Origin of the sequence: Streptomyces sp. NPDC079141 (assembly GCF_040686775.1) — a bacterium.
GTDB lineage: Bacteria > Actinomycetota > Actinomycetes > Streptomycetales > Streptomycetaceae > Streptomyces.
Genome location: NZ_JBFBLP010000001.1, coordinates 791,146 through 903,626, shown reverse-complemented (window position 1 = coordinate 903,626; position 112,481 = coordinate 791,146). Strand labels below are relative to the sequence as shown.

Below are 112,481 nucleotides of genomic sequence, written 5' to 3'. Positions count from 1 at the left end.
CTGGCCGGCTACGAGGACGACCTCGCCGAGCCCCACATCCTGCCCAGCGTCGACTGACTCTTCGCGATCGCCGACGGCATGGGCGTGCGAAACTGCCGCCCATGCCGATCAGGGAACACGCCGTCGTCGAGACGTACCCGGCCGTCAAGCCGTACAGGGCGCTGTGAACGCCGTACCGGACCCCCTCACCGAGGCCGAGGTCGCCGAGGCCGAACGGGAGTTGGGGGTCCGATTCCCGGCCGAGTACCGCACCTACCTGCTGCGGGTCAGCGCGGGCGGCGCCGTCTCCCGGCTCCGGCGCACGGCCGAGGGCTGGTGGTGGGACGGCAACGGCGACACCCGGCGGGACCTGCTCGCCACGGCCTTCCCGCACCCGGACTCCTACGACGCGGCCGACGACGCGCTGTTGGCACGGGAACCCCGGGCCGAGGACTTCCCCGACGCCGACTCCCACGCCCGGGCCTGGCGGGCATGGGACGACGAGGCCGGGGAGTTCGAGGACTGGAAGACGGCGGGCGCGATGGTCGCGGAGGAGGAGGGCTGCGGCTTCGCCACCCTGCTCGTCCTGACGGGCCCACTGGCCGGCACGGTGTGGTGGGACGGCCGGGCCACCTGCGACCGCATCGTCCCACTCTCCTTGAATCACCTCCGCGGCGCACGTCCGGTCACCTTCGGCGAGTGGCTCACCCGCGATTCCTGGGGGCTGCTGCCGCCCGGCTGGGGCTGACGCTCAGTCCAGCGGCGCCGTCCGCCGCCACGGACGCAGCCCCTCCAACTGCTCCGCCAGCGCCAGCAGATCCGCCTCCGTGCCCGGGCGGCCCACCAGTTGTACGGCGCAGGGGGCCCCGGAGGGCAGGGTGCCGACCGGGATCGCCATGGCCGGCCAGCCGGTGAGGTTCCACGGTGGCGTCATGGGGGAGTAGTTCGTGTCGGCCAGGACGTTGCGCAGCCAGCCCCGCTCGTGCCAGGGCCCGGCCTTGGGGGAGCGGCGGGCCAGGGCGGGCATGAGCAGGACGTCGTACTCCGTGAAGAACGGTTCCAGGCGGCGGCGCAGTCGCTCGCGGCTCTCGCCGGTCCGGACGCGCCCTACGAACCGCCGTCCTACGGCCGCGTGGACGCGGGTGCGCCGGTGCAGCAGGCCCGGGTCCAGACCGCGAGCGTCCGTCGCCGTGCCGGCCGTCCAGTGGGCGAGCGCGGTGAGGCCCAGCGACAGCGGGTACGGCGGCTCGGCACGCCGTACCGGGTGGCCCGCCTTGATGAGCAGCCCGGCGGCCTCCCGCACGGCGTCCGTATACGGCTTGGTCACGGCGACCCCGGCGAGGGGGCTGCGCAGCGACACGGCGATCCTGTGCGCGCCGGTGGGGGTCGCGCGCTCGGGCGGGGTGTCGGCGATGACCGCCAGCAGCAGACGCGCGTCCTCGACCGTCGTGGCCAGCGGCCCGTTCTCGGACATGCCGAACCAGTCGCCCTCACCGATGCCCGCGGGCACCACCCCGGTCCCGGGTTTGATCGTGACCAGACCGCAGTTGGCCGCCGGGATGCGCAGGGAGCCCATGCCGTCGTTGCCGAGCGCGATCGGTGTCATCCCCGCGGCGACCGCTGCCGCGCTGCCGCCCGACGAGCCGCCCGCCGTGCGCGTGGTGTCCCACGGATTGCGGGCGATGCCGTGCACGCCCTCCGTCGTACCGAAGACGCACAGCTCCGGTACGTTCGTCAGCCCCACCACGACAGCGCCCGCGGCGCGCAGCCGGGCCACCGTGACGTGGTCCTCGGCGACGGGCGTGTCCGGGGTCGCGGCGGAGCCGACACGCAGCGACTCACCGCGCACGCCGAGATTGTCCTTGACGGCCACCGGCACGCCCGCGAGCGGCAGTTCGGCCAGGTCGCCGCGCGAGCCCACCTCGTCCGCCTCCGCCAGGGCCGCCTCGGCGCGGACCGTGCGGAAGGCACCGATCCGGCCGTCGAGGCGCTCGATCCGGTCGAGATGCTCGGCCACCACCTCGCGCGGCGTGGCCCGCTTCTCCCGTACGGCGGCGGCTATTTCGGCGGCGGTGCGGCCGACCCAGCTGGTCACGGGGGCTCCTTCGGGGGGTGCGCGGGGACTTACTCGCGAGTACGCAGGGAGAACTCTGCCCCTCGACGGCCTCCGCGTCGAGAGCGTGTCTCACCTCAGATGCCGGTCGAAGAACGCCGTCGTCGCGTCCATCGAGTCCGGCCAGCGCGGCCCGAAGGTGTGCCCTTCACCGGCGTAGGTGCGCAGCTCCACGTCCTTCCCGGCCGCCTCGAACGCGGCGACCGTGTGCCGGGTCCAAGCGAGCGGGCAGGTGTCGTCCGCGGTGCCGTGGTGGATCAGCAGGGGCTCGGTCACCCGGTCCACGAACGTCAGCGGCGAGACGTTCCGCCAGAACTCCGGGTTCTCCTCGGGCGTGCCGTGCTCGGCGTCGATCTCGGCGGCGATCGGGTCGCCCTCGCCGCGCTGGAAGTGGTCGATGTTCTCCTCCGGGCGCGCGCTGACCGGCGCGAAGGCCACGGCGGCGTCGAACAGTCCCGGCGCCACCACCAGCGTGTTGTAGACGACACCGCCACCCATCGACCGGCCCAGCAGCCCGAGCCGGTCACCGTCGATCTCCGGCCGCCCCGAGGAGCGCAGGGCCAGCGCCGCGCCGATGACGTCCTCGGTGTAGCCGAGACGGAGGCCTACGTCGTTGTCGGGGTCCTTGTCCGAGCGTGCGTGGTTGCGGTAGTCGGTGTGCAGTACGACGTAACCCTCGCGCGCGAGCCGATCCTGCTCCCGGGCAAGTCCCCGCCCCGTGCTGTAGACGGCCGGATCGATGTAACCGTGCGCCAGCACCAGCGCGGGGAACGGCCCCTTCCCCTCGGGGATGTTCATGAGCCCCGAGATCGTCAGCCCGTCGCTCTCGTAGGTGACGGCGTACGAGGTGTAGGCGTCCGTACGGGCGATGACGTTCCCGAGGCGCAGGTCGGAGCCGCGGTGCTCCCGCTGGATGTGCGCCGCGATCGACACCGGGTCGACGGGCGACGGGGACGCTGTAGCAGGGGAACTGGTGGCGGGCGGCGGCGGGCTCTCGCGCGCACCGTCGTCGCCGCCCCCGGTGCAGCCGACCGCGACGAGCAGCGACAGCCCGGCGGCGGCACAGACGAGTTCGCGCAGCCGCATGGGGCCATTGTCACCCGGCGGGCCCGGCCGGGGAGGCGGGAGCCGCCCGGGGCCGGGGTCTGGGCCGCCGGGGCTCGAACCGTGTGTGGCCGTTGGCCGGGCGCGGCCGTCGAGGGCAGGCGGGGTTCAGCTCCTGCGGCTCCTGCGGGCGAGGGGCGGGCCGGGTGTAAGGCCGGCCGGGGCTCGGCCCGTGCGGTTGTTGCCGGTGAGGAAGGGGTGCCGTTGCTCAGGTCCCGCGTGCCGCCCCCGTGCTGTCGCGCTCGATCAGCCGCGGTACCGGTACGCGTACCGTTCGGGCCGGGCCGCCGTCCAGGAGTGTGGTCAGTTCGCGGGCTGCGGTGCGGCCGAACTCCACGCTGTCGCGGGAGAGGGCGGAGAGCCAGGGTTTGACCATGCGGCACAGGGCGGAGTCCTCCCAGGCGACGACCGAGACGTCGGCCGGGACGGAGAAGCCCAGCTCGGTGGCGGCGGCGACGCCGGCGAGGGCCATCACGTCGTTGTCGTAGATCAGCGCGGTGGGGGGAGTGGTGGCGCCGAGGACGCGGCGGGTGACGGCCGCGCCCGCCGTGTCCGAGTAGTCGGTGGTGACCGAGTGCACCTCGCGCAGCCCGCGCCGCGTGGCCTCGGCGGCCAGCGTGCGGATCCGGCGCTCGGTGTGGGCGAGGCCGGGGAGCCCCGCGATGTGCACGATGCGCCGGTGGCCGAGGGCGTAGAGCCCGTCCACGACCGAGGCCATCGCGCCGGCGTCGTCCGCCCAGACCGTCGAAAGACCGGGGTGCCGTTCGTCCGGGGCGCCGCCGATCACCACGGCCGGCAGCCCGAGTTCGTCCAGGAGGCCGGGGCGCGGGTCGTCGGTGCGCGGGTCGACCACCAGCACCCCGTCCACCCGGTGCTCGGCCCACCACCGCCGGTAGACCGCGCACTCGTCGCCGACGTCCTCCACCACCTGGAACAGCAGCCCGAGATGACGCTCTGCCAGCACCTCCTGGATGCCCGAGACGAGCTGGAGGAAGAACGAGTCCACGCCCAGGGTGTCCGCGGGACGCGCCAGCACGAAACCGACCGTCGCCGCGCCCTCGCCGGACAGTGCGCGGGCCGCCGTACTGGGCCGCCAGCCCAGCTCCTCGGCGACCCGGCGCACCCGTTCCCTGGTGTCCTCCGAGACCCCGGGCCGGCCGTTCAGCGCGAACGACACCGCGCTCTGGGACACCCCGGCATGCCGCGCGATGTCCTTCATCGTCGGCCGTCGGGCCGGCGACCGCTTGCCTGACAAGGTGTTTCCCCATTCCCGCGATGCTTTCTCGCCACAGTGTGCACTAATGCGGTTCAGCAGGACAGACCTAAAGCGTATTAGTGCTAAACGAATTAGCTGCGCGAAAGTCATTGACGGGCCCGTGCGGCGGCATGCAAGGTCTGCCTCGTTGCCCCGATCCCCGCCGTCAAGGAGGCCGGTTCACGGTGCCCGTTTCCCGCAGAACCCTCGCTGCCGCAATCGCCGTCTGTGCCCTACTGCCGCTGAGCGCGTGCGGCTCCGACAACGACGGCGGCGGCTCGTCCGACGCCTCCGGCAAGGTCGAGGGCGACATCACCTTCCAGACCTGGAACCTGCGCGCCAACTTCAAGCCGTACTTCGAGGGCGTGATCGCCGACTTCGAGAAGAAATACCCCGGCACGCACGTGAAGTGGGTCGACCAGCCCGCCGAGGGCTACGCCGACAAGATCAGCGCGGACGCGGCCGGCGGCACCCTGCCCGACGTCGTCAACGTCTCCCCGGACCTCGTCGCACCGCTGGCCAAGGCCGGACTCGCCCTCGACCTCGACAAGGCCGCCGGCCAGTACAAGAAGGAGTACCTCGACGGGGCCTGGGCCAGCCACCGGATACCGGGCATGACCGGCACGTACGCCTTCCCCTGGTACCTCAACACCGGCCCGCTGTTCTACAACAAGTCCCTGTTCAAGGAGGCCGGGCTCGACCCCGAGCAGCCGCCGAAGACGTACGAGGACGTGTTCTCCGCCGCCCTGACGATGGCCGAGAAGACCGACGGCAAGGTCGCCACGCTCGCCAACGTGCCCACCGTCGAGGACTTCGGCCGCTACGGCGTCGAGCTGATGAACACCGAGGGCACCGCCTTCACCTTCAACGATGCCAAGGGTGTCGAACTCCTCACCAAGTACAAGGAGTTGTACGACGCCAAGGCCCTCGACCCGCAGGCGCTGACCGCCACCCCCGAGTCGTCCGGCAAGAAGTTCCTCACCGGCGCCGTCGCCATGAACCCCGGCAGCGCCCTGGACCTCGGCAACTTCAAGAAGCAGGCACCCAGCCTGTACAAGAACATCGGCATCACCGACCAGATCACCAGCACCGGCCACGTCAACATGTACGTGATGGGCGTGATGGTGAACGCGCAGACCGAGCGCACCCCCGCCGCGGTCGCCTTCGCACACTTCGTCACCGACGCCACCCGGCAGATGGCGTTCGCCGAGCAGGTCGCCATCTTCCCCAGTACCGCCGGCTCGCTCGACGACCCGTACTTCACCAAGGAGGACGGCACCGACGAGACACGCGTGCGGGTGGCCGCCGCCAAGTCGCTGAAGACCGCGGTCAATTACACGCCGGTGCTGTTCAGCGAGCAGATGAAGACCGCGCTGCGCAACGAGGTCGCCAAGGCGCTGCAGGGCAAGCAGAGCCCCAAGGAAGCTCTTGACAACGCTGTCAAGGCCTGCAACACGCTGCTCCAGCAGCAGGGGTAGCCATGTCGGCCACCATGACCCGGGTGCGGCGCCAACTGCCGGTAAGCCCCTGGCTGTTCGCCGCCCCCGGCCTGCTGATCGTCGGCGCGTTCATCCTGTACCCGTTCGTCTCCACCCTGGTGAACGCCTTCACCGACCGGCGCACCCTGGTCCCGGGCGAGTTCGTCGGCCTCGCCAACTTCCGTGAGCTGCTGCACGACGACATGTTCTGGATCGGCCTGCGCAACAGCACGCTGTACGTCCTCGGCGTCGTACCCGCGCTCGTCGTCCTGCCCCTGCTGCTCGCCCTGTTGGTGCAGAAGAACATCCCCGGCATCGCCTTCTTCCGGTCCGCCTTCTACACGCCGGTCGTCGCCTCGATCGTCGTGGTCGGACTGATCTGGGTGTGGCTGCTCGACGAACGCGGCCTGGTGAACTCGCTGCTGGAGACGGTCGGCATCGGCCGGGTCGGCTTCCTCAGCGACCAGTGGCTGCTCCTGCTGAGCGCCATGGCGGTCACCGTCTGGAAGGGCCTCGGCTACTACATGATCATTTATCTGGCGGCGCTGGCGAACGTGCCGCGCGAACTGCACGAGGCCGCCGCCGTGGACGGCGCGGGACCGGTGCGCCGTTTCCTCACCGTCACCGTGCCGGCCGTCCGCTCCACCATGGTCCTGGTCGGCGCGCTCTCCTCGGTCGCCGCCTTCAAGGTGTTCTCCGAGGTGTACCTGATGGCAGGCCCGGACGGCGGACCGGCGGGCGAGGACACCACCCTCGTCATGCTCGTCCAGCGCACCGGCACCGGCCTGACCGGCCGCGTCGGCTACGCCTCCGCCATCTCCGTCGTCGTCTTCGTGGTCACCGTCGCGCTGATGCTGCTCGTGCTGCGCGCCGACCGGAAGGACGAGTCATGAGCGTGCTGGAGAAGGTGCGGCCGGCGCCCGTCGCCAGTGAGCCCCGGGTCACCGACGAGCACGGTCGCCGCGTACGGATCTGGGAACTGGCCCTGCGCTACGCCCTGTTGCTCGCCGTACTCGCCCTGACCGTCGGCCCGTTCCTGTGGCAGCTGTCGACCTCGCTCAAAGGGCCGACGGAGGACATCTTCAGCTCCCCGCCCAAGTTCCTGCCCGGCGACCCCACCCTGCACAACTACGAGCGGGTCGCCGAGACCATCCCGGTCTGGGACTACGCCCTCAACTCCCTGAAGGTCGCCACCGCCAACGTCGTGACCAACTGCGTCGGTTCGGCCCTCGCGGGCTACGCCCTGGCCCGGCTGCGCTACCGGGGCCGCCGCGTGACCACCCTCGTCTTCATCCTGGCGATGCTCGTCCCGGTGGAGGGCATCATCATCGCCCAGTTCACCACCATGCGGGACCTCGGCCTCAACAACACCCTGATCGGCGTGGTCCTGCCGGGCTGCATCGGCGCCATGAACGTACTGCTGATGCGCAACGCCTTCCTCAACCTGCCGTACGAGATCGAGGAGGCCGCCTACGTCGACGGCGCCAACGTGTGGCAGCGGTTCCTGCGGATCGCGGTGCCCTCGGTCAAGGGCACCCTCGCCGTCGTCGCGATCTTCGCCTTCATGGGCGCCTGGGACGACTTCCTGTGGCCCCTCATCGTGCTGAGCGACCCGGACAAGTTCACCCTCACCATCGGCCTCAACTACCTGCACGGCACCTTCGCCAACGACGAACGGCTCGTCGCCGCCGGCACCGTCATCGCCGTGGCACCGCTCATCGCCCTCTTCGCCTGCCTCCAGCGGTACTTCTTCCGCGGCGTCGGCGAGGGAGCGGTCAAGGGCTGACCCCCCGACCGTGCTCAGGGCTGAACCCCCCAACCCAGTTCAAGGACACCGCATGCCTTCTGCCGTGCGCTTCGGCGTCAACTACACCCCGAGCGTGGGGTGGTTCCACCACTGGCTCGACTTCGACCTGGACTCCGTCCGCGCCGACCTCGACTCGATCGCCGCGCTGGGCCTGGACCACATCCGGGTCTTCCCGCTGTGGCCGTACTTCCAGCCCAACCGCACGCTGATCCGCGAGCGGGCCGTCGCGGACCTGGTGCGGCTCGCCGACGCCGCCGCCGAACGCGGCCTCGACGTCAACGTCGATGGTCTGCAAGGCCACTTGAGCAGCTTCGACTTCCTGCCGGCCTGGACCCGCACCTGGCACCGCCGCAACCTCTTCACCGACCCGGACGTCCTCGACGGCCAGGCCTCCTACCTGCGCACGCTCGCCGCCGCCCTCGCCGACCGGCCCAACTTCATCGGAATGACCCTCGGCAACGAGGTCAACCAGTTCTCGGCCGGCCCGCACCCCGACCCCGACCGGGCGACGAGCACCCAGATCGACGCCTGGCTCCAGCGCATGCTCACCGCCTGCGAGGAGGGCGCCCCCGGCCGGCTGCACCTGCACGCCGAGTACGACGCGACCTGGTACCAGGACGACCAGCCCTTCACCCCGGCCCAGGCCGCCCGCCGCGGCGCCCTGACGGCCGTGCACTCCTGGGTCTTCAACGGCACCGCCCAGCGCCACGGCCGTACCTCCGTGCCGACCGAGCACCATGCCGCGTACCTGATCGAGCTGAGCAAGGCCTGGGCCGACGACCCGCACCGGCCGGTCTGGCTCCAGGAGGTCGGCGCGCCGGCCCCCCTCGTCCCGGCCGAGCACGCCGCCGCCTTCACCGAGGCGACCGTGGCCCACGCCCTCGACTGCCCCGACCTGTGGGGCATCACCTGGTGGTGCTCCCACGACGTGTCGCGGAAGCTGGCCGACTTCCCGGAACTGGAGTACGGGCTGGGACTGCTGACCAGCGACCGGCAGCCCAAGGACACGGCCCGGGTGCTGGCGCGCGCGGCGAGCACGCCGCCGCCCGCCCCGGCCCCGCGCAGCACCGCGCTCGTCGTCCCCGACCACCCCTCCAGGCGCTCACTGTGCGCGCCGGGCGGCCCCGTCTTCGAGGCCTACTTCCGGCTGGTGGCCGACGGCGCCCGCCCCACCACCGTCCTCGACACCCGCGCCGACGACCCCGCCCACCTCGCCGCCCGCGGCATCACCGACGTCATCACTCCCGACCAGGTACTCCCTATCCCGCAAGGAGGCACCCGCTCGTGAACCCCACCAGGCGCACCGTCCTGCTCGCCGGCACCGCGGCCGCCCTGCTGCCCGCCCTCCCGGCGGCGGCCGCCCCGAAGAACGGCGCGACCCCGCCGTACGCCTCCTACTGGTACCCGGACTCGCTGCCCTCGGGCAGCCCGGGCGCCGGTATCACCTGGCGCAGCCTGAAGTCCTGGCGGGCGGCCGACGACCCCGACCTCGCCTTCAACGCGGCCTCCGTGCCGCTGGCCGCCCGCTTCACCCCGTCCCCGGCGAACACGACGGCCCGCTCGGACCAGGCCCGTATCCAGTCCCTGGTCTCCTTCGGACCGACGTCGAGCAACCCCTCCCAGGGGTCGGCCACCGCCGACTACTACGCGCTCACGCACTGGGCCTACATCGACGAACTCGTCTTCTGGGGCGGCTCCTCGGGGGAGGGGCTGATCCTCGCGCCCAACGCGCCGGTCGTGGACGCCGCCCACCGCCACGGGGTGCCGGTCCTGGGCAATGTCTTCCTGCCGCCGGTGGCCTACGGCGGGCAGTTGCAGTGGACCCGTGACCTGGTGCAGAAGGACGCGGCGGGACGGTATCCGCTGGCCGCGCAGCTCGTCGCGGTCGCGTCGGCGTACGGCTTCGACGGCTGGTTCGTGAACGCCGAGACGAGCGGCGGGAACACGGCCCTCGCCACGGACATGCTCGGCTTCCTGAAGGAGCTGAAGTCCCTGGCCGCGGCCCGTGGGCAGCGGGTGACCTGGTACGACTCGATGACCGTGAACGGCACGGTGAGCTGGCAGGGCGCACTGAACTCGCAGAACCAGCCGTTCTTCGAGGCCGCCGACGACATGTTCGTCGACTTCCGCTGGACCGCGAGCACGCTGGCCGCCTCCGGCCAGCGGGCGGACGGGCTGGGGCGCAGCCGGTACGAGCTGTGGGCGGGCGTCGATGTGGAGGCGAACGGCTGGAACTCCTCCGTGAACTGGGACGCGATCGTGCCGACGAACAAGGCGCACGTCGTCTCCGTCGGCTTCTACCGGCCCGAGTGGACCCGCAACCACCTGCCCGCGACGCGCACGCCGGGCGAGTTCCACGCCGCCGACGACCGGTTCTGGACGGGCCGCTCGCTCGATCCGTCGCGGCCCGACGGCACGGACGGCTGGCGGGCGCCCGCCGTGTCCGTCGCCGACCGGTCGACGGTGACCCCGATGCCTTTCGCGAGTGTGTTCAACACCGGGCACGGGCTGCGATGGTACGAGGAGGGCGCGGTCACCTCGGACCGGCCCTGGAACCACCTCGGCCTGCAGGACCGGCTGCCGTCCCGGCGGTGGGTGGTGCGGACGCCGGGGCAGCGGCCGGCCGTCGGCTTCGACTTCGCCGACGCGTGGCGAGGGGGGAGCAGCGTGCTGGTGGAGGGTGAACTGGACGCTCCGACGGTGCTGGATGTGTATGCGACACGGCTGCCGATCGGTGTTGACACGGTTGTCGAGCTGACACACCGGACCGACATGGGCGCCGTGAATGTCGAGCTCGCCGTGGCCACCGCCGAGCCGGACACGCCGGGGTCGACACCGCCGTACACCTATCTGCCTGTGAACTCGGTCAACACATGGCAGACGTCGACCGTACGGCTCACCGGGCTGAGCGGGAGCGTGCGGGCGCTCGGGGTGCGGCTGACCGGGGTCGGCGGGCCGGTGAAGTGGCGGCTGGGCGGGATCGCGGTCCGCGACGCGGCCGACACTCCTGCCGCGCCCTCCGGGCTCCGGATCACCGGCGCGAGCGGCGGCGATCTGCGCCTTGCCTGGAACCCCGCCCCCGGTGCCGTCCGCCACTACACCCTGCACCGGATCCTGCCCGACGGCACCCGGCGCTTCCTCGGCGGCACCGGCCAGCGCGCCTACTTCGTCGCGGGCCTGCAACGCGAACAAGGCGAGCGGGCGGCGCGGTTCGAACTGCGTGCCGTGGGGGAGCTGTACACGTCGTCGGCGCCCGTGACCGTGACCCACCCCTGGTAACCGTCCCCCTCCACAGCCTTGGAGCACCCCTCATGCATGACGACCGCAGCCTGGTCGAGGCCCGCCTCAAGCGCGTTCTCGACGAGCGCATCCGCCCCGCCGTGTACCCCGAGTCCGTACCGCTTGAGGTGGCGGTGTGGCATGCCCCCGGTGAGCCGGTGCCGGTCGCCGAGGGGCTGGCGGCCGAACCCGAGCCGATCGAGGTCGGCGCGCGCTGGGGTGCTCCATGGGGCACCAGCTGGTTCCGGGTCACCGGGACCGTCCCCGAGGCCTGGGCCGGGAAGACCGTGGAGGCGCTGCTGGACCTCGGCTTCGACGAGAACATGCCCGGCTTCCAGTGCGAGGGCCTGGTCTACCGGCCCGACGGCACCCCGGTGAAGGGCCTCAACCCGCGCAACCAGTGGGTGCGGATCGGCGCCCCCGTCGAGGGCGGAGAGGAGGTCAGGCTGCATGTCGAGGCCGCCTCCAATCCCGTCATCCTCGACTACCACCCCTTCCTGCCCACGCAGTTGGGCGACAAGGAGACCGCCGGGAGCGAGCCGCAGTACACCCTGACCCGTATGGACCTCGCCGTCTTCGACGAGACCGTGTGGCAGCTCGTCCTCGACCTGGAGGTGCTCGGCGAGCTGATGGCCGAGCTGCCGGTGGAGTCGGCGCGCCGCTGGGACATCCTGCGGGCCGTCGAGCGCGCCCTGGACGCGATCGACCTCCAGGACGTCAACGCCACCGCGGCGCAGGCGCGGGTCCGTCTTGAGACGGTCCTGTCCGAACCCGCCGTCCCCTCCGCCCACCGCATCAGCGCGGTCGGCCACGCCCATATCGACTCCGCGTGGCTGTGGCCGCTGCGCGAGACCGTCCGGAAAGTCGCCCGTACGACCTCCAACATGACCGCCCTGCTGGAGGACGAGCCGGAGTTCGTCTTCGCCATGTCCCAGGCACAGCAGTGGGCGTGGGTGCGCGACCACCGGCCCGAGGTGTGGGCGCGGGTGAAGAAGGCGGTGGCCGACGGGCGGTTCGTGCCGGCGGGCGGCATGTGGGTGGAGTCGGACACCAACATGCCGGGCTCGGAGGCGATGGCCCGTCAGTTCGTGCACGGCAAGCGGTTCTTCCTCGACGAGTTCGGCGTCGAGAACGACGAGGCCTGGCTGCCCGACACCTTCGGATTCGCCGCCGGACTCCCGCAGATCATCAAGGCGGCCGGCTCCAAGTGGCTGCTGACGCAGAAGATCTCGTGGTCGCAGACCAACAAGTTCCCGCACCACACCTTCCAGTGGGAGGGCATCGACGGCACCCGGATCTTCACCCACTTCCCGCCGGTCGACACCTACAACTGCTCGATGAAGGGCAGCGAAATCGCCCACGCGGCCCGCAACTTCAAGGACAAGGGCGTGGCCCGGCACTCCCTCGCCCCCACCGGCTGGGGCGACGGAGGCGGCGGCACCACCCGCGAGATGATCGGCAAGGCGGCCCGGCTGCGCGACCTCGAAGGCTCGGCGACCGTCGTCTGGGAGACCCCGCAGGAGTTCTTCACCAAGGCCGAGTCCGAGTACCCCGACCCGCCGGTCTGGGTCGGCGAGCTCTACCTCGAACTCCACCGCGCCACCCTCACCAGCCAGGCGAAGACCAAGCAGGGCAACCGGCGCAGCGAACACCTCCTGCGTGAGGCGGAACTGTGGGCGGCCACGGCCGCCGTGCGCACCGGATTCCCTTATCCCTACGAGGTGTTGGACCGGATCTGGAAGACGGTGCTGCTGCACCAGTTCCACGACATCCTGCCCGGGTCGTCGATCGCGTGGGTGCACCGGGAGGCGCGGCGGACGTACGAGCGGGTCGCCGAGGAGCTGAACGGCATCATCGAGGCGGCCCAGCGGGCGCTGGCGGGAGAGGGATCACGGGATCTGGTGTTCAACTCGGCGCCGCACAGCCGGGCCGGGATCCCCGCGGGCGGCGCCGCGGCCGCCGTCGTATCCGAACCGGCCCGGCCGGCCCCTCGCGACGGCGGCGGCTTCGTCCTGGACAACGGCCTGCTGCGGATCGGGATCGACGCGCAGGGGCTGGTGGTCTCGGCCTACGACGTCGAGGCCGACCGCGAGACCGTCGCCCCGGGCGCGGCGGCGAACCTGCTCCAACTGCACGCCGACTTCCCCAACATGTGGGACGCCTGGGACGTCGACGAGTTCTACCGCAACACGGTCACCGATCTGACCGACGCCGACGAGGTCGTCCCCGACGGGGCGGGCGTGCGGATCGTCCGCACCTTCGGCGCCTCCCGCGTCACCCAGATCCTCACGCTCTCCCCGGGCGAACGGCGGCTGTTGCTCGACACGGAGGTCGACTGGCACGAGACGGAGAAGTTCCTCAAGCTCGCCTTCCCGCTCGACGTGCACGCCGAACGCTATGCCTCGGAGACCCAGTTCGGGCACTTCCACCGCCCCACGCACACCAACACCTCCTGGGAGGCAGCCAAGTTCGAGGCCTGCAACCACCGTTTCGTCCACCTGGAGGAACCCGGCTGGGGCGTGGCGATCGTCAACGACTCGACGTACGGCCACGACGTCACCCGCACGGTCCGCACCGACGGCGACCGCGGTACGACCACCACCGTCCGCGTGTCGCTGCTGCGCGCCCCGCGCTTCCCCGACCCCGAGACCGACCAGGGCGTCCACCGCTTCCGGCACGCGCTGGTACCGGGCGCGGGCATCGGGGACGCGGTCCGCGAGGGCTGGCGGATCAACCTGCCCGAGCGTCGGACGACCGGCGCGTCCGAAGTGGCCCCGCTCGTCACCGTCGACCGGGACGCGGTCGTCGTCACCGCGGTCAAACTCGCCGACGACGGCAGCGGCGACGTGGTGGTGCGGTTCCACGAGGCGCACGGCGGGCGGACCCGCGCCACCCTCGCCCTGGGCTTCGCCGCGACCGGCGTCCAGGTCACCGATCTGCTGGAACGCCCGCTGCCCGAGGCGGCGGCGCCCCGGCTGGACGGCGACCGGATCGGCGTACGGCTGCGTCCGTTCGAGCTGATGACGCTGCGGCTGAAGCGGGCCTGATCCCCGGCGGGTTCAGGGGCGGAGGAAGCCGAGCAGCCAGCCGGCGACCGCCCTGGTCAGGCCGGAGACAAAACCGGTGAGGACGGCGCCGGCCAGGGCCACGCGTGTGGTGCGGTTGCTGGACATGTTTCCTCCAGGGGTTGCTCGGAGTTCGGCGGAGAGCGACCGGTCGGCGTCCACCCTGGCCGGTGCCGGGCCGCCGACTCCGAGTTGCGACGAGCGCGGCCCACGCCGCCGCGTTCGCCCTGGCCCCGTACACGGGCGCCACCCGTGCGAGAGCATGGTGCGATGAGAGGCGACGGGGAGGGAGGCCGGCCGACACGGCGGCCCCGGCTGCTGGAGCGGGCCCGGGTGGGTCCCGGCCCGCTGCGCACTCTCAAGGACCTGCTCTACCGGGCCTATCTGGAGGCGGGCGCGCCCACGCTGGACGAGATCGCCGCGGACGTCCTGGCCGACGACGCGCTGGCGGGCGCACCCTCCCGGGACACGATCCGCCGCTGCATCAGCTCCCCGGAGGTGCCGCCCGGCCAGGCCGACGTGCTGGCCGTGGCCGTCGCGCTCGGCCGGCGCGCCGCATGGGACACCGGTGATCTGGCCGTACGGGTACGGGGGTTGTGGGTCGAGGCGCAGCTGGACGAGTCGCCCGGCAGGCCGCTGCGCGCGGTCAGTGACCCGTTCGCGCTGGAGGTGCACCGGGCCATCGACCTCACCCCGTCCGCCGACGGGGCGTCGCTGCCCCGGCTGCCGGTGTACGTCGAGCGCGCGCACGACGGCGTTCTGCGCGCCGCCGTGGCCGAAGCCGCACACGGCACGAGCCGGCTGGTGATGCTGGTGGGCGAGTCCTCCACCGGCAAGACTCGCGCCTGCTGGGAGGCCCTGGCCGCGCTGCCCGACGGCTGGCGGCTGTGGCACCCCATCGACCCGACCCGCCCCGAAGCGGCCCTCGCCGAACTGTGCCGCCTGGCGCCGCGCACCGTCGTCTGGCTCAACGACGCCCACCACTACCTCCTCACCCACACCGGCGACTTGGGCGAACGCGTGGCCGCCGGACTGCGCACGCTGCTCTGCGACCAGGACCGGGGGCCGGTCCTGGTGCTGGGGACGATCTGGCCCGAGTACTGGACCGTGCTCACCACGCAACCGAGCGAGTACGCCGCCGAGGACCCGCACGCCCAGGCCCGCGCGCTGCTCACCGGACACGAACTGCCGGTGCCGGCCGCCTTCGGCGAGGCGGACCTGGCGGCACTCGCCCGCGGCGTGCGGCAGGACCCGCGCCTGGAGTACGCCGCCGAACACGCCGACCAGGGCGAGATCACCCAGTACCTGGCCGGCGCCCCCGCCCTGGTGGAGCGCTACGGCACGGTCCCCGCCCCGGCCCGAGCCCTGATCGAGGCCGCCATGGACGCCCGCCGCCTCGGGCACGGCCTTGCCTTGTCGCTGCCGCTGCTCGAAGCCGCCGCCGAGGGCTATCTCACGGACACCGAGTGGGACCTGCTGGACGACGACTGGCTGCCGGCGGCCCTCGCCGACGCCGTCCACCCGCTGCGGGGCACCCGCGGGCCGCTCAGCCGCATGCGTCCCCGGCGGGGGCAGGCCCTCCCGGGGCAGCCCTGCTACCGCCTCGCGGACTATCTGGAACAGCACGGCCGCAGGAACCGGGAGCACGTGCCCGCTCCGGCGGCCCTGTGGAACGCCCTCGCCGACCACGCGGCCCGCACGGACCGGCTTCCCCTCGCCCGCGCCGCGCAGAACCGCGGACTGCTCCAGGCCGCCGCCCGTCTCTACGCCGCCGCCCTTAAGACCGGGGAGGACGGCGCCCTGTGGCCGCTCGCGGAGTTGCTGCACGGCGCGGGCCGGGTCGACGAGGCACTCGGCTGGTACCGGTATGCCGCGGACCGCGGCGAGATCCGCGGGATCTGGGCGGCGGCGGAGATGCTCCAGGAAGCCGGCCGTACGGACGAGGCGCTCGACTGGTACCGGCGGGCCGCCGAGGCCGACGAGGAGGGGGCCTTGGCCGCCGCCGCGGAGATGCTGCACGAAGCGGGGCGCAGGGCGGAGGCCGTCGTCTGGTACCAGCGGGCCGCGGACCACGGTGACGCCCGCGCCCGGCGCGCGGCGGCCGACCTGCTGCACGCGACGGGCCGTACGGACGAGGCGATCACCTGGCTCCGGCCGCGTGCGGAGAACGGTGAGACCGGCGCCGCACGCCTCCTGGGCAGGCTCCTGGAGGGGGCCGGACACATCGAGGACGCAGCCGCCTGCTACCGGCGCGCCGCCGACCGGGGCGACGCCGGGGCGTCACGGGAACTGGCCCACCTGCTGAAAAGGCTGGGCCGGGTGGACGAGGCGGTCGACCGGTACCGGACCGGCGAGAACACCGGCCATCCCACGACGCTGCGAGCGGTGGCCACCACGTTGGCGAACGCGGGCCGGACCGACGAGGCGCTCGACTGGCTGGACGAACGGGCGGAGGCGGGAGACCGACAGGCCCTGTGGGTGGCGGCCGAGACGCTCCAGGACGCCGGCCGGCTGGACGAAGCCCTCCCCTGGTACCGGCGCCTGGCGGACGTGGGGGCCTCGGACGCCCTGTGGGTGGCGGCCGAGGCACTCCAGGAAGCCGGCCGTACGGACGAGGCGCTCGCCTGGTACGCGCGGGCCGCGGCGACAGGGGACACCGGAGTCCTCTGGCTTGCGGCCCGGATGCTGGGCGAGGCAGGGCGCGCGGAGGAAGCCCTCGACTGGTACCGGCGGGCCGCCGAGGCGGGCATCGGCCACGCCTTCTGGATCGTGGTCGACGCGCTGAACGAGACGGGCCGACTGGAGGAGGCCCTGGAGTGGCTGAGCAGGAGCGCCGACGACGGACACCACGAGGCGCTGTGGGTCGCGGCCGCCACACTCGGGGAGACGGGCCGGGTGGACGAAGCCGTCGCCTGGTACTGGCGGGCCGCCGACGCCGGTTACGGCAACGCGGTGGAGGCAGCCGCCGAACTGCTGGCCGAACGGCGCGGGGTCGAGGAGGCGCTCGACTGGCTCGAACCGAACGCCGCGGGCGACGACCCCGACACGCTGTGGACCGTGGCGAGCCTGCTGCACGAGGCTGGCCGCACGCAGGAGGCCGCGGACGCGTACCGGCAGGCCGCCGACGCGGGCAGCAAGGACGCACAGTGGGCCCACGCAGCCCTGCTGTGCGAGGCGGGCCGCGCACAGCAGGCGCACGACTGGCTGCACGGGCGTGCCCGGCTGACCGACGCCGAGGCCGCCGAAACGGTCGCCAGGATGCTCGACGAAGCCGACCGGCCCGACGAGGCGCTCGACTGGTACCGGCGGGCCGCCGACGCGGGCAGCACCACCGCCCTGGAACGCACCCTCGAACTGCTCGGCCACGCCGACCGCGGAGACGAAACCCTCGCCTGGCTCCGCCGGCGCGCCGAGGCCGGGGACGCACGCGCCGCCCGCGCCGTGGCCGAGGCCCTGGCCCGCTCCAGCGGGGTCGACGAGGCGTTCACCTGGTACCGCCGCGCCGCCGAACTCGGCGACCCGTACGCCGCCGAAGCAGCCGCCGACCTGCTCGCCGCGGCCGGGCGCCTCGCGGACGCGCTCACCTGGCTGCGCGGCCGTGGAGTGAGCGGCGGCGACCTCGGATGCATGTGGAAGGGAGCCGAGATGCTACTGGACCGGCGCCGCGCGGACGAGGCCGTCGCCTGGTACCGACTGGCGGCCGAGTGGGGCTCCCACACTGCCCTGGGACGCGCCGTGCAGGCACTGGAAGCGGCGGGCCTGACCGAACTGAGCGCACAACTACGCCGGTTCGGCTGGCAGCCGGACGGTCGCGTCGCCGAGCCGTGGCGGGCGATGGCGCCGGATGGTGGGGTGGAGCGGGGAGTGGGAGGTGCGGTGCGGGAGGAGGGAGGGCCTTGAGGCTGGCGTCCGGTGCCTGGGGCGAGCTCACGCTCTCAGCGTCTCGGCCAGGCCTTGGGGCCGGCGACCAGCCTCGGGTGAGAGGTCGCGCTCTCAACTGTCCCGGTCGGGCCCTGAGGCCGACGTCCGGCCCCGGCGGCGAGCTCACGCCCCCAGCTGCCCCCGCAGCCACTCCTCCACCTCGGCCACATGCGCGGACGCCGCCGCCCTTGCTGCCTCGGGGTCGCGGGCCACCAACGCCCGGTGGATTGCGGTGTGTTCGCGGCGAGTGCGGGTGATGGCGTCCTGTTCCTGGTAGCCGCGCCGGGCGCGGGCGCGGAAGGTTCGGGAGGAGAGGCCCTCCAGGATCGCGGCCATGGTCTCGTTGCCGGCGGCGGTTGCGATCTCGCGGTGGAAGGCCAGGTCGTGGGCGAGGAGTTCCTCGGGGTCGTCGGTGGCGTTCATCGCGTCCAAGTGCTTGCCCACTTGGGCGAGTTGGTCGGGTGTGATCCGCGCCGCGGCCAGTGCCGTCGCAGTCGACTCCAGAGACCGCCGTACCTCCAGCAGCTCCACCAGTCGCGGCCCGCGCGAGAGGTCGGCCACCACTCCGAACGTCTCCAGCAGGTCGCCGGCCTCCAGCTGGGTGACGTAGATGCCCGAGCCGTGCCGGGCCTCCAGCACGCCCAGAACCGTCAGCGCGCGGATCGCCTCGCGCATCGAGCTGCGGGAGATGCCCAGTTGGGCCGCGAGGTCGCGCTCGGTCGGCAGGCGCTGGCCCGGCGCCAGGTGCCCCTCGGCGATCAGCGTTTTGATCCGCTCGATGGCGCGCTGCGTCACGGTGCCCTTCGGTGGGGCTGTTTCGTTCACGCCGCTCCTCCTGTTGCCGGTGCGCCGCAGTCTAGCCACGAGGGAGGTCGGACCATTCACCCCGTGGATCGCGAGGATTGGCGTTCTTGGGGTGTCCATCGAGTGAAGTGGTCTGATAAATATGCGGATGCTGCTCGATCACGCCCGACGCCCGGCACCCAAGGTCCCTGCCCCCGACCGAAAGGCCCTCCGTGTCCACGGCTCACGCCCGCATCACGGCGCTCGACACCCACGACATCCGTTTCCCCACCTCGCGCGAGCTGGACGGCTCCGACGCGATGAACCCGGACCCCGACTACTCGGCGGCCTACGTCGTCCTGCGCACCGACGCCGCCGACGGGCTCGAAGGGCACGGATTCGCCTTCACCATCGGGCGGGGCAACGAGGTCCAGATCGCCGCCCTCGACGCGCTGCGCGGGCATGTCGTGGGCCGCCCGGTCGACGAACTGTGCGCCGATCCGGGCACGTTGAACCGCGACCTGATCGGCGACAGCCAACTGCGCTGGCTGGGCCCCGAGAAGGGCGTGATGCACATGGCGATCGGCGCGGTGATGAACGCCGTCTGGGACCTGGCGGCCCAACGCGCCCGCACACCGCTGTGGCGGCTGCTCGCCGACGCCGAACCCGAATGGCTCGTCCGCCAGATCGACTTCCGCTACCTCACCGACGCCCTCACCCCCGAGGAGGCACTGCGCCTCCTGCGCCGCGGCCGCGAGGGCTCGGCCACGCGCACGGCCCGTCTCCTGGAGCGCGGCTACCCCGCCTACACCACGTCGCCCGGCTGGCTCGGCTACGACGACGCCAAACTCACCCGGCTCGCCGTTGGCGCCGTCGCCGACGGCTTCCGGCAGATCAAGCTGAAGGTCGGCGCCGACCTCGACGACGACATCCGCCGCTGCCGCGCCGCCCGCGCCGCCGTCGGCCCGGACTTCCGCATCGCGATCGACGCCAACCAGCGCTGGGACGTCGACGAGGCGATTCGGTGGACCAAGGCCCTCGCCGAGTTCGACCCGTACTGGATCGAGGAGCCCACCAGCCCCGACGACATCCTCGGCCACGCCGCCGTGCGCCGCGCCGTCGCACCCGTCAAGGTCGCCACCGGCGAGCACGTCCAGAACAGGATCGTCTTCAAACAGCTCCTCCAGGCGGGCGCGTTGGACATCCTCCAGCTCGACGCGGCCCGCGTCGGCGGCGTCAACGAGAACCTCGCCGTCCTGCTCCTCGCCGCCAAGTTCGGCGTCCCGGTCTGCCCGCACGCCGGGGGCGTCGGCCTGTGCGAACTCGTCCAGCACCTGGCGATGTTCGACTACGTGGCCCTCTCCGGCACCACCGACGACCGCGTCATCGAGTACGTCGACCATCTCCACGAGCACTTCCTCGACCCGGTAGTGATCCGCGACGGCCACTACACGGCACCCACCGCACCGGGCTTCTCGGCGGCCATGCGTCCCGAGTCCCTGGCCCGCTACGCATACCCCGGCGGCACCTTCTGGGCCGCCGACCTCGACGAGCAGAAGGGGCAGCCGGCATGAGCGACTTCGAGGGGCTGAAGGCCCTGGTCACGGGCGGCGCCTCCGGCATCGGCCGGGCCACCGCACAGCTGCTGGCCGAGCGGGGTGCCCAGGTCGCCGTACTGGACCTGGATCCGTCCACGGTCGACAAGCCGCTGCTCGCCTACCGGGCCGACGTCTCCGACGACGCCTCCGTCCGTACGGCGGTCGCCGCCGCCGTCGCCGACCTCGGCGGACTGGACGTACTGGTCAACAACGCGGGCATCGGCGCCCTGGGCACCGTCGAGGACAACGACGACGCCGAGTGGCACCGCGTCCTCGACGTCAACGTCGTCGGCATGGTGCGCGTCGCCCGCGCCGCCCTGCCGCATCTGCGCCGGTCCGCGCACGCGGCGATCGTCAACACCTGCTCCATAGCGGCGACCGCCGGCCTTCCGCAGCGCGCCCTGTACAGCGCGACCAAGGGTGCCGTGCAGTCCCTCACCCTCGCCATGGCCGCCGACCACGTCCGCGAGGGCATCCGCGTCAACTGCGTCAACCCCGGTACGGCGGACACCCCGTGGATCGGCCGCCTCCTCGACGCGGCCCCCGACCCGGCCGCCGAACGCGCCGCCCTGGAGGCCCGCCAGCCCACCGGCCGTCTCGTCACCGTGGCCGAAGTCGCGGGCGCAATCGCCTACTTGGCCAGCCCGCTCTCCGCTGCCACCACCGGCACGGCCCTCGCCGTCGACGGCGGCGTGCAGGGCCTGCGACTGCGGCCGGTGGACCGATGACCGGGCTCGGCTTCGGAGCCGCCGGCATAGGCAACCTCTACACCGAGGTCTCCGAGGAGCAGGCGTACGACGCGGTGACTGCCGCCTGGCAGCGCGGCATCCGCTGCTTCGACACTGCCCCGCACTACGGACTCGGCCTGTCGGAACGCCGCCTCGGCGCCGCCCTGCGCGAGCACCCCCGCGCGCAGTACACGCTCTCCACAAAGGTGGGCCGCCGCCTGGAGCCCTCGGACGACGGCGGCGACGACCTCGCACACGGCTTCGCCGTCCCCGCCACCCACCGCCGCGTCCGGGACTTCACCGCCGACGGCATACGGCGCACCCTGGAGGCCTCCCTGGAGCGCCTCGGTCTCGACCGCGTCGACACCGTCTACCTCCACGATCCCGACGACCACGCCGAACAGGCCTTTCGCCAGGGCTACCCGGCCCTGGAGAAGCTCCGTTCCGAGGGCGTGGTCGGCGCGATCGGCGTCGGCATGAACCAGGCCGGGATGCTCACCCGGTTCGTCCGCGAGACGGACGTCGACGTGGTGCTGTGCGCCGGCCGCTACACGCTGCTCGACCAGAGCGCCCTCACCGAACTGCTGCCCGCCGCACTCTCACGGGGCACCTCGGTCGTGATCGGCGGCGCCTTCAACTCCGGCCTGCTGGCCGACCCGAAGCCGGGAGCGACGTACAACTACACGCAGGCGCCACCGGAGTTGCTGGACCGTGCCCTGCGCTTGAAGGCCATCGCCGACCGCCACGGCATCAGCCTGCGCGCCGCCGCCCTCGCCTTCTGCGCGGCCCACCCGGCCGTCACGAACGTGATGGTGGGCGCCCGCTCGGCGGCCGAAGTCCACGACTGCGCCGACCAGTTCGCTACACCGGTACCCGCCGCCTTCTGGCAGGAGCTGCGAGAGACCGGACTCCTGGCCGCCGGGGGGCCGCCCTGAGGTTCGTGGACGCCCACCACGGCCGCTGACCCACCGACCCTGCGGCTGGCACGGATGTGCCGGCGGGACAGCGTGCGACGATGCTGTCGTGAGGGAGAAGGTGCTGGTGATCGACGATCACGAGGCGTTCCGGACCGCGGCGCGGCTGCTGCTGGAGGCGGACGGCTTCGACGTGGTCGCCGAGTCGGCCACCGGCGCGGACGGGGTGCGGGCCGCCGACCGCCATCGGCCCACGCTCGTCGTGCTGGACGTCCGGCTGCCCGACATCGACGGGTTCGAGGTGGCCGGGCAACTCGCCGAACTGGCCGATCCGCCGCAGGTCGTCCTGGTCTCCAGCCGTGCGGCCGCCACCTACGGCCCGCGCGTCGGGAGCGCCCCGGTCCGCGGGTTCCTTCTCAAGAGCGAGCTGTCGGGTGCCGCGCTCCGTCGCCTTCTCGCCTAGGGCGAGCCGCCTGTCGGGCATGGCCGCCACCGCGGCCGTGGTCGGCTTCGGGGCCCTGTCCGAGTCGATGGCCTTCGGGTGGGGGCGGCCGGGGCGATGGGCGCCGGATCTCCTCGTCGGCGCCGTGTTCGCGGGCGCGGCCTGCTGGGTGTGGCCACGGGCGCGCGGGGCCGCGGGCCTGCTGGCGGCGACGTCCGTGGCCTGGTTCGCGGCCAACGTCCTGCCGGACGCGGGGCTGTTCTGGCACCGGGGCACGCTGATCCATCTCCTGCTCGCGTGCCCCGGTGCGCTGCCGCGATCACGTCTGGCGTGGGGTGGTGCCGGGGTCGGGTATCTCGCGTCGGTGGGGGCGTGGTGGCGGTTCGACACGGTGACCGTCGCGCTGTCCGTGGCCCTGGTCTGTCTCCTGCTGTACGAGCACACGCGCGCGGACACCGGAAGGGCGCGGCACAGCGGCACCGCTCTGTGGGCCGGCACGGCCTTCGGCGCCGCGCTGGCCGCGGGCGCGGTGGCGCGGCTGGTCATGGGACCGTCCTCCGGTGCGGCGCCCCCGACCCTGTGGCTGTACGAGGCCGCGCTGTGCGTGGTCGCCGTCCTGCTCGCCCGGGGCGTCCGGGTGCGCTCCGAACCCGCCGCGGTGACCGATCTCGTGGTGGAACTCGGCGAGCACCGCTCCGGACTGCTGCGCGATGCCCTCGCCCGCACGCTCGGCGACGACTCGCTGGAGGTCGGCTACTGGCAGCCGGACCATGGCCGGTACGTCGACCTGGCGGGGCGGCCGGTCTCGCTGCCGGACGCCGCCGACGGCCGTACGGCACACCGCATCGAGCGGGACGGCCGCCCGTTCGCCGTCCTCGTGCACGACCCCGCCGTACTCGATGATCCCGCCCTGGTGGCGGCGGTGGAGGCCGCGACCCGGCTCACGGCCTCGCACGCCGCCCTGCACGCCGAGGTGCGCGGCCGGATAGCCGAGGTACGGGCCTCCCGGCGACGGCTGGTGCTGGCCGCCGACGAGGAACGGCGGGACCTGGAACGGCGGTTGCACGAAGGCCCCCAGCGGCGCCTGGCCGCCCTGCGCGCCGCCCTGCGGTCCCTCGACACGGACCCGGACGCCCCGCAGGCCGCCGCGCTCGCCCGCACCTGCGACCACCTGGAACACACCATCGAGGCGCTGCGGACGCTCGCGCTCGGGCTGCATCCGCGTGAACTGGAGGGCGGGTTGAGCAGCGCCCTGGAGACCCTGGCCGCGCGCCAGCCCCTGCCGGTGCGGCTCGACGTGCCCGCCGAGCGGTTCGCCGACGAGTCCGAGGCCGCCGTGTACTACCTCGTCGCGGAAGCCCTGACCAACGTGGCGAAGCACGCCCGGGCCTCCCGGGCAGAGGTAGCGGTGCGGCGCGCGGACGAGTCCGTCGTCGTCACCGTACGAGACGACGGAGCCGGTGGCGCGGACCCGGAGCGCGGCAGCGGTCTGAAGGGGCTTGCCGACCGCGTCGAGGCACTCGGCGGCACGCTGGCGCTCGTCTCCGGCCCGGGGGCGGGGACCACCCTGTCCGCCCGCATCCCGCTCTCCCGGCGGTGATCCGGGGCGGACGCTGGATCCGTGCCAGCCACGATGCCCGGCCGGTGGGACGGCCGTACGGTCGGGACACGGCTCGGGAAGGGGGCGGCATGAGGATGCGACGGTGGGGACGCCGGATGGCAGCGGCGGCTGTGGCCGCCATTGTGACGGCGGGCTGCTCGACCGCTGCCGAGGGCGGTGACAAGGCCGGGGGCCCGGGTTCACCGCTGGTGCTCACGATGGCCAACGGCTACGCCAACCTGGAGTACGAACCGGCCGTGGCGTACTTCGCCGACCGGGTGGAGCAGGTGTCCGGCGGTGCGCTGCGGCTCGACGTGGTCCATGAATGGGGCGACTTCGCCGTCGACGCCGAGCAGCGGATCGTGCGGGACGTCGCGGCGGGCAGGGCGGACCTCGCCTGGGTCGGCACCCGCGTCTTCGACTCGCTGGAGGTGCACAGCTTCCAGGCGCTCGGCGTGCCCATGCTCGTCGACAGCCACCCGTTGCAGCAGGCGATCGTCGACAGTGGCATCCCCGGGCGGATGCTGAAGGACCTCAAGCCGCTCGACGTCACGGGACTGGCGCTGCTGGCCGACGCGATCCGCAGGCCGGTCGGCGTCCAGAAGCCGCTGCTCGGTCCCGCGGACTGGCGGGGCATCACCTTCGGTACGGCGCGGTCCGCGGGGCAGTCGAGCGCCATCCGCACGCTCGGGGCGCGGCCGCTCGAAGGGCTGGCGGCCCGCTTCGAGGCCCTCGACAGCGGCGAACTCGGCGGGTTCGAGCTGTACCTCATCGGCCACCATCTCAACGACTACGCCCTGCAGGCCCCGTACATCACGGCCAATGTGCCGCTGTGGCCGCAGATGGTCGCACTGATCGCCGACCCCGGCCGTCTCGCCGGGCTGAGCGACGAGCAGCGCGGCTGGCTGCGCGAGGCGGCGGCGGACACGCAGCGGCGGTCGCCGGAACTCTCGGACATGGACGCGAGGCTCGTCCCGGAGATGTGTGCGAACGGCACTCGGTTCGCCACGGCCTCCGAGAGCGACCTCAAGGGGCTGCGGAAGGCGCTGCGGCCGGAATACGCTCGGCTCGGGCAGGACCCGCGGACCAGGTCCTTCATCGAGGAGATCGAGGCGTTGAAGGCGAAGCTGCCCCGGCAGCCCGCTCTCGACGTGCCCGCCGACTGCCGGGCCTAGGCCCCACCCGGTCCCGGCGCCGCACCCGATGGGGGCAGCCGTGCCCACTCGTCTCCTGCGCCCGGGCACCGGACGGGCGGTCCTGTTCGTGATGGCGTCGGCCTACGCGGCCGGCGCCGCCGCCGTCATGGTCGGCGGCACCCGTTCGGTGACCTCGTACGCCGAGGTGTCCGCGGTGTTCGCGGCGGCCTCCCTCGTCCCCGGGCTGGGCCTGATCGGGCTGGCCCTGCTGTGGCGGCAGGCACCATTTGCACAGGTACTCCTCCTGGGCTCGGTGTGGCTGGCGCCGCTGTGGGCGGGCTGGCAGGGCGAGACCCCGGTGCGATCGCTGCTGCACGCGCCCGGGGAGGGCCCGGCACTGCTGAGGGTCGCCGCTCTCGCCGTACCGCCGCTTGCTGTGGCGGCGCTCGCGCACCTCGCGCTGGACGTGCAACGCGCCCGCCACGCAAGGGCGTTGGCCGTCGCCGCCTACGCCTCGGCCGGGACGGTCTGCCTCGGTCTGCTGCTCTTCCATGATCCGTACCTGGACGCGCAGTGCTGGCGCATGTGCGGTCCCAGTCCGACCGTGCTGTACGCCGATCCCGCTCTGACGGACGCGGTGCAGGCGGTGGCCGCCGGGTACATCGCGGTGACCGGCGTGCTCGTTGCCCTGGCTGTCGTCGGCAGGGGCACTCCGAGGGCCGAGCGGCTGTACGTCCTCCTCCCCGTCGTCGCCGCCTCGCTCGCCGAGGCCGCGTACGCAGCGGCGCTCCTCGTACACCCGGCGGAGGACCCGGCCCGGCAGCCGTTCGCCGCGCTCTTCGCCGCCCGCGCTGTCTGCCTGTCCCTCCTCGTGGCCGGCCTCGGCCGGCTGGCCGTGCGCCGGTACCGGCGGCGCACCGCGGTCGCCCGCCTGACCGACGGACTCGGGGCCGCCCCGCAGCCCGGCTCGCTGCGCGCGGCCCTCGCCGAGGCCCTCGGCGACGACCGGCTGAACGTCCTCTACCGGCTGCCGGATTCCGACCAGTACGTCGACGCCGGCGGCGCTCCGGCACGGTCGGCCGGTGACCGGGAACGCGCCCTGACCTCCATCCACCGGGGCGGCGAACCGATCGCCGTCGTCGTGCACGACCGGACCGACGCCGACGGCCGGCAGCTGGAGCACCAGATCGGTTCCGCCGCCCGGCTCGCCATCGACAACGAGCGGCTGCGCGCCACGCTGCTGGCCCGGCTGGCCGAGTTGCGGGCCTCACGCGCCCGCATCGTCGAGACCGCGGACGACACACGCCGCCGCCTGGAGCGCGACCTCCACGACGGCGCCCAGCAGTGGCTGCTGGCCGTCACCTACGAGCTGCGGCTCGCCCGCATCGCCGCCGAAGCGGCGGGCGATCCGCGGGCCACGGCGCTGGCGGACGCCGTGGAGGAGACGCTGGCGGTGCTCGCCGAGCTGCGCGAGACGGCCCATGGCATCTTCCCCGTGATCCTGGAGGAGGCGGGCCTGGAGCCCGCGCTGTGGACGCTCGCCGACCGGGCGGCCGTACCCGTGGAGGTCGAGGCCGTGCCGGGGGAGCGGCTGCCGCAGGCGGTCGAGCGGGCGGTGTACGCCGTCGTGGGCGCGGCCGTGGACGCCGCGGAGTGCCAGGACGCGCCGTTCGTCGAGGTCCGCGTCGAACGGCTGACGGGAACAGTTGCCGTACACCTCCAAGGGGTGGCACTGGACCCGTACCATCGGGTCGCCGACCGGGTCGGCGCGCTGGGCGGGCGGCTGGAGAAGACGCAGTACGGCACACGGGCGGAGTTTCCATGCGACTAGTGGTGGCCGACGACACGATGCTCACCCGGGAGGGGATCGCCCGGCTGCTCCAGGACGCCGGTCACGAGGTCGTGGGCCGGGCCGCCGACGGGGACGAACTGCTGCGCGAGACACGGGCCGTAAGGCCGGACGCCGTGGTCGTCGACATCCGTATGCCGCCCACGCACACCGACGAGGGGCTGGTCGCGGCCCAGCGCATCCGGGCCGAACAGCCCGGGACCGGGGTGCTGGTGCTCTCCCAGTACATCGAGCCGGACTACGCGCTGCGGCTGATCGAGGAGAGCCCCCGAGGCGTCGGATACCTGCTGAAGGAGCGGGTGTTCGACGTGGCGGTCCTCACCGACGCGCTGCGCCGGATCCGCGACGAGGAGACCGTCGTCGACCCCACGATCGTCAGCACGCTGATGCGGCGCCGGCGACGGTCCGATCCGCTGCACGGACTGTCCCCGCGCGAGCGCGAGGTGCTCGCCCTCGTCGCCGAAGGACTGTCCAACAAGGCGGTCGCGGCCCGTCTGTTCATCGCCGAGCGGACCGTCGAGGCGCATGTGACCAGCGTGTTGCAGAAGCTCGGCCTCACCGACACCGCGGACGCACACCGGCGGGTGCTCGTCGTGCTCGCCTACCTGCGCGCCAATCCGGGCACTCTGCGGCCGCCGTGACGGCATCCGTGCCAGCCGCAGTTTTCCCGGCGGACGGTTCGGGGGCAGCACCGATGGCGGCCGGGCGGTCCGCCCGTACCGTCGAAGGCATCGGGGGAGCAGCGCCGTATCCGGCGGGGTGACGGGGGAGGTGCGGACGGTGCGCAAAGGGGTGGGGGTCGCGCTGTCGCTGGTCCTGCTGCTTTCGGGCGGCACGGCCTGCGGCAGCGGGGGCCCGGGCGCCGGCGGCTGCGAGGTCGGAGTGGCCTACGGATGGCCGGGGCTCGGCGACAAGTGGCTCAACGACTCGGCCGCGGAAGGCGTGCGGGTGGCACGCGAGCGGCTCGGCCTGGGCCCGCGTGAGGTGGTCGAACTGTCCTCGGGCCGGGACGACGACGAGTTCCACTCGGCGGCGCGGCTCCGGCAGCTCGCCGAGGACGGCTGCGATCTGGTCGTCGCCACCCATCCCATGTACGCGAACGCGATGGTCACGGTGGCGGCCGAGTTCCGCGACGTCCGGTTCGCCATCCCCGACGCCCCGGGGATCACCGGCCCCAACATCGCCAACTTCGTCTTCGCCACGCCCGAGGGCTCGTATCTCGTCGGCGCCGCCGCGGCCCTGAAGTCCAGGACCGGGCGCATCGGCTTCCTGGGCGGGATGCGGAACGCGGAACTGGAGGGCTTCCGCGCGGGCTACACCGCGGGGGCGCTCGCGGTGCGACCGGACGTGACCGTCGACAACGCGTGGCTCGACGACGGCCCCGGCGCCTTCGACGATCCCGAGGCGGCCGGGCGCGTCGCCACCGAGATGTACACCACTGGAACGGACGTGGTGTACCAGGTGGCGGGCCTGTCCGGCGAGGGCGTGTTCGCCGCGGCCCGGGCCGCCGGCGGGCTGGCGATCGGAGTGGACACCGACCAGTACCGCACCGCCGACCGGGCGGCGCGGGAGGTCATCCTCACTTCGATGGTCAAACGCCTGGACCTCGCGGTCCGCCAGGTTGTGGAGGACGCCCACCGGGGCACCTTCCGCAGCGGCGAGCTCCGCTACGACCTCGCCAACGGCGGGGTGGGCTACGCGACTTCGGGTGGCCGCCTGAACGACATCGCGCCGCGGCTGGAGGCGCTCAAGGCAAAGATCGTGGCCGGTCGGATCACCGTTCCGACGAGCTGACGGCAGGCAGGGGGAGGGGACCGGACCGATGCGAGGGACGAAGCGACTGGCCGTGGCGGCCCTGGGGCTGGTGCTGGCGGCGGGATGCAGCGGCGGCGGGAGCGCCGACAAGGCGGGCGGCAGCGAGCCCGTGACGCTGACGATCGGCACCGCGGAGGCGTCGGACTCGCCGGTCAGCGGGCAGCTCAGGGAGTTCGCCCGGCAGGTGGAGCGGCACTCGGACGGCGCGCTGCGCGTCGAGCCGGTCTGGGAGGCGCAGGACCCGCCCGGCGACGACTGGGACCAGCAGGCGCTGCGGCGCGTCGTCCGAGGGCGGCTCGACGGCGGGGTGATACCGGCCCGCAGCTGGGACACGGAGGGCGTGACCAGCCTGCGGGCCGTCCAGGGGCCCTTCCTGGTGACCTCGGACGCGCTCGTCGAGCGCATCGTGGAGGACCCGCTGGCCGAGGACATGCTGGCCGGGGTGGAGCGACTGGGAGTGGTCGGCCTTGCCCTGCTGCCCGAAGGGCTGCGGCACCCGTTCGCCTACCACCGGCCGCTGCGCGGCCCGGACGACTACCGCGACGCCGCCGTCCGCGTCCCCCGCTCCGAGGTGACCCACGATCTGTTCGAGGCACTGGGCGCGCATCCGGACGACTACCCGGGCGATGCCTTCGGCGCCGCCGTGGACGCCGGTGCCCTGGACGCGGCGGAGTCGACGTTCGCCTGGAGCGGGAATCTGAACGGCCCGACGGTCGCTACGGGCAATGTGACCTACTTCCCCAAGCTCAACGTCGTAGCCGTGAACGGGAAGGTGTGGCGCGGCCTCACGGACGACCGGCGTGCCGCCCTGCGTGAGGCGGCCGCCGCGACCCGCACGTGGGCCCTGGCCAACGTCCCGGAGGACATTCGGGACGCCGAGCGGTTCTGCGCGGCCGGCGGCCGCGTGGTGCACGCGAGCGCGGCGCAACTCGCCGCCCTGGAGCGCGCGGTGGCGCCGGTCTACGCCGCCCTGGAGAAGGACGCGCAGACCAAGGCGTTCATCGAGCGCATCCGCACCCTGAAGAAGTCCGTTCCCGCGGCCGAGCCGCCGACGCCGTGCGGTGCGTCGTGACCGCCGAGCCGAACCTGCGCCCGGTGCCGGGAGTCGTCGACGGAAGACGGGCCACGGCGCATCTCAAAGCCCTGGAACCGCAGTTGATAGGGGCGGGCTTCCGTTCCTCGGCACCCGTCGACTCGGCGTCGGTCCGGCTGGCGCCCCGCAGCCTCTCCGAACTGCGCGACCTCTACGGCTGGTTGACGGCCAAGACCCGGTTCCTGCTGATCGGTCTGGGCTTCGGCGTCACGCTGCTGGGTCTTGCGGGGGCGGCGGACGTGCTGGGGGCGCCGGTCGACGGGACCCGGCGCTCGGCGTTGGACCACCTGTTCTCCGACAGCGCCGGACCGACCGGAGTGAGCCTGTCGCTGCTCCAGGACCCGGCCGGCCTGATCGTGCTGGCGGTCGTCCTCGTCACCCCCGTCTTCTGCTGCCAACAGGTGCAGGCCATCGCCGACTTCGTGCGGATGAACGAGGACAACGGCGCCCGGCTGACCTCCGAGCGCGCCGAGCAGCACGACGAGCTGGTCGACCGGACCAACAAGGCCTTCGCCCGGCTCGGCGGCGCGGGCGTCTCCGTGGTCCTCCTCCTGGCCGCCGCGGCCTGCGCGGGCTCGCTGTACGCCTTCGTCCACACCAACGGCCTCATGGCCAACTGGAACCCGACCCCGCTGCCCGATGCGGTGTGGCGCTCGGAGGTCTACGACGGCTGGTGGGCCAACTGGCACCGGCACCCCGAGCTGGCCCTGGCCCTGTGCGCCGCGGGCACCTACGCCTTCTACTTCCTGAGCAAGCAACTGATGATGGGCGTGGTCTTCACCCAGTACCTGTACCGGTCCTGGGAGCTCGGCTTCGGTGTCACCCCGAACATGGAGTACGACAGCGACGGCTACCGCGGGCTGCGCCCCCTGCGCCGGTTCATGCTGTGGACCTACGGCTCGTCCCTGGCCCATCTGACCGGTCTGCTGGTCCTGTTCACCGTCTGGCTGCCGGCGGAGGCGTGGATGGTGTTCATCGTCCTCGCGGTGATGCTGGTGGACATGCTCGTGATCGTGTACCCGTCCTCGATCGGCTACCACTCCGCGCTGAAGGTCAAGCAGGACCACGTCAAGGCCCTGTACGAGAGCGCCCTTGCGAGCGAGGAGCGGGACGCGGCCATCGCGCAGGTCTGGTCCGCCCCGGTGCTGCCGGTCACGACCCGCAAGGCCGCGACCGGAATCTTCCTCTACCTGCTGGCGCCCGCGATCCCGGCGCTCATCCCGGTGCTGTTCCAGCGGCTGTGACCCTGCCTGCTCACCAGGTCAGACGTTCGTCGTCGGCGGCCCGCGCCAGCCGCGTCGGCGGCAGGTACTCCCGCACATACGTCCGGTGCCAGCACGCCCCCGTCTCGCGCAGCTCGCGCCAGCTCGTGTAGCGGTAGCGGAACAGGCGGGCGCGGACGTAGCGGGGTGGCTCGTCCGGCGGGAAGGGGGAGCGGCGCAGCAGCTTCAGCGTCGCGCGGTCGTTCTCCAGCAGCCGCTCCGCCAGCGTGCCGAACCACGAACCGGCGTACGCGGGCGACAGCGCGGCGAACCACATCATCCAGTCGAGCCGCAGATGGTACGGCGCGAACTGCCGCGGCCAGCGCCGGGGATCACCGGGCTTGCCCTTGAACTCGTACTCCCGCCAGTCGGAGTCCTCGCGCGGTACGGGCTCGGCGGTGCCCTCGATCACCACCTCGTAGCGGATGCGGCTGACGCTGCCGAACGCGCCGTAGGTGTTGACCAGATGGAGCGGGTCGAAGGAGCGGTTCATCACCTGGCGGCGGGAGAGCATGTTGGCGACCGGGCGGTAGCTGAGGGCGAGGAGCACGGCGGAGACCGCCAGCACCACGACCGTGTACCAGAGCGGCGCGTCCGGCACCGAGGGGGCGGTGTCCGGCAGTTGCAGCGCCGACAGGGCCAGCACGATGGTGATCCAGTTCAGCCAGGAGAAGTTGCCCGACAGCACCAGCCACAGCTGGGTGAGGATCATCAGTGACGCGGCGGCCGTGGCGATCGGCTGCGGAGTGAACAGCAGGAACGGCACGACGAGTTGGGTGACGTGGTTGGCGGCCACCTCGACCTGGTGCAGCGGCCGGGGCAGATGGTGGAAGAACCAGCTCAGCGGGCCCGGCATGGGCTGCGTCTCGTGGTGGTGGTACAGGCAGGTGAGCTTGCGCCAGCACGCGTCGCCGCGCATCTTGATCAGTCCCGCGCCGAACTCCACCCGGAACAGGATCCAGCGCAGCAGGAACAGCACCACGATCGGCGGGGCCACCTCCTCGTTGCCGAGCAGGACGGCGAGGAAGCCCACCTCCAGCAGCAGGGACTCCCAGCCGAAGCCGTACCAGGTCTGCCCGACGTTGACGATCGACAGGTACAGCACCCACGGCACCAGCCACAGCAGCATGCCGCCCCACAGCGGCAGCAAGCCGTCGACCCCCGCGAGCAGCGCCGCCGACACCGCGCAGCCCGACCAGGCGCACCCGGCGAAGAAGCGGTCCGAGTAGTGGAGGTGGAACAGGCTCGGCGCCTGCCGGAACGGCACCCGCGCCACGAAGCGGGGCACCGGCAGCAGCCCCCGCTCGCCCAGCAGCGCCCGGAACTGGAGCGCCGCCGTGAGGAACGCGACGAGGTACACCCCGGCCAGAGCCCGCTGGAAGAGCAGCCGGCTCAGCCAGTAGTCGGGTGCGGTGAACCAGTCCACGGCCTGCGCTCCTTCGTCCATTGTCCCGCCGGAAGCCTTCGCCGGGCGGTCACTCTGTGTGCATCATGCCTCCACTTGCGTAACCCATGTGAGTGAAGCAGACAATGGTGACGAACTGCCCGGAAACAGGCGGGAGAACGTGGTGCGAACACCCATCGGAACCTTCGTCACGGCCTGCGCGCTCGCTGCGGCGCTGCTCGCCGCAGGCTGCGGCGGCGACGACGGCAAGGACACGGCGGCGAGCGGGGAGCTGTTCCTCCAGCCGGTCGCGGCCCAGGGCCCCGATCCCTTCACGGACTCCACGGCCACCTCCACGGCCACCCCGCCTCCCGTCACCCGAACGCCGCAGCCGACGGGGACACCGGATGCCGTGCGGTCCTACTCCGGGTCCACCCCCGGCCTCTACGGCGGCACCGAACGCGTCGGCAGCTGCGATGTGAACCGGCAGATCGGCTACCTGACCGCCGACCGGGCCAAGGCGCGCGCCTTCGCCGGGGCCGCGGGCATCTCCCAGGCCTCGATCCCCACCTACCTGCGCGGACTGGCCCCGGTCCTGCTGCGCGCCGACACCCGCGTCACCAACCACGGCTACCGCGACGGCCGGGCGACCACCTACCAGTCCGTCCTCCAGGCGGGCACCGCCGTCCTCGTCGACAACCGGGGCGTGCCGCGCGTGCGCTGTGCCTGCGGCAACCCGCTGAAGCCGCCCGTGGCCATGCAGGGCAGCCACGGGACCAGCGGCGCCGCCTGGTCCGGCTACCGGCCCGCCCAGGTGATCGTGGTGACCCCGGCACCCCAGGTGATCACCAACATCACGATCATCAACGTCGTCAACAACACCTGGATCGAACGGCGGATCGGCCACGAGGTCCACCATGACCGCCCCGTACCGCCGCCGGACCCGGTGACGCCGACCCCGGCGCCGACCACGCCGACCCCCAGCCCGGACGACAGTGCCTCCAGCGCGTCCCCGAGCGAGAGCAGCGCCTCCCCGTCGGACGAGCGCACCGGACCCACCGACTGCGTGACCCCCACGGTCACTGTCACGCCCGGCACGACGCCCTCCGAAGTGCCCTCGCCGGACCCGACCGACTGCCCCACGGCCACGGCCACCCCGCCGTCGACTGTGCCGGACAGCCCGCTCGTGCCGACGGACGAGAGCGGTGCCGACACGACCGTGCCCGACTTCGGCGGCACGGTGCCCGAGGATCCCTCCTCGGACGAACTCGGCCCCGAGTCCGTGCCGGACACCCCCGACGTGCGCGACGGCGGCGGGCTGATCCCGGACGACCCCGACGATCCGGCCGCCTTGGGCAGCATCTTCGGCAGCCCCACGGATGTCTTCGGCAGCTGACCGGAGACCGGGGGGTCCGCGGTGGCGGACCCTCCGGTTCCTCCCGGTCGAAGAATCGGACAAATCCTGGCAAGGTGGCCCCATGGTTGATCGGGGAGCGAGCGCCCTGTCACTCCCGGACGACTGGCCCGCCCACCCGGATCCGATCCTGGCGCTCAACCGCATGGGCAGCTTCGACTGGGACCTGGACACCGGCCTGTTCCACATGGACGCCCAGGCCCACGAGGTCTTCGACCTGCGCCCCGACGAATTCGACGGCCACCCCGAGACGCTGGCCTGCCGGGTCACCCCGGCGGAGGGCCACCGCCTCGACGCCCTGGTCTCCCAGGCCATGAAGGACGGCAGCGAGAACTACGGCGCCTACTTCCGCATCCGCTGCCGCGACGGCAGTCCGCGCTGGACCCACACCCAGGGCTACATCCGGCGCGACGAGACGGGCCGCCCCCGCCGGATCATCGGCATCGTCCGGGACGCCACCCAGGAGCTGAGCGACAGCGAGGCCCGCCGGGAACGGGCCGAGGCGGACCAGTTGCGGCGCCAGCAGACGAACGTCGTCCAGCTCACCACCGCCGCGCTGGCGCACGCCCGTACCGTCCAGGACGTCATCGACGTCCTCAAGGACACCCACGGCCTCACCCATCTGGGCGCCACCAGCCTGGTCATGGGCCTGGTCGAGGCCGGCCGCATCCGGCTGATCGCCGAGGGCCCGGCGGGCAGCTTCGTCCCCGGCACCCGGCTCACCGGCATCGACGAGCCCTACCCGATGAGCGAGGTCGTACGGACCCTCACCCCGCGCTTCATCGAGTCGCCCCAGGAGTTCGCGGACGGCTACCCGATCCTGTGGCCGCACATCACCGACCTGGACATCACATCGGCCGCCTACCTCCCGCTGATCGCCCAGGCCCGTCCCATCGGCGCCATGGGCCTGCTCTACAGCGACCGGCGCGGCTTCTCCGCCGAGGAGCGCAACGTTCTCGTCGCCCTCGGCAGCAGCATCGCGCAGAGCCTGCAGCGGGCCATGTTCTACGAGCAGGAGAAGGACCTGGCCACCGGCCTCCAGCAGGCCATGCTGCCGCGCACCATCCCCAGCGTCCCGGGCGCCGACGTCGCCGTCCGCTACCGGGCCGGCACCGCCGCGGGCACCCTCGGCCGGGACATCGGCGGCGACTGGTACGACCTGATCCCGCTGCCGGGCGGCCGTGTCGGCGCCGTCATCGGCGACGTCCAGGGCCATGACACGCACGCCGCCGCCGTCATGGGCCAACTGCGCATCGTGCTGCGTGCCTACGCGGCGGAGGGCCACACCCCCGCGACGGTGATGGCCCGCGCCTCGGTGTTCCTCCACGAACTGGACACCGACCGGTTCGCGACCTGTCTGTACGCCGAGGCCGACCTGTCCACGGGCGTGGTGCAGGTGGTGCGCGCCGGGCACATCGACCCCCTGGTCCGCGACCCCGACGGCGCCTGCCGCCGGGTCGGGGTCGAGGGCGGTCTGCCGCTCGGTCTGTCCGCCGAGTTCGGCCGGCTGGACTACCCCGTGCGCACCCTCGAACTCGACCCCGGGCACACCCTGCTGCTGTGCACCGACGGCCTGGTGGAACAGCCCGGAACCGACCTCGACGACGGCATGCAGACCCTGATGTCGCTCGTCGCCGACGGCCCGGAGGACGTACGCAAGCTCGCCGACCGGCTCATCGACGCGGCCGGGGAACGCGGCGGCGACGACGACGTGGCCCTGCTTCTGCTGCGCCGTCGCGTACTGGACGCCCCGCAGACCGGCGGCCGGCTCCAGCAGCATGTGGCACCCGGCGACCCCGAGGCGCTCGCCGAGGCCCGCCACATGATCCGCGCCGCGGTCCGCGCCTGGGGTGCCCGTGACCGCGCCGACGAGATCGAGCTCGTCGCCGACGAGCTGATCACCAACGCCCTGATGCACACCGAGGGCTCCGCGATCGTCACCCTCAGGGTCCTGGCAGGCAGCGACCGCCGGCTGCGCGTCGAGGTCGAGGACTCCTCCAGCGCCCTGCCCCGGCGCCGCGAGGCGGGCGAGTCGGGCGTGTCCGGACGGGGTCTGCTCCTGGTCGAGCTGCTCACGGACGTGTGGGGCGTGGAGGCGCGCGGCGGCGGCAAGTGCGTCTGGTGCGAATTCCTGGTGCGGGAACGCGCCTGAGCACGGCAGGCTGGACCCATGCCGGAACTCCCCGAGGTCGAAGCACTCAAGGACTTCCTCACCGAGCAGCTCGTCGGCCACGAGATCGTACGGGTCCTGCCCGTCGCGATCAGCGTCCTGAAGACCTACGACCCACCCCTCACCGCGCTCGAAGGCCGCGAGGCGGTGGCGGTGCACCGGCACGGGAAGTTCCTCGACATCGCGACGGCGGACGACGGCCCGCACCTGGTGACCCACCTGGCCCGCGCGGGCTGGCTGCACTGGAAGGACCGCCTCCCCGACGGCCCGCCCCGCCCGGGCAAGGGCCCCCTCGCCCTGCGCGTCGCCCTGGAGACCGGCGCGGGCTTCGACCTCACCGAGGCCGGCACGCAGAAACGCCTGGCGGTCTACGTCGTCCAGGACCCGCAGGAGGTCCCCGGCATCGCCCGCCTGGGCCCCGACCCCCTGGCGGACGACTTCGACGAGGCCCGCTTCGCGGCGCTGCTGGCAGCCGAACGCCGCCAGATCAAGGGCGCCCTGCGCGACCAGACCCTGATCGCGGGCGTCGGCAACGCCTACAGCGACGAGATCCTCCACGCCGCGAGGATGTCCCCCTTCAAGCTGGCCGCGAAGCTCACCCCGGAGGAGACCCGGACCCTCTACGAGGCCCTGCGCACGACCCTCACCGACGCGGTCACCCGCTCCCGGGGCCTGGCCGCGGGCCGCCTGAAGTCGGAGAAGAAGACCGGCCTGCGCGTCCACGGCCGTACCGGCGAACCCTGCCCGGTCTGCGGCGACACCATCCGCGAGGTCTCCTTCAGCGACTCCTCCCTCCAGTACTGCCCGACCTGCCAGACGGGCGGAAAGCCGCTGGCGGACCGGCGGATGTCGCGCCTGCTGAAGTGACGCTACGCCGCCGTGACGAGAACGGGCGCGGCAGCCTCGTGCTGCTTGAGGGTGCGCGCGGTGGTGTCGCGGCGGGTGGCGAAGACGTACAGCCGCAGCACGACGAAGCGGCCGATGCCGGCGAGGCCGGAGGCACTGAGGTAGACGATCTGCTCGGTCAGCATGCCGGGGGAGGACTGCACCACGTGCAGGACGAACACGGCGACGCTGGTGGCCAGATACGCGGCGGTGGCCGAGCCCGCGGACTGCCAGTGCTCGCGCCATCCGGCGCCGCGCCCCTTGCCGAACGTGTAGCGGGCGTGGAGTTCGGTGCACAGCAGGGTGGAGGCGACGGTGACGACCGCGTTCGCGACGGCCCACGGCACGGCCGCGGCCAACAGCGGTACCGCAAAGCTGGAGAGGACTCCGATCCCGCCTCCGAGGACCACGAACCGTACGAAGGAGGCGAGGGGGCCAGGGGTGGCCGACTTCATGGCGTTACTCCTTCACTGGCTCTTCAGGCTGTTTCCGACGATGGAAAAGCTACGTTGCGTTTGAAGAGCGAGCAACAGAGTTATTGCGCAGGCTGCATATCAGCGCAGGTGAAGGCCATGAAATCGTTGCAACGGCCTTGGATTTAATGCAACAGAGGCGCCCCGGCTTGTTGCAATGAATGAGAGTGAACGCTCTGCGGGGGCCGGTGGAGCGCGCGACAGCCCGGGCGCGACGCCCCGCCGCGTTCAGCCGAAGAACCGGCCCCGCTCACACAGGGAGTCGATCTCTTCGTTCTCCTCCGGAGTCAGCTGCGCATCGAGCGCGACGCTGATGACACGCCGGGCACGGGCCAGCCGCCGGGCCACATCCCAGTCGGCGACGAATGTGCCGACGGTGGCCTCACTGGCGGTTCCTTCCGCCTGGCGGGATCCGAGGCGGTCGAGCGAGACCACGAACTCGTTCAGGTCCCGCAGGACGGTCACGACCTCGTCGAGGGGCAGGCGGATCTCTCGGGAGGACATGTCCATCAGCGGAATCAGCTCCAGCCTCGGCGGGGCGAACGGCTGTCATCCTGCCACCGAGGGCCGTGGCTCGGCCGCCTACCGCGGCTCCAGCGTCACCAGGTGCTCCCCGCCCGTGGTCCGCACCTCGTACCGGGCGATCTCGTCGGGATGCAGTCCCGCCGAGCCCATCATCGTGTTCTCGCGGGCGTCGTGGCGGGCCACCGTCCAGCTGGTGACCGTCTGTTCGGAGCCGTCGTGGCCGATGGCGGTCAGGCGGCACGAGCGGGGGCCCGCGCCGTCCTTGACCTTGAGCTCGACCTGGGTGCCCCAGGGCTCGTTCTCGGCGGTGACCTGGGCCCAGACGCCCGAGCGCTCGTCGGTGGCGGCGATGCGTACGGCGCCGCCGCCCCCGGTGGTCATCGCCGCGACCCCGGGCCCGGCCAGCGCGACCACCGCCGACGCCGCCACGGCGTACAGAAGGCGCCGGCGCCGCAGGCGGTGCCGGGTCGCGACCTCGCCGAGGAGGCGGTCCAGCAGGCGGGGGCCGGGCTGGGCCATCGGGTGGACGAAGCGCGGGGTGGCCCGCCGGTACAGCATCAACTGCCGGGTGGCGGGCCCGAATTCGGTCACGTGTGCCGCACAGCTGGGGCACTCCATGAGGTGGTCCTCGAAGCGGAAGGCCTCCGCCTCGTCCAGCACACCGAGCGCGTACGCGGCGACGTCGCGATGCCTTTCCAGGGACCTCATGCGGAAACCTCGTGCCGTTGGGTGCGGGGTGGGTTACTCCTTGCTCCCACCGGTACGCACCGGACCGCCGAATCACTCAAGGCATCCGCAGAATCGCCAACCCCGGGATTCGGAGCGGACGGGGCGGCGGATTGGTCCCGTTCCGGAAAAATTTGGGCCCGGGTCTAGAACAGGTGAATCGCCAAGTGCCCCAGGGGCAGTCCGAGTTGCCAGGCCGGGGTCCACACCTTCGGGCCCTCGTCCTCGCCGCCCAGGGCGCCGCCGCCCGGCACCGCGTTGAGATCGGGCGCGAGCAGCTCGGTCTCCTCCAGCCAGCGCCAGGCGGCCACGGCCAGGTCCAGGTCGGGTGCCGGGGCACCGGACTCGACGGCCACGGCGGCGAGTCGCGCCATCCGCTCGCGCACCCAGTCCTGCCACGGCTGGTCGTAGGCCGTCAGCGACAGCCAGGTCTCCAGCTGCGAGACGACCCGGATGCCGGAGAGCTCACCCCCGGTGTCGGACAGGAAGATGGTCAGTGCCAGGGCGTCCCGGCCCGCGCGGAACTCGAAGGACGTCGGCGGCATGAGGTCGCCGGTCCGCAGCAGCTCGTCGGCGATGTACTCGGCGTACAACCACGCCATGGGGACGGTCAGTTCACCGCCGCCGGCGCCCTCCGTGCTCTCTTGACCTCTGTGCAGCATCCCTTCCTGCCTTCCTCCGGTGCGTACGCGTCGCCCGATCCCGGGCTCCCAGTGCGGAACACGGATGAAGACAGCCGATTACTCAACCATGGTCCTCGGCAAGGCGCTTTACGGAGGTTTGACTCGACGCTCGGTTTCACCGCAGGTCGGCCGCATATCCGGGAAGCACCCGGCGCAGGGCGCGCAGCGCGTAGTACGCGCGGGACTTCACGGTACCGGGTGGGATTCCCAGGGTTTGCGCTGCTTCCGCCACACTGGCCCCCTGGAAGTACACGAGCACCAGGACTTCACGGTGCTCCGGAGTGAGTGTCTTCACAGCCTCGCGGACATCGAGGGTGGCGGCCGCCCGCTCGGCGTGGTCGGCGCACACTCGCGCGTTCTCCAGAATCGCGTCGCCGACCTCCGGCGGGCGCGCCTGCCGGGCCCGCCGCGCGTCGATCGCGAGCCGGCGCCCGACGGTGAGCAGCCAGGGCCGTACGGAGTCGAAGTCGTCGGCACGCAGCGCCTCGGGATGCTGCCAGGCGCGTACCAGGGTCTCCTGTACGAGGTCTTCGGCGCGCTGCCGGTCTCCGTCGCAGAGCCGGAGCAGCAGCGCGAAGAGGGGCCGGCCGTGCTCGCGCTGAAGTGCGGCGAGCTCGTGCTCGGCGGTCGTCGTCCCGTTGATGAGGATGGTTCCGGCCGTCATGGCCGTATGGCATCGCAGGGGGTCGTCGGGGGACAGGGCGCGCACACGGATCTGCGGCGGACGGTCGATCGCGTCGACGAACGGTTCGACGAACGGTCCCGGCCACCCGTCGCGCGCGGGCCGGACGGGCTAATGAGCGTGTCGGAGCCGGGCGCAAGCGTGTCCTGATTCTTACCTATTGGTGTGTAAATACGACTACATCGGGGTGAGAGATGATCGCACGCAGTAGACAGGTGGCCCTGGCCCTGACCGCCCTCCTCGCCGCGGGCGCCGCCTGTCAGGCCGACCGGCATGAGGCGCCGGGACGCCCCGCTCCCTCCGCGGAAGGCCCCCGCGGCTTCACCCTCGTCGCCTCCGGCGACGTCCTCCCGCACAGCTCGATCATCGACCGCGCCCGGTTCGACGCGGGCGGCACCGGCCATGACTTCCGTCCCATGTTCGCCGGGGTGAAACAGCTCGTCTCCCGCGCCGACGTGGCCCTGTGCCACATGGAGACCGTGTACGGCGAGAACGGCGACTACACCGGCTACCCCACCTTCAAGTCCCCGCCCGAGGTCGCCGCCGGCCTCGCCGCGACCGGCTACGACGGCTGCTCCACCGCCTCCAACCACAGCCTCGACGACGGCGCCGACGGCATCCGCCGCACCCTGGACGCCCTGGACCGGGCCGGCGTACGGCACGCCGGATCGGCGCGCGCCGAGGCCGAGGCCCGCACGGTCACGGTGCTGCGCGCCGGCTCCGCGCAGGTCGCCCACCTCGCCTACACCTACGACACCAACGGCTTCCCGCTGCCGCCGGGACAGCCCTGGGCGGTCAACCTGATCGACGAGAACAGGATCCTGGCGGACGCGCGGGCCGCCCGTAAGGCGGGCGCCGACGTGGTCGCCGTATCGCTGCACTGGGGCACCGAATGGCAGGACGAGCCCGACGAGCGGCAGACGGCCCTGGCCCGCGCCCTCACCGCCGCCCGCACCGGCGACCGGCCCGACGTCGACCTGATCCTCGGCACGCACGCCCATGTCCCGCAGGCCTACGAGAAGGTCAACGGCACCTGGGTGATCTACGGCATGGGCGACCAGATCGCCGGCGAGATGTTCAACCACTCCGGGGTCCAGGACCCGCGCGGCAACCAGTCCACCCTCGGCCGCTTCACCTTCGCCCCGCCCGCGCAGCCCGGCGGGCGCTGGCGGGTGACGAAGGCCGAGTTCGTCCCGCAGGTGTTCGACATCGACGCGGGCCGGGTGGTGAACCTCAACGCAGCACTCGCCCAGGGCGCCGACGTACGCGCCGTGCGCGACCGCATCCGGGACGTGGTGCTGAGCCGGGGCGCCGCCGCGGACGGGCTCGTGATGGGGGACTAGTCCACGTCCACCTGGTCCACGTCCACGTGGTCGAAGGTCCTCAGCATCTCCTTCAGCACCCGCTTGCACGCCCGCAGTTCGGCGTCGGTGAGATCGCCGCCGACCTGCCGGTTCAGGGCGTGCTCGCGCGCGAGGATCGCGTCGATCAGCGCCTCGCCCTCGCCCGTGATCCGGATCAGCGAGGACCGCTGGTGCGCGGGGTTGGGCGTGACCTCCGCCCAGCCCCCGGCCACCGCGTCGTTGACCATGCGCTGCACGAACTGCCGGGACAACGCCATGATCCGGCCCATCTGGGGCACCGTCATGGACCCGTACCTGCGCAGCAGCACCAGCACGGAGCGCACGCCGACGGAGACCCCCTCGACCTCCTCGCCCTGCTCGATCTTGCGCAGGCCGCGGCGGTAGAGCGCGCCGATCAGGTCGAACACCTCGGAGACGCGGTGGCCGAGTTCGTCGGGGGGGAGCGGGGCGTCGTTGTCGTTCACCAGGACATCATGCACCGGCCCATCATGACAACCAGGTTGTCAAAGTCGCGGCGAGATGACACCTTGGTTGTCATGACTGGTGCTTCGGATCTTCGTTTCTTCCCGTCCCGTGACGGCGACCTCGCCTACCTCGACTCCGGCTCCGGGGACCTCGTGGTCCTCGTCCACGCCGGCTTCGTCGACCACCGCTTCTGGGCGGACCAGATACCGGCGCTCGCCGCCGAGTACCGGGTGATCGCCCCGGACGTACGCGGCCACGGCTTCTCGGCCAACGCGACGCAGCCGTTCCGCTGGGCCGACGACCTCGCCGACCTGCTGCGCCACCTCGACGCGGGGCCCGCGGTCCTGGTCGGCCTGTCGATGGGCGGGGTCGTCGTCACCGACACGCTGCTGGAACACCCCGAACTCGTCCGTGCCGTGGTCACCTGCGGCGCCGCGACCGGCGACTTCCAGTACAGCGACGCCTGGACCCGCGAGATCCAGGCCGAGTACGCGCGCACGCTCGGCGCCGGTGACATCCAGGGCTGGCTCGCCGCCTTCCTGCGGGTCCTGCCCGGCGAGCACCGGTCGGCCGACGACTTCGACCCCTCGATCGCCCGCCGGCTCCAGGAGATGGCCCTGCACACCGTCTCCAAGCACACGCCCGGCGAGAAGGACTGGCATGTGCGCGTGACCGACTCCTGGTCCCGTCTGGACCGGATCGAGGTCCCCCTGCTCGCCCTCAACGGCACCCTGGAGCCCGCCGAGATGATCGACGCGGCCGACCGGCTCGCCGGCACCGTCCGCGACGGCCGCGCCGTGACCATCGAGGGCGTCGGCCACTACCCGAACCTGGAGAGGCCCGAGGAGTTCAACAAGATCCTGCTGGAGTTCCTCCGCGCACTCTGAGAAACGGCCGCGCGGTGGCTACGGCACGACCGTGACCGGCCACCGCCCGGCCTTCACCAGCCGCACCGCGACCGAACCGACGATCCGGTGCCCGGCCTGCTCGGAGGCGCCCACCACCACGGCGTCCGCCTTGAGCTCGTCGGCCGCCTTGACCAGCCCGCTGTAGGGGTCGCCGCGGAAGGTGTGGAACTCCCAGCGCACGTCGAATATCCCCTTCGTGCGCTCCGTCGCCTCCCGGATCTGCGCGACGAGGTCCTCGGCGATCGCGTCGGTCGCCTCAGCGACCGGCGCCCCGAGCGCCGCGCCCGCCGACATCACCGGCTGTACGTACACCACGGCGAGCAGCGCCCGCTGCCGACGGGCCAGACCGCCCGCGTAGGCAGCCGCCCGCAGTGAGGAGTCGGAGCCGTCCACCCCGACCACGATGACCTTCGGCCCGTCCGTGCCCCGCTCGAACCCCTGCGCGTGCTGTTCCGTCACGGCTTCGAGGCTATCGGAAACCGCAGGTACCGCGGTCGTGGGCCCGCTCGACGGGTGCAGGGCCGGAGTGCTTGGTGAGGCTGAGCGCCATCCCCGGCCTGACGACCCGTCATAGGCCGCCCGGGTGGAATCCTGCCGCCGCTCCGGTGTCGTTGTGGTGCGTCGGTGCCCGGCCGGGCGACTGATGAGTCATGCAGAAGGATCAGTTGCTCACACGGCTGCTCACCCGCCGCCGGGCCCTGCTCGCCGGTGCGGCCGCCGTCGGGGCGGCCGGTACCGCCGGGCTGTTCGCGCTCGGCGGGGGCGAGGAGCCGGTACGCGCCGCCGCGCCCGCCGCCGGCCCCCCGGCGCGCCGCCCGCTCAAACCCTCCTCCTACCGACTCCAGCCCCTGACCGGCTACGGCCCGCCGCGAGCGGCGCCCCGCCGCACCCTCGTCCGCAGCGCCCCGCTGCTACGGATGTCCGGACGCGGCCGCACGATGGTGCTGACCTTCGACGACGGCCCCGACCCCCGCTACACCCCGGCCATCCTGGACACGCTCGCCGAGTACGACGTCCGCGCGATGTTCTTCGTGTGCGGGGAGATGGCCGCCGACCACAAGGAACTCCTGGCCCGCATGGCCGACGAAGGCCATGTGGTCGGCAACCACACCTGGTCCCACCCGCTGTTGACCCGGCTGAGCCGCGGTGAGATCCGCTCACAGATGGAACGCACCTGCGACGTCGTCGAGGAGGCGTACGGCGATCGGCCCCGGTGGTTCCGCGCGCCCTACGGCGCCTGGAACCGGGCGGCCTTCCAGCTCGGCGCCGAACTCGGCATGGAGCCGCTGGCCTGGACCGTCGACACCCTCGACTGGACCACCCCCGGCTCCCGCACCATCGTCGGCCGGGTCGAGAACGGCGCCGCCCCCGGCGTCGTGGTGCTCTCGCACGACGCCGGGGGCGACCGCTCCCAGAGCGTCCACGCGCTCAGGGACTATCTCCCCGGGCTGCTGGACGCCGGCTATCACGTCACCGTCCCCCAGCGGCAGTACGCCTGACGGGGGCCGGCAGCCCGCCCGGCCGGGGGACGCTCAGCGGACCTCGACCAGGCGGGCGAAGGCGACGACATTGCCGTCGTAGCCGTTCTGCTTGGAGAAGCCGCCGCCGCAGGTGATGACCCGCAGTTCCGCGGAGCCCTTGGAGCCGTAGACACGGTCGCCGGGGAAGTTGTTCTTCTCGAAGACCTCGATGCCGTAGATCTCGAACACGGCCGTCTTTCCGTCCTTGCGTGCGACCTCGACGCGGTTTCCCTTCTTCAGTGCCCCCAGTCCGTAGAACACGGCGGGGCCCTGCTTGTTGTCGACATGGCCCACCACGACCGCGGTGCCCTTCTCCCCGGGAGCCACGGCGCCGGTGAACCAGCCGGCGAGGTTCGGGTCCTCCGGCGGCGGGGCGTCGACCCAGCCGGCGGCGTCCAGGCCGACCGGCATCATCGGCGCGTCGACCTGGATCGAGGGGATCCGCACCCGGTCGGGCACGGCGTACGGCAGCGGAGCCGGGGCCTTGGCGAAGGTGCCGCCCGGCACACGGCTGTCGGCCGCGGCCGCCGACGCGGGCTGCGGCGGGCCCACGTCGAATTCCCCCGAACCATTCCGAATGAGCGCGAGGCCGGTCAGTAGAACAAGCGCTATCACGCCCCAAGGAGCGCGCTTCTTCCGCTGCTCCTCCTCTTCGGCCAGCTCGGACGCAGACATTCGTATTCCCCTCTCGACGCGGCCGTCGCCCCGTCATTCGCGCATACGAGAACGCTAAGTCCGGCGCGCCGAACCGGCGACGGGGCAGCAGCGAACGGGTGGCCCCGGCCCCTTTCGGCAGGGGGTGGTGCGCCATCCGAGTTGCCGCCGCAAGGAAATTTCTGACGGTCCGTGACCTGCGGCGATATCCGATTGTGCGGTTATCGCTCGGCGTGTCCTCTCACCAGGACGGACCATTGCCGAAATGCGGGCCGCTGCACGGCATCTGAGGGTTTTTCCGGGAGGCGCTTTCTCGCCGATCCACCGGGGACGGTTCCCGGGGCGTCTCCCGCGGAGGATCAGATGCGCAACTCCCGTGCCCTGGCGGTGTCAGCAGCGGCGGTCGCCGCCCTCGGGCTCGCCGCACCGACGGCCGCCGCCTGGACCGACCCGAGCAATATCGTGGCCCTGCCCAGTGTCATCGCCCGCGGTGGGCAACTGACCATCACGGTGGACGGGACGTCCTGCCAGATGCCGGGCAGCACGGTCTCGTCGTCGGCGTTCCCGACCACCAAGCTCACCTCCATGGGAGGCTCGACGTCGAGTGCGAAGGTCACCATCAACAGCAATGCCAGCCCGGGCACTTACGACATCACGGCCAGCTGCGGTGAGGGCAAGACGCTGACCAAGCCGGCCGCCTTCACCGTCATCGGCGGTGTCCGCGGTGGTCTCGGCGGCAGCAGCTCCTCCGGCGCCACCCCCACCGACATGGCCATCGGCGGTGGGCTCGTGGCCGCCGCGCTGGTCGGCGGCGGGCTGTTCTGGATGCGCCGCCGGTCCGAGAAGCGCATCTGAGCCCGACGCTCTTCGGGGATCGCACGTGCACAGGCCGTTGCCCCGGCCCCCTCCGCGAGGGGGCCGGGGCAACGGCCTGTGCGGGCGGGCCGTGGTCAGCCGCCGTCCTCCCCGGTGCGCCGCCGGGAGAGGTGGTACGCGGCTCCCACGGAGCCCGCGATGAGCGCCGCGCCGAGGCCGATCTCCTTGAGGTCGAACCCGGCGGAGCTGCCGCCCTCACCGGCGTGCACGCCTCCCGGTGGAAAGGGCTGGGGAACCGGCTGATGGGTGGGCCGGCCGCCGGCGATGGTCAGGCTCGTGGAGCCGCTGATGCCGTCGCAGGCGAACGTCACCCGGTACATGGCGCCCGGTTTGGCGTCCCAGTCCACGACGGCCGTCGCCTGGCTGCTGTGCGACGGAATGGTGATCGTGTCGAAGACCGCGGAGGTGACCGTGGCGGAGCCCTTGCAGCCGCCGTTGTCACGGTCCAGGCGCAGCGTGACCTGCCCGCCCGCGGCGATGGTCGAGGGCAGGACGCTGAAGCCGAACGGCGTGATGTTGTCGTCGCCCTTCGCCAGGGCGGCGGGCGCGGTGAAGGTCAGGGCGGTCACGCCCAGCAGTGCGGCCGAAGCGACGCGTATCGCGCGCATGGTGGATCCTCCGGGTCCCCGAGGAGCAGCTGCGGACCTTTTCCGCTTGCGCCAGAAATGCACCTCGATGATCGGAACGCTAGGAAGGTGCGCACACGTGCGCGAACGCAGTCGTGCGAATGGGGCACGCGTGTGGGCCGCACAGGGGACACCGTTCCTGCGACCGGGGGACACGGGCGGCGCGGCGCCCCGACCCCCGGCCGTCCGGCGGGTGAGCGCTCGTCAGTCCTTGACGCCCGGGAAGAGGTTCAGGAACGGATCCGCGGACGCCGTGATGCCACGGCTGTAGGGCGCGTCGAAGTCCCAGATGAGGAAGAGCAGGAAGGCGATCAGCGCGGAGAACAGCACGGCGAGGATCAGTTCCCGTGGGGTCCGCCTGATCTGCAGGGCGAGGATCATCCCGATGGTGACCACGGCCCCGGCGATCAGCCCGAACCACACCACGCCCGGCATGGTCTCGCCGGTGGAGTTCGCGCGGGCGTTGCGCGCCTGGTCGGCGGCGGCCACCTGGTCGACGAGCGGCTGGTAGGCCTGGGCCTCGAAGTCCGTGCGCGGTTCGTAGTCGGTGACGTCCTCGCGGACGCGCTGGAGGAGCTCGGCGCCGCGGTCGGTGACCTCGCCCTGGTCGGCCATCGTCTGCCACTCGGTGTTCACGACGTGTCCGACATAAGCGTTGACATCCTCCCGAATGCGGTCGCGGACGTCGGGCGGGTAGACGCGCACCCGTTCGGAGACCTCGTGCAGCGCGACGGCCTCCGCCTGGACGTGGTCCTGGGCGGCGCTGCGGCCCTCCCAGACGCCCGCGATGGCCAGGCCCAGCACGATGGCGTAGACCACGCCGATCCACATCGTCATGTACTCGATGACGTCCGGGGTCTCGGAGGGGTCCTCGTTGTCCGACGCGGTGCGGTGCCGTACGAACGTGATGACGACCACCACGACGCACGCGGCCAGCATCGCGAGGGTGAGAACAAGCCATTCCGGCAAGGGGTGCCTCCAGGGATCAGCGCGGACGGAGCGCGGCGACGGCGACCACGGCGGGCGCGGCAATGAGCAGAACGAAGGTGAGGGGGTCGGTGGCACTGTTCGCCGGCCGCTTCTGCGGCTGCGTGGCGCGGTAGCGCGGGTAGTGCACGGGGGCCACGGAGGGGGGTGGCGGGGCGGGCCTGGCCGACGGGGGTGGGGTCGGCTTCGGCGTGGGCGTCGGGGTGGGCGGGGGTGGCGGGGGCGGCTGCGGGAGGGGCGCCGCCGGCCGGGGCGTCGGGGCCGGGGGTGGCTTCGGGGTCGGCTTCGGTGGCGGGTCCGGGGTGGGCGTGGGCGTGGGCTTCGGCGGAGGCGGCTTCGGCGTCGGTGTGGGGGTGGGCGTCGGTGTCGGCGTAGGCGTCGGTGACGGGCACGGCGGGGGAGGCGGGGTCGGTGACGGGCACGACGGCGGAGTGGGCCAGGTGGCGCTCCCGGCGACCGCGACCGCTTCCGTGCCCCCCGGTCCGGTCGAGGCGTACGCGCAGGCGTCGGCCGCGGCCGGCCCGGCCGGCACCCCCACCAGGAGCCAGGTCAGCGCCACCGCGGCCAACACCCGTGCGCCGAGGGCGGATTGGGTCGGTTCGAGTGCATGCACGACGGAGATCATGAGGCCTGGAGGAGGCTTGCACCCCCCGCAGCAACGGGGATTGCCCCGAAGGGGGGAACTATCGTGTCCGGCCGTTTGATCGATGGTCGCTCATGCGTCCAGCGGGCCGAGCGTCTGTGCGACTCGGGGTCGCGGTGTCACAGGTTTCCGAAAGAAATTTGTGAGGCCGTTGAACACGACCATGGTCCCCGTGCGTACCCAGTGTCGTGCGGCGGCGCAGCAGGGCGCTGCAACACCCTTGCGATTATGGGGAGTTGACGATGAAGACCTCGTGGCGGAGCGCCTCGCTCGTGGTGAGCGCCGTGGCCGTGCTGGCGCTGACGACGGCGTGCGGTTCGGAGAGCACCCCGCCGGCGAGCAGCCAGAACGTGGGCGCCACGGCCGCGGCGGGCGAATACGGAAGTGCCGGTACCGGACTGGGATCGAGTGCCGACACCGGCGCCGGTGCGCAGGGGGCGGCGGCCCCGGCGGACTCCGCCGGCGAGCTGTCCGTGGCGACGAACGCCGAACTCGGCAAGGTGCTGACCGACAGTGCCGGGCTGACCCTCTACCGCTTCGACAAGGACACCGCGGAGCCGCCGAAGTCGAACTGCGAAGGCGACTGCGCCACGACCTGGCCGCCGGTTCCGGCGGACGACGCCACCGCCGGCGAGGGCATCGACAAGGCGCTGCTCGGCGAGGTCACCCGGGCCGACGGCACCAAGCAGCTGACGGTGGGCGGCTGGCCCGCGTACCGGTACGCAAAGGATGTCAACGCCGGTGAGGCCAAGGGGCAGGGAGTGGGCGGCACCTGGTACGCGCTGGCCCCCGACGGCAAGAAGGCCCAGGTGGCCGATCTGCCCGGCCTGTCCACCCGTAAGGACCCCAACCTCGGCGAGATCGTCGTCGACAAGAACGGCATGACGGTCTACCGCTTCATGAAGGACGAGGCCTGGCCGAAGCCGGTGTCCGCCTGCACCGGCGCCTGCCTGGAGAAGTGGCCGGTCGTGGCGCCCGTGGCGAACGACGACACCAAGGGCGTGCAGAAGAAGGGCCTGATGAGCTTCACCCGGCCCGACGGCGCCAAGCAGCAGACGGTCAACTGCTGGCCCATCTACACCTTCGCCGGTGACAAGGCTCCCGGCGACACCAACGGTCAGGGCGTGGGCGGCACCTGGTTCGCCGTGGCGCCCGACGGAAAGCCGGTCGGCGCGCCGGAGGAGGAGTAGGGAGGCGGCAAGAGAGAGCGAGTGCCGGACGAACGGTCAGCGCGCGCGACCCACCGGTCCGCCCCCTCCGCACCGCACGGAGGGGGCGGACCGTTGTGCGGTGCGAGACCCCAACTCTTCGTCCCCTTCAGCATGGTTGAGAACTCTGTGGAATGCTTCGGTCGCATTTCGTAGTGGATTCGCGGGTGCACAATTCGGCACGTGCCGCAGGCAGTGACCGGGAACGGACGGTCAATTTCCGTTTCGGCTCGCTCCTTTGGCGGGCGATCAGTAGCCTCAGCTCGAACACTGGATCGCCTGAGCCTTGGAGAGATAGATGGAGCGTCCCGCCTGGGCACCACGGAGCATCGACATCTCGGTGCCGAGCGTCTCGCGAATCTACGACTACTACCTGGGCGGTTCGCACAACTTCGAGGTGGACCGGGAAGCGGCCCGCAAGGCCATGGAGTTCCTGCCGGGACTTCCCAAGATCATGCAGGCGAACCGGGCGTTCATGCGCCGCGCCGTGCGTCATGCGGCCGCCGAGGGCATCACCCAGTTCCTCGACATCGGTTCCGGCATCCCGACCTTCGGCAACGTCCACGAGGTGGCCCAGGCGGCCACCCCCGACGCGCACGTCGTCTACGTCGACCACGACCCCGTGGCCGTCGCGCACAGCCAGGCTGTGCTGGCCGGGGACGACGCCACGGACGTCCTCGCGGCCGATCTGCGCAAGCCCGGAGACATCCTGGCGAGCCCTCAGGTGGAGCGGCTGATCGACCTGAACCGTCCGGTGGCGCTGCTCCTCGTTGCCATACTGCACTTCGTGGAAGACGCGGACGACCCCTACGGGGCAGTGGCCGAACTGCGCGATGCCCTCGCGCCCGGCAGCATGCTGATCCTCACGCATGCCTCGTACGAGGGAATCCCGCTGCCGACCGAGCGGGCCGAGGGCACGGTCGGCGTATACAAGGACATTCGCAACCCGCTGATCATGCGCTCGCGCGACGAGATCGCGCGGTTCTTCGAGGGGTACGACATGGTGGAACCCGGACTGGTGTCGATGCCGCAGTGGCGGCCGGACACCGCACCGGAGGAGGAGGATCCATGGGCCTTCTCCGGTTTCGCGGGCGTTGGGCGTACGGCGTGAGCGCGGGGCCGGACGGGCCGGAGGACAGACTGCGCCGGTTCGCGACGATCTGGAGCCGGGCCGTGTTCCCGGTGACCTCGACGTCGTCGACCCGGCCGGAGTTCGAGGAGCAACTGCTGCCGCTCGCCCGGCGGTTGAGCCAGGCGCTGCGGGCCCGGGCGTTCGACGCGGACGAGGGCAGGGCGGTCGGCGCCGCCCTTGTCTCCGCGCACTGCACCGACCCCGAAGCGCTCAGCCGCAGCCTCGACTGCGTGGACGCCTATCTCGTCCTGTACTGCGGCGAGGACGGCGACCAGGACGACCTGCGGGCCCGCTGCGCCCGCCTCCAGCACGCCATGGCCGCCGGATACGCGCAGGCGCTGCGCGAGCGGACCCTGGGCGAGCAGGAGGCGATCTCGGCGGCCGCCCTCCAGGCGCAGGGCGCGGTCGCCCAGGCCCTGCACGCCAGCGAGGCCCGCTTCCGTGCGGTCTTCGAGGGCGCCGCCATAGGAATCGGCATCGCCGATCTCTCGGGCAACATACTGCAGGTCAACGGCGCGCTGGTGCGCATGTTCGGCGGCGCGGAACAACTGGTGCGCGGCCGCAACGTCATGGAGTGGACGCACCCCGAGGACGCCCCGCAGGTCTGGAAGCTCTACGAGGAACTCGTCCGCGGCGAGCGCGAGCACTACCACGTCGAGAAGGCGTTCTACCGCCCCGACGGAACGGTCCTGTGGACCAATCTGACGGTCTCCCTGCTCCGCGATGCCGACGGCAACCCCGAGTACCAGCTCGCCCTCATGGAGGACACCACCGAGCGACGGCTGCTCAACCTCCGGCTGCGCTACGAGGCCACGCACGACGCGCTCACCGGACTGCCCAACCGCACCCTGTTCTTCGAACGCCTGGAGAAGGCGCTCGGCGCCGGCACGGGCCAGCGGTTCGGGCTGTGCTACCTCGACCTCGACGGCTTCAAGACCATCAACGACAGCCTCGGCCACGCGGCCGGCGACCGGCTGCTCGTGGAGGTCGCCGACCGGCTCCAGTCCTGCGCGACCGCGCCCGGCGAGATGGTCGCCCGGCTCGGCGGCGACGAGTTCGTGGCGCTGACCACCGGCACCGACACCGAGCGCGAGGTCGACGAGCTGGCCGCCCGCATCATGAACGCGCTGGTCGCCCCGATCATGGTGGACGGCCGGGAGCTGACCGTGCGCGGCAGCATCGGCATCGTCGAGGGCCCGGCGGGCGAGCGCAGCCCCGCGGAGGTGCTGCGCAGCGCCGACATCACCATGTACCGGGCCAAGTCGGCGGGCGGCAACCGCTTCGAACTGGCCGATCCGGAGGCCGACGCCCGCGCGATCACCCGGCACGGCCTGACCACCGCGCTGCCGACCGCCCTGGACCGGGGCGAGTTCTTCATCGAGTACCAGCCGCTGGTGCACCTCGGCGACGGCAGCGTCCGGGGCGCGGAGGCGCTGGTGCGCTGGCTGCATCCGCAGCACGGCGTCCTCGGCCCGGACCGGTTCATCCCGCTCGCCGAGCACACGGGACTGATCGTTCCGCTGGGCCGCTGGGTGCTGGAGCAGTCGGTGCGGCAGGCCCGCGAGTGGCGGGACCGCCACTCCGACGCCGGCCCGCTGCGCATCAACGTCAACCTCTCGCCGTGCCAGCTCACGCACCCCGGTCTGGTGCAGGACACGGTCGACATCCTGGAGCGCACGGGCGTGGCACCCGACGCGCTGTGCCTGGAGGTCACCGAGTCGGCGCTGATCGGCGCCGACGACGACCTGCTCAAGCCGCTGCGCCGACTGGCCGAGATGGGCGTCGACATCGCCCTGGACGACTTCGGCACCGGCTACTCCAACCTCGCCAACCTGCGCCGGCTGCCGGTGAGCGTGCTCAAGCTGGATCGCTCCTTCACCCAGAGCATGCAGCAGTTCCCGGCCGACCCCGTGGACCTCAAGATCGTCGAGGGGATCGTTTCGCTTGCCCACAGCCTGAACCTCGCGGTGACGGTCGAGGGCGTCGAGACGGGGGCCCAGGCCGAGCAGCTCCGCATACTCGGCTGCGACACGGCCCAGGGCTGGTACTACGCCCGCCCGGGCCCGCCCGAGCGGCTGCACGAGCTGGCGCTGGTGGACGCGACGGGGTGAGGAGCGTCTGCCGCGCGGTGAGCTGAGAGCGGCAGCCGCGCGGTGGCCTGCCGGTGGCCCCCTTCCTACGATCGAAGAGGGGCCGCCGGCGCCCTGAGCGGAGGGAGCGCAGCCATGGACGTCGTGAACATGCGTCGCCTCTTCGAGGCCCACCGCGCGGCCGAGGCGGCGCGCGACATCGACTCGATCCTGCAGACCTTCGCCGACGACTGTTTCCTGGAGACGCAGGCTCTGGGGCTGCGCAGTCAGGGGCGGGAAGCGGTGCGGGCCGCGTACGGACAGCAGTATTTCGTCGCCTTCCCGGACCTCGCCCCGCAGGACGAGGGCATCGCCTTCGGCGACGAGGTCATCGCCGTGTGGGGAACCCTGCGCGGCACCAGCCTGGGCCACTGGCTCGGCGTCCCGCCCGGCGGGGGCGCCTTCGAGGTGCCCTTCGCCAACATCGTCCCCTTCAAGGAGGGTCTGATGGCCGGCGAGACGATCTACTTCGACCTGGCCACGCTCTGCGAACAGGCGGGGATCCCGCTGGACGCCGTACGCGAGGCGGCGGCCCGCCGCAGGGCGGCCGCCTAAGCGGGCCGGGCGAAGTCGGCTGCGGTTCGGTAGCGCCCTGAAGGGGCGCGGGGCTGTATCGATATGCGGCTCCGCCGCGCGGGCGCGACCAGCCACGACGGCGTCGCGGCCGACCGACGGCACGGTGCTGTACTTCGAGCGGAGCGCTTAGCGTTCGAGCAGCATCCGCTGAAGTTCCCTCGCGGCCCGCGGCGGGGCCACGTCGCTGCGGTGCGCCAGTGCGATCGTGCGGTGCAGGCCGGGCCGGGCCAGCGGAGTGACCCGTAGCCCGCGCCCCGCCCGTGCCGCCACCATCCGCGGGACGACGGCCAGCCCCAGCCCGGCGCGTACGAAGCCCAGGACCGCGTCCATCTCGCCGCCCTCGACCGCGAAGTCCGGTTCGAAGCCCTCGGCGCGGCAGGCGGCGACGGTCAGTTCGCGCAGGTCGTAGCCGTGGCGGAACATCACCAGGCGTTCGCCCTCCAGGTCGGCGATCCGTACGGAGCGGCGGCCGTGGCCGGGCCGGGGGGCGTCCGGGGAGGAGACCACGACCAGGTCCTCGCGCAGCAGTTCCACCGTGGCGAGCGCCGGGGACGGCGTCGGGAGCGGGAGGACGACCAGGGCCAGGTCGAGGGCGCCGCGCGCCAGTTCCCGTACGAGATCGTGCGAGCCGCCCTCCTCGATCATCAGGCGGATGCCGGGATAGCGGTCGTGGAAGGCGCGCAGCACGTCCGGGAGGAGGCCGGTGCACAGACTCGGTGTCGCGCCCAGCCGGACCCGGCCGCTGCGCAGCTGTACGAGTTCCTGAACTTCGAGCCGGGCTGTATCCGCGTCGGCCAGGATCCGCCGGGCCAGCGGCAGCAGGGCCTCGCCCGCGTCGGTGAGCGTGATGTTGCCGCGGGCCCGCAGGAACAGGTCGGCGCCCAGCTCACGCTCCAGCGCCTTGATCTGCTGGGACAGGGACGGCTGCGCCACGTGGACGAGGTCGGCGGCCCGGGTGAAGTGCCGGGTCTCGGCGACTGCCACGAAGTACTGGAGCTGCTGGAACTGCATGGCCCTCATGATAGGCATCACCTATCGAATCGAGGCGGACCATGTCTTGGACCGATGGGGCCGTCCGGCCCTAGCGTCTTGAGCCATGGCTCTGGCAACGCGGACGGACCGACGGCCGTCCATGGCACGCACGGTGTGGGACAGCTCCGTCGGCAAGAAGACCGTGATGGCGGTCAGCGGACTGATCATGCTGCTGTACCTGGTCGTCCACATGATCGGCAACCTGAAGATCTTCTTCGGGGCAGGCGAGTTCAACCACTACGCGCACTGGCTGCGCACGGTCGGCGAACCCTTCATGCACTACGAGTGGACGCTGTGGCTCATCCGCGTCGTGCTGGTCGTCGCCGTCGTCGCGCACGCCACGTCCGCCTACCAGCTCAGCCGCCGCGACATCAAGGCACGGCCCAGCAAGTACGTGCACAAGAAGCCGCGGGCGAGCTACGCCACGCGCACCATGCGCTGGGGCGGGATCATCCTCGGCCTGTTCATCGTCTGGCACATCCTGGACCTGACCACCGGCACCGTGCACTCCGGCGGCTTCCAGGAGGGCCACGCCTACCAGAACGTCGTGGACACCTTCTCCACCTGGTACGGCAACGTCATCTACATCGTCGCGATGCTCGCGCTCGGCCTGCACATCCGGCACGGCTTCTGGAGCGCGGCCCAGACCCTCGGCGCGGGCAGCCGCAGCCGCGACCGTGCCCTGAAGGCCACGGCCAACGTCCTCGCACTGCTGCTCACGGCCGGCTTCATCGCCGTACCCGTGGGCGTCATGACCGGAGTGGTGAGCTGACCATGACGTACACGGAATACGTGACCGGCGAACCCGTCGTCGACTCCAAGGCCCCCTCCGGCCCGATCAACGAGCGCTGGGACAAGCGCCGTTTCGAGGCCAAGCTGGTCAACCCGGCCAACCGGCGCAAGCACACGGTGATCGTCGTCGGCACGGGTCTGGCCGGCGGCTCCGCCGGGGCCACGCTCGCCGAACAGGGCTACCACGTCGTCCAGTTCTGCTACCAGGACTCCCCGCGCCGCGCCCACTCGATCGCCGCGCAGGGCGGCATCAACGCCGCGAAGAACTACCGCAACGACGGCGACTCCGTCCACCGGCTGTTCTACGACACCGTCAAGGGCGGCGACTTCCGGGCGCGGGAGTCGAACGTGCACCGCCTCGCGCAGATCTCCGTGGAGATCATCGACCAGTGCGTGGCGCAGGGCGTGCCCTTCGCCCGTGAGTACGGCGGTCTGCTGGACACCCGCTCCTTCGGCGGCGTCCAGGTCTCCCGGACGTTCTACGCCCGCGGTCAGACGGGCCAGCAGCTGCTGCTCGGCGCGTACCAGGCACTCAGCCGGCAGATCGCCGCGGGCAACATCGAAATGCACCCGCGCACCGAGATGCTCGACCTGATCGTCATCGACGGCCGGGCCCGCGGCATCGTCGCCCGGGACCTGATCACCGGCAGGATCGACACCTACTTCGCGGACGCCGTCGTCCTCGCCAGCGGCGGCTACGGCAACGTCTTCTACCTGTCGACGAACGCCATGAACTCCAACGCCACCGCCGTCTGGCGGGCACACCGGCGCGGCGCCTACTTCGCCAACCCCTGCTTCACCCAGATCCACCCGACCTGCATCCCGCGCACCGGCGACCACCAGTCCAAGCTGACGCTGATGAGCGAGTCGCTGCGCAACGACGGCCGTATCTGGGTGCCGAAGGCCAAGGACGACGACCGTCCCGCGAACAAGATCCCCGAGGACGAGCGCGACTACTACCTGGAGCGCATCTACCCCTCCTTCGGCAACCTGGTGCCCCGTGACATCGCCTCCCGTGCCGCGAAGAACGTGTGCGACGAGGGCCGCGGCGTCGGCCCCGGCGGGCAGGGGGTCTACCTCGACTTCGCGGACGCGATCAAGCGGATGGGCCGCAAGGCCGTAGAGGCCAAGTACGGCAACCTCTTCGACATGTACCAGCGGATCACCGACGAGGATCCGTACTCGGTGCCGATGCGGATCTACCCGGCCGTGCACTACACGATGGGCGGACTGTGGGTCGACTACGACCTCCAGACCACGATCCCCGGCCTGTTCGCGGTCGGTGAGGCCAACTTCTCCGACCACGGGGCCAACCGGCTGGGCGCCTCGGCGCTGATGCAGGGCCTGGCCGACGGCTACTTCGTACTGCCGGCCACCATCAACGACTACCTGGCCAAGAACCCGCACCAGGAGTCGGTGACCGCCGAACACCCCGCGGTACAGGAGGTGTTGGCCGAGACCGAGGACCGGATCAACCTGCTGCTCTCCGTCGACGGCGACCGCACCCCCGACTCCTTCCACCGCGAAGTCGGCGAACTCATGTGGGAGTTCTGCGGCATGGCCCGCACCGACTCCGGCCTGCGCAAGGCCCTGGAGCGCATCCCGCAGATCCGCGAGGAGTTCTGGCGGCGCATCAAGGTGCCCGGCACCGGCGAGGAGTTCAACCAGTCGCTGGAGAAGGCCAACCGGGTCGTCGACTACCTGGAGCTCGCCGAGCTGATGTGCCTCGACGCCCTGCACCGCAGCGAGTCCTGCGGCGGCCACTTCCGCGAGGAGTCGCAGACGTCCGACGGCGAAGCGGCCCGCAGGGACGACGAGTTCACCTACGCGGCCGCCTGGGAGTTCACCGGGACGGGCGAGGCCCCGACCCTGCACAAGGAAGACCTGGTCTTCGAGTACGTCCACCCCACTCAGCGGAGCTACGCATGAAGCTCACCCTGCGCGTCTGGCGGCAGAAGAACGCCGACGCCGACGGCGCCATGTCCACGTACGAGGTGGACGGCATCTCCTCCGACATGTCCTTCCTGGAGATGCTCGACACGCTCAACGAGGAGCTCATCCTCAAGGGCGAGGACCCGGTCGCCTTCGACCACGACTGCCGCGAGGGCATCTGCGGCGCCTGCTCGCTCGTCATCAACGGCGACGCGCACGGGCCCGAGCGCACGACGACCTGCCAGCTGCACATGCGGTCCTTCAGGGACGGCGACACGATCGACATCGAGCCGTGGCGGGCGTCGGCGTTCCCCGTGATCAAGGACCTGGTCGTGGACCGGTCGGCCTTTGACCGGATCATCCAGGCCGGCGGTTACATCACGGCGCCGACGGGGGCCGCGCCGGAGGCGCACGCGACGCCGGTGCCGAAGCCGGACGCCGACTTCGCCTTCGAGCACGCCGAGTGCATCGGATGCGGGGCGTGTGTGGCGGCCTGTCCCAACGGGGCGGCGATGCTGTTCACTTCGGCGAAGATCAACCATCTGAACGTGCTGCCGCAGGGCGCGCCCGAGCGGGAGACGCGGGTGCTGGACATGGTGGCCCAGATGGACGAAGAGGGCTTCGGCGGCTGCACATTGACCGGGGAGTGCGCGACCGCCTGCCCGAAGGGCATTCCGCTGATGTCCATCACCGGCATGAACAAGGAGTGGCTGCGGGCCACGCGCAAGGTGGCCAAGAAGTAGGCAGCCGAAGACGTTCGCCGTATCGCGCGGACGGGCGGGGCCGGGAGTGGTGCTCCCCGGCCCCGTCTCGCATCTGGGGCCTCGGTAGTCTGCGCGCATGATCTTCGGAAGTCAGCAGCAGGAACGGTTCGTTGAGGCCGTGGGCCAGTTCGAGGCCGCGGTGCGCGAGCAGGAACCGGACCGGGCGGAACGCGCGTTCCACGAGATGTACCGCGGCTTCCAGGACGCGGGGCCGCAGGAGGTCGCACAGGCCGGCCCGCGCCTGGCCGCCCTGCTGTCCGAGGTGCCGCCGGGGCCGCGCGGCACCATAGCCGTGATCGTCGGCGCCTGCGTGGAACGCGGCGCCGACCCGGCGGCCTGCGCGCCGTACATCTTCGTGGAGCTGGCCGAGACCCTGGCAGCCGTGGGGGAGTTCTGCGAGCGGTGGGCGGAGACAGGCGGCGGGGACTTCCCCGACCCGGAGCCCGGCGAGGCGGATCCGGCGATCTTCGAACGGGTGGGACCGGAGGCGGCCCTGGCCTGGCTGTCGCTGCCCCAGTTCGAGATGGCGACCCTCGCCATGCTCAACCACCCCGGCGTGCGCACCGCCCTGGACGGCTCGCTGCGGACCCGGCTGCTGCGGGCGGTGCGAGCGGTGACGGAGGCCTCCGGGCACGAGTTCAAGTGCCTGTTCTACGCCCTGCTCGTCCTCGACGACGAGCCACTGGTCGTACTGCACCGCCCCACCGGCACCGGCTACCGGATGCGGATGAGCGGCATCGGCGACAACTTCCAGCTGCACACCCTGCTCGCGGACGTGCTCGTCGGCGGCGGCCATGTGCCCGGCCGGGCCCCCTCCCCCGAGGAGGCGGCGGTGTGCCGGGACGCGCCGGGACAGGTGCACACCGTGGGGTCGTTCAACCTGGTGACCTCCGGCGGGGAGTGGGTGTGGAACGAGGGCACGCCCGCCGACATCCCGGTCGTCGACGGCGTCCGCCTGCTCGTCCTCGACCCGCCGCCCTACGAGCGCAGCTGGCCCTCGGGCCGGTTCTTCCCGCATATGACCGGCGACCTCGTCCTGGAACGGGTCCTCGACGCCGCCGAGACGCGCTACTGGCTGGAGGGCTGCGCACCGGCCCGGTGACGGGCCCGGACCGTTCCGTTCAACAACCCCACATCCCCTCTCCTGGCGGTGGACACGCGCAGGACGCCCGGCATCGGAAGAACTGTTGCGGCCGCTCAACCGTCCCCGGCCCGTGACCAGGAGAGAGCCATGACCGGCGTATCCACGCTCGACCGTCCCCCGCAGGCGCCCACCCGCTACACCGTCACCCTCGCCCGCGACGAGGCCGACGTGCGGGCCGCGCAGAAGCTGCGGCACGACGTGTTCGCCGGCGAGATGGGTGCCCTGCTGTCCGGCCCCCAGCCCGGGTACGACATCGACCCCTTCGACGCCTACTGCGACCACCTGCTCGTCCGTGACACGGAGACCGGGCAGGTGGTCGGCACCTACCGGCTGCTGCCGCCGGAGCGGGCCGCGGTCGCCGGGCGGCTGTACTCGGAGGGCGAGTTCGACCTGACCCGGCTCGACTCGATCCGCCCGGGCCTCGTCGAGGTCGGCCGCTCCTGCGTCCACCCCGACCACCGTGACGGCGCGGTCATCGGCCTCATCTGGGCCGGCATCGCCCGTTACATGGTCCAGGGCGGCCACGAGTGGCTGGCCGGCTGCTGCTCGATACCGCTCGCCGACGGCGGCGCACTGGCCTCCGGCACCTGGGAACGGGTGCGCGCCAAGAACCTGGCCCCCGAGGGGTACCGGGTACGGCCCCTGCTGCCATGGACGCCGGGCGAGCCCGCCGCCGGCCGCACGGAGCTGCCGCCCCTGCTGCGCGGCTATCTGCGCCTGGGCGCCTGGGTGTGCGGCGAGCCCGCCCTCGACCCCGACTTCGGCGTCGCCGACCTGTACGTCCTGCTGTCGATGAGCCGGGTCAACCAGCGCTATCTGCGGCACTTCCTCTCCCTCGTCCCGGCCTGATGAGCGTCTGGCTGCCCAGCGCGCCCTGCACCCCGGGGGCGTGCGTGGAGCGGACGGGGACGTCGATTTCCGCACCCCGCGCGGTGCTCCGGCTGCTGGCGGTCGTGTCCCTGCTGCTCGTCGGCGTCGCCCTGGCCCCGCTCGGCCGGCGCATCCCGGCCGAGCCGGTCCGCCGATGGTCCCGGGCGGTCGTGCGGGCGGCGGGCGTACGCGTGGAGATCACCGGCGCGGCCCCGCCCGACGGCGGACTCCTCCTCGTCGCCAACCACATCTCCTGGCTGGACATCCCCCTGCTCGCCGCCGTGCGGCCGGCCCGGATGCTGGCCAAGACCGAGATACGGCAGTGGCCGGTGGCCGGACCCCTGGCCGCGCTGGGCGGCGTCCTCTTCATCGAACGGGACCGGCTGCGCGCCCTCCCGGACACCGTCGCCCGCATCGCGCAGGCCCTGCGGGACGGCGCCGCGGTCGGCGTCTTCCCCGAGGGCAGCACCTGGTGCGGACGCGCCCAGGGCCACTTCCGCCGGGCCGTCTTCCAGGCCGCCCTCGACGCGGGCGTCCCGGTACAGCCCGTACACCTGCGGTACCGGATCGCGCGGGGAACGACCAGCACGGCGCCGGCGTTCGTCGGTGAGGACAATCTGCTCACGTCACTGTGGCGGGTGGCGACGGCCCGTGAACTGGTGGCGGAGGTCGAGGTACGGGAGCTGATCAGGCCGTGCACCCACGCCGACCGCCGCGCACTGGCCGGGGCCGCCGAGTCGGCCGTGAATAATCGCTTGCCTGTCGGCGACAGCGGTGGATGCAATGTCCGGCATGATCACCCACGGATCGCCCGTCCGGATCGGCGCCCTCGCCCCGCTGACCCGGCCCGGCTGGGCCGAGGCCGGCCAACACCTGCTCGCCGGCCTTGAGTTGGCCGTTCGCGAGGTCAATGACGGCGGCGGGATCGGCGGACGGCCACTGGAGCTGGTGGTCCGGGACACCGCGGCGGACCCACGGCGGGCCGAGACGGCCGTAGAAGAACTGGCCCGGCTGGGCGTGGCCGCGCTGGCGGGGGAGTACCACAGCGTCGTCGCCCGCGCCGCTGCCACCCGGGCCGACGCCCTCGGCCTGCCGTACCTGTGCTCGTCAGCGGTCCTCGACGCGCTCACCGAACAGCCGACGCAATGGGTCGCGCGCCTCTCCCCGCCGCAGTCCCGGGGCTGGCGGGTCTACGCGGACTTCCTCCTCGGCGCGGGCCACCGACGCATCGCCGTAGCGACCCAGCCGAGTGTCTACTGGGCGACCGGGACCGGGATTTTGCGGGACCACCTCGCCGCGCACGGCGGCACCGTCACCGAGCTCGACATGACCGCGCTCACCCCGGCGGCCGTGTGCGACGCGCTCGTCGACAGCCGCGCTACAGCACTTCTTCTCCTGGTCGGCCATCCGGAGCCGGCCGTGCCGATCGTGCAGTCCGTCCGTGGGGACAAGCGGCTGGCCGAGATGCTGATCGGTGCTCCGGCCGGGCAGCCGGAGTTCGCCGAATGGGCGAAGGCGTTGGGCGACGACGGCGCCGCGATTCCGTTCCTGCGCTACCTGCCGGAGCGCCTCGGCCCACTGGGTACGCGCGTCGGGACGGCCCTGGGTGAACGGCTGGGCGCGGCGCCCTCGTTCGTCGCCTTCGAGGGCTACGACACGATCACCGTCCTCGCCGAGGTGCTTCGCTCACACGGCACGGACCGGGCGCGCATCGCGGAAGCCTGGCCGCGCGTCGCGGTCGAAGGCACCCGCGGACGGATCCAGTTCTCCCGCACGCCGGGTATCGGTGTGTGGCAGTGGACTTGGGCGCCCATCCAGGTCGTTGACCGCGACCCCGCGGAACTCGGTCGCTTCAGGATCCTTCACGCCGGCTGAGAGAGATCGTGCAGCAGAAAGTGAAGCTGCACGTTGTCCGTCGAGTCCGCCCACAGCCCCTCGGCATCGAGCACCGACGCCGCGACCATCCGTGCCTCGGCGACGAGTTCGGGGTCGTAGGCGAAGCCCGGCCGGGGGAGGGCCGGGTAGTCGTGCGCTTCGCCGAACCGCCGTACCCGCTCGATGTCCCCCAGGACCGCGCGCGGCAGCGAATCGTTCGCCCAGGACCACAGCCAGCTCTGCTGGGCGAGGCTCACACTGCCGATCATCGTGAGTCGCCCGGTGAGGAACACCTGCTCGTCACGCGACCACGTGATCCGCGCGTCGTCCATCGACCAGTTGTACTGCACGTCCCCGGACAGTCCGTAGCGCTCCACCATGAGGGCCTGCCGCGCTCGGGCACGCTCGCGAGCCGCGCTCACGACCTCCTCCCAGCCGGAGTGGTCATGATTCGAGCGGTCTTCCACGGTGCCTCCTCGTACGGGCCTGTCGACAAGATCTTCTCATCGACGGACGGCAGCATCGGGCGGCCGCTCACCAGGCTTCCTGCGCCGTGGCCGCCCCCCGGGTGAGCTGATGGAGGCGTAGGGCCAAGTGGGTTTCCAGGGCTCGGGAGGGGGTGTTCCAGTCGGGGCCGAGGAGTTGGGCGACGCGTTCGAGGCGCTGGACGACCGTGTTGGCGTGGACGTGCAGGGCGTCCTTGGCGCGCGAGAGGCTGGCGCCCTGGGCGTAGTAGGCGTGCAGGGTGCGCAGCAGCTCGGTGCCGCGTTCGGCGTCGTAGTCGAGGACGGGGCCGAGGACGCGCTGGACGTAGGAGGTGACGTCGGCGCGGTCGCCGAGCAGGACGCCGACGAAGCCGAGGTCGGCGATGTCGGCTCCCTCTCCGGTGCGGTCGAGGGCGTGGAGGGCGGTCAGGCAGCGCAGTGCCTCGGCGTGGGTGGCGGCCAGGTGGTCCGGTCCTTGGCCCGGGCCGGCGGCGCCGACGGTGACGGGTGTGCCGAGGATGCGGGTCAGGTCCGTGGCCAGGGTGCGGGCCAGGGGGCCGGGTTGCTCGCACGGGGCCAGGAGGACGACGTGGCCGAGCCGGGTGCCTGCCAGACCGCCCAGGTGGCGGGCCCTGCGGGTGGCCTCGGCGGTCAGCCGGGGGCGCAGCGGCGGCTCGCAGTCGAGGACGGCGACGGCGTGGGGCTGGGCCAGGTCGACCCCGAGGCGGCGGCCGCGCAAGGTCAGGCTTCCGCCGTCCCAGTGCGCCGACGAGGCGGGACCGTCGAGGAGGTCGTCGAGGAGTTCGCCGCGCACCCGGTCCTCGGCCTCGGCGACGGACCGGCGCATCAGCAGTAGAAGGGCCGTGACCAGCGCCGCGCGCTCGAACAGGCGTTGGTCCGCCTCGGACAGGTCGGCCCGTCCGGTCAGCACGATGCTGCCGAGCGGTTCGGCCCCGGCCAGTACGGCACAGGTCCACACGCCGTCCGCATGGACCGCGCGGCCGTCGCTTCGGGAGGCCGTCAGGCTCTCGGCGCAGGGTTCCACGGGCAGGGTCCCGGCTCTGGCCAGTTCGCTGCCGTCGGTGTCGTGGACGGCCACACCGCCGCCGAGCAGCGCTCCGATCTCGGCGGCCACGTCGTCGATTCCGGCGCCGCGCAGCACGAGCTTGGTGAGGCGGTCGTGGGCGTCGGAGGCCCGGTGCAGCGCGTCGCTGTGGGCGCGGGCCGTCGCGTTGGCGGCTTCGAGCCGTGCCAGGGTCTTGCGGGTCTCCTCCAGCAGGCGGGCGCTGTCGATCGCGACGGCGGCGTGGTCCGCGAGCGAGCCGAGGAGGGCGATGGCGTCGGGGGGAAACTCGCGGGGGGTGCGGTCCGCGGCGAACAGCACTCCGATGATGTCCTCGCCCACGCGCAACGGGACGCCGAGGATCCCGCGCAGCCCTTCCTCGGCCACGCCGTCGTCGATCGCCCCGGTGTGCCGGAACCGCTGGTCGGTGCGGTAGTCCGTACTGGCGTAGGGCCGGGCGGTCTGCGCGACCAGCCCGCCGAGCCCTTCGCCCATGCCCAGCCGGAGCTGTTGGAAGGCCGCGGAGACGGATCCGTCCGTGACCCGCATGAACGTGTCGCGCGCGATCGGGTCGTTGAGCGTCAGGTAGGCGACATCGGCACCCAGCAGCGTCCTCGCCCGCCTGACGATCGCGCGCAGCACGGCGTCGAGATCGCGCAGGCCTGCCAGGTCGCCCGCGGTGTCGAACAACGCCACCAGTTCCGCCTCGCGGCGGCGGTACTGGTCGAGTACGCGCCGCACGGACAGGGCGACTTCGGTGGTCTCCTCGATCCACGCGGCGTCCGCGGCCCCGTCGGCACGCGAGCGGGCCGGCTCGGCCGCGAGCTCCTCGGCGGGGGCGTCGGCGGCGAGGAGCTCCAGCAGCCGGCGCGCGCATGCCTCCGTGCGTGCCGCTGTGCGCGGTTCGGTTCCACGGCCGACGGCCATGACGCCTCCTCTCGGGCGGGTGGAGCGGGCTCAATGACTTTCAGGTGTCGCGTCGGACGGGGGTCGCCCGCCGTGCGGTGCCCGGCCCGGCGGATCCGGCCGAGAGGTTCGCGGTGCCGCGTCCGAGCGGATTTCAACCCGTGGCCCGGCAGACCCGGCTCGGCGGGCTTCAGCTGTCGTGTCAGGTCTGACCTGGCCTGGCGGGCCTGGCCTGGCGGGCCTGGCCTGGCGGACCCGGCCCGGCGGACCCGCCCGGGCGCCGCTCCCGTGTCGTGTCAGGCCCGGTCGGCCGCCGGGACGGCGGGAGTGGTCGTCGGCTCTTCGGCCTCGTCCGCCGAGCGGGTGAGGTCGCGGCCGCGGGTTTCCCTGGTGACGGCCACGGTGATCGTCGTGACCACGGCTGCCACGCACAGGTAGACGCTGACGGGCGTGGAGGAGTCGTAGTCCTTGAGGAGTTCGACGGCGATGATCGGGGCGAGGGCGCCGGCGACGATGGAGGCGAGCTGGGAGCCCATGGAGGCGCCGGAGTAGCGGACGCGGGTGTCGAACATCTCGGAGATGAACGCGGCCTGCGGCCCGTACATCGCGCCGTGCAGCAGCAGGCCGACGGTCACGGCCAGGGCGATCACGGTGAACGACTCGGAGTCGACCAGGCCGAAGAAGACGAACGCCCAGACCGCCATGCCCACGGAGCCGATGAGTGTGACCGGCCTGCGGCCGACGCGGTCGGACAGGGCGCCCCACGCGGGGATGGTGACGAAGTGGACGGCCGAGCCGATCAGCACGGCGTTCAGCGCGGTGCTCTTGGGCAGCTCCAGGTGGACGGTGACGTAGACCAGGAGGAACGAGGTGAGGATGTAGTACGAGATGTTCTCGCCGAAGCGGGTGCCGATGGCGGACAGGACCTCGCGCCAGCTGCGCCGGAACACCTCGACGACCGGGGCCTCCTCCTTGATGCCCTGCGCGGCGGCGGCCTCCGCCTTGGCCTGGGCTTCCAGGAACACCGGGGACTCGGACACCGACACCCGGATCCACAGGCCGATCACCACGAGGACCCCGGAGAGCAGGAAGGGGACGCGCCAGCCCCAGGACTGGAAGGCGGCCTCCGACTGGAACGCGGCCAGCAGCGCCAGCACACCGGTGGCGAGCAGGTTGCCGCCGGGCGCGCCCGCCTGTGGCCACGACGCCCAGAAGCCGCGGTGCTTGTCGCCGCCGTGTTCCGAGACGATCAGGACCGCCCCGCCCCATTCACCGCCCAGTGCGAAGCCCTGGATCAGGCGCAGCACGGTCAGCAGGACCGGCGCGCCGACGCCGATGCTGTCGTAGGTGGGCAGCAGACCCATGGCGAAGGTGGCGCCGCCCATCATCAGCAGGCTGACCACCAGCAGCTTCTTGCGTCCGATCTTGTCGCCGTAGTGGCCGAAGACGATGCCGCCGAGCGGCCGTGCGGCGAACCCGATGGCGTACGTGATGAAGGCGATCAGCGTGCCCACCAGCGGGTCGGCGCTGGGGAAGAACAGCGTGTTGAACACAAGGGCTGCGGCCGAGCCGTAGAGGAAGAAGTCGTACCACTCGATGGTGGTGCCGATCAGGCTCGCGGCGACGATGCGGCTGATGCCGCGGCGCGGTGTGGCGGTGCTGTCAGACATGGGTTCACCGGGTTTCACGAACGGGACAGGACGGGGTGGTGCGGGGACGGTGTGCGGCGGCGCGGGGGCGGTGGTGGGTCAGCCCGCGGTCCAGCCGCCGTCGAGGGGCAGGGAGGCCCCGGTGAGGTAGCCGGTGTGGGGGCCGCACAGCCACAGGACGGCGGCGGCGACCTCGTCGGCCTCCAGGAGGCGCTTGACGGGGGAGCGGGCCAGCATGACGTTGGAGAGCACGTCGCCCTCGCTGATGCCGTGCGCGGCGGCCTGGTCGCGCACCTGGCCCTCGACGAGCGGGGTGCGGACGTAGCCGGGGTTGACGCAGTTGCTGGTGACGCCGTGGGGGGCGCCCTCGATCGCGGCGACCTTGCTCAGCCCTTCCAGGGCGTGCTTGGCGGCGACGTAGGCCGCTTTGTAGGCGCTGGCCCGCAGGCCGTGGACGCTGGAGAGGTTGACGAGCCGGCCCCAGCCGCGTTCGTACATGTGCGGCAGGACGCGGCGCATCAGCAGGAACGGTGCGGTGACCATGACCTTCTGGATCAGCTCGAAGCGCTCCGGGGGGAACTCCGTGAGCGGGGCCACGTGCTGCAGTCCGGCGTTGTTGACCAGGATGTCGACCTCGGCCGGGAGCAGGTCCACGGCTCCCGCGTCCGCGAGATCGGCCACGTGCGCCTCGCCGCCGGCGATCTCCGCCACGGCCTTGGCCGCCGCGGCGTCCCGGTCGACCACGTGGACGACGGCCCCCGCCTGCGCCAGGGCGAGCACGCAGGCCCGGCCGATGCCGCTGCCGCCACCGGTCACCAGCGCCGAACGTCCGCTCAGGTCGATCGCGGCGGCAGGCGGCGGCAGAGGGGCCGGGGCGGGAAATGTGTTCGTCATGGCCGGAAACAGTAGGGAGCACCGGGAGCCTCTCCCATGTATGCAACAGCCATAAAACCCGCCCTGGTGGTGGTGCCAGCCACCATAGAGTCAGATGTCAGCGGCCCAGGGAGCAGGTGTCCGACAGGGTTCCGGGCACCGCCCCGACGGGCAGATCGACGGTCCGGGACGCCGGCGGCCGATGCCCCGCCCCGAGCCAGCCCTCCAGCGCCTTGAACGCCGTCCGATGGCACGGCGTCAGAGGACGCAGCCGGTCCGGGAACGTGTCGACCAGCGAGTCGGTGTGCGTGCCGCCCTCGATCCGGTAGTAGCGGTGCAGCTGACCACGGCCGGCCTCGCGCACCATACGGGCGTAGACGTCGGAGTCCTCGCTGATCGGCAGCAGGACGTCCAGGGTGCCCTGCAGGGTGATCAGGGGCTTGCCGATGCGCCCGGTGAGCCCGATCTTCGCCACCGCCCGGTGGACCTCCTCGGGCCGCGCTGCGTAGTCGTAGTCGGCGTCACAGGCCGGCGTCCCCGGCGCGCAGTACGGCGTACCCGCCTCCGTCGCCCCGTCGAAGCCCGGGTCGACCTCCTCGCGGTAGATGCGCTGGGTCAGGTCCCAGTAGACCTTGTGGTGGTACGGCCACAGGAACTCCGACCCGGCCGGGAACCCCGCGCTGTGCAGGGCCTCCTGCGCCTGCCCGGCGCCCTCGCCGCCGGCGGCGTACACCGGGTAGTGCCGCAGCGCCTTGGGCAGGAAGTCCAGCAGGTTGGGTCCCTCGGTGCGCCACAGGGTGCCCTCCCAGTCGACTCCTCCGTCGTAGAGCTCGGGGTGGTTCTCCAGCTGCCAGCGCACCAGGTATCCGGCGTTGGACATGCCCGTCACCAGGGTGCGCGAGGGTGCCCGGTGGTAGTGCTGGGCGACCGTGGCACGGGCGGCTCTGGTCAGCTGGGTGAGGCGGTCGTTCCATTCGGCGATCGCGTCGCCCGGCGTCTCGCCGTCCCGGTGGAAGGCGAGGCCGGTGTTGCCCTTGTCGGTGGCGGCGTAGGCGTAGCCGCGGGCCAGCACCCAGTCGGCGATGGCCCGGTCGTTGGCGTACTGCTCGCGGTTGCCGGGGGTGCCGGCGACGACCAGGCCGCCGTTCCACCGGTCGGGCAGGCGGATGACGAACTGGGCGTCGTGTTTCCAGCCGTGGTTGGTGTTGGTGGCGGAGGTGTCGGGGAAGTAGCCGTCGATCTGGACGCCCGGCACACCGTCAGGAACGGCCAGGTCCTTCGGGGTCAGCCCGGCCCAGTCGGCCGGGTCGGTGTGACCCGAGGCCACCGTGCCCGCCGTGGTCAACTCGTCCAGGCAGGCCGCCTGCTGGTGCTCCGCGCCGGGCACGCGTACCTGCGTCCCCTGCGCGCAGTGACCGCCCGGACTCGCGGTTGCGGCCGTGGCGGGCAGGGGAGTGAAGGCGAGGGCCGCCAGGGCGAGGGCTGCCGGAACACCCCGCTGCCAGGGGCGTGTCGGGGAGCCGGGGGAGAGACGACGCATCGGTGTGCCTCCGAGATCGCGGATAGGGACGCGCGGAGGCTATGACGCCGATTCGTCTTGACACATGGGTTGGTCAACCACCGTCCGGCCCCTGACGGTGGGTCGGGACACCACCCCGGCCGGTCTGCCCTGTGCTGTACACGTCCGGTCGAGGGCGCGGCCATGGATGCCCGGGACACAGGCCTTCCGCCGACCATGTTTGTCCCGCCCATGTCAGCCCGTGGCTCCGCGGCCCGATGATGCACGCCACGTCAAGTGCCGGGCGGGACCCCGGCATCGCTCCACGACGTGCCCCCACCCCACCAGGAGAGAGCCGTCATGACAGAGCCGTACCACCCCGTCCCCTCCGCCCGGAGCCGCCGCCTCGGCGGAGCCGTCCGCCGCTGGTTCACCGCGGCCGCCGGCGCCCTGGCCCTCACCGCCGGCCTGGTCGCCGCGAGCCCCCAGGCGTCCGCCGCGAGCCTGACCCAGGTCACCGGTTTCGGCACCAACCCCGGCAACCTGTCCATGTACGCCTACGTGCCCGACGGCCTGCCCTCCGGCGCCCCGCTCGTCGTGGCCCTGCACGGCTGCACGCAGAGCGCGAGCGACTACTACGCACACTCGGGCTGGCCGAAGTTCGCCGACAGTTACGGCTTCGCGGTGGTCTTCCCGCAGACCAGCAGCGCGAACAACGCCAACTCCTGCTTCAACTGGTTCGAGTCGGGCGACAGCGCGCGCGGACAGGGCGAGGCACTGTCGATCAAGCAGATGGTCGACAAGGCCGTCACGCAGTACGGCAGCGACAACGGGCGCGTCTACATCACCGGCCTGTCCGCCGGCGGCGGCATGACCGCGAACATGCTCGCCGCCTACCCCGACGTCTTCGCCGGCGGAGCCGTCGACTCCGGCCTGCCCGCGTACTGCGCGAACAGCGTCTCCGCGGCCTACACCTGCATGTACAGCCTGCCGGACAAGACCCCCGCCCAGTGGGGCGCCCTCGTCCGCTCCGCCGCACCCTCCGGCACCACCTCCTGGCCCCGGGTGGCGATCTGGCAGGGCACGGCCGACACCACCGTCAAGCCCGCCAACGCCACCGAACTGCGCGACCAGTGGACGAACGTGTGGGGCATCGGCCAGACGCCCTCCCGTACCGAGAACCTGACCGGCGGCACCACGCTGAGCGTCTACAACGACGCCTCCGGCCAACCCGCCGTCGAGGTCTACTCCGTCTCCGGCATGACACACGGACTCGCCGTCGACCCGGGCAGTGGCACCGACCAGTGCGGCACCACCGGCACGTACTACCTCGACACCATCTGCTCCAGCTACCACACCGCCCGCTTCTGGGGGCTGGACGGCGGCGACCAGGGCAGCGGGTCCCTGCCCGCACCCACGGGGCTGACGGTCACCGGCACCGGTGACACCAGCGCCTCCCTGAAGTGGAACGCCGTCGACGGCGCCGCCTCCTACAACGTCCACCGCGGCGGAACGAAGGTGGGCACCACCACCTCCACGACGTACACCGACACCGGCCTGGCGACCGGGACCTCGTACAGCTACACGGTGACGGCCGTGGACGCGGAGGGGACGGCGGGCGCGGCCTCCTCGACGGTGACCGCGACCACCACCGGGTTCACCCCCACCTGCCACACGGCCAGCAACTACGACCATGTGGCCGCCGGACGCGCCTACCAGAGCGGCGGCTACGCCTACGCCAAGGGCTCCGGCCAGTCGATGGGCCTGTGGAACACCTTCACCACACACACCCTCCAGCAGACCTCGGCCGGCTACTACGTCCTCGCCGACTCGGGCTGCCCGGCCTGACCTGTTGCTGACCACCACCTCCACCGGGGCCACCATGTGGTTGACACCCATGGTCGCCCCGGTGCCGTCTGCCTAGGCTCGCTGCCCGTCGGATGTACTCGCACCCGCTCTGACCAGCACGGTCAGCCCGGCTGCCCGAGCGAAAGGGACCGTATGGGTCTGGACAAGACAGTCGCGAGCGCCGTGGAGGCGGTGGCCGACATCCCCGACGGCGCCTCGCTCGCGGTGGGCGGCTTCGGGCTGTGCGGGATACCGGGCACCCTGATCGACGCCCTGTGGCAGCGTCAGGTGAGCGACCTGAGGATCGTCTCGAACAACTGCGGCGTCGACGACTGGGGCCTCGGGCTGCTGCTCGCCGCCGGGCAGATCTCGCGCATGACGAGCTCCTACGTGGGCGAGAACAAGGAGTTCGCCCGCCAGTACCTGAGCGGGGAACTGGAGGTCGAACTCGTCCCCCAGGGAACACTCGCCGAGCGGCTGCGGGCCGGCGGCGCCGGCATCCCCGCCTTCTACACCCCCGCGGGCACCGGCACCCAGGTCGGCGAGGGCGGACTGCCCTGGCGCTACGGCCCCGACGGTTCGGTCGCCGTGGCCTCGCCCGCCAAGGAGACACGCGACTTCGACGGCCGCCCCCACCTCCTCGAACACGGCATCACCACCGACTTCGCGCTGGTCCGCGCGACCATCGGCGACCGGCACGGAAACCTCGTCTTCCGTTCCTCCGCCCGCAACTTCAACCCGCTGGCCGCCATGGCCGGCCGGATCACCGTCGCCGAGGTGGACCACCTCGTCGAGCCGGGCGAACTCGACCCCGACGAGATCCATCTGCCCGGCATCTTCGTCCAGCGCGTGGTCCGGGTGAGCCCCGGCGACCCCGCGGCCGAGCGGCGCATCGAGCGCCGGACCGTTCGACAGGAAGGCACCGGCTGACATGGCCCTCACCCGCGAGCAGATGGCGGCCCGGGCCGCCCGCGAACTGGCCGACGGCTCCTACGTCAACCTCGGCATCGGCCTTCCCACGCTCATCCCCAACCACCTGCCGCCCGGTGTCGAGGTGGTCCTGCAGTCCGAGAACGGCATCCTGGGCGTGGGCCCCTACCCGACCGAGGACGAACTCGACGCCGACCTCATCAACGCGGGCAAGGAGACCGTCACCACCCTGCCCGGCGGCTCCTTCTTCGACTCCGCGCTGTCCTTCGGCATGATCCGCGGCGGCCACATCGACGCGGCCGTGCTCGGCGCCATGCAGGTCTCGCAGAACGGCGACCTCGCCAACTGGATGATCCCCGGCAAGATGGTCAAGGGCATGGGCGGGGCCATGGACCTCGTGCACGGCGCCGGCCGGGTCGTCGTGCTCATGGAGCACACCGCCAAGGACGGCACCCCCAAGCTCGTCGCCGAGTGCAGCCTGCCGCTCACCGGCCGGGGCGTCGTCCAGCGGGTGATCACCGACCTGGCGGTCGTCGACATCACCGAGGACGGCTTCGTCCTGGCCGAACTGGCGCCCGGCGTGAGTGTCGAGGAGGTCCGGGCCGCCACGGGCGCGCAGCTGATCATGCCGGACGGGATCAACTCCCTTTCAGCGTCCGTGCCGGACGGGATCAATTCCCTGTCAGCGTCCGTGCCAGACGGGATCAACTCCCTTGCAGCACCCGAGCCAGATACGGTCCCGTAGCGCTGCCCTCCGCCCGAGCCACCTCCGCCGGCGGGCCCGCCGCCACGATCCGGCCGCCCGCGTCGCCGCCGCCCGGACCCAGGTCGATCACCCAGTCCGCGCCCGCGACCACGGCCATGTCGTGCTCGACGACGATGACGGTGTGCCCGGCGTCGACGAGGCCGTGCAGCTGGTGCATCAGGACCTCGACGTCGGCCGGGTGGAGGCCGGTCGTGGGTTCGTCGAGGAGGTAGAGGGTGTGGCCGCGGCGGCCGCGCTGCAACTCACTGGCCAGCTTGATGCGTTGGGCCTCGCCCCCGGACAGCTCGGTCGCGGGCTGGCCGAGCCGCAGATAGCCGAGGCCGACGTCGAGCAGCGTGCCCAGGCTGCGCGCCACCGCCGGGGTGTCGGCGAAGAAGGCGGCCGCCGCCTCCACCGTGAGGTCGAGCACCTGCGCGATGTTCCGCCCCCGGTAGGTGACGTCCAGCGTCTCGGGGTTGTAGCGCGCGCCCGCGCAGTCGGGACAGGGCGCGTAGGTGCTCGGCAGGAACAGCAGCTCGACGCTGACGAACCCCTCGCCCTGGCAGGTCTCGCAGCGCCCGCCCGCCACGTTGAAGGAGAACCGGCCGACGCCGTACCCGCGCTCCCGCGCCGCGTCGGTGGCCGCGAACGCCTTGCGTACGACGTCGAAGAGGCCGGTGTAGGTCGCCAGGTTGGAGCGCGGGGTGCGTCCGATCGGCCTCTGGTCGACGGAGACCAGACGGCCCACGCCCGCCAGGTCCTGCGTGATCTCGCCGATGAGCGTGGACTTGCCCGAACCCGAGACGCCGGTGACCGCGGTGAACACGCCGAGCGGGAACTCGGCGGTCACCGCGCGCAGGTTGTGCCGGGTGACCGGGCCGACCTTCAACTGGCCGCTGGGGGTGCGCACTTCACGCGTCTCAGAGGGTGATCGGTCGAAGAGGAAGCGGGCCGTCGCCGACCCCTCGACCCCGGCCAGCTGCGGCACCGGGCCGCTGTGCAGCACCCGCCCGCCGTGCTCGCCCGCACGTGGGCCGACGTCCACCAGCCAGTCGGCGCCGCGGACGATGTCGAGGTGGTGCTCCACCACGAACACCGAGTTCCCGGCAGCCTTCAGCCGGGCCAGCACGGTCAGCAGGGCCTCGGTGTCCGCCGGGTGCAGTCCGGCGGACGGCTCGTCGAGGACGTAGACGACCCCGAAGAGTCCGGAGCGCAACTGGGTGGCCAGGCGCAGGCGTTGGAGCTCGCCCGCGGAGAGGGTGGGGGTGGCGCGGTCGAGGCTCAGATAGCCGAGGCCCAGTTCGACGACCGGGCCGATCCGGGATTTCAGGTCGTCGGTGAGGACGCGGGCGGTCTCGGAGGTGCCGTGCAGGAGGCCGGCGAGGTCGGTCAGCGGAAGCGCCGCCAGCTCGGCGATCGTCCGGCCCGCGAACGTCACCGCGAGCGCCTCCGGCCGCAGCCGGCTCCCGCCGCACGCCGGACAGGGCGCACTGGCCAGGAAGCGTTCCGCCTTGGCGCGCAGCGTCGGGCTCTTGGAGTCCGCGAACGTCTTCATCACATACCGCCGGGCGCTCATGTACGTGCCCTGGTAGGGCCGTTGGATGCGGTCCGCGTCCCGCACGGGATGCACGGTGACGACCGGCTGCTCGTCGGTGAACAGGATCCACTCCCGCTCCTCGGCGGGCAGTTCGTGCCACGGCCGGTCCACGTCGTGGCCGAGCGTGTCGAGGATGTCGCGCAGGTTCTTGCCCTGCCAGGCGCCCGGCCAGGCGGCGATCGCGCCGTCCCGGATCGACAGCGAAGGGTCGGGGACCAGCAACTCCTCGGTCGTACGGTGGACTTGGCCGAGTCCGTGACACTCCGGGCACGCACCGGCGGCCGTGTTCGGGGAGAAGGCGTCGGAGTCGAGCCGCTCGGCACCCGGCGGGTAGTCCCCGGCCCGCGAGTACAGCATGCGCAGCGAGTTGGAGAGGTTGGTGACCGTGCCGACCGACGAGCGGGACGTGGGCGCCGAGCGGCGCTGCTGGAGCGAGACCGCGGGCGGCAGCCCGCTGATCTCCCCGACCTTCGGCGCCCCGACCTGGTGGATCAGCCGGCGCGCGTACGGCGCCACCGACTCGAAGTAGCGGCGCTGGGCCTCGGCGTAGATCGTGCCGAAGGCGAGCGAGGACTTCCCCGAGCCGGACACCCCGGTGAACACGGCGAGCACGTCCCGCGGGATGTCGACGTCCACGCCCTTGAGGTTGTGCTCGCGGGCGCCGCGGACGCGGACGTGGGGGTCGTGGGGGTCGTGCATGCGGGGGATCTCCGTACGTACGCGGCCGGGACAAACTCCGCGATTCTATGCGACCGGGCCGGTCAGGGGCCGAACGTCCACACGTTCCCCACCGGGCGGCCGTCCCGCCGCAGCACCGTGCCGAGCAGCCGGGTCAGGTCCTCCTCGACCTCGGCGACCAGGTCCGCGCCGAAGACGCACAGGGACTCCTCCATCCAGTTTCCGTAGGTCCCCATGCGCAGGTCCTCGGTGACCTGGATGACGTTCTCGTCGGTGAGGTAGGCGTAGCACGGCCAGGGCAGCTGGCCCGGTCCGCCGACCCGGGTCGGGTCGCAGCGGGTGCCGTTGATGTACCACTTGAGCCGGTAGAGCCGGTCCCCGGGCCGTCCGCAGGCCCTGAGCCCGCGCGCGATCACGGCCTCCACCTCGGTGAGCAGCGGGTCGCGGCTGTGCTCCAGGGCCGCCGTGTGCCAGGTGACCGATCCGGGCGGCTCGGCGATGCCGTCGTACGCGGTCGCGTACGTGACCTCGAAGCGTTCCTCGAACCGCTTCCAGATCGCGTTGTGCTCCGCCTCGGGGATCCGGTTCGTCGCCGGGCGGTCCCGGGCGGGCTCGCCGGGCGGCGCCCACCGGTAGGTGGTGACCTCGGCGACCTCGTGGAACCCGGCCGCGAGATGGACGGGCACGAGGTCGCCGCTCGCCTCGGCCACCACGTACCGCAGCCTCGGAACGGAGTAGTTCCCCTTGGCCGCCCAGGCGGCCGCGGCGCGCACCAGGTCGGGACGCGGGGCGCTGATGCCGCCGATCGAGGCGAAGTCCGTGCCGGGGATGTGCTCGACCCAGACCAGGTCCACGAGCCGGCCGTGGCGCCGGCCGGTCAGGACGGCAGTGAAGCCCTCCTGTTCGGACAGGGGCGTGCGCTGCGCGGGGGCCGCGTCGGCGAGGAGCCGTGCCTTCTCGCGGTCGTTGTGCCAGTCGTCCCGTACCTCCGTGTCCGGCGCGGGTACGTCGGCGACGTCGGCCAGCAGCAGGGAGCGCTGGGGGCCGGGCGTGAACCCGGCGGCGAGCAGCGCCTCGGGGAGCCGCGGCCCGTCGTGGGAGTACACCTTCCACGTCACCGGCTCCACCCGCGCGGCGAAGATCTCCTGCTGCCGGCGGACCAGCGCGGCGAGGTCGTCGACGCCGGAGAGGTCCTTGTGATCGACGACGCCGTGCGTGCCGTAGTGCAGGCGCACCAGCGGGCCGTCCGCGTCGACGACCACGCCCCACAGTTCGGGCACGCGCCCGCACACCTGTGTGTCGTACGCTCCCCACAACACCCGCGGCCCCCCTCGGCTCACTTCACGATCGCAGCCAGCCGCCGGTACGAGTCCAGCAGCGCCGCACGATCGTACGTACTGGTCGTGACCAGCACCTCCTGCGCCCCCGTCTCCTTGAGCACCGTCTCCAGCTCGTGGGCGACCTGCTCCTCGGTGCCCGCGATGTGCCCGGCGAGTCCGGCCTCGTAGAAGCCGCGCTCCTTGGCGGTCATCGGCAGCGCCTCGATCCGCTCGGCGGGCGGCAGGGGCGGGAAGGTGCCGTGGGTGCGGGAGTACGCCATCGACCAGGCCTCCGGGATCAGCAGGCGGCGGGCCTCCTGAGGGGTGGCGGCCACGGCGATCGTGCCGGAGACGACGACGTAGGGCTCGCTCGCCCAGGGGGAGGGGCGGAAGTGGGCGCGGTAGTGGTCGATGCCGCGCTGCATCTTCTCCCGGTTGCGGAGGTCGCCGATGACCATGGGCAGGCCCGCGCGGGCGGCGATCGCGGCGCCCTCGCCCATGGCGAGCACGAACGGCGGCACGGTCAGGCCCTCGGCGGGGCGCGCGTGCACGCCCGTGGAGGAGGTGCCGCGGAACCAGCCGAGCAGTTCGTCGAGTTGGGCGGCGAAGTCGTCGGCGTCGTCCTTGTCCCGCCCGAGCGCCCTGCGCACGCCGTCGGTGAAACCGACGGACCGCCCGAGGCCCATGTCGATGCGGCCGGGGTGGAGGGACTCCAGCACCCCGAACTGCTCGGCCACGACGAGAGGTTGGTGGTTGGGCAGCATCACACCACCGGTGCCCACCCGGATGGTACGGGTGGCGGCCGCGACGGCGGCGGCCAGCACGGTGGGCGCGGAACCCGCGACACCGGGCACGCCGTGGTGCTCCGACACCCACACGCGGTGGTAGCCCAGCTCCTCCAGCTCCCGAGCCAGTGCCACCGTGTCGCGCAGCGCCTCTCCGGCCGGTCGGCCCTCGCGGGTGCGCGAGCGGTCCAGGACGGAGAAGCGGGTCTGCGCGATCACGGAACTCATGCCTGGTACAACAACGGTCGGCTCCGGGGATTCCTCACGGGGCGATGTTGTGGTTCAGGCGGAACAGGTTCCCCGGGTCGTAATGCCGCTTCAGGTCCGTCAGCCGAGTGAGGTTGTCGCGGTAGTTGGCCCGTACCCGGTCCTGGTCGTCGCCGTCCATGAAGTTCACGTAGCCGCCCTCCATGGAATGCGGTTCCAGCGCCGCGTGGAACGCGCGCACCCAGCCCTTCTGCGCCTCGCACTCCTCGCGGCTGGGCAGGGTCGGGCTGAGGGCGATCGCGTAGTCGGCGTCCCGGTAGGAGAAGGCGGTCTCCTGCGGCGCCACCCGGTGGCAGGCGCCGTCGACGGGGAAGACGACCGTCACGCTCTGGATGGACGGGGTGGTGGCGCCGTACTCGACGAGGGCGTCGACGGCACCGTCCGGCAGGTCCTGCGTGAAGGCGCCCTTCCAGTAGTGGTAGAGCCCGGGTGGCACCAGGTCGTCGAAGAGGGTGTTGATCACCGGGTACGGCATGCGTTCCAGGTGCCGGCCGAGCACGGGTCCCAGGGCGGCGACCCGGTCCCGGATCCGGTCGTCCTCCTCCTCGGGCCCGGTCCAGCAGGCGACCACGCCGCAGACCGGCCGCCCGTGCCAGCGCTCGGGCAGGAACGGCAGCGGCGGTCCGAGCCCGACCACGAACAGGGCGCCGAGCCGCTCGTCGGATTCGGCGATCAGCTCCCGGTATCGGCGGATCACGTCGCCGTCGAGCGGGAAGAAGGTGGGCCCGCCGAGAATGTCGGCGACGGGGTGCAGCCGGTAGGCGAACGACGTGACGACGCCGAAGTTCCCGCCGCCCCCGCGCACCGCCCACATCAGGTCGCTGCGCTGCTCGTCGGTGCAGGTCACGAACGACCCGTCGGCGGTCACCAGGTCCACGGAGACCAGGTTGTCGCAGGCCAGGCCGCAGCGGCGGGTCAGGTATCCCATGCCGCCGCCCGTGGTCAGGCCGCCGACCCCGGTGGTGGAGACGACTCCGCCGGTCGTCGCCAGCCCGAAGGCGTGCGTGGCGTGGTTGACGTCGGCCCAGGTGCAGCCGCCCTCCACCCGGGCCGTGCGGGATTCGGGGTCGACCCGGATGCCACGCATCCGGCCCAGGTCGAGGACCACGCCGCCGTCGCAGGTGCCGTAGCCGGGGACGCTGTGGCTGCCGCCGCGCACGGCCAGCGGCAGGTGCTGGTCGCGGGCGAAGTCCACCGCGGCGATGACGTCCCCGGTGTCCACGGCCCTGACGACGATCGCCGGACGCCTGTCGTGCATGGCGTTGTAGACCTTGCGTGCCTCGTCGTAGTCCGGCTCTCCGGGGCGGACGAGGTCGCCGCGTACGGCGCCGCGCAGCCGTTCCAGCAGCCGGTCGTCCAGGGTGGGTGTGTAGGTGGTCATGGCCCTCACCGGCTCTCCGCTTCGGGTACAGCACCGGTGTACGCCCTGTCGCCGCGCGGCCTCATCGCCGGAATGGCCCATTGCCCGGCGTGCGCGCATGGGCCGTTCTGCCCATGCGTGTCACACCAGGCCGTGCGTGTAGGCGTAGGCCGTTGCCGCGGCCCGCGAGGACACGTCGAGCTTGGCGAAGATGTTGTTGAGGTGCCGGGCGACGGTGTGCTCGCTGATGACCAGCTCGGCGGCGACGGCCCGGTTGGTCCGGCCCGCGGCGACCAGCCGCAGCACCTGGAGTTCACGTCCGGTGAGCCCGCCCGGCTGCCGTCGGCGTACCTCGGCGAGGAGGACCGCGGCCCGGCGCGCGTCGGGTACGGCGCCCAGCTGCCGGAAGGACTGCTCGGCGGCCTGCAGCTCCATCCGGGCACCCTCGTCGTCCCCGGCGGCGCGGTGGGCGGCGGCCAGGGTCATCCGTACCTGGGCCGCTTCGTACGGGACGTCCAGCTCGACCCAGAGCGCCAGCGCGCGGCGCAGCAGGGGCAGCGCGCGGTCCGCGTCACGGGCCGCGAACGCCACCGCGCCGGCCGCGGTCGCAGCTCCCGCGTGCAGCAAGGTCGCCTCCGATCCGCGCAGCCGCTGCCACTCCTGGGCCAGGGACGTCAGTTCCGCGGCCGCCGAGCGTGCCGCGTCGAGCCGGCCGAGGGCGAGTGAGACCTCGACCTGCGCCGAGAGCAGCCGGCAGCGCCCGAGCCGGCCGGCCGGCTCGGCGACGCTGCCCGCCCGGTCCGCGAGGGCCGGGCCCAGGGCGGCGGCCGACGCCTCGGTCTTGCCCTGCGCCAGCCGCAGCAGGGCGAGGCCGGGCTGCGGGTCCCGGCCGAGTTCGTGCGCGCGGTCGTAGGACCTCTCGGCTGCGGTCAGGTCGCCGCACCGCCGCTGGATCTCCCCGGTCAGATAGAACACCTCGGCGGCCGCCCCCCGCTCGTAGGGCAGCAGCTCCGCGCAGGTCCGTACGGCCTCGGTGAGGGCCTGGCGCCAGCTGCCGCGCAGCTCCAGCACCTCCACACGGTGCACCCGGCACAGGCCGCGGAAGTTGTTCTCCGCCGGCATCGCCGCACACCAGCGCATCGCCGCCTCGGTCCAGGCGGCGGCGCGCTCAAGGTCGGCGCACGCCATGGACTGCTGGAGGCCCAGGCAGTAGATCCAGCCGGTGAAGAAGGAGCTGAGTTCGCCGGCCATGACCGAGCACATCGCGTCGTCCAGCAGGTCGAGACCGTCACCGACCCTGCCCTGCGCCACCAGGACACCGGACTGCGCCTGGAGGGCCATGGCGAGCAGATCCCGGCTGTCGCAACGGCGTGCGACGTCGGCCATGTGCCGGGCCGCGGCCATCGCCTCGTCGAAGGCGCCGCGCTGCTGGGCCTCCTCGGTGTCGACCCAGGCGAGATAGCACTGCTCGACGCATTCCTGTTCGTCGCGCAGATGCCGTCGTGCCCGGCGCAGCCAGCCGGCGGCCACGGCCGCGCGCCCGGCCAGCTGATGCTCGTAGGCGAGCAGCCAGGCCATGTGCCCGGCCCGGCGGGCGGCGCCGGCCGCCGCGTAACCGGAGTAGGCACGCATGCGGTGGACGATCGACTCGTCGATCCGGCTCGTCCACCATGCGGCGTCGGCGAACGCGGCGCTGTCGTCGGGGGTGAGCCAGGCCGCGTCCAGGCCGCTCAGCAGCCGGTACGCATCGGCCCAGGCTTCGTGGGCCGCGGCGGCACGGGCTCGCCGCAGGGACTGCGTGACGGCTTCGTCGATCGTTCGCCCGGTCACCCGCGCCTCCCTTCTCGCGCGCCGCGAGCAGGATGGGCCCCTCACCAGGATAGGCGGGACGGACCGAGGGGGAGTCAGCCGACGGTGGCCTGGAGCGGTGGTACGGCGTGCTCGTGGTCGCAGGCGTCGTCGATGCCGTAGGTGTCCCAGGCCGGGAACGGGTCGGTGGCCGGGAGGGGCTCGTCCGCCGCCGCCAGGCAGTCGGTCAGTGCGGCCCGGAGCGCCTCCGCGCGCAGCTGTGTGCCGATGAACACCAGCTCCTGCGCGTACGCCGCCTCGTCGTCGCGCGCCGCCGACGGCTCGAACCGGGCCACCGAGCCGGCCTGCGACCACAGTCCCGTCACGTGCGGGCGGCTGGCCAGCGTGAAGAAGCCCTTGGAGCGCAGGATGCGGCCGTAGGCGCCGCCGTCCAGCCGCTCGGTCACGAACGTCCACAACCGCTCGGGGTGGAAGGGCAGTTCGGCGCGGAAGACGGTGGAGGAGACGCCGTACTCCTCGGTCTCGGGGACGTGGTCGCCGTTGAGTTCCTGGACCCACCCGGGTGCCTGCTGGGCCCGTTCCAGGTCGAACAGGCCGGTGTCCAGGACCTGGTGGAGGTCCACTCGGCCGTGCACGGCCGGGACGATCCGGGCGGCGGGGTTGAGGCGGTCGAGCGCCGCCCGCAGCCGGGCCGCGGACTCCTCGTCGATCAGGTCGAGTTTGTTGAGCACGATGACGTCGGCGAACTCGACCTGGTCGACGAGGAGATCGCTGACCGTGCGCTCGTCGTCCTCGTACGGGGCGAGCCCGCGTTCCGCGAGTTCGTCGCCACGCTCCAGCTCGGGCAGGAAGTTGGCGGCGTCGACGACCGTGACCATGGTGTCCAGGCGGGCCAGGTCGCCGAGGGTGGCGCCGTCGTCGCGGGCGAAGGCGAAGGTGGCCGCCACCGGCATCGGCTCGGAGATGCCGGACGACTCGATCAGCAGATGGTCGAAGCGTCCCTCGCGGGCCAGCCGGTCGACCTCTTCGAGCAGGTCGTCCCGCAGGGTGCAGCAGATGCAGCCGTTGGTCATCTCGACCAGGCGTTCCTCGGTCCGCGACAGGGCCGCCTCGCCGCCGCGCACCAGCGTGGCGTCGATGTTGACCTCGCTCATGTCGTTGACGATGACGGCCACGCGCAGGCCCTCGCGGTTGCCGAGGACATGGTTGAGCAGGGTGGTCTTGCCCGCCCCGAGGAATCCGGAGAGCACGGTGACGGGCAGCCGGCGGTGGTCGGTCATCCGCTCAGCCCTCGGGGCGCAGCAGTCCGCGCTCGTACGCCTTGACCAGGCGCTGCGGTACGAGGTGCTGGACGCCGTCGACGGTGACCGGCACCAGCGTGGGGGTGGCGGCCTTCCACTGCGCTCGGCGGTGGCGGGTGTTGCTGCGGGACATCTTCCGCTTGGGGACGGCCATGTCGTACCTCCTCGGTGGGTGAACACCGAGGACGCTACATGAAAATGGATCCCATTAACAATTGGCGTGGGGGTGGCTCAGCGGCGGGAGCGGACGCGGGCGTCCTTCGGCGGATCGATGAACTGCAACTCCAGCGTGAGCGGCGGTTCTGCCAGGCCGGGACCGCCCGCGGCCACCCACTGCACGACCTCCTCGGTGCTGGCGTCGTCCATGGCGAACCCGATCCAGACGGGCCGCCCGCCGGCCCGCCGGCCCGCGGCCGAGGGGCCCACGACGATCACGTTGGCCTGGTCGCAGGGGCCCAGGCAGTCGGTCGTGCGGATCCGTACGCCGTGCTCGGCCGCGGCGGCGCGCAGCAGCTCCAACTGGCCTTCGTGGTCGGTGCCGGGGAGCTTGCGGGCGTTGCCGCAGCAGCAGCCCCGGCAGACGACGAGGGAGCAGGCGGAACCGGTCAGGGGCGTACGGGGCTTCGAAGGCATGACAGAAGCATGAGGCCTCCGATGATCAGCGTGGCGGGCGGGGGAGGGTCGGACGTGCTCTTCGACTGCTCCAGATCGCCGTGTTGCGCATGGGGCCTCCCGTCAGCGTTCGCGTGCGGTGTCGCCTCCAAGTGGCCGCCCGGGGCAGGGAGGTTGCCGGGGTGCGCGATCGGCTTGGGACGGGTCATCCGCTCGGGTTGGGCGATCGGCTTAGGGTGGGCGATGTGACCGACAGCAGTAAGCGCCCGCTCGCCGTGTTCGACCTCGACAACACCCTCGCCGACACCGCGCACCGGCAGCGGTTCCTGGAGACCAGGCCGCGTGACTGGGAAGCCTTCTTCGCGGCGGCGCCCGCGGACCCACCGATCGCCGAGGGCATCGCACTGGTGCTGGAGAGCGCGAAGGAGTGCGAGGTCGTCTATCTGACCGGGCGGCCCGAGCGCTCCCGCCGCGCAACGCTCGACTGGCTCGCCGCACACGGTCTGCCCGACGGCCGCGTCCACATGCGCCGCAACGACGACCGCAGGCCCGCCCGGCGCACCAAGCTGGAGGTGCTGCGCCGGCTGGCCCGGACGCGCGAGGTCCGGGTTCTGGTGGACGACGACGAACTGGTGTGCGAGGACGCCGAACGGGCGGGATTCGCCGTCGTACGGGCGCACTGGACCGCCCCCTCCGCCGCGCTGAAGGTGGCGCAGGAGCGGGAGGGACGGACCTGAGGCCCCGCTTCTGTCAGGGTCTCGGGCCCGCCCGGGCGTCAGAACCTCAAGGTCTCAGGGCCGCCCCGACCCTCACTCCGCGTCCTCCAGCCGGAACCCGACCTTCAGTCCGACCTGCCAGTGCGCCACCTCGCCGTTCTCGATCTGGCCGCGCACCTGGGTGATCTCGAACCAGTCCAGGTTCCGGAGGGTCTGTGAGGCACGGGCGATGCCGTTGCGGACGGCCTGGTCGACGCCCTCCGGTGAGGTGCCGACGATCTCCGTGACCCGGTAGGTGTGGTTCGACATTGCGGGTGCTCCTCTCCGCCGTGACGGCAGTGTCGGATGTGTCACGCGTGCCTCCACCGTGCCCCACCCCGTGGCGGAGCGCGAGACGGCAGATCGCGTTCGGTTACCGCGCCACGCTCAGCGACAGCGCGAACCGGCCCTCGGAGTCCGTCCACCAGTGCGTCAACTCAAGCCCGGCGACGGACAGTTCACCGCGTACGCCCTCCTTGCGGAACTTCGCCGAGATCTCGGTGTGCAATTCCTCGCCCACCGCGAAGTCCACCGCGAGGTCCAGCGCGGGCACCTTGACCGTCTGCGCGGAGCGGGCTCGCAGCCGCATCTCGATCCACTCGTTCTCGGCGTCCCACAGCGCCACGTGGTCGAAGGCGGCGGGATCGAAGTCGGCGTCCAGCTCACGGTTGACGACGGTCAGGACGTTCCTGTTGAACGCGGCCGTCACCCCGGCCGCGTCGTCGTAGGCCCTGACCAGCACCTTCTCGTCCTTGACCAGGTCCGTGCCGAGCAGCAGGGCGTCGCCCGGCGCGAGCAGGGAGCGGACCCCGGCGAGGAAGGCGGCCCGTTCGGCGGGCAGCAGGTTGCCGATCGTGCCGCCGAGGAACGCCACCAGCCGGGGGCCCGGCGTGTCCGGCAGGGCGAGCGCGCCGGTGAAGTCGGCGATCAGCGCGTGCACGTTCAGCCCGGGCCGCTCCTCGATGAGGGCGTGTCCGGCCTGGCTGAGGGCGCTCTCGCTGACGTCGACGGGGACGTAGGTGTGCAGCTCGGTCAGCGCGTCGATCAGGTACCGGGTCTTCTCCGAGGAGCCGGAGCCCAGTTCGACGAGGGTGCTCGCGCGCGCCGCCGCGGCGATCTCGCCGGCCCGGTCGATCAGGATCTCCCGTTCGGCGCGCGTCGGGTAGTACTCGGGCAGCTCGGTGATCTGCTCGAACAGCTCGCTGCCATGGGCGTCGTAGAACCACTTGGGCGGCAGCGTCTTGGGGCTGCGGGTCAGGCCGTTGAGGACGTCGGCGCGCAGGGCGGCCTCGGTGGCGTCCTCGGGCAGTGTGCGGGTGAGAAGGAACGGACTCACGTGCGGGGCTCCTTCAGAGGTTCAGGCGTCGGGTCCTTGAGGGGTGTGAGCAGCACGTCGGTGCGGCTCGCCGCGAGGAGCGTGCGGTCGGGGACCTCCTGCCAGTGCGGGTCGTCGTCGTACGGCTCCGAGGCAACGACCGTGCCGCGGCCGGGAGTCGAGAGGTAGAAGAGCGTGTCGCCCCAGGCGGTGGCCGTGATGGTGTCGCCGTTGGTGAGGAGCAGGTTGAGCCGGGAGCCCGGGGCCGCGGCGGCCACGTCCGTGACCGTGTCGGCCAGCGCCTGGCCCTCCTCGTCCCCGGTCCGCAGCCGGGCCAGGACCAGGGCCCACACCAGCGCGGAGTCGTTGCGGGCCTCCAGTGACAGCAGGTCGGCCGCGGGCAGCGCCTGGGCGAGCGGCGCCAGCGAGCCGGGCCAGCCCGCCACGGCGCCGTTGTGGCTGAACAGCCACGGCCCCGAGGCGAACGGCGCAGCGGCGGCCTCCGCGTCCGCACCGGGGAGCGTGGCGTCGCGCACCGCGGCGAGCAGCGCGGTCGTGCGCACCACCCGCGCCAGGTCGGCGAAGGACAGGTCGGCCCAGATCGGCCCGGCCCGGCGGTAGCGGGCCGGCACCGGATCGCCGGGCGCGTACCAACCCACCCCGAAACCATCGGCGTTGACGGTTCCGTACCGCTGCCGCCGGGGCGCCCAGGACTGGCGGTACAGGCCGTGCGGGGGCTCCACGAGATGTCTGCCGAGCGGCTCCTCGGGCCCCAGGAAGGCGATATGACGGCACATCAGACGGCCCCCGAACGGGCCGTGCGGAACCCGGAGAAGATCTGCCGCCGGATCGGATAGTCCCAGTTGCGGAACGTGCCCCGGCAGGCCACCTGGTCCACCGCGAACGAACCGCCGCGCAGCACCTTGTACTCGGGGCCGAAGAACACCTCCGAGTACTCCTTGTACGGGAACGCCCGGAACCCCGGGTACGGCAGGAAGTCGCTCGCCGTCCACTCCCACACGTCGCCGATCAACTGCCGTACACCGAGCGGGGATTCGCCCTCCGGGTAGCTGCCGACCGGGGCCGGGCGCAGATGGCGCTGGCCGAGGTTGGCGTGCTCGGGCTCCGGATCGGCGTCGCCCCACGGGTAGCGCGTGGAGCGGTCGCCGGCCGGGTCGTGCCGGGCGGCCTTCTCCCACTCCGCCTCGGTGGGCAGCCGGCGCCCCGCCCAGCGGGCGTAGGCGTCCGCCTCGTACCAGCACACGTGCAGCACCGGCTCCTCGGGCGGTACGACCTCGGTGACGCCGAAGCGGCGCCGCAGCCACTGCTTTCCGTCCCGGTGCCAGAACAGCGGCGCGTGGATGGAGTGCCGGCGGATGTGGGCCCAGCCCGCCGGGTCCCACCAGCGCTCGTCGTCGTAGCCGCCGTCCTCGATGAACGCCTGGTAGGCGCCGTTGGACACCGGAGTGGTGTCGATGAAGAAGGGCGCCACCTCGCGCCGGTGCGCCGGGCGTTCGTTGTCCAGCGCCCAGGGCTCGTCCGAGGTGCCCATGGTGAACGGGCCGCCGGGGACGAGGACTTCGGCCGGGCCGGTGAACAGCGGGGCCGGTTCCGGGTCCGGGGCGGTCAGGGCCTGCGGGCCCCTGCGGAGCTGATGGGTGATCAGCATGGTCTCGTCGTGCTGTTGTTCGTGCTGCGCGATCATCCCGAAGGCGAAGCCCGCCTCGGTCAGCCGACTCCCGCCGAAGGCGGTGCTCTCCAGCAGGTCCAGGACCCGGCCGCGCACCTCGGCGGCGTACTGCCGGGCCTCGGCGGGCGGCAGCAGGGGCAGCGTGGGGCGTTCGGAGCGCGGGTGCTCGAAGGCGTCGTAGAGGCTGTCGATCTCGGGGCGCATCGCCTCCCGGCCGGCGACGGCCCGCAGCAGCCACTGCTCCTCCTGGTTGCCGATGTGCGCCAGGTCCCAGACCAGCGGTGACATCAGCGGGGAGTGCTGCGCGGTGAGGTCGGGATCCTCCACGCAGCTGGTCAGCAGGGTGGTGCGGTCCCGGGCGGTGGTGAGGGTGGTCAGGGCCCGTTTCCGGAGCGACTCGGTGTCCGTCATGCGTGCAGGTCCTTCCCGTGCGGGCGGCGGTCCGTGCCGTAGAGCCCGTCCAGCAGGTCGTCGGCGGGGCAGCGGCCCCGGGCGACATAGCGGTCGCGGTAGGCCGCGACGGCGTCCGTGACCTCGGTGGTGGCGCCGAGCCGGGGCAGCGCCTCCAGCGCCGCCGCGAAGCACGTGACGGCCGCCTCGTGCAGCTCGGGGTCGGCCGGGCCGTGCCGGGCCGCGTCGATCCACAGCGGATTGTGCGGCGCGGGCTGCGGCAGCGCCCTTTCGGCCAGCGGCTTCACGGCGCGGTAGGCGGTCTCGGCGGCCGCGGGGTCGTCGAACAGCGCGGTCGTCACGGCGAGCGGCACGAGCCACCCGTCCTCGCCCGGCTGGGCGTCGATCATGCGCAGTTCGAGGTGGCCGCGCGGCCTGACCGGCGGGAACAGGGTGGTCAGGTGGTAGTCGAGATCCTCCCGGGTCGGGGGCCTCGGCACCGCCGACCGGGTCCACTCGCGGAAGGTGAGCCCCTCCGGGACCTCCCACGGCCCGCTGTCCTGCCGTACGCACATCACCGGCGCGTCCAGGACGTGCCGGGCCCACGCGGCGCGCGGGTCGCCGTCCAGCGGGGGCGCGCCCGCCCGGCCCGCGCCGATCTCCGTCCACAGCAACTGCCGGGTGGAGAGCCAGCCCGTGGGCTCGCTCCCGGCGAGGGGGGAGTTGGCGAAGGCCGCCACCAGAACCGCGCCGAGCTGGTGCGCCAGCCACCAGCGCCGCACATGGCCCAGCGGGCCGGGTTCCTCCAGGCCGGCGTCCAGGCACACCTGGACGGAGGCGGAGGTGCACATCATGGCGCGGCCGGCCGGACCTCTGCGGTCCAGGCACGTCTCCATGGCGTCGTACCGCGGCTGGCGCAGATAGCGGCGGGGTTCGTGCCAGGGATCATGGCCGATGCCGACGAGGCCGAGACCGTGCTCGCGCAAGTGTGCGCGGACGGCGTCGAGGTCGGCGGAGACGGTACCGATGCACTCCATCAGGGAGGCGGCGGGAGGGGAGCTCAGCTCCAGCTGACCGCCGGGTTCGACGGTGAGCGCCGACCTCAGGGGCACGGTACGGAGTGCGGCATAGGCCGCTTCGAGTCGGTCGGGCGGTACGGGGAGCTGCGGACGGTGCAGCTCGTGGACGAGCCATTCCACTTCGACCCCGACGGTTCGGGGCGGTCCGGTCTTGAAACAGATGCCGCGTACCAGGGCCTCCACCTCGGCTTCGGTGATGGCCGTACGCGGCTGCGTACAGTCGCTTGCCGTGTCGGACATGTCGGGATCCTCCTGAGATTCCACCATGCCACCGGTCCGGGTCCGGTGGGTCCCGGAGCGGCAATGGCTCGTCCCACCCAAGACCCTCGCGACGCTCGGCACAAGGGTGCCTACCGGGACGTTCGGGACCGGTAATCATCGCTTTCCGGGCGTTTCCAGGGACTTTCCCGATCGTTTCCAGGATCGGAAAAGTCCGCTTCGAGCGCCGGGAAGGTCTGCTTCGAGCGCCGGGACGGCGTGCTTCGAGGCCGGGGGGCAGCCCGCGTCGAGGCCCCCGGAAACTCGGTTGCACCGCACCTCCAGCATCGCCGACGATTCCTGCATGAGCACGACGGGGGAGCGCGCCGGGCGCGCGCTCATGGCGTTCACGGGGGTGGCGCCATGAGCGCGCGTCTGCGGGCAATTGCGCAGGAGACGGAAGCAATCGTCGCGGCCGGGGCGTACCGCGCCTCCGACGGCCGCGAAGTGTCGATCGCGGCGGCGGTCGAGGCCGCCCGGCGCGGCACGCGCATGCACGGACCCGAGCCGGTCCCGGTGCCCACTGCGCCGTTGACGGACACGTCCTTCGAGGTCACCGGCGAGAGCAGCCTGGAGGCCGCGCACCGCCTCGGCGCCGGCACCGCCATGCTGAACTTCTCCTCGGCCCGCAACCCCGGCGGCGGCTACCTCAACGGCGCGCAGGCGCAGGAGGAAGCCCTGTGCCGCGCCTCCGCGCTCTACACCTGCCTGATCGAGGTCCGCGCGTTCTACGACCACCACCGCGCGCACCGCGATCCCTTCTACACGGACCGTGTCATCCACTCACCCGCCGTGCCCGTCTTCCGCGACGACCGCGGCCGCCTGCTGGACGAGCCGTACACGGCCGGCTTCCTGACCGCCGCCGCCCCGAACGCGGGCGTCATCCGGCGTACGGCACCCAGGCGCGCCGCGGAGATCCCGCGGGCGCTGGCGGTCCGCGCGGAGCGGGTGCTGGAGACGGCCGCGGCCCACGGGTACCGGCGCCTGGTGCTGGGCGCCTGGGGATGCGGTGTCTTCCAGAACGATCCGGCGGAGGTGGCGGGGGCGTTCCGGGGCCTGCTCGCGGACGGCGGCCGATTCGCCGGGGTCTTCGAGCACGTGGCGTTCGGGATCCTGGACCGTGCGACGCACTCGCCGACCCGCGCCGCGTTCGAGAAGGCCTTCGCGTAAGAAGGCCGGGCGGGAATCCGTTGCGGGATACGAGCACACGATCCACGATTCCCTGAATTCAGGATTCCGTGTACTGTCAGTGGTGTGCTGACAGTTGCCCCCGACATCGAGGTGCTGGCCCGGTTCGGCCGCGCGCTCGCCGACCCTATCCGCTGCCGCATCCTGCTCGGCCTGCGCGAGGCCCCCGCCTACCCCGCGGACCTTGCCGACGGCCTCGGCATCTCCCGCACCCGGCTCTCCAACCACCTGGCCTGCCTGCGCGACTGCGGACTCGTCGTCGCCCTGCCCGACGGCCGCCGCACCCGCTACGAACTCGCCGACGCACGCCTCGGCCACGCGCTGGACGACCTGCGCACCGCCGTGGTGGCCGTCGAGACCGACCGCACCTGCGCCGAGGCCGGCGAGAAGGGGTGCTGCTGATGACCGCGATATCCCTCGGCCCGAGCCCGGTCCGCCGTGACGCGCTCGCCCGCCGGATACGGCTGCTGGTCGCCGCGACCATCACCTACAACGCCGTCGAGGCGGTCGTCGCGATCACCGCCGGTACCCTCGCCTCCTCCGCCGCCCTGGTCGGCTTCGGCCTGGACTCCGTCATCGAGGTCTCCTCGGCCGCCGCGGTCGCCTGGCAGTTCTCCGCCCGCGAGCACCAGGTGCGCGAGGCCCGGGAGAAGACCACCCTGCGCATCATCGCCGTGTCGTTCTTCGTCCTCGCCGCCTACGTCAGCGTGGACGCCGTCCGCGCCCTGACCGGCACCGGCGAGGCGGAACGCTCCGTCCCCGGCATCGTCCTCGCCGCGCTCTCCCTGGCCGTGATGCCGTTCCTGTCCGCCGCCCAGCGCAGGGCCGGGCGCGAATTCGGCTCCGCCAGCGCGGTCGCCGACTCCAAACAGACCCTGCTGTGCACCTACCTCTCCGCCGTCCTGCTGGCGGGGCTGCTCCTCAACGCCACCCTCGGCTGGTCCTGGGCCGACCCGATCGCGGCCCTCACCATTGCCGCCATTGCGGTGAAGGAGGGCCGGGATGCATGGCGGGGCAAGGGGTGTTGCGCGGCTCCGGTGGTGAAGGAGCCGGCTGAGGGGGCGGCCGACTGCCACTGCTGCGACTGACAGGTCAACGCATTCGTGGACGCAGTCTCTGCAGCACCCGGTCCTGCCGCTCGTTCATGCCGATCGCGAACTCCCGTCACCCGCAGGCCCCGTCGCTGCTCCCGGCGCCCTGCCCAGCCTCCGGTACCAACAGCTCCTGCCCTGCCGTGAGGTCGGTTCCTGCTCCCATTCCGTTGCGTTCCTGCAGGTCCGCGACAGTGGTGTCGTACTGGCAGGCGATGGCGGTCAACGTGTCACCGGGCGCGACGACGTGGAGGCGGACGGAGAGGGAGAGGCTGAACGACGGCAGCGGCAGCGGGGTGAGGCTCGGCAGGGAGGTCGGCAGGCTGAGCTCGGGGAGCGGCAGGCCGATACTGGGAGCCAACGGGTACTCCGGATGATCCGCGGTGGGGAACGCCGGTCGGTTGGACGGGGGATAGGGCTGGGCCGGGTCCGACCCGATCAGGGCGACACCCCACACCACCCCCATGGCGATCAGCGTGCCCATGGTCACCTTGGCGACTCTCCGCTGCCGTTTGAGTTCCTCGACGACCACGTTCGGAGTACGCCTTGTGCTCCGCCGGGCCGGCGTCCGTGCCCGCGGTGGCAGCACGGTCCGCGGGGTCAGCGGGACCGGTTCCTCGACGTCCAGGCCGAGGCGGGTCAACTCGCCGCGCAGGGCGTGCACCCCCGCGGGCTCGTGTGCGGCGGCCGCGACCAGATACTCCAGGCCCCCGCCCGGGTCCTGCGGGCAGTCCAGCAGGTGCCCCTGGGTCCAGCTGAGCGTCCAGCGCGCCCTGTCCGCCCCGGCCAGCGCCTGTCCGGTCAACGCGTACAGGGCTGCGGAGAGCCGCTCCTCGGGCTCGGGCGCATCGGTGAGACGACGCAGCAACTCCGCCCGCCCCGCCCCTTCCAGCAGGCCGAGAACGGTGCCGAGGGTGGGGCGCGCGGTCACGGAGACGCCGCCTGCCGCGTCCAGCAGCAGGCCGGCGAGCTCGATCGCGAACGCCTCCGCGGCCAGATCGGCCCACGTGGTCCACGGCAGTGCGGTGGCCGGACCTCCCGCCTCGGCGAGCATCTCGCGCTGCACCCGGGACACCGGCGCCGGGTCGGCGACCAGCGGCCCGTCCTCGACGACGACACGGGGTTCCCCGGCGAGCCGCGCCTCGATCACCGCCAACCGCCGGGCCAACGGCGGGTGGGAGTCCAGTGGGGACCGGTCCGCCTCGACCGGGTTCTCCCGCAGTTCGGCCATCCGTTTGCGGACGAGCGGGTCGTCCACCATGGCCGCGAACGCCTCGAACACGTCCTCGGGTACGAACCCCAGACGCTGCATCGGCCGCAGATAGCCGCTCACGAAACCCGCCCACGTGGTGCCGAGCGCATGGACAGCTCGCAGGGCCTCCGCTGCCACTGCCGGACCCACCGCTGCCACCGCCTCCGCGTCCGCCTCCAACTCCTGGCGCCGGCGCACCGCGAGCGACAGGCGCAGGTACACCCACGCGTAGGCGCCGATCACCGCCTGGAACAGCCAGGCGTAGCCGAGCGCGGCCTGTTCCGACCGCGCGGTCATCCGCAGCCGGAACAGCGCGGAGTGCAGCGATGCCGCGCCCCGGTAGGTGATTGCGCCGAACCGGGTGTGCCGGCCCGCGTAGTGGCCGAGTTCATGGCAGAGCACGGCCCGCAGCTCCATCGGCTTCAGCCACATCAGCAGCGGCACGCCGAGGTGCATCGTCCGCTCCCCGACGGCGAAGCCGAGCAGCCGTGCCTCCTCCGACACGGACGCGTTGACCTCCGACGTCAGGTAGAGACGGCTCGGTGGCCGGGTACGCATCTGCCCCGCCAGATCCTCGACCAGCCGCCACAGGCCGGGCGCCTCCGCACGCCGTACCAGGACAGCGCCGGGCGGACGCTCCTCCGCCCGGCTCACCGTGGCGATGCCGTAGAGGAGCGCGAAGGCCGCCGGGATGCTGCCGCCGATCACGATCGACCAATTGCCGGCCCGCGAGGGGGCTTCGACCATCATCCACAGCATCGCCACGACCAGCGCCGCGTCGGCTGTGAGGAGGACGAACGCCACGACGTAGAACCCGGCGAGCAGTCCTACGGCGAACAGTCCGCGTAACCAGCCCAGGAGCGCGGTCACCGTCTCCCCTCCAGCCGGCGGGCCAGGGCGGCCCGGGCCCGGTCGACCTTCTCCGGGTCCGCCAGGACGGCCGCCCGCAGCCACGCCTCCGTGTCGCGCAGAGCCCTGACGACGGGGTCGCCGCCCAGCCCGATCCGTCCCGCCTCGATCCGGCCCAGGCCGGCCGGATCCGCGCCGGCCATGAACGGGTCACGACCGGTCGTCTCGTCCGAGGCCATGTCCAGGGCCTCCTTCAGCGTCTGGCGCGCCTTGGACACATTCGCGGCGACGCCGCCGCGTGTCATCCGCAACGCCTTGGCGATCTCGGTCTGGGGCCATCCGTGCAGACAGAACAACACCATGGTGATCCGCTGTCGGGGTGGCAGAGCGGCGAGCAACCGCAGCACCTCGCGTGCCTCGGCACTCTGCTCGGGGCTCGCCCGGACCGGCACCGGCACGTCGGGCAGCCTGTCCTGGCCCGTCCTGCGTTTGCGTTGTGTCTTCCACAACCGCTGGACCGCGACCCGGTACACCCACGCCTCGGGCAGCTCGTACTCGGTGAGGCGTTCCCAGGCCCGGTACGCCTCGACGAACGCCTCCTGAGTGACGTCCTCGGCATCCTCGCGGCTGCCGCACAGCATGATCACCTGCGCCAGAACCCGCGCGTACGCGCCGGAGAAGAAGGTCTCGAAGTCACGCGGCCTCAGCACCGCCGGCTCGGCGCTCACCGGCGGCCCGCCCCGGCCGGCTCGGCACCGGCCGCCGAACGTGCGGTCACCGTGCCGCCGTCGGCACGCGTGACCTCGACGACGCCGCCGGGCCCGGCCGCCCGCACCACCGTGGCCAGCGCGCGCGCCCACGCACGCTCACGCGCCGGCCACATCCACAGCGCCGCAAGCGAATACACCAGCCGCGCGCATACCGGCACCACGACCAACACCACAGGGTCGACCATCTCCAGCGTCCCTCCTCGGGCTCACAGCAGTGACACCCTGATACAGCCACCAGCGCCCAAGGTGTTTACCCACAGCGGGAATTGTCTGCCCTCGGCGAGGAGAGTGGCACGGCTTGCTGACGGCCGGTGCGCGGTTGAGGGAGTACAGATAGCGGCGCAGACGGCGGCTCAGGGCAGTTCGAGCGTGAGCAGTGGCTCGGCGAACACCGGCGCCGGTGCGTCGGGGTCTGCGGCAACCGCCTGTTCCAGGCGGCGGAAGCCGATCTCCAGTTCGTCGGGGCTGAGTTGCGAGAAGAACGAGAGCGTGCGCAGGCGCAGGCGTTCGAGCATGTCGGCGCGGGTGCCCGCGGACGGCTCGGTGACGGTGCCGTAGGCGGCGACCCGCCAACCGGCCGACGTGAACGTCGAGATGACCTCGTGCAGCGGCTGGAACAGCGAGGCGTCCGCCTCGTAGCCGCGGGGGAAGTGCTCCAGCCACCACGGCCGGGGATGGTGGTCGCTGAAGTTCGCGCGCAGCAGCAGCCGTCCGCCGGGTCTGAGTACCCTGGCCAGCTCCCGGGCCGCCCGGGGCTTGTCTTGGACGTGGTGCCAGGACAGGAACATGAGGGCGTAGTCGGCGCTGTCGGACGGTACGGGCAAGTCCTCGGCGGCGCCTGCCAGATACCGCACCTCGGGATCCTGTGACTGTGCCTGCGCGACCTCGCGCATGCGGACCGACGGCTCGACGCCGGTCACCGGCCCGAAGGCGCGTGCCAGGGCGGGGGTGAACCTACCGGTCCCCGATCCGACGTCCAGTCCCGTCAGTGGACGGCGCTCGGGCAGCACCGCTTCGAAGGCGCTGATCCATACCCGCAGTTGCTGCTGGGTGAGCGCGCGGCCGCGCGCGTAGTTCTGGTGCTGTTCCGTGTCGTAGTCGATCGACCTCATCGCACCTCCAGTGCTGACCGGGCGAGCGCAGGCACCGTCGTCTCGATGTATCACTTCGATATATCGAGACGATATGCACTGTCGCTGCGCCCCACAAGGTGCCCGTGCGACCGGAGTTCACCGGCGCCCCGCTCGGCACTGTGGTGCCGGGGCGGGTCAACTGCCGCTCAGGGGCCCGCCACCACGCGCACGGCGCCCCTGTCGGCGGACTGGGCGAAGGCCGCGTAGGTGCGAAGTGCCGTGGAGAGGGGGCGTTCGCGGCGGCGGGGCCGGTAGCCGGTGAGCCGCTCGCGGCGGGCCGCCAATTCCGGTTCGGGCACCTCCAGTTGGAGTGTGCGGTCGGGGATGTGGATCGTGACGGTGTCGCCGTCCTCCACCAGGGCCGGCGGACCCCCGGCCGCGGCCTCGGGCGAGACATGGCCGACCGACAGGCCCGAACTGCCGCCGGAGAAACGGCCGTCGGTGACCACCGCACACGAACCCGCCAGGCCCCGGCCCTTGAGGTACGCGGTCGGGTGCAGCATCTCCTGCATGCCCGGCCCGCCGCGCGGCCCCTCGTAGCGGATGACCAGCACGCTGCCCGGCGTCACCCGTCCGGACAGGTTCGCCCCGACCGCTTCCTCCTGCGACTCGGTCACCACCGCGCGCCCCGTGAAGGTCTCCAAGCCGGCCGGTACCCCGGTGGACTTGACCACGGCGCCGTCGGGCGCGAGGTTGCCGCGCAGCACGGCCAGACCGCCGTCCGACGAGTGGGCGTGGGCCGCGTCGCGGATGCATCCCCGGGCCGCGTCCAGGTCCAGGGACTCCCACCGCGCCGACTGCGAGAAGGCCGCCGAGGACCGTTCGCCACCGGGCGCCGCGTGGCAGAGGTCGACGGCCTCGCGCGTGGGGGAAGGGCCGCGTACGTCCCAGGCGGCGAGCCACTCGCCCTTCCGCACGGCCTGGCAGGACCACCGCATCGAGGGCTTCGCCTCGCGGATGCGCGTCTTCCACCATCCCACCCGCGGCGCCCTCCACTACGAGCACCACCGCCTTGCCCCCGCCGACAACCCGATCTCAGCGTGGTGGTCTACACGCCGGTGGCGAGGGTGGCGTCGTCCGCGTAGCAGTGCCGCAGTCGCGCTCGAAGCGCCGGTGCGGGCCAGGGCTCCCCATTCGCGAAAACCGTGGATGTGGCTTGGTCAGTCAGCACATTGAAGCGCGGGACGAGCAGCGGGCGGCGCACAACCAGAAGTACGCCATGGAGCGGTCGATCCTGCTGTGATCTTCGTCCAGCCTCGGGGCCAAGGACCGCCGTCTGCCGCTGTCCCGGGCAGAACGCCCAACGCCGCGGTGTCACTGGGGCAAAGATATTTCGGGACCGCGCACGTGGCATGTCTGCGTGCAGCTTGCTCGCATGACGCGCCAAGGCCCCGCCCATCCGCCACGGGGGTAACGGACGGACGGGGCCGACTCAGATGTCCCATGTCTCCGAAGACCGGTCGAGCCAGGCGCGCTGACCGTCCGCGGTGACGGTCAGGCCGAACCGTTCGCATCCTGGTTCGCCGGCCGCCCGCCACCAGGCGTGCGCTGTGGCCACCTCGTCCCACAGCCTGCGCGGCCCCGACTGCCATACCTGGGATTCCGCCTGGCCGTGACGGAACATGACGCACGCCCACGACCGGTCCGTCAGCCCGTAGAACCACACAGGCCGAGCGCCGTTCCGCTGGGCCGCCACTTGGTGGTGGCAGTCGCGCACCCGCAGCCCGACAGCGAACTGCGCAGCGGTGAACCGGTCCTCACCCAACAGTTCGGATTCGGCGACGGTCGTCGTACTCCGGTCGGCGCCGCTCACGCCGTTCGTCACGTACGCGTCGTGCCCGGCGAACGGTGAGCGTTGGGAGCGCAGCTTCATGAACTCCACCGGGCCCAGGAAGCGCCCCGAGGCGCTCGCCCCGTCCTCGCTCACGGTAAGCCCCACTAAAGAGTCCTGGTTGCTGAAGTGCGTCCCCCACGGCGCGAGGATGAGCCCGCCAGGCCTGGTGTCACGGATCCACGCGCGGGGAACCTCCCGCACGCCGGCCGTGGCGATGATCCGGTCGTACGGGCCTCCCGCCTCGTCGCCCTCCTCACCGTCGCGTTCGAGGACCAGAACGGGAGTGCCGAACCGGGTACACCGCTGCCGTGCCGCCGCTGCCACGGTCGAATCGATCTCGATGGTGACGACGTTCTCGCGGCCGAGCCGGTGGGCGAGCAGCGCCGCGTTCCAGCCGGTGCCGGTGCCGATCTCCAGGACACGGTGTCCGTCGCGCACGCCCAGGTCCCGCAACATGCGGAAGACCACGGACGGCATGGACGTCGACGACGTCGGCACCTGTCCGGGCGCGTCGGATCTGCTGTCGTCCCACTGGGTCACGATGGGCACGTCGGCATCGGCGTAGGCAGACCATCCGGCGGAGTCCTTGCGCCGGTCCACAGTCACGGTCGCGCGGGTGTCCATGTCGTATGGCCACATCACGTCGGGCAGGAAGTCGCGCCGCGGCACGGCCGCGAACGACGGGAGCCAGTCGGACGTCAAAGCCTCGCGCTCAAGAAGGAAGCGGCCCAGGGCCGACCGCCCCTCCTCCAATCCGGTGAGCGTCATGTCAGCCGAAGACCTTCGGACCGCCGTCGGGAGACGGAGGCTCCGGGGGACCGGGCCACGGCTCCCCCGGCAGACCGTCGCCCCCTTCTCCGCCACCTCCGCCGCCGGCCATTTGGTAGATCCCATCTGCCTTCACGGTGTTCTCCCTGTGTTCGTGGATCCATCGTCCTCAACGCCGCCTTCTGGAGGAAGCCGGTCATTGGCCCGCGCAAGCGACATGGATCCGGCCGGCCCCGGCCGCGCCCCCGGAGGGGCTGACCTTGTCGTACGGCAGCGTTTCCTCGCCGTCCTTGAGGGGCTGGCCGCAGGCCAGGCACATGCGCACGCCGGTGAGCGTCTCGTAGTGGTCGCACAGCGCCAGCAGCGACCGGGCCAGCTTGCGGGCGTAGACCACCGCGTCGTACGCCCCGGTGCCGCGGACGGCGCCCAGCTTCCGGCGGGCCTCGCCAAGAGAGGCGAGCGCGCAGTAGCGGGGCACGCCGTCCGCGGGCGCCCGCACCGCAGCCTGCTCGACCTCGGGGATGATCAGCTCCATGTGGCCGCGCAGCAGTCCGGTCAGCGTGTCCAGCGTGGCGGCGTCGCTGGGGGTGACGTCGGGCGGAAGCACCTGGGCGACGCTCGCCCGCATCGTGGCGACGTCCACCGGCAGCGCGCTCGTACCCTCACGGCTCCCGGTGCCGGTCACGACCGGGCCTCGTCCTCTGCCGGGTCGTGACCGGCCATCACGAGCGTCAGCACATCGCTCGCCCTGCACAGCCAGCCCCGCCGGGTCACCGGCACCGCCCAGTACGAGCAGCGCGTGCGCTCGTCCAGCTCCGTCAGATCGGTGCGCGGCACGCCCAGGTAGGTGCCCTCGCCGAGGCACGCGGCGGCAGGCGCCTGCCACTCCCGGGCGGTGCCGGGCGGCGCGAGGGCGTAGTAGCGGCGCCCGGCGGGGTCGTGAATGACCGGGCCGCAGTTGAAGCTCCAGCCGAGCCAGTCGTTCACGGTGGCGGGGTCGCTGATTCCGGCCACACTGTGCACGAGGACCTCTCCGAGGCGGACCGCGTCGACGAGTCGTCCCAGCGGGATCAGCGCCAGCCTGGCCGCGCTGCTCCACTCACGATGCACCGTGCTGGGCGACGGGTGGGCGGAGGCCAGCCACTCTTGGGCCGTCTCACCGGGCGATGTGAAAGTCCCGTTCGGGACCGTACGGTTCGTCATGTCGGCGCTCTCTTGACGCGTTGGCCGTTCCCCCGGGCCGTTCGCGCGGTCGCGGGGGTCTGCTGGTCTCCCGGTGCCGTTCACGCGCGCCCGGCGATGACCGTCGGCGCGAGCGGGAGTGCGTTGGGCATCCCCGGTTCCCATCTGCTGGTTTCTGCGCGTGCAACAGATGGTGGAGGCACGAGGGGGCAACAAGTACCCCGGCAAGGGGTAGTTGGGGCCGCTCGGTCAGGTGGCGGCGCACCACTCCGCGAAGTTGGTCAGACTCTCCGAGTCGGCCCGCTTCAACCGGCGCAGTGTGGCAGCGTCCTCCCGCACCCAGGGATGTTCGCGGGTGTGCTGCGGGGCAATATGGCGAGCCACCTTCAGCGACTCGAACGCGTCATCTGCGAGCCTTGACCACAGCTGGGCGCGGGCAAGTTCGATGTAGAAACCGGAGCGCCGTTCGGCAGGAAGTTCCTTGGGAGGCTTCCAATCGCCGGCGACGTCGAGTGCGCGGCCGACGTGTGCGTCACCGAGACTGACGGCGACCGACACCTCGTGGGTACGCACGGAATCCGGGCCGAACGCTGTGCCGCAGTACACGTCCTCGGTCACCTGGTCCCCGAGGCTGCGGGCCTCGTCAAGGTGCCTGGCTGCGGCCGATGAGTCGCATGCCCGGCCGGCAATGACCGCGGCCCGCATGTGGAGCGCACCCCGTGCTGCGATCTCGGGCGCCGTGACCGGAGTGGGCGCACTGTCCAGAGCCTGTTCCAGGGCACGTAGTCCAGTGGCGTGGGCGCGGGCGGCGAAGAACGTCTCTGTACGGACGTAGGCGACGGACGCGGACAGCACGGGGTCGTCGGCCACCGGCAGAATCCAGCGCATGAGCTCGATGAGCCGCGCGGAAAGATCGAGGGCACCGAACTTGTATGCGACAGCGTCCGCAGAGCGATAGGCCTTCACCATGAGCGTGGCGAGCTGGGTCCGATCGGCGTCTGGAGCCTGATGGTAGGCGCGGGCCAGTTCAGCAAGCAGGTCGGGGAGCGTGCTGACGATGCGCGTGTATTGGGCGGCCAGGCGCCAGCGGGCAGCCTGGGAAACGGCGTCGCGAAGTTCGTGCAGTGGCCGGATCGGGCCATCTTCAGGAATGTCGTACGCGGCGATGGCGGCGGAGAGCGCGGGCAGCGCAGCATGCACCCTGGTGTGGGCCGGAGTCCGGTCCGCCAGCAGTTGGATCGGGTCAATGCAGAGTGCTGCTGCGAGTGCTTCGAGCATGGCGCCGCTGACGCCCCGCTCACCGCGCTCGATCTTGCGGATCGTTCCCAGGGCGACACAGGCCGCATCAGCAAGCTGCTGCTGCGTCATGCGCTTCAGCCTGCGGTAGTAGGCGATCCGGCGCCCTGCACCGCCGTACAGAAGTGCAGGCATGATGGCTCCAGTTCGGTGCGTCCACGCCGAACCGTATCCGTGCCGAGACGCCGCGTGTACGCGAACGGCCGCACCAGCACTGGTTGGTGGGGCGCTTCGTTCCCGTCAGCCGTTCACGATTTTCGTGAGCTGGGTGAGATTGTCGATCCGCCAATCTGCCGAAGCAACGACTTCGGGTAGGTCGGCCCACAAGCAACCCCACGGCCCCCGGCGGATGTGCGCGACGCGCAGGCCTGCTGCCTTCGCCGGGAAGACATCGTTCGCCGGGTGGTCGCCGACGTAGAGGGTCGCGCTCGGGGCAGCGTTCGCGATGTCAAGCACCCGCTGGAAGAACTCCGGGTGCGGCTTCGCCACCCCCCATTCCCCCGAGGTGACGACCAGATCAGCGGGAAGGTCCAGGGCGCGGAGCAGTTCACCCGCGCGGGATGTCTGGTTACCAGCAATGATCACGCGTACCCCCAGCTGTCGCAGCGTGGACAAAGCCGGGCGGACGTCGTCGTAGAGATCGCTTTCGTCGAGGTGCTCACCACGGCCGGCGGCTTCTCGGGCGCGGTACTCGGCGGCGACGTCGATACCCGGCCGCACGAGTCGCAGGGCCTCGGCATTGTCGTGGCCCTGAGCCACAACGGCTCCCACGAGCGCCGAGAGGGTGTGGCGGGGAACGCCGAGCCAGTCAGCCCAGGACGCCCAGTAGCGGTCGTCCCGGGTGATCGTCTCCCCGACGTCCAACACGATGGTCTCAATCACCCTGGGAGCCTATGGTGTCGCTCCTCGCAGTACGGCGTCCCGGCCGGGGACTGGCGAGGCAAGGGGTGTTGTGCGGTTCCGCCGCCGGTGACGGAGCCGAAGGCAGGAGCGTGCGGGTGCGCTGTCGGGTGCGACTGCCGCGACTGACGGCCGCCGGAGCCGTAACGCCACGGCCGCGGCGCCCCGTTGCTCACCTCACGTCCACCCATACCGCAACCCCAACCGATGCACCACGGAGTTGAACCGCATCCGGTCCAGCGCGCACGCCTCGCGCCGCATGCCCTGTTCGTGCAGTCTCAGCACCCGGTCCACGTCCACCCAGGAGTCGCGCCCCGACCGGTCCCAGGGGCCGCTGCCGATCGGCACCCAGTCGCGGTCGCTGTCGTGCCGCTTGCTGGAGAGCTGTACGGCGAGGAAGGTGCCGGCCGCCTCGCGGGCCACGACGAGGACGGGCCGGTCCTTGCCACGGCCGTCGTTCTCTTCAAACGGCACCCAGGTCCAGACGATCTCGCCGGGGTCCGGGTCGCCGTCGTGCGCGGGGGAGTACTCGGTGTGCACCCGGCCGACCTTGCGCGGGTCGGCCTCGGTGGTGGCGGTGGGGCCGAAGCGGCCGGGGACGTTCTCTTCGGTAGACGCAGTCACGGGGGCCACGTTAGAGCGTGGGCGACGGTCCATGGACGCCGGGCACCGCGGCGTACCGCCCCGGCGGCCACGCCTCGTGCCAGCGCAGCTCCGACTCCAACTGTGCGGCCAGCGAGATCAGAAGGGGCTCGCTGTGGGCCGGGCCCAACAGCTGGGCGCCGACGGGCAGTCCGTCGTTCACGAACCCGGCGGGGACGTTGACGCCGGGCCAGCCGAGCACGTTCCACGGCCAGGCGAAGGGGCAGGCGGCGATCATCGCGCGGTCGGTGGCCAGTCCGCCGAGCCCGAGCATCGCGCCGATCCGCGGCGGGGGAGCGGCTGTGGTGGGCGCGAGGATCACGTCGTAGGACTCGAACATGGCGCCGATACGGCGGTGCAGGACCGCCTCCGCGCGGCGGGCCGCCCGCAGCGGTGCCCCGCCGAGCAGGCGGCCCAGCCGGGCGGCGTCCTGGGTGCGCCGGTCGAGCAGTGCGGGGAAGGGGGAGTCGCTGACCCACTCCGCGATGCCGACGGTCGCGCGGGGCACGAAGGTGAGCCCGATCTGGCCGTACGGCGGATCGGCCTCCTCGACGTGATGCCCCAACGCGCTGAGTTTCTCGGCCAGTTGGACGACCCGGTCCCGCACCTCCGGCCGGAGCCGGGCGGGCAGGCCGGTGAACGGCGGTTTCAATGAGAGGGCGATCCGCAGCCGTCCGGGCTCACGCTCGACGGCCTCCGAGGCGTCGATGGCGGACGGGCGGTGCGGGTCGTGCTCGTGGTTTCCGGCGGCGGCGTCCAGCAGCAGGGCCGCGTCGGCGACCGTACGGGCCAGCGTGCCGTTGACGGTGATGCCCTGGAAGGACTCCCCGCGCGGCCATGTCGAAATACGCCCGCGCTGCGGCTTGATGCCGACCAGGTTGGTCCAGGACGCCGGGATGCGCACCGAACCGGCGCCGTCCGAACCGAGTGCGGCGGGTACGAGCCCGGCGGCGACGGCGGCGGCCGAACCACCGGACGAACCGCCGGGCGTGTGCCCGGCGTTCCAGGGATTGCGGGTGTCACCGAACGCGGGCCCCTCGGTGAACGGCCACTGCCCGAGTTCGCAGGTGTTGGTCTTGCCGACGATCACGGAACCGGCCGCGCGCAGCCGCCGTACCGCCTCGCCGTCCTCGGCGACGGGCGGGAACTCCCCGGGGCAGCCGAACGCGGTGGGTTCACCCGCCACGTCCATGTCGTCCTTGACGGCCACCGGCACGCCGAGCAGCGGCAGTCGCACCCCGGCGGCAAGCTCCTTGTCCGCCGCGTCGGCCTCGGCGAGCGCGGCCTCGGCCCGTACGACCCGGAAGGCGTTGAGCGATTCCTGCGTGGCCTCGATCCGGGCCAGCGCCTGCTCGACGAGCGCCCGGGACGTCACCTCTCCGGCGGCGAGCGCACGGGCGGACTCCGCGAGGCCTGCGGCACGGTCGAGCGTCATGCGGGGCTCCTCCGGGACGTCGTTGTCTACTGAACAGTAACCTCTGCGGGAACGCCCGGCCAGGGTGGGGAAGTTGGAGAGCTCGGCACAGCCGCCTCACGGGTCACATCCGGCTCGTGCGTAAACCATTGACGCGTGCCTGACGCACCCCTACCTTCTGCACGACTTGCCGAACTGAGTTCGGTATATCGAACGTATCCGTGTCAGAGGGAGAGCCGCCCATGACCGCACAACCCCCCACCACCCCCTCGCGCCGCACCCTCCTGCGCGCGATGGCCGCCCTGCCCGCCTCGGCGGTCGCCCTGACCACGGCCCCCGGCCTGCTCGGCACGGCCCTCGCCGCCGCACCGCCGAGCGGCTCCGCCACCCGCTACACGATCGTGCCGTTCCTCAACAGCAACGACGGCACCGTGAACGTCTACCAGTCCGACGACGCCACCGACTTCCGCCTGCTGAAGTCCTCCGCCTACACCCCGCCGGCCAACCGCATCCGCGACGCGAGCGTCATCAGACACACGGACGGCTACTACTACGTCACCTACACGACGCACACCTGGCAGGACACCAGCACCACCATCGGCTTCGCCCGCAGCGCCGACCGCGTCAACTGGACCTTCCTCTACGACTATCCGGTCCCCATCGCCAACCTCTCCCGCGCCTGGGCGCCGGAGTTCTTCGTCGACAGCGACGGCAGCGTCAACATCATCGTGTCCTGCTCGACGACCAACGACGAGTGGATCTTCACGCCGTATCTGCTGCGAGCGACGAACTCCTCTTTGACGGCCTGGAGTTCACCCGTCGCCCTCTCCGGCATCGGCGCCAACCACATCGACACGTTCCTGGTGAAGATCGGCTCGACCTACCACGCCTTCACCAAGAACGAGACGACGAAGTACATCGAGTACGGCACGGCCTCCAACCTCACCGGGCCCTACACGATCACCCGCACCGGCAACTGGGCGGGCTGGGGCAGCTACCGCGAGGGCCCGGCCCTCATCCAACTGGACAACGGAGCCTGGCGCCTGTTCTTCGACGGCTACGGCGACGGCTCCTACTACTACAGCGACAGCTACGACACCTTCGCGACCTGGTCGGCCCCCGCCGCACTCCCGGCGATCTCCGGCACGGCACGCCACTTCACGGTCGTGAAGGAGACGGTGACGGGCGGCCCGTCCCTGACCCGGAACATCACCCGCTCCTTCCAGTCCGCCAACTACCCCACCCGCTACTGGCAGCAGCAGTCCGCCCTCCTCAACCTCCCGGTGGTGAACGCCTCCAGCACTACCGCCGAGAAGCAGGCGTCCACCTTCACAGTCGTCGCCGGCCTCGCCGACTCGAATGCCTACTCCTTCCGCGACGCCTCCGGCAACTACCTGCGCCACTACGACTACCGCGCCCGCTTCGACGCCAACTCCGGCACGTCGACGTTCGCGCGGGACGCGACGTTCATCGCACGGACGGGGACGACGAGCGGCTCGCTGCGCTTCGAGTCGTACAACTACCCCGGCTACTACCTGCGGCACTACGGCTATCAGCTAAGGGTGGAGCGGGGGGACGGGACGGAGCTGTTCCGGCAGGACAGTTCGTTTGTGCCGGTTACGGCCTGGGGCTGAGCTGGGGCCCCGCTGAACTGGGGCAGTGCTGTCGCTCGGCGGCAGCAGCCCGCCTGCCAGGTGCGCCTGTCCAGGCGTCGGGGGCCGCATGGACAGGCGCGGCCTTGGGTCTCAGTTCGCCTGGAGGAAGGGGTAGTCGGTGTAACCCTCGGGGCCGCTCGCGTAGAACAGCTCCTGGCGCGGCTCGTTCTCCGGGTGATCGCCCTGCCGGCGTTCGACCAGGTCGGGGTTGGCGATGATCGCCCGGCCGACGGCCACGGCGTCGGCGGTGTAGTTGGCTTCGACGTCCATGACGGTGCGGGCCGCATTGCGCCTTCGACCCTCGCAGCGACCTCGGAGGCGGTGCAGTGGCCCCGCCCCGAACCGGAGACCGACGCGGGCTGACGCGCCGGCCGCCGGCGGGTGAGGCAGTGGCCCTCAGCGGGGTACGACCTGGGTGGTCGCCGTCGCCGTGTTGTCGGACGTGTCCGGGTCGGCGGTGGCGGAGACCGCCGATGCATGGGCCGTCACGGTCCGGTGCGGCGCCACCCGGACCTGGACGGTCACCTCCACGGTCCGGCTGGCTCCCGCAGCGATCGTGCCGAGGTTCCAGACCACCTGATCGCCGTCGCCGGGCGGTATCACGCGCGGTGGCAGATTGAGGGTGGCCACGGTGTCGGCGGCCGGGTCGGGACCGTCGTTGTGGACCGTCACGGTATAGGTCATCTGCCGGTGGGTTCGCACCGTGGCCGGTGCGGTGAGGGTGGTCCGCAGATCAGCGCGGGGCGGTGCCACGATCCGGAAGGAGCGCTGGGCGCCGGTCTCGGTGTCGGTGGGGCTGCCGTCGGTGCCGTTGGGGTCGTACGTCGCCACGAGGTGGTATGTCGCGGCGGCGAGGGGCGCGGAGGCCGGCACGTTCACCGTGAACGCGACCTGCTTGTCCGTTTCGCCCGGGGCGAAGGCCACTGTCTGCGTGGGCTGGGGCACCGTGGTGCCCTGGGCGGCGTCGGCGACAAGACCGACCGTCGCCTCGGTGGTCTGGTCGGTCCTGCCGAAGCGCTCCAGGGTCGCCTCGTAGCGGACGGAACCACCCTGCGGCACGGACGGGGTCCCCTCCGGCGCGGTGGTGGTCAGTTCGATCAGGGCGTCGCCAGGCCCGGGCAGCACCTCCATCGGCCCGGAGTCGGTCGAGGTCTGGCCACTGGTCCCGGTGCCCGGCGCCGCCGTGACCGCCACTGTGTCGATGCGATGCACCATCGCGTCGCCTTCCACGGAGGACAGGTCCGTGTCGGTGTTCGCGTACAGCCGGACGATGACCTGGACAGTGGTCGCCTCCTCCACGCCATCGCCGTCCTCGCTCACCGCGACCTGGATGGTGTCGCCGCCGCCGGCGGCGTCGCAGTCGGGAGTCGCCCCGTTGAAGGTTTCGCAGCCCATGACGAAGGTGTCGGCCACCGAAGACGGCAGTGCCAGCGTCAGGTCGATCCGGGCGTTCTCGGTGGTCGGGACGCGGATGAACAGGCCCGACCACGTACCATTCGCGCGGGTGAGCTGGTTGGTGGTGATGCTCACCGGCCCGGTGACCGCAGGCGCCGCCGCGGCCGCCGCGGGAGAGGGAGCGGCGGCGACGAGGGCCGAACCGGCCATGACTCCGCTCGCCAGCAGGGCGATCCACCGAGGCCGTCTCCGCGGTGTGCCGTACGTTCTCTCGTCTCTTCCAGATCTCATGGGAAGCCCTTCTTGACGGGTGGGCTTACAGACTCGAAAGCGCCCCTGCCGTAGGCAATCGGGGCGATCCACCGGGATGACGCGCTACCGCCAGGAGGGCGACGGAACCTTTTTCAGAACCCCTCGGCGGCCTACGAGCCTCGCGGACCGCCAGGCGGGAGATGTCCACGGAGGGTTCGTCCGCACCGCCGCGTGACTGAGAGCACGTAGGGCCTCCGTGCGGTGGTTGCGGCCGACGGTGGGATCGGCGGCAGGGGGGGAAGACGTTGGTGACGGGGGCGTAGATCTGGGCCTTGAGGATGTCGCCGGCGCCCTTGCCGCGGTAGTCGTGGCTGCCTCCGGTGGTGAGGACGGTTTTGTCCGGCAGGATCACGCTGTTGGGGTAGCGGGTGTTCTCCGGCAGGTGCGGGCGCGAGTCGCCGCGGGTTCAAGCGGGACCACGCGTGCCTGGAGGCGGACCGTCCACACCCGAGGCCCGGACGGTGGCCTGGCCGGGGGTGAGGGCGGCGGGCAGGCTGGACTCCGTGGGTATGGGAAACGTAGTCGCCACGTCCTTGTCACGGTTGCGTCAGCCGAGGTGTCCGGTGGATCAGACAGGGCAGGGCAGGCTCCGTGATTGCCTGCGCCTGCGCCGACGTACCTGGTATCGCCCGCTCCACGGTGATGTTCGGGGTCTTCATGCCGGTCGTGCTTCTGCTGCTCGCCGGAGCCGCTCTGACCGCCGTCTTCGCGCTGGCCTGGGCCGCGGACCGCATGCTGCGGCCCCGGCCTCAGGGCACGGCGCACGGAAACGGTACAGGTCATGGCGACACAGTCGGCCCCCTCTCGAACACCGGGCCTGGCTCCGTCGGCCTGGACGCGTTCACCTGGACCGAGGAAGAACCCAGGGAACGGCGCTGACCTCCCGGCCAGGCGCGTGGGCCCCCAAAGCCTGTTCTCCGAGCGGACGGTCGGGAAGTCTCGCGAAGCATCGCAGACACGGCTGGCAGCATGCCCTTGCACGCACGCGGCCCTGACGGCCCGCTCACCGGCTGAGGCTCAGGGTTCAGCGAGCCGTACACGGTTGTCCAGGAGAACAAGGGCCTGTGATTCAGCGGCGCTCGAATCTCTCCAGGTGGCCGTCGTCGCCGATCACGGCCACCAGTTCGGCGCCGACCAGTCGGGCGCGCGGGATGCCGGTGTCCGCGACGAGGCGGGCGACGGGCGCACGTTCGGGGTCTTCCGGGCCCCGGTGCTCGGTCGTGAGCTCGGCCTGGTCCCCGTACAGAAGCAGCACTTTGGCGTTGATCCGCTCGCCCATGTCTCCTCCGCCTCCCCGCGGCACGAGGGGTCGATACTGACCCGCAACGGCGCCAAGTACTTTTACCCACAAGGATGTTGACCGCGCAACTGTGATCGGACCCTGTGGCACCTCTGGTGCCGGGCGCGCCGTGGCAGGTGACCCGATCTTGAGGGCCGAAGGGGCCCGCTCACTCCGGGTGGGCGCACCCGCTTCAGGGTGTGTCGGTTTGGGGGTGCGGTCTGCCGTCCGGGATGACCAGGGGTGTGCCCGCCACGGGACAGGTGATGACCGTGGCGTTCAGGTCGAACACGTCGTGGACGAGGTCTGGGGTGACAACCTCCGAGGGCGGGCCCGCGGCGATCACCGTGCCATCGCGCATGGCGATGAGGTGGTCGGCGTAGCGGCAGGCGAGGTTGAGTTCGTGGAGCACCATGACGATGGTGCGGCCCTTGGTTCGGTTGAGGTGGGCGACGAGTTCCAGGACGTCGACCTGGTGGGCGAGGTCGAGGTAGGTGGTCGGCTCGTCCAGCAGAAGGACGGGGGTGTCCTGGGCCAGGGCCATGGCGATCCAGACGCGCTGGCGCTGGCCGCCGGAGAGGGCGTCGAGGGTGCGGTCGGCGAGTTCCGCGGTGCCGGTGGCCTTCAAGGCGTGGTCCACGACGGTGTCGTCGGCGGAGGACCACTGGCGCCACCAGCGTTGGTGCGGCGTGCGGCCACGGGCGACGAGGTCGCGGACAGTGATGCCGTCCGGGGCGGTGGGGGTCTGGGGCAGCAGGGTGAGTCTGAGGGCGAGTTCTCGGGTCGGGAGGGCTGCGATGTCGTCGCCGTCGAGGTGCACGGCGCCCGCGGCGGGCTTGAGCAGGCGGGCCAGGGCGCGCAGGGCGGTGGACTTGCCGCAGGCGTTGGGGCCGACCAGGGCGGTGACCTTACCCACCGGTATGTCCAGGTCGAGCTCGTCGGCGACGACGCGTTCGCCGTACGTCAGCCGCAGGCCGGCCCCGGCCAGTGAGGTCCCGTGCTTCACGGGCGCGTTGGGCGTGGCGGTCATGTCAGCCTCCCTTTCCGGCCCGGTTGGCGCGGGCGAGCAACAGCAGCAGGTACGGGGCCCCGACAGCGCCGGTGACGATGCCGACCGGCAGCTCGGTCGGGGAGAAGACCAAGCGGGCGGCGAGGTCGGCGAGCAGGAGCAGGGCGGCCCCGGTCAGGCCGCTGAGGACGAGCGGGATGCCCGCCGTACCGGCGAGGCGGCGGGCGATCTGCGGGGCGCCCAGCGCGATGAAGGCGACCGGGCCCGCGGCGGCCGTGGCCAGCGCGGCGAGGCAGGTGGCGAGGAGCAGCAGCGCGATCCGGGCACGGCCGATGCGGATGCCCAGGGAGAGCGCGGTGTCGTCGCCGAACTGCAGCAGCTGGTAGGCGCGGGCCAGCGCGAGGGTGAGGGGCACGAGGAGCAGCAGGGCGAGGCCGACCCATCGGACGTGGTCGTAACTGCGGCCGTTGAGGCTGCCGGTGAGCCACACCATCGCGCGCCCGGCCTGGTCGATGTCGGCGCGGGCGAGCATCCAGCGGGTGAGTGCGGCCAGAGCGCCGTTGGCGGCGATACCGACGAGGACGAAGCGGTAGCCGGTGATGGTGCCGTCCCGCCATGCCAGCAGGTAGATCACGGTGGCGGTGAGGAGGGCTCCGGCGAGGGCGCCGAACGGTACGGCGCCGAAGGTGCCCGCACCGGCCGCGGTGACCCCGCCGATGAGGATGGCGCCCACCGCGCCCGCTCCGGCGCCGGCGGAGATGCCGATCAGGTCGGGGCTGGCCAGCGGGTTGCGGGTGACCGCCTGGTAGACGGCGCCCGCAACGCCGAACGCCGCGCCCACCAGCAGGGCAGTGAGGGCGCGGGGCAGCCGGAGTTGATGGACGATCAGGTCGGCGGATCCGTCCCCGGCGCCGAACAGCGCGCCGAACACATCCCCCACCGGAAGGGAAAACGTACCGAGTGACACCGAGGCGACCAAGGCGGCGAAGGCGGTGGCCACGAGAGCCAGGGCGGTCACGGCGACCCGGGGCCTCACCCGCACCCCGACGGGCCCGAGTTCCATGCGAAGGTCTTTCACCGGGTGTGCTCCTTGAGCTTGCCGCGCTTGACCATCACGGCGAGGAAGGGAGCACCCACGAACGCGGTGACCACGCCGGCCTCCAGTTCGCCGGGCCGGGCGACGATGCGCCCGATCACATCGGCGGCCAGCACCAACGTGGCCCCGCCGAGCGCGGAGCAGGGCACCAGCCAGCGGGCGTCGGGGCCGGTGAAGGCCCGTACGACGTGCGGGACGACCAGGCCGACGAAGGTGACCGGCCCGGCGGCGGCCACGGCGGCCCCGGTGAGCAGGACGACGGCGAGCGCGCCCAGCGCCCGAGTGGTGCGGACCTGGGTGCCGAGGGTGGAGGCGAGGTCGTCGCCGAGGGCGAGGGCGTTGAGGCGTCCGCTCAGGGCGAGGGCGAGGAACAGTCCGGCTATGAGGAACGGCAGGAGCTGGACGCCGAGTTGGGCATCGCGGCCGGCGAGTGAGCCCACGGCCCAGTAGCGGTACTGGTCCAGGGTGCGCACGTCCAGCAGCACCAGGGCGTTGGTGCCGGCATCCAGCAGCACGGTGACAGCGGCCCCGGCGAGGGCGAGTTTGGCGGGGGTGGCACCGCCGTAGCCGGTGCCACCGACGGCGTACGCGATCAGCCCGGCGAGCGCGCCGCCGAGGAAGGCGAACCACACGTACTGGTAGGAGCTGGTCAGCCCGAGCAGCCCGATGCTCGCGGCGACGGAGAACGCGGCGCCCGCGCTGACGCCGATCAGTCCGGGGTCGCCGAGCGGGTTGCGGGTGATGTCCTGCGCGACGGCTCCGGCGGCGCCGAGCGCCAGTCCGGCCAGCAGTCCGAGCAGGGTGCGCGGCATGCGCAACTCCCGTACGACGACGGCGTCGCCGTCCGTTCCGCCGCCCAGGGCGGACAGGACGTCGGACAGCGGGACAGCCTTGGTGCCGATCGCCAGGGAGGCACATCCGGCCACGGCGAGGGTGGCCAACAGGGCGAGGAGAACGGCGGAGCGACGGCGGGAGGAGGAGCGCGACGGCAGAGCGGGCGGGGCCGCGACCGGGGACAGAGGCGGGGACACGTCCATAAAGGTAAGGCATGCCTAAATTTAGGGTTCCACTACCCCCTGTGAATTGCCTGTGGCCGAAAGGCTATGCTCACGCAGTCTTACTCAGGTAAGGCTTCCCTAATCACCATTCGCTCTGGGAGACGCACGTGTTCACCCTCGCCCACAGGGGCCGCGCCCGCTTCGGTGCCCTCGCCCTGACCGCGGTCCTGGCCGCCGGACTGACCGCTTGCGGCGGCTCCGACAACGCGGACACCAAGTCCGCCGACAGCAGCACGAGTGCGGCCGAGAAGTCCGCGGGCTTCCCCCGCACCGTCGAGCACCACAAGGGCAGCACCGAGCTTGAGGCCAAGCCGGAGCGGATCGTCGCCCTGGACAACAGCCTGGTCGAGGCCGTCGTCGCCCTGGACCGTCCGCTCGTCGGCGGCATCGGCTCCTACCGCGACCAGAAGGGCTTCCCCGAGTACCTCGGCGACGCCGTCAAGGACACCCAGGATGTCGGCCCGCTGGAGAGCCCCAACCTCGAAGCCATCGCCGCCCTCAAGCCCGACCTGATCGTCTCCGCCACCGTCCGCCACGACGACCTCTACGACCAGCTCAGCGAGATCGCCCCCACGGTCTTCGTCGAGACCACCGGCCCGACGTGGAAGGACAACATCACCCTCCTTGCCAAGGCCCTCGGCGAGGAGAGCAAGGCCGAGCAGAAGCTCACCGCCTACGAGACGCGCGCCAAGAAGGTCGGCGACGCGATCAATGCCAAGGAAGGCGACCCGACCGTCTCCGTCGTCCGTTTCCTCGACGGCCCCACTCGTATCTACCTGCCCAAGAGCTTCAGCGGCATCGTCCTTGAGGACATGGGCCTGGCCCGGCCGAAGAGCCAGCAGGACCCCGAGCAGTTCGTCCTGGAGATCAGCGAGGAGCAGATCGAGCAGGCAGGCGCGGACGTCATCTTCTACACCGCCTTCTCCGGCGGCGAGGAGCGCGAGAAGAAGTTCCTCGCCAATCCGCTGTGGAAGCGCCTCGACGCCGTCAAGTCCGGCGACGTGCACAAGGTCGCCGACGAGTCCTGGATGACCTCCGTCTCTCTCCAGGGCGCCGACCTGATCCTCGACGACATGGCCGACACCTTCGAGGTCGACCCCGCCAAGTAGCAGCAGGCGGACCCCGCGCCAGTGTGCGCGCTGACTCTGAGGGCGCACACCAGCGCCCATCCCGGATCTACGACGCAGCCCCGCCCGGTACGGTCTCCGCCCGACCGAGCCGGCGTGGCCCCCGGAGTCAGCGCGCCGGTATCGGTCACTGTCGGCCGCACCGGGGAGGCGCTCAACCCGCAGCCGTTCAAAGGGACTTGCCGATGGGGAGCGGTGACGCAGAAGCATGCGTCGATGAGTCATCGGCAGCCGCGGATTCAAGGCTCCCCCCCCGTGCCTGTGAATCCGCGCGCACCCGCGCCCCGCCTGCCTTCCTCCGGCAGGCGGGGCGCTTGACGTTCCCCGGGACGCACGCCTCGCCTGCCAGAATCCGTATCCCCACTGATCCGGCCGGGCGGGAGCGCCCCATGGACCCGGCTGCCAAGGAAGACCCGCGCCGCCGGGACCTGGGCCTCCACCGGGCGTGCCGCAGGACGGCGCGAGCCTGAGCACCCGCGGGGTGAACGCGCCCCAGAACAGCCCGATCACCGCGGCGGCCGGCCCGGTGGGCAGCGGCACACCGGCTGCCGCGCCGCCCGTGAACAGACCGGCGACAGCGGCCAGGCCACCAGAGACCAGCGGAAACAGCCGCGGTACGTCACCACGGTGCGGCCCAGCCGGACGACGCACGGGCGGACTCCATCCCGCAGGGCCGACGTGGTCGTGGCCTCCAGCGTGTGCCCGAACCGGTCGGCCGGACAACCGTCTTGGGAATGAATCCCTGGGCGGGCACGCCCGGCGCGAGACCCGCTGGTGCCCGTAGGAGCTGCATACACGGCGTTGACGGGGCGATGTGCGCAGCTTCAACCTGCATGGCTCAAGGACCGTGCCGTGCCCGGCGATTCAGTCCATGTCCAACAGCGGCCCGGTCACGGTCAGGCCGAGGTCACCGCCCGCATGGGCGATCAGGCCGAGCAGCATGAGCGCGGCGCCCGCGAGCGCCATGTCCTTCTGGAAGTGGGTCATCTCCATCTGCCGCGCCTGCGCATCGGTCTCCTTCCAGAATGCGTGCATCAGCACGGCGGTCGGCACGAGGAAGACAGCCAGCAGCAGCGCCCCGAGGTCGGCCCAGACCCCGAGCAGCACGCTCACCCCGCCTGCGAGGAGCAGCACGCCGCCGCCGAGCACGGCGGGAACGGGTGCCGGCACGCCGCGGGAGGAGGCGTAACCGGCCATGGCCTTGGTCTTGGTCATGTGGCCGACCGCGCCGCTGAGGAAGAGGGCTGAGAAGAGAATGCGTCCGATCAACACCAGGACGTCCATGGCGGCCTCCGGCGCGAGTTTGATTGAAGGTCCAACCACCTGCTGTCAGGCTACCTCCGGCACTGCGACCCGCGGGCTGAGGACGTCGAAGGCGAGGGCGTGCTTCTCGGTCAGCGTCAGGGACTCGTCGGGGATCTGCGGGGAGAGGGCCACAAGGCGGGCGCCGCGGGCGGTGATGGCGTCGTGGTGCTGCTGGAGGGCGCGCAGGGCGATGTTGCAGTAGGGGCACCAGGCACCGCGGTAGAAGGTCAGCACGACCGGGCCGTCGGCCAGCAGCTCGCGCAGGGCGACGGTCTTCCCGCTCGCCGAGGGCAGGCTGAGGTCGGGGAGCAGTACGGCCTCGCCTTCGACCTCCCCGACGACCTCGCCGCCGTCTACGACAAGCTCGGCTTCGACCTCCAGCACGTCAACGCCGGCCACGCACGCACCCTGCCGCTGCCCGCCACTTACGTCATCGACCGCGACGGCACCATCCTCTGGGCCCTGGTCGCCACCGACTACACCACCCGCGCCGAACCCGCCGACATCCTCACCGCCCTCGACACCCTCGGCTGACCCCCACTCCCGCGCCCGACCGCCTGCCCGCGGCACAGCAGATGCCGCACAGCGACGATCACTTGCACCGCGGCAGCCGGGCGCAGCAGCGCGGGGCGGGGCCACTCGGGCATCGCTCCGCGGCTGACGGCGACGGCGGTGACCGTGGTGACCGGTAGTGCCCACGCGGCGATCGCCGCCGCCCGTATCGTGCGGCTGGGTTCGTGCCGCAGGACGAGCCAGGTCCAGTACGCGGCGTCGGCGAAGGAGTCGGCATAGTCGCCGAACGGGGACTGGGTGGCCTGGCGGCGCGCCAGGTGGCCGTCGGCGAGGTCCGAGGTGATGGCCAGCACGTCCGAGAGGCGGCTCGGCCCCACGATCGTGACGGGAGGTTGCCGCGCGGCAGGGTGAGCGCGTCGGCCGGTGAGAGCCGGTGCGGTGCTCCGGCAGGCCCCGGTGGAGGGCACCCAGAGTCCAGCTGGTCGCCACCCATCTCCTCGCCTGCCGGGTTCGGGTGAGGGCGCGCAGCAGGCCGAGCAGC

The 112,481-nt window shown here is 72.0% G+C and carries 102 protein-coding genes and 4 pseudogenes (1 of these 106 running past the window's edge); 49 read left to right on the top strand and 57 right to left on the bottom strand.

Going from position 1 to position 112,481, the window contains the following annotated elements; all coding sequences use genetic code 11:
- A protein-coding gene (locus AB0Q90_RS04205) for a hypothetical protein (protein WP_363158899.1) crosses the window boundary here: on the top strand, positions 1 to 57 show its final stretch. 117 nt of this gene lie to the left of the window's left edge; only the last 57 of its 174 coding nucleotides appear in the window; the start codon falls outside the window, past its left edge; its stop codon occupies positions 55 to 57.
- A gap of 106 nt (positions 58 to 163) precedes the next feature.
- On the top strand, positions 164 to 727 hold the full coding sequence (locus AB0Q90_RS04200; protein ID WP_363158898.1) for an SMI1/KNR4 family protein: 564 nt from the start codon (positions 164 to 166) through the stop codon (positions 725 to 727).
- Positions 728 to 730: 3 nt separating this feature from the next.
- On the opposite strand, the gene AB0Q90_RS04195 is transcribed toward AB0Q90_RS04200, so the two are convergent.
- From AB0Q90_RS04195 to AB0Q90_RS04185, 3 genes are all read right to left on the bottom strand, one after another.
- A complete protein-coding gene (locus AB0Q90_RS04195) occupies positions 731 to 2,074 on the bottom strand; it encodes an amidase family protein (RefSeq protein WP_363158897.1) in 1,344 nt (447 codons plus the stop codon).
- A 90-nt stretch (positions 2,075 to 2,164) separates the two neighbouring features.
- The gene (locus AB0Q90_RS04190; RefSeq protein WP_363158896.1) at positions 2,165 to 3,178 is read right to left on the bottom strand and encodes a prolyl oligopeptidase family serine peptidase; all 1,014 of its coding nucleotides are present in this window, start codon (positions 3,176 to 3,178) and stop codon (positions 2,165 to 2,167) included.
- Between the two features lie 226 nt (positions 3,179 to 3,404).
- A complete protein-coding gene (locus AB0Q90_RS04185) occupies positions 3,405 to 4,415 on the bottom strand; it encodes a LacI family DNA-binding transcriptional regulator (protein ID WP_363159086.1) in 1,011 nt (336 codons plus the stop codon).
- A 221-nt stretch (positions 4,416 to 4,636) separates the two neighbouring features.
- Between AB0Q90_RS04185 and AB0Q90_RS04180 the strand changes: the two genes are divergently transcribed.
- The 7 genes from AB0Q90_RS04180 (at position 4,637) to AB0Q90_RS04150 (ending at position 17,980) form a co-directional block, all read left to right on the top strand.
- Positions 4,637 to 5,929 (top strand): sugar ABC transporter substrate-binding protein, encoded by a 1,293-nt coding sequence (locus AB0Q90_RS04180; protein WP_363158895.1) that lies wholly within the window; start codon positions 4,637 to 4,639, stop codon positions 5,927 to 5,929.
- Positions 5,930 to 5,931: 2 nt separating this feature from the next.
- Positions 5,932 to 6,822: a sugar ABC transporter permease gene (locus AB0Q90_RS04175; protein ID WP_363158894.1), complete on the top strand. Its 891-nt coding sequence runs from the start codon at positions 5,932 to 5,934 to the stop codon at positions 6,820 to 6,822.
- Positions 6,819 to 7,715: a carbohydrate ABC transporter permease gene (locus AB0Q90_RS04170; RefSeq protein ID WP_363158893.1), complete on the top strand. Its 897-nt coding sequence runs from the start codon at positions 6,819 to 6,821 to the stop codon at positions 7,713 to 7,715. The genes AB0Q90_RS04175 and AB0Q90_RS04170 overlap by 4 nt, the downstream gene beginning before the upstream one ends.
- Positions 7,716 to 7,767: 52 nt before the next feature.
- Positions 7,768 to 9,024, top strand: a complete 1,257-nt coding sequence (locus AB0Q90_RS04165) for a glycosyl hydrolase (protein WP_363158892.1) — start codon at positions 7,768 to 7,770, stop codon at positions 9,022 to 9,024.
- Positions 9,021 to 11,015 (top strand): endo-beta-N-acetylglucosaminidase, encoded by a 1,995-nt coding sequence (locus tag AB0Q90_RS04160; RefSeq protein ID WP_363158891.1) that lies wholly within the window; start codon positions 9,021 to 9,023, stop codon positions 11,013 to 11,015. Before AB0Q90_RS04165 ends, AB0Q90_RS04160 begins: the two co-directional genes overlap by 4 nt.
- A 32-nt stretch (positions 11,016 to 11,047) precedes the next feature.
- Positions 11,048 to 14,062 (top strand): glycoside hydrolase family 38 C-terminal domain-containing protein, encoded by a 3,015-nt coding sequence (locus tag AB0Q90_RS04155; protein WP_363158890.1) that lies wholly within the window; start codon positions 11,048 to 11,050, stop codon positions 14,060 to 14,062.
- 288 nt (positions 14,063 to 14,350) lie between these two features.
- A complete protein-coding gene (locus AB0Q90_RS04150) occupies positions 14,351 to 17,980 on the top strand; it encodes a tetratricopeptide repeat protein (RefSeq protein WP_363158889.1) in 3,630 nt (1,209 codons plus the stop codon).
- A gap of 144 nt (positions 17,981 to 18,124) precedes the next feature.
- Here the strand turns inward: AB0Q90_RS04150 and AB0Q90_RS04145 are convergent, their stop codons facing one another.
- Complete coding sequence (locus AB0Q90_RS04145; RefSeq protein WP_363158888.1) at positions 18,125 to 18,826, bottom strand: FadR/GntR family transcriptional regulator; 702 nt, start codon at positions 18,824 to 18,826, stop codon at positions 18,125 to 18,127.
- Positions 18,827 to 19,017: 191 nt separating this feature from the next.
- Here AB0Q90_RS04145 and AB0Q90_RS04140 point away from each other — a divergent pair, with 191 nt between their 5' ends.
- From AB0Q90_RS04140 to AB0Q90_RS04090, 11 genes are all read left to right on the top strand, one after another.
- Positions 19,018 to 20,358, top strand: a complete 1,341-nt coding sequence (locus tag AB0Q90_RS04140; RefSeq protein ID WP_363158887.1) for an enolase C-terminal domain-like protein — start codon at positions 19,018 to 19,020, stop codon at positions 20,356 to 20,358.
- The gene (locus tag AB0Q90_RS04135; protein ID WP_363158886.1) at positions 20,355 to 21,110 is read left to right on the top strand and encodes an SDR family oxidoreductase; all 756 of its coding nucleotides are present in this window, start codon (positions 20,355 to 20,357) and stop codon (positions 21,108 to 21,110) included. The genes AB0Q90_RS04140 and AB0Q90_RS04135 overlap by 4 nt, the downstream gene beginning before the upstream one ends.
- Positions 21,107 to 22,045 (top strand): aldo/keto reductase, encoded by a 939-nt coding sequence (locus AB0Q90_RS04130; RefSeq protein WP_363158885.1) that lies wholly within the window; start codon positions 21,107 to 21,109, stop codon positions 22,043 to 22,045. The genes AB0Q90_RS04135 and AB0Q90_RS04130 overlap by 4 nt, the downstream gene beginning before the upstream one ends.
- A gap of 88 nt (positions 22,046 to 22,133) precedes the next feature.
- On the top strand, positions 22,134 to 22,487 hold the full coding sequence (locus AB0Q90_RS04125) for a response regulator transcription factor (RefSeq protein WP_363158884.1): 354 nt from the start codon (positions 22,134 to 22,136) through the stop codon (positions 22,485 to 22,487).
- A gap of 19 nt (positions 22,488 to 22,506) precedes the next feature.
- Positions 22,507 to 24,066 (top strand): ATP-binding protein, encoded by a 1,560-nt coding sequence (locus AB0Q90_RS04120; protein WP_363158883.1) that lies wholly within the window; start codon positions 22,507 to 22,509, stop codon positions 24,064 to 24,066.
- A gap of 116 nt (positions 24,067 to 24,182) precedes the next feature.
- The gene (gene dctP, locus AB0Q90_RS04115) at positions 24,183 to 25,241 is read left to right on the top strand and encodes a TRAP transporter substrate-binding protein DctP (RefSeq protein ID WP_363158882.1); all 1,059 of its coding nucleotides are present in this window, start codon (positions 24,183 to 24,185) and stop codon (positions 25,239 to 25,241) included.
- Between the two features lie 40 nt (positions 25,242 to 25,281).
- Entirely contained in the window at positions 25,282 to 27,033 is a 1,752-nt protein-coding gene (locus AB0Q90_RS04110) for a histidine kinase (protein WP_363158881.1), read from the top strand.
- On the top strand, positions 27,024 to 27,692 hold the full coding sequence (locus AB0Q90_RS04105) for a response regulator transcription factor (RefSeq protein ID WP_363158879.1): 669 nt from the start codon (positions 27,024 to 27,026) through the stop codon (positions 27,690 to 27,692). The genes AB0Q90_RS04110 and AB0Q90_RS04105 overlap by 10 nt, the downstream gene beginning before the upstream one ends.
- 139 nt (positions 27,693 to 27,831) lie before the next feature.
- On the top strand, positions 27,832 to 28,845 hold the full coding sequence (locus AB0Q90_RS04100; protein ID WP_363158878.1) for a BMP family ABC transporter substrate-binding protein: 1,014 nt from the start codon (positions 27,832 to 27,834) through the stop codon (positions 28,843 to 28,845).
- Between the two features lie 28 nt (positions 28,846 to 28,873).
- Positions 28,874 to 29,938 (top strand): TRAP transporter substrate-binding protein DctP, encoded by a 1,065-nt coding sequence (dctP, locus tag AB0Q90_RS04095; protein ID WP_363158877.1) that lies wholly within the window; start codon positions 28,874 to 28,876, stop codon positions 29,936 to 29,938.
- Positions 29,935 to 31,203 carry a hypothetical protein gene (locus AB0Q90_RS04090; RefSeq protein WP_363158876.1) on the top strand — a complete coding sequence of 423 codons (1,269 nt, stop codon included), beginning with the start codon at positions 29,935 to 29,937 and terminating at the stop codon, positions 31,201 to 31,203. Before dctP (AB0Q90_RS04095) ends, AB0Q90_RS04090 begins: the two co-directional genes overlap by 4 nt.
- Before the next feature lie 10 nt (positions 31,204 to 31,213).
- Here the strand turns inward: AB0Q90_RS04090 and AB0Q90_RS04085 are convergent, their stop codons facing one another.
- Positions 31,214 to 32,647: a lipase maturation factor family protein gene (locus AB0Q90_RS04085; protein ID WP_363158875.1), complete on the bottom strand. Its 1,434-nt coding sequence runs from the start codon at positions 32,645 to 32,647 to the stop codon at positions 31,214 to 31,216.
- Between the two features lie 142 nt (positions 32,648 to 32,789).
- Between AB0Q90_RS04085 and AB0Q90_RS04080 the strand changes: the two genes are divergently transcribed.
- From AB0Q90_RS04080 to AB0Q90_RS04070, 3 genes are all read left to right on the top strand, one after another.
- The gene (locus tag AB0Q90_RS04080) at positions 32,790 to 34,001 is read left to right on the top strand and encodes a DUF6777 domain-containing protein (RefSeq protein WP_363158874.1); all 1,212 of its coding nucleotides are present in this window, start codon (positions 32,790 to 32,792) and stop codon (positions 33,999 to 34,001) included.
- Positions 34,002 to 34,083: 82 nt separating this feature from the next.
- Positions 34,084 to 36,171, top strand: coding sequence for a SpoIIE family protein phosphatase (locus tag AB0Q90_RS04075; protein ID WP_363158873.1), 2,088 nt, complete (start codon positions 34,084 to 34,086; stop codon positions 36,169 to 36,171).
- Positions 36,172 to 36,189: 18 nt separating this feature from the next.
- Positions 36,190 to 37,056 (top strand): DNA-formamidopyrimidine glycosylase family protein, encoded by an 867-nt coding sequence (locus AB0Q90_RS04070; RefSeq protein WP_363158872.1) that lies wholly within the window; start codon positions 36,190 to 36,192, stop codon positions 37,054 to 37,056.
- A 2-nt stretch (positions 37,057 to 37,058) separates the two neighbouring features.
- On the opposite strand, the gene AB0Q90_RS04065 is transcribed toward AB0Q90_RS04070, so the two are convergent.
- The 5 genes from AB0Q90_RS04065 to AB0Q90_RS04045 form a co-directional block, all read right to left on the bottom strand.
- Positions 37,059 to 37,529 (bottom strand): GtrA family protein, encoded by a 471-nt coding sequence (locus AB0Q90_RS04065; RefSeq protein ID WP_363158871.1) that lies wholly within the window; start codon positions 37,527 to 37,529, stop codon positions 37,059 to 37,061.
- A 246-nt stretch (positions 37,530 to 37,775) separates the two neighbouring features.
- Positions 37,776 to 38,051: a hypothetical protein gene (locus AB0Q90_RS04060; RefSeq protein ID WP_363158870.1), complete on the bottom strand. Its 276-nt coding sequence runs from the start codon at positions 38,049 to 38,051 to the stop codon at positions 37,776 to 37,778.
- Between the two features lie 78 nt (positions 38,052 to 38,129).
- Entirely contained in the window at positions 38,130 to 38,780 is a 651-nt protein-coding gene (locus tag AB0Q90_RS04055) for a zf-HC2 domain-containing protein (RefSeq protein ID WP_363158869.1), read from the bottom strand.
- Positions 38,781 to 38,944: 164 nt separating this feature from the next.
- Positions 38,945 to 39,460: a hypothetical protein gene (locus AB0Q90_RS04050; protein WP_363158868.1), complete on the bottom strand. Its 516-nt coding sequence runs from the start codon at positions 39,458 to 39,460 to the stop codon at positions 38,945 to 38,947.
- A 136-nt stretch (positions 39,461 to 39,596) separates the two neighbouring features.
- On the bottom strand, positions 39,597 to 40,145 hold the full coding sequence (locus tag AB0Q90_RS04045) for a sigma-70 family RNA polymerase sigma factor (RefSeq protein ID WP_363158867.1): 549 nt from the start codon (positions 40,143 to 40,145) through the stop codon (positions 39,597 to 39,599).
- Positions 40,146 to 40,357: 212 nt separating this feature from the next.
- Between AB0Q90_RS04045 and AB0Q90_RS04040 the strand changes: the two genes are divergently transcribed.
- Positions 40,358 to 41,506 carry a CapA family protein gene (locus AB0Q90_RS04040; RefSeq protein WP_363158865.1) on the top strand — a complete coding sequence of 383 codons (1,149 nt, stop codon included), beginning with the start codon at positions 40,358 to 40,360 and terminating at the stop codon, positions 41,504 to 41,506.
- Here the strand turns inward: AB0Q90_RS04040 and AB0Q90_RS04035 are convergent.
- Positions 41,503 to 41,991 (bottom strand): MarR family transcriptional regulator, encoded by a 489-nt coding sequence (locus AB0Q90_RS04035; RefSeq protein ID WP_363158863.1) that lies wholly within the window; start codon positions 41,989 to 41,991, stop codon positions 41,503 to 41,505. The genes AB0Q90_RS04040 and AB0Q90_RS04035 overlap by 4 nt on opposite strands.
- 72 nt (positions 41,992 to 42,063) lie before the next feature.
- Between AB0Q90_RS04035 and AB0Q90_RS04030 the strand changes: the two genes are divergently transcribed.
- Positions 42,064 to 42,879: an alpha/beta hydrolase gene (locus AB0Q90_RS04030; RefSeq protein ID WP_363158861.1), complete on the top strand. Its 816-nt coding sequence runs from the start codon at positions 42,064 to 42,066 to the stop codon at positions 42,877 to 42,879.
- Between the two features lie 18 nt (positions 42,880 to 42,897).
- On the opposite strand, the gene AB0Q90_RS04025 is transcribed toward AB0Q90_RS04030, so the two are convergent.
- Positions 42,898 to 43,359 (bottom strand): universal stress protein, encoded by a 462-nt coding sequence (locus AB0Q90_RS04025; RefSeq protein WP_363158860.1) that lies wholly within the window; start codon positions 43,357 to 43,359, stop codon positions 42,898 to 42,900.
- Between the two features lie 191 nt (positions 43,360 to 43,550).
- Between AB0Q90_RS04025 and AB0Q90_RS04020 the strand changes: the two genes are divergently transcribed.
- Positions 43,551 to 44,399 (top strand): polysaccharide deacetylase family protein, encoded by an 849-nt coding sequence (locus AB0Q90_RS04020; protein ID WP_363158859.1) that lies wholly within the window; start codon positions 43,551 to 43,553, stop codon positions 44,397 to 44,399.
- Positions 44,400 to 44,432: 33 nt separating this feature from the next.
- Here AB0Q90_RS04020 and AB0Q90_RS04015 read toward each other — a convergent pair whose 3' ends face one another.
- Entirely contained in the window at positions 44,433 to 45,095 is a 663-nt protein-coding gene (locus AB0Q90_RS04015; RefSeq protein WP_363158858.1) for a class F sortase, read from the bottom strand.
- A 342-nt stretch (positions 45,096 to 45,437) separates the two neighbouring features.
- Between AB0Q90_RS04015 and AB0Q90_RS04010 the strand changes: the two genes are divergently transcribed.
- A complete protein-coding gene (locus tag AB0Q90_RS04010; protein WP_363158857.1) occupies positions 45,438 to 45,929 on the top strand; it encodes a hypothetical protein in 492 nt (163 codons plus the stop codon).
- Between the two features lie 95 nt (positions 45,930 to 46,024).
- Here AB0Q90_RS04010 and AB0Q90_RS04005 read toward each other — a convergent pair whose 3' ends face one another.
- From AB0Q90_RS04005 to AB0Q90_RS03995, 3 genes are all read right to left on the bottom strand, one after another.
- A complete protein-coding gene (locus AB0Q90_RS04005; protein ID WP_363158856.1) occupies positions 46,025 to 46,558 on the bottom strand; it encodes a hypothetical protein in 534 nt (177 codons plus the stop codon).
- A 222-nt stretch (positions 46,559 to 46,780) separates the two neighbouring features.
- The gene (locus AB0Q90_RS04000; protein WP_363158855.1) at positions 46,781 to 47,545 is read right to left on the bottom strand and encodes a hypothetical protein; all 765 of its coding nucleotides are present in this window, start codon (positions 47,543 to 47,545) and stop codon (positions 46,781 to 46,783) included.
- Between the two features lie 16 nt (positions 47,546 to 47,561).
- Positions 47,562 to 47,693, bottom strand: a complete 132-nt coding sequence (locus AB0Q90_RS03995) for a hypothetical protein (protein ID WP_363158854.1) — start codon at positions 47,691 to 47,693, stop codon at positions 47,562 to 47,564.
- A gap of 755 nt (positions 47,694 to 48,448) precedes the next feature.
- Here AB0Q90_RS03995 and AB0Q90_RS03990 point away from each other — a divergent pair.
- The 4 genes from AB0Q90_RS03990 to AB0Q90_RS03975 all read left to right on the top strand — a co-directional run bounded on the left by AB0Q90_RS03990 (position 48,449) and on the right by AB0Q90_RS03975 (position 53,230).
- On the top strand, positions 48,449 to 49,396 hold the full coding sequence (locus AB0Q90_RS03990; protein ID WP_363158853.1) for an SCO0930 family lipoprotein: 948 nt from the start codon (positions 48,449 to 48,451) through the stop codon (positions 49,394 to 49,396).
- Between the two features lie 316 nt (positions 49,397 to 49,712).
- Positions 49,713 to 50,525, top strand: a complete 813-nt coding sequence (locus AB0Q90_RS03985; protein ID WP_363158852.1) for an SAM-dependent methyltransferase — start codon at positions 49,713 to 49,715, stop codon at positions 50,523 to 50,525.
- Positions 50,522 to 52,657, top strand: coding sequence for an EAL domain-containing protein (locus tag AB0Q90_RS03980; protein ID WP_363159085.1), 2,136 nt, complete (start codon positions 50,522 to 50,524; stop codon positions 52,655 to 52,657). The genes AB0Q90_RS03985 and AB0Q90_RS03980 overlap by 4 nt, the downstream gene beginning before the upstream one ends.
- 114 nt (positions 52,658 to 52,771) lie before the next feature.
- On the top strand, positions 52,772 to 53,230 hold the full coding sequence (locus AB0Q90_RS03975) for an ester cyclase (protein WP_363158851.1): 459 nt from the start codon (positions 52,772 to 52,774) through the stop codon (positions 53,228 to 53,230).
- A gap of 147 nt (positions 53,231 to 53,377) precedes the next feature.
- Here the strand turns inward: AB0Q90_RS03975 and AB0Q90_RS03970 are convergent, their stop codons facing one another.
- Positions 53,378 to 54,262 carry a LysR substrate-binding domain-containing protein gene (locus tag AB0Q90_RS03970; protein WP_363158850.1) on the bottom strand — a complete coding sequence of 295 codons (885 nt, stop codon included), beginning with the start codon at positions 54,260 to 54,262 and terminating at the stop codon, positions 53,378 to 53,380.
- 121 nt (positions 54,263 to 54,383) lie between these two features.
- Here AB0Q90_RS03970 and AB0Q90_RS03965 point away from each other — a divergent pair, with 121 nt between their 5' ends.
- From AB0Q90_RS03965 to AB0Q90_RS03935, 7 genes are all read left to right on the top strand, one after another.
- Positions 54,384 to 55,055, top strand: coding sequence for a succinate dehydrogenase (locus AB0Q90_RS03965; protein WP_363159084.1), 672 nt, complete (start codon positions 54,384 to 54,386; stop codon positions 55,053 to 55,055).
- Between the two features lie 2 nt (positions 55,056 to 55,057).
- Positions 55,058 to 57,004 carry a fumarate reductase/succinate dehydrogenase flavoprotein subunit gene (locus AB0Q90_RS03960; RefSeq protein WP_363158848.1) on the top strand — a complete coding sequence of 649 codons (1,947 nt, stop codon included), beginning with the start codon at positions 55,058 to 55,060 and terminating at the stop codon, positions 57,002 to 57,004.
- On the top strand, positions 57,001 to 57,750 hold the full coding sequence (locus AB0Q90_RS03955; protein ID WP_363158846.1) for a succinate dehydrogenase/fumarate reductase iron-sulfur subunit: 750 nt from the start codon (positions 57,001 to 57,003) through the stop codon (positions 57,748 to 57,750). Before AB0Q90_RS03960 ends, AB0Q90_RS03955 begins: the two co-directional genes overlap by 4 nt.
- 97 nt (positions 57,751 to 57,847) lie before the next feature.
- Positions 57,848 to 58,873 carry a hypothetical protein gene (locus AB0Q90_RS03950; protein WP_363158845.1) on the top strand — a complete coding sequence of 342 codons (1,026 nt, stop codon included), beginning with the start codon at positions 57,848 to 57,850 and terminating at the stop codon, positions 58,871 to 58,873.
- A gap of 129 nt (positions 58,874 to 59,002) precedes the next feature.
- On the top strand, positions 59,003 to 59,764 hold the full coding sequence (locus tag AB0Q90_RS03945; RefSeq protein WP_363158844.1) for a GNAT family N-acyltransferase: 762 nt from the start codon (positions 59,003 to 59,005) through the stop codon (positions 59,762 to 59,764).
- Positions 59,764 to 60,675 (top strand): lysophospholipid acyltransferase family protein, encoded by a 912-nt coding sequence (locus AB0Q90_RS03940; protein ID WP_363158843.1) that lies wholly within the window; start codon positions 59,764 to 59,766, stop codon positions 60,673 to 60,675. Before AB0Q90_RS03945 ends, AB0Q90_RS03940 begins: the two co-directional genes overlap by 1 nt.
- Positions 60,578 to 61,660 carry an ABC transporter substrate-binding protein gene (locus AB0Q90_RS03935; RefSeq protein ID WP_363158842.1) on the top strand — a complete coding sequence of 361 codons (1,083 nt, stop codon included), beginning with the start codon at positions 60,578 to 60,580 and terminating at the stop codon, positions 61,658 to 61,660. The genes AB0Q90_RS03940 and AB0Q90_RS03935 overlap by 98 nt, the downstream gene beginning before the upstream one ends.
- On the opposite strand, the gene AB0Q90_RS03930 is transcribed toward AB0Q90_RS03935, so the two are convergent.
- From AB0Q90_RS03930 to AB0Q90_RS03910, 5 genes are all read right to left on the bottom strand, one after another.
- Positions 61,648 to 62,127 (bottom strand): DUF6882 domain-containing protein, encoded by a 480-nt coding sequence (locus tag AB0Q90_RS03930; protein ID WP_363158841.1) that lies wholly within the window; start codon positions 62,125 to 62,127, stop codon positions 61,648 to 61,650. The genes AB0Q90_RS03935 and AB0Q90_RS03930 overlap by 13 nt on opposite strands.
- A gap of 67 nt (positions 62,128 to 62,194) precedes the next feature.
- Complete coding sequence (locus AB0Q90_RS03925; protein ID WP_363158840.1) at positions 62,195 to 64,135, bottom strand: GAF domain-containing protein; 1,941 nt, start codon at positions 64,133 to 64,135, stop codon at positions 62,195 to 62,197.
- 275 nt (positions 64,136 to 64,410) lie between these two features.
- Entirely contained in the window at positions 64,411 to 65,784 is a 1,374-nt protein-coding gene (locus tag AB0Q90_RS03920; RefSeq protein WP_363158839.1) for an MFS transporter, read from the bottom strand.
- Between the two features lie 78 nt (positions 65,785 to 65,862).
- Positions 65,863 to 66,657: a 3-hydroxybutyrate dehydrogenase gene (locus tag AB0Q90_RS03915; protein ID WP_363158838.1), complete on the bottom strand. Its 795-nt coding sequence runs from the start codon at positions 66,655 to 66,657 to the stop codon at positions 65,863 to 65,865.
- A 97-nt stretch (positions 66,658 to 66,754) separates the two neighbouring features.
- Positions 66,755 to 68,176, bottom strand: a complete 1,422-nt coding sequence (locus AB0Q90_RS03910) for a tannase/feruloyl esterase family alpha/beta hydrolase (protein WP_363158837.1) — start codon at positions 68,174 to 68,176, stop codon at positions 66,755 to 66,757.
- 318 nt (positions 68,177 to 68,494) lie between these two features.
- On the opposite strand from AB0Q90_RS03910, the gene AB0Q90_RS03905 reads away from it, so the two are divergent.
- From AB0Q90_RS03905 to AB0Q90_RS03895, 3 genes are all read left to right on the top strand, one after another.
- Positions 68,495 to 69,982 (top strand): PHB depolymerase family esterase, encoded by a 1,488-nt coding sequence (locus AB0Q90_RS03905; RefSeq protein ID WP_363158836.1) that lies wholly within the window; start codon positions 68,495 to 68,497, stop codon positions 69,980 to 69,982.
- 153 nt (positions 69,983 to 70,135) lie between these two features.
- Positions 70,136 to 70,912, top strand: a complete 777-nt coding sequence (locus AB0Q90_RS03900; protein WP_363158835.1) for a CoA transferase subunit A — start codon at positions 70,136 to 70,138, stop codon at positions 70,910 to 70,912.
- A gap of 1 nt (position 70,913) precedes the next feature.
- On the top strand, positions 70,914 to 71,657 hold the full coding sequence (locus tag AB0Q90_RS03895) for a CoA transferase subunit B (RefSeq protein ID WP_363158834.1): 744 nt from the start codon (positions 70,914 to 70,916) through the stop codon (positions 71,655 to 71,657).
- Here the strand turns inward: AB0Q90_RS03895 and AB0Q90_RS03890 are convergent.
- From AB0Q90_RS03890 to AB0Q90_RS03855, 8 genes are all read right to left on the bottom strand, one after another.
- On the bottom strand, positions 71,617 to 73,953 hold the full coding sequence (locus AB0Q90_RS03890) for an excinuclease ABC subunit UvrA (protein ID WP_363158833.1): 2,337 nt from the start codon (positions 73,951 to 73,953) through the stop codon (positions 71,617 to 71,619). The genes AB0Q90_RS03895 and AB0Q90_RS03890 overlap by 41 nt on opposite strands.
- Before the next feature lie 62 nt (positions 73,954 to 74,015).
- Positions 74,016 to 75,212 carry a DUF2716 domain-containing protein gene (locus tag AB0Q90_RS03885; protein ID WP_363158832.1) on the bottom strand — a complete coding sequence of 399 codons (1,197 nt, stop codon included), beginning with the start codon at positions 75,210 to 75,212 and terminating at the stop codon, positions 74,016 to 74,018.
- Positions 75,213 to 75,268: 56 nt separating this feature from the next.
- A complete protein-coding gene (locus AB0Q90_RS03880; protein WP_363158831.1) occupies positions 75,269 to 76,264 on the bottom strand; it encodes an LLM class flavin-dependent oxidoreductase in 996 nt (331 codons plus the stop codon).
- A 34-nt stretch (positions 76,265 to 76,298) separates the two neighbouring features.
- The gene (locus AB0Q90_RS03875) at positions 76,299 to 77,684 is read right to left on the bottom strand and encodes an FAD-binding oxidoreductase (protein ID WP_363158830.1); all 1,386 of its coding nucleotides are present in this window, start codon (positions 77,682 to 77,684) and stop codon (positions 76,299 to 76,301) included.
- A gap of 120 nt (positions 77,685 to 77,804) precedes the next feature.
- On the bottom strand, positions 77,805 to 79,493 hold the full coding sequence (locus AB0Q90_RS03870; RefSeq protein ID WP_363158829.1) for a LuxR C-terminal-related transcriptional regulator: 1,689 nt from the start codon (positions 79,491 to 79,493) through the stop codon (positions 77,805 to 77,807).
- Between the two features lie 74 nt (positions 79,494 to 79,567).
- Positions 79,568 to 80,752, bottom strand: a complete 1,185-nt coding sequence (locus tag AB0Q90_RS03865) for a GTP-binding protein (RefSeq protein ID WP_363158828.1) — start codon at positions 80,750 to 80,752, stop codon at positions 79,568 to 79,570.
- Positions 80,753 to 80,756: 4 nt separating this feature from the next.
- Positions 80,757 to 80,927, bottom strand: coding sequence for a 50S ribosomal protein L32 (gene rpmF / locus AB0Q90_RS03860; RefSeq protein WP_071384327.1), 171 nt, complete (start codon positions 80,925 to 80,927; stop codon positions 80,757 to 80,759).
- Between the two features lie 77 nt (positions 80,928 to 81,004).
- A complete protein-coding gene (locus AB0Q90_RS03855) occupies positions 81,005 to 81,406 on the bottom strand; it encodes a (2Fe-2S) ferredoxin domain-containing protein (RefSeq protein WP_363158827.1) in 402 nt (133 codons plus the stop codon).
- A 224-nt stretch (positions 81,407 to 81,630) separates the two neighbouring features.
- On the opposite strand from AB0Q90_RS03855, the gene AB0Q90_RS03850 reads away from it, so the two are divergent.
- Complete coding sequence (locus tag AB0Q90_RS03850) at positions 81,631 to 82,122, top strand: HAD family acid phosphatase (RefSeq protein ID WP_363158826.1); 492 nt, start codon at positions 81,631 to 81,633, stop codon at positions 82,120 to 82,122.
- A gap of 72 nt (positions 82,123 to 82,194) precedes the next feature.
- Here the strand turns inward: AB0Q90_RS03850 and AB0Q90_RS03845 are convergent, their stop codons facing one another.
- From AB0Q90_RS03845 to egtA, 5 genes are all read right to left on the bottom strand, one after another.
- Positions 82,195 to 82,410: a dodecin gene (locus AB0Q90_RS03845; RefSeq protein ID WP_363158825.1), complete on the bottom strand. Its 216-nt coding sequence runs from the start codon at positions 82,408 to 82,410 to the stop codon at positions 82,195 to 82,197.
- A 103-nt stretch (positions 82,411 to 82,513) separates the two neighbouring features.
- On the bottom strand, positions 82,514 to 83,476 hold the full coding sequence (gene egtD, locus AB0Q90_RS03840) for an L-histidine N(alpha)-methyltransferase (RefSeq protein ID WP_363158824.1): 963 nt from the start codon (positions 83,474 to 83,476) through the stop codon (positions 82,514 to 82,516).
- Complete coding sequence (egtC, locus tag AB0Q90_RS03835; RefSeq protein ID WP_363158823.1) at positions 83,473 to 84,252, bottom strand: ergothioneine biosynthesis protein EgtC; 780 nt, start codon at positions 84,250 to 84,252, stop codon at positions 83,473 to 83,475. Before egtC ends, egtD begins: the two co-directional genes overlap by 4 nt.
- Positions 84,252 to 85,556 (bottom strand): ergothioneine biosynthesis protein EgtB, encoded by a 1,305-nt coding sequence (gene egtB, locus AB0Q90_RS03830; protein ID WP_363158822.1) that lies wholly within the window; start codon positions 85,554 to 85,556, stop codon positions 84,252 to 84,254. Before egtB ends, egtC begins: the two co-directional genes overlap by 1 nt.
- Positions 85,553 to 86,854: an ergothioneine biosynthesis glutamate--cysteine ligase EgtA gene (egtA, locus tag AB0Q90_RS03825; protein ID WP_363158821.1), complete on the bottom strand. Its 1,302-nt coding sequence runs from the start codon at positions 86,852 to 86,854 to the stop codon at positions 85,553 to 85,555. Before egtA ends, egtB begins: the two co-directional genes overlap by 4 nt.
- A gap of 381 nt (positions 86,855 to 87,235) precedes the next feature.
- Between egtA and AB0Q90_RS03820 the strand changes: the two genes are divergently transcribed.
- From AB0Q90_RS03820 to AB0Q90_RS03810, 3 genes are all read left to right on the top strand, one after another.
- Entirely contained in the window at positions 87,236 to 88,042 is an 807-nt protein-coding gene (locus AB0Q90_RS03820; protein ID WP_363158820.1) for a TIGR02452 family protein, read from the top strand.
- 84 nt (positions 88,043 to 88,126) lie between these two features.
- Positions 88,127 to 88,462: a metalloregulator ArsR/SmtB family transcription factor gene (locus tag AB0Q90_RS03815; RefSeq protein ID WP_363158819.1), complete on the top strand. Its 336-nt coding sequence runs from the start codon at positions 88,127 to 88,129 to the stop codon at positions 88,460 to 88,462.
- Positions 88,462 to 89,148 (top strand): cation transporter, encoded by a 687-nt coding sequence (locus AB0Q90_RS03810; RefSeq protein ID WP_363158818.1) that lies wholly within the window; start codon positions 88,462 to 88,464, stop codon positions 89,146 to 89,148. The genes AB0Q90_RS03815 and AB0Q90_RS03810 overlap by 1 nt, the downstream gene beginning before the upstream one ends.
- A 76-nt stretch (positions 89,149 to 89,224) precedes the next feature.
- Here the strand turns inward: AB0Q90_RS03810 and AB0Q90_RS03805 are convergent, their stop codons facing one another.
- The 12 genes and pseudogenes from AB0Q90_RS03805 to AB0Q90_RS03750 form a co-directional block, all read right to left on the bottom strand.
- Positions 89,225 to 91,273 carry a M48 family metalloprotease gene (locus AB0Q90_RS03805; RefSeq protein ID WP_363158817.1) on the bottom strand — a complete coding sequence of 683 codons (2,049 nt, stop codon included), beginning with the start codon at positions 91,271 to 91,273 and terminating at the stop codon, positions 89,225 to 89,227.
- Complete coding sequence (locus AB0Q90_RS03800; protein WP_363158816.1) at positions 91,270 to 91,980, bottom strand: sigma-70 family RNA polymerase sigma factor; 711 nt, start codon at positions 91,978 to 91,980, stop codon at positions 91,270 to 91,272. The genes AB0Q90_RS03805 and AB0Q90_RS03800 overlap by 4 nt, the downstream gene beginning before the upstream one ends.
- Positions 91,977 to 92,207 carry a hypothetical protein gene (locus AB0Q90_RS03795; protein ID WP_363158815.1) on the bottom strand — a complete coding sequence of 77 codons (231 nt, stop codon included), beginning with the start codon at positions 92,205 to 92,207 and terminating at the stop codon, positions 91,977 to 91,979. The genes AB0Q90_RS03800 and AB0Q90_RS03795 overlap by 4 nt, the downstream gene beginning before the upstream one ends.
- A gap of 168 nt (positions 92,208 to 92,375) precedes the next feature.
- Complete coding sequence (locus tag AB0Q90_RS03790) at positions 92,376 to 93,134, bottom strand: class I SAM-dependent methyltransferase (RefSeq protein WP_363158814.1); 759 nt, start codon at positions 93,132 to 93,134, stop codon at positions 92,376 to 92,378.
- Positions 93,135 to 93,301: 167 nt separating this feature from the next.
- Positions 93,302 to 94,060: pseudogene (locus AB0Q90_RS03785) on the bottom strand (dihydroxy-acid dehydratase); the annotation flags it as partial.
- A gap of 527 nt (positions 94,061 to 94,587) precedes the next feature.
- On the bottom strand, positions 94,588 to 95,757 hold the full coding sequence (locus AB0Q90_RS03780) for a methyltransferase domain-containing protein (protein WP_363158813.1): 1,170 nt from the start codon (positions 95,755 to 95,757) through the stop codon (positions 94,588 to 94,590).
- Positions 95,758 to 95,953: 196 nt separating this feature from the next.
- Positions 95,954 to 96,442: a DUF6415 family natural product biosynthesis protein gene (locus tag AB0Q90_RS03775; RefSeq protein WP_363158812.1), complete on the bottom strand. Its 489-nt coding sequence runs from the start codon at positions 96,440 to 96,442 to the stop codon at positions 95,954 to 95,956.
- The gene (locus tag AB0Q90_RS03770; protein ID WP_363158811.1) at positions 96,439 to 96,960 is read right to left on the bottom strand and encodes a hypothetical protein; all 522 of its coding nucleotides are present in this window, start codon (positions 96,958 to 96,960) and stop codon (positions 96,439 to 96,441) included. Before AB0Q90_RS03770 ends, AB0Q90_RS03775 begins: the two co-directional genes overlap by 4 nt.
- 228 nt (positions 96,961 to 97,188) lie before the next feature.
- A complete protein-coding gene (locus AB0Q90_RS03765; RefSeq protein ID WP_363158810.1) occupies positions 97,189 to 98,370 on the bottom strand; it encodes a helix-turn-helix transcriptional regulator in 1,182 nt (393 codons plus the stop codon).
- Positions 98,371 to 98,475: 105 nt separating this feature from the next.
- On the bottom strand, positions 98,476 to 99,117 hold the full coding sequence (locus AB0Q90_RS03760) for an HAD family hydrolase (protein ID WP_363158809.1): 642 nt from the start codon (positions 99,115 to 99,117) through the stop codon (positions 98,476 to 98,478).
- 195 nt (positions 99,118 to 99,312) lie between these two features.
- Positions 99,313 to 99,759 (bottom strand): type II toxin-antitoxin system PemK/MazF family toxin, encoded by a 447-nt coding sequence (locus AB0Q90_RS03755; protein ID WP_363158808.1) that lies wholly within the window; start codon positions 99,757 to 99,759, stop codon positions 99,313 to 99,315.
- A 10-nt stretch (positions 99,760 to 99,769) separates the two neighbouring features.
- A complete protein-coding gene (locus AB0Q90_RS03750) occupies positions 99,770 to 101,212 on the bottom strand; it encodes an amidase (protein ID WP_363158807.1) in 1,443 nt (480 codons plus the stop codon).
- 221 nt (positions 101,213 to 101,433) lie between these two features.
- Between AB0Q90_RS03750 and AB0Q90_RS03745 the strand changes: the two genes are divergently transcribed.
- Positions 101,434 to 102,825, top strand: a complete 1,392-nt coding sequence (locus AB0Q90_RS03745; protein WP_363158806.1) for a glycoside hydrolase family 43 protein — start codon at positions 101,434 to 101,436, stop codon at positions 102,823 to 102,825.
- A gap of 111 nt (positions 102,826 to 102,936) precedes the next feature.
- Here the strand turns inward: AB0Q90_RS03745 and AB0Q90_RS03740 are convergent, their stop codons facing one another.
- From AB0Q90_RS03740 to AB0Q90_RS03730, 3 genes and pseudogenes are all read right to left on the bottom strand, one after another.
- A complete protein-coding gene (locus AB0Q90_RS03740; protein ID WP_363158805.1) occupies positions 102,937 to 103,116 on the bottom strand; it encodes a hypothetical protein in 180 nt (59 codons plus the stop codon).
- 126 nt (positions 103,117 to 103,242) lie between these two features.
- Positions 103,243 to 104,532: a DUF11 domain-containing protein gene (locus AB0Q90_RS03735; RefSeq protein WP_363158804.1), complete on the bottom strand. Its 1,290-nt coding sequence runs from the start codon at positions 104,530 to 104,532 to the stop codon at positions 103,243 to 103,245.
- A gap of 207 nt (positions 104,533 to 104,739) precedes the next feature.
- Positions 104,740 to 104,941 (bottom strand): annotated as a pseudogene (locus AB0Q90_RS03730) (galactose oxidase); the annotation flags it as partial.
- A gap of 203 nt (positions 104,942 to 105,144) precedes the next feature.
- Between AB0Q90_RS03730 and AB0Q90_RS03725 the strand changes: the two are divergent.
- The gene (locus AB0Q90_RS03725) at positions 105,145 to 105,432 is read left to right on the top strand and encodes a hypothetical protein (RefSeq protein WP_363158802.1); all 288 of its coding nucleotides are present in this window, start codon (positions 105,145 to 105,147) and stop codon (positions 105,430 to 105,432) included.
- A gap of 190 nt (positions 105,433 to 105,622) precedes the next feature.
- On the opposite strand, the gene AB0Q90_RS03720 is transcribed toward AB0Q90_RS03725, so the two are convergent.
- From AB0Q90_RS03720 to AB0Q90_RS03705, 4 genes are all read right to left on the bottom strand, one after another.
- Positions 105,623 to 105,832, bottom strand: a complete 210-nt coding sequence (locus AB0Q90_RS03720; RefSeq protein WP_363158801.1) for a hypothetical protein — start codon at positions 105,830 to 105,832, stop codon at positions 105,623 to 105,625.
- Between the two features lie 193 nt (positions 105,833 to 106,025).
- Entirely contained in the window at positions 106,026 to 106,862 is an 837-nt protein-coding gene (locus AB0Q90_RS03715) for an ABC transporter ATP-binding protein (protein WP_363158800.1), read from the bottom strand.
- Between the two features lies 1 nt (position 106,863).
- Positions 106,864 to 107,919 (bottom strand): iron chelate uptake ABC transporter family permease subunit, encoded by a 1,056-nt coding sequence (locus AB0Q90_RS03710; protein WP_363158799.1) that lies wholly within the window; start codon positions 107,917 to 107,919, stop codon positions 106,864 to 106,866.
- Positions 107,916 to 108,968, bottom strand: coding sequence for an iron ABC transporter permease (locus AB0Q90_RS03705; RefSeq protein ID WP_363158798.1), 1,053 nt, complete (start codon positions 108,966 to 108,968; stop codon positions 107,916 to 107,918). Before AB0Q90_RS03705 ends, AB0Q90_RS03710 begins: the two co-directional genes overlap by 4 nt.
- A 134-nt stretch (positions 108,969 to 109,102) precedes the next feature.
- Here AB0Q90_RS03705 and AB0Q90_RS03700 point away from each other — a divergent pair, with 134 nt between their 5' ends.
- Complete coding sequence (locus AB0Q90_RS03700) at positions 109,103 to 110,104, top strand: iron-siderophore ABC transporter substrate-binding protein (RefSeq protein WP_363158797.1); 1,002 nt, start codon at positions 109,103 to 109,105, stop codon at positions 110,102 to 110,104.
- An 882-nt stretch (positions 110,105 to 110,986) separates the two neighbouring features.
- Here AB0Q90_RS03700 and AB0Q90_RS03695 read toward each other — a convergent pair.
- Together AB0Q90_RS03695 and AB0Q90_RS03690 are read right to left on the bottom strand one after the other, a co-directional pair.
- On the bottom strand, positions 110,987 to 111,406 hold the full coding sequence (locus AB0Q90_RS03695) for a DoxX family protein (protein WP_363158796.1): 420 nt from the start codon (positions 111,404 to 111,406) through the stop codon (positions 110,987 to 110,989).
- Positions 111,407 to 111,481: 75 nt separating this feature from the next.
- A pseudogene (locus AB0Q90_RS03690) lies at positions 111,482 to 111,721 on the bottom strand (peroxiredoxin-like family protein); the annotation flags it as partial.
- Between the two features lie 12 nt (positions 111,722 to 111,733).
- Here AB0Q90_RS03690 and AB0Q90_RS03685 point away from each other — a divergent pair.
- Positions 111,734 to 111,961 (top strand): annotated as a pseudogene (locus AB0Q90_RS03685) (AhpC/TSA family protein); the annotation flags it as partial.
- Here AB0Q90_RS03685 and AB0Q90_RS03680 read toward each other — a convergent pair.
- Positions 111,904 to 112,317: a CDP-alcohol phosphatidyltransferase family protein gene (locus tag AB0Q90_RS03680; protein WP_363158795.1), complete on the bottom strand. Its 414-nt coding sequence runs from the start codon at positions 112,315 to 112,317 to the stop codon at positions 111,904 to 111,906. The pseudogene AB0Q90_RS03685 and the gene AB0Q90_RS03680 overlap by 58 nt on opposite strands.
- Positions 112,318 to 112,481 lie beyond the last annotated feature (164 nt).

What these genes read in the sequence shown, in the direction of transcription:
- AB0Q90_RS04190 (WP_363158896.1), bottom strand. Translation starts at nt 3,178, where the DNA reads ATGCGGCTGCGCGAACTCGTCTGTGCCGCCGCCGGGCTGTCGCTGCTC.
- AB0Q90_RS04185 (WP_363159086.1), bottom strand. Translation starts at nt 4,415, where the DNA reads ATGAAGGACATCGCGCGGCATGCCGGGGTGTCCCAGAGCGCGGTGTCG.
- AB0Q90_RS04175 (WP_363158894.1), top strand. Translation starts at nt 5,932, where the DNA reads ATGTCGGCCACCATGACCCGGGTGCGGCGCCAACTGCCGGTAAGCCCC.
- AB0Q90_RS04170 (WP_363158893.1), top strand. Translation starts at nt 6,819, where the DNA reads ATGAGCGTGCTGGAGAAGGTGCGGCCGGCGCCCGTCGCCAGTGAGCCC.
- AB0Q90_RS04165 (WP_363158892.1), top strand. Translation starts at nt 7,768, where the DNA reads ATGCCTTCTGCCGTGCGCTTCGGCGTCAACTACACCCCGAGCGTGGGG.
- AB0Q90_RS04155 (WP_363158890.1), top strand. Translation starts at nt 11,048, where the DNA reads ATGCATGACGACCGCAGCCTGGTCGAGGCCCGCCTCAAGCGCGTTCTC.
- AB0Q90_RS04150 (WP_363158889.1), top strand. Translation starts at nt 14,351, where the DNA reads ATGAGAGGCGACGGGGAGGGAGGCCGGCCGACACGGCGGCCCCGGCTG.
- AB0Q90_RS04135 (WP_363158886.1), top strand. Translation starts at nt 20,355, where the DNA reads ATGAGCGACTTCGAGGGGCTGAAGGCCCTGGTCACGGGCGGCGCCTCC.
- AB0Q90_RS04130 (WP_363158885.1), top strand. Translation starts at nt 21,107, where the DNA reads ATGACCGGGCTCGGCTTCGGAGCCGCCGGCATAGGCAACCTCTACACC.
- AB0Q90_RS04120 (WP_363158883.1), top strand. Translation starts at nt 22,507, where the DNA reads ATGGCCGCCACCGCGGCCGTGGTCGGCTTCGGGGCCCTGTCCGAGTCG.
- dctP (WP_363158882.1), top strand. Translation starts at nt 24,183, where the DNA reads ATGGCAGCGGCGGCTGTGGCCGCCATTGTGACGGCGGGCTGCTCGACC.
- AB0Q90_RS04105 (WP_363158879.1), top strand. Translation starts at nt 27,024, where the DNA reads ATGCGACTAGTGGTGGCCGACGACACGATGCTCACCCGGGAGGGGATC.
- dctP (WP_363158877.1), top strand. Translation starts at nt 28,874, where the DNA reads ATGCGAGGGACGAAGCGACTGGCCGTGGCGGCCCTGGGGCTGGTGCTG.
- AB0Q90_RS04075 (WP_363158873.1), top strand. Translation starts at nt 34,084, where the DNA reads ATGGTTGATCGGGGAGCGAGCGCCCTGTCACTCCCGGACGACTGGCCC.
- AB0Q90_RS04070 (WP_363158872.1), top strand. Translation starts at nt 36,190, where the DNA reads ATGCCGGAACTCCCCGAGGTCGAAGCACTCAAGGACTTCCTCACCGAG.
- AB0Q90_RS04065 (WP_363158871.1), bottom strand. Translation starts at nt 37,529, where the DNA reads ATGAAGTCGGCCACCCCTGGCCCCCTCGCCTCCTTCGTACGGTTCGTG.
- AB0Q90_RS04060 (WP_363158870.1), bottom strand. Translation starts at nt 38,051, where the DNA reads ATGTCCTCCCGAGAGATCCGCCTGCCCCTCGACGAGGTCGTGACCGTC.
- AB0Q90_RS04055 (WP_363158869.1), bottom strand. Translation starts at nt 38,780, where the DNA reads ATGAGGTCCCTGGAAAGGCATCGCGACGTCGCCGCGTACGCGCTCGGT.
- AB0Q90_RS04050 (WP_363158868.1), bottom strand. Translation starts at nt 39,460, where the DNA reads ATGCTGCACAGAGGTCAAGAGAGCACGGAGGGCGCCGGCGGCGGTGAA.
- AB0Q90_RS04045 (WP_363158867.1), bottom strand. Translation starts at nt 40,145, where the DNA reads ATGACGGCCGGAACCATCCTCATCAACGGGACGACGACCGCCGAGCAC.
- AB0Q90_RS04040 (WP_363158865.1), top strand. Translation starts at nt 40,358, where the DNA reads ATGATCGCACGCAGTAGACAGGTGGCCCTGGCCCTGACCGCCCTCCTC.
- AB0Q90_RS04030 (WP_363158861.1), top strand. Translation starts at nt 42,064, where the DNA reads ATGACTGGTGCTTCGGATCTTCGTTTCTTCCCGTCCCGTGACGGCGAC.
- AB0Q90_RS04020 (WP_363158859.1), top strand. Translation starts at nt 43,551, where the DNA reads ATGCAGAAGGATCAGTTGCTCACACGGCTGCTCACCCGCCGCCGGGCC.
- AB0Q90_RS04015 (WP_363158858.1), bottom strand. Translation starts at nt 45,095, where the DNA reads ATGTCTGCGTCCGAGCTGGCCGAAGAGGAGGAGCAGCGGAAGAAGCGC.
- AB0Q90_RS04010 (WP_363158857.1), top strand. Translation starts at nt 45,438, where the DNA reads ATGCGCAACTCCCGTGCCCTGGCGGTGTCAGCAGCGGCGGTCGCCGCC.
- AB0Q90_RS04005 (WP_363158856.1), bottom strand. Translation starts at nt 46,558, where the DNA reads ATGCGCGCGATACGCGTCGCTTCGGCCGCACTGCTGGGCGTGACCGCC.
- AB0Q90_RS03990 (WP_363158853.1), top strand. Translation starts at nt 48,449, where the DNA reads ATGAAGACCTCGTGGCGGAGCGCCTCGCTCGTGGTGAGCGCCGTGGCC.
- AB0Q90_RS03985 (WP_363158852.1), top strand. Translation starts at nt 49,713, where the DNA reads ATGGAGCGTCCCGCCTGGGCACCACGGAGCATCGACATCTCGGTGCCG.
- AB0Q90_RS03975 (WP_363158851.1), top strand. Translation starts at nt 52,772, where the DNA reads ATGGACGTCGTGAACATGCGTCGCCTCTTCGAGGCCCACCGCGCGGCC.
- AB0Q90_RS03970 (WP_363158850.1), bottom strand. Translation starts at nt 54,262, where the DNA reads ATGCAGTTCCAGCAGCTCCAGTACTTCGTGGCAGTCGCCGAGACCCGG.
- AB0Q90_RS03965 (WP_363159084.1), top strand. Translation starts at nt 54,384, where the DNA reads ATGGCACGCACGGTGTGGGACAGCTCCGTCGGCAAGAAGACCGTGATG.
- AB0Q90_RS03960 (WP_363158848.1), top strand. Translation starts at nt 55,058, where the DNA reads ATGACGTACACGGAATACGTGACCGGCGAACCCGTCGTCGACTCCAAG.
- AB0Q90_RS03955 (WP_363158846.1), top strand. Translation starts at nt 57,001, where the DNA reads ATGAAGCTCACCCTGCGCGTCTGGCGGCAGAAGAACGCCGACGCCGAC.
- AB0Q90_RS03950 (WP_363158845.1), top strand. Translation starts at nt 57,848, where the DNA reads ATGATCTTCGGAAGTCAGCAGCAGGAACGGTTCGTTGAGGCCGTGGGC.
- AB0Q90_RS03945 (WP_363158844.1), top strand. Translation starts at nt 59,003, where the DNA reads ATGACCGGCGTATCCACGCTCGACCGTCCCCCGCAGGCGCCCACCCGC.
- AB0Q90_RS03940 (WP_363158843.1), top strand. Translation starts at nt 59,764, where the DNA reads ATGAGCGTCTGGCTGCCCAGCGCGCCCTGCACCCCGGGGGCGTGCGTG.
- AB0Q90_RS03935 (WP_363158842.1), top strand. Translation starts at nt 60,578, where the DNA reads ATGATCACCCACGGATCGCCCGTCCGGATCGGCGCCCTCGCCCCGCTG.
- AB0Q90_RS03925 (WP_363158840.1), bottom strand. Translation starts at nt 64,135, where the DNA reads ATGGCCGTCGGCCGTGGAACCGAACCGCGCACAGCGGCACGCACGGAG.
- AB0Q90_RS03920 (WP_363158839.1), bottom strand. Translation starts at nt 65,784, where the DNA reads ATGTCTGACAGCACCGCCACACCGCGCCGCGGCATCAGCCGCATCGTC.
- AB0Q90_RS03915 (WP_363158838.1), bottom strand. Translation starts at nt 66,657, where the DNA reads ATGACGAACACATTTCCCGCCCCGGCCCCTCTGCCGCCGCCTGCCGCC.
- AB0Q90_RS03910 (WP_363158837.1), bottom strand. Translation starts at nt 68,176, where the DNA reads ATGCGTCGTCTCTCCCCCGGCTCCCCGACACGCCCCTGGCAGCGGGGT.
- AB0Q90_RS03905 (WP_363158836.1), top strand. Translation starts at nt 68,495, where the DNA reads ATGACAGAGCCGTACCACCCCGTCCCCTCCGCCCGGAGCCGCCGCCTC.
- AB0Q90_RS03900 (WP_363158835.1), top strand. Translation starts at nt 70,136, where the DNA reads ATGGGTCTGGACAAGACAGTCGCGAGCGCCGTGGAGGCGGTGGCCGAC.
- AB0Q90_RS03895 (WP_363158834.1), top strand. Translation starts at nt 70,914, where the DNA reads ATGGCCCTCACCCGCGAGCAGATGGCGGCCCGGGCCGCCCGCGAACTG.
- AB0Q90_RS03890 (WP_363158833.1), bottom strand. Translation starts at nt 73,953, where the DNA reads ATGCACGACCCCCACGACCCCCACGTCCGCGTCCGCGGCGCCCGCGAG.
- AB0Q90_RS03880 (WP_363158831.1), bottom strand. Translation starts at nt 76,264, where the DNA reads ATGAGTTCCGTGATCGCGCAGACCCGCTTCTCCGTCCTGGACCGCTCG.
- AB0Q90_RS03875 (WP_363158830.1), bottom strand. Translation starts at nt 77,684, where the DNA reads ATGACCACCTACACACCCACCCTGGACGACCGGCTGCTGGAACGGCTG.
- AB0Q90_RS03865 (WP_363158828.1), bottom strand. Translation starts at nt 80,752, where the DNA reads ATGACCGACCACCGCCGGCTGCCCGTCACCGTGCTCTCCGGATTCCTC.
- rpmF (WP_071384327.1), bottom strand. Translation starts at nt 80,927, where the DNA reads ATGGCCGTCCCCAAGCGGAAGATGTCCCGCAGCAACACCCGCCACCGC.
- AB0Q90_RS03855 (WP_363158827.1), bottom strand. Translation starts at nt 81,406, where the DNA reads ATGCCTTCGAAGCCCCGTACGCCCCTGACCGGTTCCGCCTGCTCCCTC.
- AB0Q90_RS03845 (WP_363158825.1), bottom strand. Translation starts at nt 82,410, where the DNA reads ATGTCGAACCACACCTACCGGGTCACGGAGATCGTCGGCACCTCACCG.
- egtC (WP_363158823.1), bottom strand. Translation starts at nt 84,252, where the DNA reads ATGTGCCGTCATATCGCCTTCCTGGGGCCCGAGGAGCCGCTCGGCAGA.
- egtB (WP_363158822.1), bottom strand. Translation starts at nt 85,556, where the DNA reads ATGACGGACACCGAGTCGCTCCGGAAACGGGCCCTGACCACCCTCACC.
- egtA (WP_363158821.1), bottom strand. Translation starts at nt 86,854, where the DNA reads ATGTCCGACACGGCAAGCGACTGTACGCAGCCGCGTACGGCCATCACC.
- AB0Q90_RS03820 (WP_363158820.1), top strand. Translation starts at nt 87,236, where the DNA reads ATGAGCGCGCGTCTGCGGGCAATTGCGCAGGAGACGGAAGCAATCGTC.
- AB0Q90_RS03810 (WP_363158818.1), top strand. Translation starts at nt 88,462, where the DNA reads ATGACCGCGATATCCCTCGGCCCGAGCCCGGTCCGCCGTGACGCGCTC.
- AB0Q90_RS03795 (WP_363158815.1), bottom strand. Translation starts at nt 92,207, where the DNA reads ATGGTCGACCCTGTGGTGTTGGTCGTGGTGCCGGTATGCGCGCGGCTG.
- AB0Q90_RS03790 (WP_363158814.1), bottom strand. Translation starts at nt 93,134, where the DNA reads ATGAGGTCGATCGACTACGACACGGAACAGCACCAGAACTACGCGCGC.
- AB0Q90_RS03780 (WP_363158813.1), bottom strand. Translation starts at nt 95,757, where the DNA reads ATGACGCTCACCGGATTGGAGGAGGGGCGGTCGGCCCTGGGCCGCTTC.
- AB0Q90_RS03770 (WP_363158811.1), bottom strand. Translation starts at nt 96,960, where the DNA reads ATGACGAACCGTACGGTCCCGAACGGGACTTTCACATCGCCCGGTGAG.
- AB0Q90_RS03765 (WP_363158810.1), bottom strand. Translation starts at nt 98,370, where the DNA reads ATGCCTGCACTTCTGTACGGCGGTGCAGGGCGCCGGATCGCCTACTAC.
- AB0Q90_RS03750 (WP_363158807.1), bottom strand. Translation starts at nt 101,212, where the DNA reads ATGACGCTCGACCGTGCCGCAGGCCTCGCGGAGTCCGCCCGTGCGCTC.
- AB0Q90_RS03745 (WP_363158806.1), top strand. Translation starts at nt 101,434, where the DNA reads ATGACCGCACAACCCCCCACCACCCCCTCGCGCCGCACCCTCCTGCGC.
- AB0Q90_RS03740 (WP_363158805.1), bottom strand. Translation starts at nt 103,116, where the DNA reads ATGGACGTCGAAGCCAACTACACCGCCGACGCCGTGGCCGTCGGCCGG.
- AB0Q90_RS03735 (WP_363158804.1), bottom strand. Translation starts at nt 104,532, where the DNA reads ATGAGATCTGGAAGAGACGAGAGAACGTACGGCACACCGCGGAGACGG.
- AB0Q90_RS03720 (WP_363158801.1), bottom strand. Translation starts at nt 105,832, where the DNA reads ATGGGCGAGCGGATCAACGCCAAAGTGCTGCTTCTGTACGGGGACCAG.
- AB0Q90_RS03715 (WP_363158800.1), bottom strand. Translation starts at nt 106,862, where the DNA reads ATGACCGCCACGCCCAACGCGCCCGTGAAGCACGGGACCTCACTGGCC.
- AB0Q90_RS03695 (WP_363158796.1), bottom strand. Translation starts at nt 111,406, where the DNA reads ATGGACGTCCTGGTGTTGATCGGACGCATTCTCTTCTCAGCCCTCTTC.